Annotated in this window: 102 protein-coding genes and 5 pseudogenes (1 of these 107 cut by a window edge); 65 read left to right on the top strand and 42 right to left on the bottom strand. The window is 64.7% G+C overall.

Translation table 11 applies throughout. The annotated features are described in order from the left end of the window. Positions 1-740 (top strand): polysaccharide pyruvyl transferase family protein (locus AC1DKN_RS06285; RefSeq protein ID WP_476870764.1); only part of this gene is annotated, 740 nt, incomplete at its 5' end. A 502-nt stretch (positions 741-1,242) separates the two neighbouring features. Here AC1DKN_RS06285 and AC1DKN_RS06280 read toward each other — a convergent pair. The 3 genes from AC1DKN_RS06280 to AC1DKN_RS06270 form a co-directional block, all read right to left on the bottom strand. Further along, positions 1,243-1,551 carry a DUF4193 family protein gene (locus AC1DKN_RS06280; RefSeq protein ID WP_476870763.1) on the bottom strand — a complete coding sequence of 103 codons (309 nt, stop codon included), beginning with the start codon at positions 1,549-1,551 and terminating at the stop codon, positions 1,243-1,245. Between the two features lie 595 nt (positions 1,552-2,146). Next, on the bottom strand, positions 2,147-2,713 hold the full coding sequence (locus tag AC1DKN_RS06275) for a hypothetical protein (RefSeq protein WP_476870762.1): 567 nt from the start codon (positions 2,711-2,713) through the stop codon (positions 2,147-2,149). A gap of 78 nt (positions 2,714-2,791) precedes the next feature. Continuing rightward, entirely contained in the window at positions 2,792-3,340 is a 549-nt protein-coding gene (locus AC1DKN_RS06270; RefSeq protein WP_476870761.1) for a PDDEXK nuclease domain-containing protein, read from the bottom strand. A 629-nt stretch (positions 3,341-3,969) separates the two neighbouring features. Here AC1DKN_RS06270 and AC1DKN_RS06265 point away from each other — a divergent pair. From AC1DKN_RS06265 to AC1DKN_RS06255, 3 genes are all read left to right on the top strand, one after another. After that, positions 3,970-4,653 carry a hypothetical protein gene (locus AC1DKN_RS06265; protein ID WP_476870760.1) on the top strand — a complete coding sequence of 228 codons (684 nt, stop codon included), beginning with the start codon at positions 3,970-3,972 and terminating at the stop codon, positions 4,651-4,653. 79 nt (positions 4,654-4,732) lie between these two features. Beyond that, positions 4,733-4,900, top strand: coding sequence for a helix-turn-helix domain-containing protein (locus AC1DKN_RS06260; RefSeq protein WP_476870759.1), 168 nt, complete (start codon positions 4,733-4,735; stop codon positions 4,898-4,900). 643 nt (positions 4,901-5,543) lie between these two features. Further along, the gene (locus tag AC1DKN_RS06255) at positions 5,544-5,681 is read left to right on the top strand and encodes a hypothetical protein (RefSeq protein ID WP_476870758.1); all 138 of its coding nucleotides are present in this window, start codon (positions 5,544-5,546) and stop codon (positions 5,679-5,681) included. 611 nt (positions 5,682-6,292) lie between these two features. Here the strand turns inward: AC1DKN_RS06255 and AC1DKN_RS06250 are convergent. Beyond that, the gene (locus AC1DKN_RS06250) at positions 6,293-6,670 is read right to left on the bottom strand and encodes a hypothetical protein (RefSeq protein WP_476870757.1); all 378 of its coding nucleotides are present in this window, start codon (positions 6,668-6,670) and stop codon (positions 6,293-6,295) included. Here AC1DKN_RS06250 and AC1DKN_RS06245 point away from each other — a divergent pair. The 15 genes and pseudogenes from AC1DKN_RS06245 (at position 6,648) to AC1DKN_RS06175 (ending at position 24,267) form a co-directional block, all read left to right on the top strand. Beyond that, positions 6,648-6,803 carry a hypothetical protein gene (locus tag AC1DKN_RS06245; RefSeq protein WP_476870756.1) on the top strand — a complete coding sequence of 52 codons (156 nt, stop codon included), beginning with the start codon at positions 6,648-6,650 and terminating at the stop codon, positions 6,801-6,803. The genes AC1DKN_RS06250 and AC1DKN_RS06245 overlap by 23 nt on opposite strands. Positions 6,804-6,815: 12 nt before the next feature. Next, entirely contained in the window at positions 6,816-7,331 is a 516-nt protein-coding gene (locus AC1DKN_RS06240) for an ISL3 family transposase (protein ID WP_476870755.1), read from the top strand. Positions 7,332-7,628: 297 nt separating this feature from the next. Next, a complete protein-coding gene (locus AC1DKN_RS06235) occupies positions 7,629-10,580 on the top strand; it encodes an eCIS core domain-containing protein (protein ID WP_476870754.1) in 2,952 nt (983 codons plus the stop codon). Beyond that, positions 10,577-11,599: a hypothetical protein gene (locus AC1DKN_RS06230; protein WP_476870753.1), complete on the top strand. Its 1,023-nt coding sequence runs from the start codon at positions 10,577-10,579 to the stop codon at positions 11,597-11,599. The genes AC1DKN_RS06235 and AC1DKN_RS06230 overlap by 4 nt, the downstream gene beginning before the upstream one ends. 1,154 nt (positions 11,600-12,753) lie before the next feature. Beyond that, positions 12,754-13,314: a hypothetical protein gene (locus AC1DKN_RS06225; protein WP_476870752.1), complete on the top strand. Its 561-nt coding sequence runs from the start codon at positions 12,754-12,756 to the stop codon at positions 13,312-13,314. A 140-nt stretch (positions 13,315-13,454) separates the two neighbouring features. Then, a pseudogene (locus AC1DKN_RS06220) lies at positions 13,455-13,577 on the top strand (ABC transporter ATP-binding protein); the annotation flags it as partial. Between the two features lie 7 nt (positions 13,578-13,584). Continuing rightward, positions 13,585-13,841: pseudogene (locus tag AC1DKN_RS06215) on the top strand (TOBE domain-containing protein); the annotation flags it as partial. Positions 13,842-13,887: 46 nt separating this feature from the next. After that, positions 13,888-14,080, top strand: a pseudogene (locus AC1DKN_RS06210) (pyridoxal 5'-phosphate synthase lyase subunit PdxS); the annotation flags it as partial. A gap of 1,174 nt (positions 14,081-15,254) precedes the next feature. After that, positions 15,255-16,277, top strand: a complete 1,023-nt coding sequence (locus tag AC1DKN_RS06205) for a DUF4192 domain-containing protein (protein WP_476870751.1) — start codon at positions 15,255-15,257, stop codon at positions 16,275-16,277. A 36-nt stretch (positions 16,278-16,313) separates the two neighbouring features. Then, entirely contained in the window at positions 16,314-16,598 is a 285-nt protein-coding gene (gene nrdH / locus AC1DKN_RS06200) for a glutaredoxin-like protein NrdH (RefSeq protein WP_476870750.1), read from the top strand. An 833-nt stretch (positions 16,599-17,431) separates the two neighbouring features. Next, positions 17,432-21,013, top strand: coding sequence for a MobF family relaxase (gene mobF / locus AC1DKN_RS06195; protein ID WP_476870749.1), 3,582 nt, complete (start codon positions 17,432-17,434; stop codon positions 21,011-21,013). A 26-nt stretch (positions 21,014-21,039) separates the two neighbouring features. Then, a complete protein-coding gene (locus AC1DKN_RS06190; protein WP_476870748.1) occupies positions 21,040-21,585 on the top strand; it encodes a hypothetical protein in 546 nt (181 codons plus the stop codon). Positions 21,586-21,771: 186 nt separating this feature from the next. Continuing rightward, positions 21,772-21,927 carry a hypothetical protein gene (locus AC1DKN_RS06185; RefSeq protein WP_476870747.1) on the top strand — a complete coding sequence of 52 codons (156 nt, stop codon included), beginning with the start codon at positions 21,772-21,774 and terminating at the stop codon, positions 21,925-21,927. Positions 21,928-22,558: 631 nt separating this feature from the next. Then, positions 22,559-22,735: a hypothetical protein gene (locus tag AC1DKN_RS06180; protein WP_476870746.1), complete on the top strand. Its 177-nt coding sequence runs from the start codon at positions 22,559-22,561 to the stop codon at positions 22,733-22,735. 257 nt (positions 22,736-22,992) lie between these two features. Next, positions 22,993-24,267: a competence protein CoiA family protein gene (locus tag AC1DKN_RS06175; protein ID WP_476870745.1), complete on the top strand. Its 1,275-nt coding sequence runs from the start codon at positions 22,993-22,995 to the stop codon at positions 24,265-24,267. Here AC1DKN_RS06175 and AC1DKN_RS06170 read toward each other — a convergent pair. After that, entirely contained in the window at positions 24,239-24,781 is a 543-nt protein-coding gene (locus tag AC1DKN_RS06170) for a hypothetical protein (RefSeq protein ID WP_476870744.1), read from the bottom strand. The two genes, AC1DKN_RS06175 and AC1DKN_RS06170, sit on opposite strands and share 29 nt — an antisense overlap. Positions 24,782-24,943: 162 nt before the next feature. Between AC1DKN_RS06170 and AC1DKN_RS06165 the strand changes: the two genes are divergently transcribed. Both AC1DKN_RS06165 and AC1DKN_RS06160 read left to right on the top strand, forming a co-directional pair. After that, positions 24,944-25,216, top strand: coding sequence for a DNA gyrase subunit A (locus AC1DKN_RS06165; protein WP_476870743.1), 273 nt, complete (start codon positions 24,944-24,946; stop codon positions 25,214-25,216). Positions 25,217-25,483: 267 nt separating this feature from the next. Beyond that, positions 25,484-26,383 carry an Ltp family lipoprotein gene (locus AC1DKN_RS06160; protein ID WP_476870742.1) on the top strand — a complete coding sequence of 300 codons (900 nt, stop codon included), beginning with the start codon at positions 25,484-25,486 and terminating at the stop codon, positions 26,381-26,383. A 741-nt stretch (positions 26,384-27,124) separates the two neighbouring features. Here AC1DKN_RS06160 and AC1DKN_RS06155 read toward each other — a convergent pair. Next, on the bottom strand, positions 27,125-27,787 hold the full coding sequence (locus AC1DKN_RS06155; protein ID WP_476870741.1) for a recombinase family protein: 663 nt from the start codon (positions 27,785-27,787) through the stop codon (positions 27,125-27,127). A 226-nt stretch (positions 27,788-28,013) separates the two neighbouring features. Between AC1DKN_RS06155 and AC1DKN_RS06150 the strand changes: the two genes are divergently transcribed. Continuing rightward, positions 28,014-28,418, top strand: coding sequence for a nuclear transport factor 2 family protein (locus AC1DKN_RS06150; RefSeq protein ID WP_476870740.1), 405 nt, complete (start codon positions 28,014-28,016; stop codon positions 28,416-28,418). A gap of 87 nt (positions 28,419-28,505) precedes the next feature. Here the strand turns inward: AC1DKN_RS06150 and AC1DKN_RS06145 are convergent, their stop codons facing one another. Continuing rightward, the gene (locus tag AC1DKN_RS06145; protein WP_476870739.1) at positions 28,506-29,444 is read right to left on the bottom strand and encodes an endonuclease/exonuclease/phosphatase family protein; all 939 of its coding nucleotides are present in this window, start codon (positions 29,442-29,444) and stop codon (positions 28,506-28,508) included. Positions 29,445-29,601: 157 nt separating this feature from the next. Here AC1DKN_RS06145 and AC1DKN_RS06140 point away from each other — a divergent pair, with 157 nt between their 5' ends. Continuing rightward, entirely contained in the window at positions 29,602-29,778 is a 177-nt protein-coding gene (locus tag AC1DKN_RS06140; protein WP_476870738.1) for a CsbD family protein, read from the top strand. Between the two features lie 145 nt (positions 29,779-29,923). Here the strand turns inward: AC1DKN_RS06140 and AC1DKN_RS06135 are convergent, their stop codons facing one another. The 5 genes from AC1DKN_RS06135 to AC1DKN_RS06115 all read right to left on the bottom strand — a co-directional run bounded on the left by AC1DKN_RS06135 (position 29,924) and on the right by AC1DKN_RS06115 (position 31,771). Then, on the bottom strand, positions 29,924-30,178 hold the full coding sequence (locus AC1DKN_RS06135; protein WP_476870737.1) for a hypothetical protein: 255 nt from the start codon (positions 30,176-30,178) through the stop codon (positions 29,924-29,926). 42 nt (positions 30,179-30,220) lie between these two features. Next, on the bottom strand, positions 30,221-30,481 hold the full coding sequence (locus AC1DKN_RS06130; protein ID WP_476870736.1) for a hypothetical protein: 261 nt from the start codon (positions 30,479-30,481) through the stop codon (positions 30,221-30,223). A gap of 28 nt (positions 30,482-30,509) precedes the next feature. Then, a complete protein-coding gene (locus tag AC1DKN_RS06125; RefSeq protein ID WP_476870735.1) occupies positions 30,510-30,812 on the bottom strand; it encodes a hypothetical protein in 303 nt (100 codons plus the stop codon). Positions 30,813-30,849: 37 nt separating this feature from the next. Further along, positions 30,850-31,386 carry a hypothetical protein gene (locus AC1DKN_RS06120; protein ID WP_476870734.1) on the bottom strand — a complete coding sequence of 179 codons (537 nt, stop codon included), beginning with the start codon at positions 31,384-31,386 and terminating at the stop codon, positions 30,850-30,852. Between the two features lie 262 nt (positions 31,387-31,648). Next, positions 31,649-31,771 carry a hypothetical protein gene (locus AC1DKN_RS06115; protein WP_476870733.1) on the bottom strand — a complete coding sequence of 41 codons (123 nt, stop codon included), beginning with the start codon at positions 31,769-31,771 and terminating at the stop codon, positions 31,649-31,651. A gap of 355 nt (positions 31,772-32,126) precedes the next feature. Between AC1DKN_RS06115 and AC1DKN_RS06110 the strand changes: the two genes are divergently transcribed. Continuing rightward, the gene (locus AC1DKN_RS06110; RefSeq protein ID WP_476870732.1) at positions 32,127-32,402 is read left to right on the top strand and encodes a hypothetical protein; all 276 of its coding nucleotides are present in this window, start codon (positions 32,127-32,129) and stop codon (positions 32,400-32,402) included. A 48-nt stretch (positions 32,403-32,450) separates the two neighbouring features. On the opposite strand, the gene AC1DKN_RS06105 is transcribed toward AC1DKN_RS06110, so the two are convergent. From AC1DKN_RS06105 to AC1DKN_RS06085, 5 genes are all read right to left on the bottom strand, one after another. Next, the gene (locus tag AC1DKN_RS06105; protein WP_476870731.1) at positions 32,451-32,888 is read right to left on the bottom strand and encodes a hypothetical protein; all 438 of its coding nucleotides are present in this window, start codon (positions 32,886-32,888) and stop codon (positions 32,451-32,453) included. Then, positions 32,888-33,226, bottom strand: a complete 339-nt coding sequence (locus AC1DKN_RS06100) for a hypothetical protein (protein WP_476870730.1) — start codon at positions 33,224-33,226, stop codon at positions 32,888-32,890. The genes AC1DKN_RS06105 and AC1DKN_RS06100 overlap by 1 nt, the downstream gene beginning before the upstream one ends. 298 nt (positions 33,227-33,524) lie before the next feature. Then, a complete protein-coding gene (locus tag AC1DKN_RS06095) occupies positions 33,525-34,097 on the bottom strand; it encodes a hypothetical protein (protein ID WP_476870729.1) in 573 nt (190 codons plus the stop codon). A 270-nt stretch (positions 34,098-34,367) separates the two neighbouring features. Continuing rightward, a complete protein-coding gene (locus AC1DKN_RS06090) occupies positions 34,368-34,880 on the bottom strand; it encodes a hypothetical protein (RefSeq protein ID WP_476870728.1) in 513 nt (170 codons plus the stop codon). Next, entirely contained in the window at positions 34,880-35,413 is a 534-nt protein-coding gene (locus AC1DKN_RS06085; protein ID WP_476870727.1) for a hypothetical protein, read from the bottom strand. Before AC1DKN_RS06085 ends, AC1DKN_RS06090 begins: the two co-directional genes overlap by 1 nt. Before the next feature lie 344 nt (positions 35,414-35,757). On the opposite strand from AC1DKN_RS06085, the gene AC1DKN_RS06080 reads away from it, so the two are divergent. Both AC1DKN_RS06080 and AC1DKN_RS06075 read left to right on the top strand, forming a co-directional pair. Then, positions 35,758-36,777 carry a metallophosphoesterase family protein gene (locus AC1DKN_RS06080; protein ID WP_476870726.1) on the top strand — a complete coding sequence of 340 codons (1,020 nt, stop codon included), beginning with the start codon at positions 35,758-35,760 and terminating at the stop codon, positions 36,775-36,777. A 14-nt stretch (positions 36,778-36,791) separates the two neighbouring features. Next, positions 36,792-37,298, top strand: coding sequence for a hypothetical protein (locus AC1DKN_RS06075; RefSeq protein ID WP_476870725.1), 507 nt, complete (start codon positions 36,792-36,794; stop codon positions 37,296-37,298). A gap of 387 nt (positions 37,299-37,685) precedes the next feature. Here AC1DKN_RS06075 and AC1DKN_RS06070 read toward each other — a convergent pair whose 3' ends face one another. Then, the gene (locus AC1DKN_RS06070; RefSeq protein ID WP_476870724.1) at positions 37,686-38,282 is read right to left on the bottom strand and encodes a hypothetical protein; all 597 of its coding nucleotides are present in this window, start codon (positions 38,280-38,282) and stop codon (positions 37,686-37,688) included. A gap of 1,692 nt (positions 38,283-39,974) precedes the next feature. On the opposite strand from AC1DKN_RS06070, the gene AC1DKN_RS06065 reads away from it, so the two are divergent. Beyond that, entirely contained in the window at positions 39,975-40,493 is a 519-nt protein-coding gene (locus tag AC1DKN_RS06065; protein WP_476870723.1) for a hypothetical protein, read from the top strand. Between the two features lie 72 nt (positions 40,494-40,565). Here the strand turns inward: AC1DKN_RS06065 and AC1DKN_RS06060 are convergent, their stop codons facing one another. Together AC1DKN_RS06060 and AC1DKN_RS06055 are read right to left on the bottom strand one after the other, a co-directional pair. Then, complete coding sequence (locus AC1DKN_RS06060) at positions 40,566-40,751, bottom strand: YegP family protein (RefSeq protein WP_476870722.1); 186 nt, start codon at positions 40,749-40,751, stop codon at positions 40,566-40,568. Positions 40,752-40,843: 92 nt separating this feature from the next. Beyond that, positions 40,844-41,344, bottom strand: coding sequence for a hypothetical protein (locus AC1DKN_RS06055; RefSeq protein WP_476870721.1), 501 nt, complete (start codon positions 41,342-41,344; stop codon positions 40,844-40,846). Positions 41,345-41,522: 178 nt separating this feature from the next. Between AC1DKN_RS06055 and AC1DKN_RS06050 the strand changes: the two genes are divergently transcribed. The 10 genes from AC1DKN_RS06050 to AC1DKN_RS06005 all read left to right on the top strand — a co-directional run bounded on the left by AC1DKN_RS06050 (position 41,523) and on the right by AC1DKN_RS06005 (position 46,185). Next, entirely contained in the window at positions 41,523-41,912 is a 390-nt protein-coding gene (locus AC1DKN_RS06050; protein ID WP_476870720.1) for a hypothetical protein, read from the top strand. Positions 41,913-42,064: 152 nt separating this feature from the next. Then, a complete protein-coding gene (locus AC1DKN_RS06045; protein WP_476870719.1) occupies positions 42,065-42,802 on the top strand; it encodes a hypothetical protein in 738 nt (245 codons plus the stop codon). Positions 42,803-42,906: 104 nt separating this feature from the next. Then, positions 42,907-43,140, top strand: a complete 234-nt coding sequence (locus AC1DKN_RS06040) for a hypothetical protein (RefSeq protein ID WP_476870718.1) — start codon at positions 42,907-42,909, stop codon at positions 43,138-43,140. Next, positions 43,137-43,763 carry a hypothetical protein gene (locus AC1DKN_RS06035; RefSeq protein WP_476870717.1) on the top strand — a complete coding sequence of 209 codons (627 nt, stop codon included), beginning with the start codon at positions 43,137-43,139 and terminating at the stop codon, positions 43,761-43,763. Before AC1DKN_RS06040 ends, AC1DKN_RS06035 begins: the two co-directional genes overlap by 4 nt. Then, a complete protein-coding gene (locus AC1DKN_RS06030) occupies positions 43,760-44,083 on the top strand; it encodes a hypothetical protein (RefSeq protein ID WP_476870716.1) in 324 nt (107 codons plus the stop codon). The genes AC1DKN_RS06035 and AC1DKN_RS06030 overlap by 4 nt, the downstream gene beginning before the upstream one ends. A gap of 37 nt (positions 44,084-44,120) precedes the next feature. Beyond that, positions 44,121-44,438, top strand: a complete 318-nt coding sequence (locus AC1DKN_RS06025; protein ID WP_476870715.1) for a hypothetical protein — start codon at positions 44,121-44,123, stop codon at positions 44,436-44,438. Positions 44,439-44,477: 39 nt separating this feature from the next. Next, positions 44,478-44,969, top strand: a complete 492-nt coding sequence (locus tag AC1DKN_RS06020) for a hypothetical protein (RefSeq protein ID WP_476870714.1) — start codon at positions 44,478-44,480, stop codon at positions 44,967-44,969. A gap of 8 nt (positions 44,970-44,977) precedes the next feature. Further along, positions 44,978-45,475 carry a hypothetical protein gene (locus tag AC1DKN_RS06015; protein ID WP_476870713.1) on the top strand — a complete coding sequence of 166 codons (498 nt, stop codon included), beginning with the start codon at positions 44,978-44,980 and terminating at the stop codon, positions 45,473-45,475. A gap of 60 nt (positions 45,476-45,535) precedes the next feature. Next, positions 45,536-45,787: a hypothetical protein gene (locus tag AC1DKN_RS06010; protein WP_476870712.1), complete on the top strand. Its 252-nt coding sequence runs from the start codon at positions 45,536-45,538 to the stop codon at positions 45,785-45,787. A gap of 65 nt (positions 45,788-45,852) precedes the next feature. Beyond that, complete coding sequence (locus AC1DKN_RS06005) at positions 45,853-46,185, top strand: hypothetical protein (RefSeq protein WP_476870711.1); 333 nt, start codon at positions 45,853-45,855, stop codon at positions 46,183-46,185. A gap of 157 nt (positions 46,186-46,342) precedes the next feature. On the opposite strand, the gene AC1DKN_RS06000 is transcribed toward AC1DKN_RS06005, so the two are convergent. Next, complete coding sequence (locus tag AC1DKN_RS06000) at positions 46,343-47,308, bottom strand: hypothetical protein (RefSeq protein ID WP_476870710.1); 966 nt, start codon at positions 47,306-47,308, stop codon at positions 46,343-46,345. A gap of 226 nt (positions 47,309-47,534) precedes the next feature. After that, positions 47,535-47,660: a hypothetical protein gene (locus AC1DKN_RS05995; RefSeq protein WP_476870773.1), complete on the bottom strand. Its 126-nt coding sequence runs from the start codon at positions 47,658-47,660 to the stop codon at positions 47,535-47,537. Between AC1DKN_RS05995 and AC1DKN_RS05990 the strand changes: the two are divergent. From AC1DKN_RS05990 to AC1DKN_RS05975, 4 genes and pseudogenes are all read left to right on the top strand, one after another. Further along, positions 47,609-47,809, top strand: a pseudogene (locus AC1DKN_RS05990) (phosphotransferase); the annotation flags it as partial. The gene AC1DKN_RS05995 and the pseudogene AC1DKN_RS05990 sit on opposite strands and share 52 nt — an antisense overlap. Before the next feature lie 48 nt (positions 47,810-47,857). After that, positions 47,858-47,989 (top strand): hypothetical protein, encoded by a 132-nt coding sequence (locus AC1DKN_RS05985; RefSeq protein WP_476870772.1) that lies wholly within the window; start codon positions 47,858-47,860, stop codon positions 47,987-47,989. A gap of 9 nt (positions 47,990-47,998) precedes the next feature. Beyond that, positions 47,999-48,637, top strand: a complete 639-nt coding sequence (locus tag AC1DKN_RS05980) for a hypothetical protein (protein WP_476870709.1) — start codon at positions 47,999-48,001, stop codon at positions 48,635-48,637. Further along, positions 48,634-48,825 (top strand): hypothetical protein, encoded by a 192-nt coding sequence (locus AC1DKN_RS05975; RefSeq protein ID WP_476870708.1) that lies wholly within the window; start codon positions 48,634-48,636, stop codon positions 48,823-48,825. The genes AC1DKN_RS05980 and AC1DKN_RS05975 overlap by 4 nt, the downstream gene beginning before the upstream one ends. A gap of 57 nt (positions 48,826-48,882) precedes the next feature. Here the strand turns inward: AC1DKN_RS05975 and AC1DKN_RS05970 are convergent, their stop codons facing one another. Beyond that, the gene (locus AC1DKN_RS05970) at positions 48,883-49,083 is read right to left on the bottom strand and encodes a hypothetical protein (protein ID WP_476870707.1); all 201 of its coding nucleotides are present in this window, start codon (positions 49,081-49,083) and stop codon (positions 48,883-48,885) included. Positions 49,084-49,327: 244 nt separating this feature from the next. On the opposite strand from AC1DKN_RS05970, the gene AC1DKN_RS05965 reads away from it, so the two are divergent. Then, entirely contained in the window at positions 49,328-49,531 is a 204-nt protein-coding gene (locus tag AC1DKN_RS05965) for a cold-shock protein (RefSeq protein WP_091256599.1), read from the top strand. Positions 49,532-49,549: 18 nt separating this feature from the next. Here the strand turns inward: AC1DKN_RS05965 and AC1DKN_RS05960 are convergent, their stop codons facing one another. The 4 genes from AC1DKN_RS05960 to AC1DKN_RS05945 all read right to left on the bottom strand — a co-directional run bounded on the left by AC1DKN_RS05960 (position 49,550) and on the right by AC1DKN_RS05945 (position 52,086). Beyond that, a complete protein-coding gene (locus tag AC1DKN_RS05960) occupies positions 49,550-49,816 on the bottom strand; it encodes a hypothetical protein (protein ID WP_476870706.1) in 267 nt (88 codons plus the stop codon). 106 nt (positions 49,817-49,922) lie between these two features. Continuing rightward, positions 49,923-50,291, bottom strand: coding sequence for a hypothetical protein (locus AC1DKN_RS05955; RefSeq protein ID WP_476870771.1), 369 nt, complete (start codon positions 50,289-50,291; stop codon positions 49,923-49,925). Between the two features lie 16 nt (positions 50,292-50,307). Further along, positions 50,308-51,237: a tRNA nucleotidyltransferase/poly(A) polymerase family protein gene (locus AC1DKN_RS05950; RefSeq protein ID WP_476870705.1), complete on the bottom strand. Its 930-nt coding sequence runs from the start codon at positions 51,235-51,237 to the stop codon at positions 50,308-50,310. Positions 51,238-51,270: 33 nt separating this feature from the next. Next, the gene (locus AC1DKN_RS05945; RefSeq protein ID WP_476870704.1) at positions 51,271-52,086 is read right to left on the bottom strand and encodes a hypothetical protein; all 816 of its coding nucleotides are present in this window, start codon (positions 52,084-52,086) and stop codon (positions 51,271-51,273) included. A 138-nt stretch (positions 52,087-52,224) separates the two neighbouring features. Between AC1DKN_RS05945 and AC1DKN_RS05940 the strand changes: the two genes are divergently transcribed. Together AC1DKN_RS05940 and AC1DKN_RS05935 are read left to right on the top strand one after the other, a co-directional pair. Next, a complete protein-coding gene (locus AC1DKN_RS05940) occupies positions 52,225-52,617 on the top strand; it encodes a hypothetical protein (RefSeq protein WP_476870703.1) in 393 nt (130 codons plus the stop codon). Then, the gene (locus tag AC1DKN_RS05935; RefSeq protein ID WP_476870702.1) at positions 52,589-53,035 is read left to right on the top strand and encodes a hypothetical protein; all 447 of its coding nucleotides are present in this window, start codon (positions 52,589-52,591) and stop codon (positions 53,033-53,035) included. Before AC1DKN_RS05940 ends, AC1DKN_RS05935 begins: the two co-directional genes overlap by 29 nt. A 427-nt stretch (positions 53,036-53,462) precedes the next feature. Here the strand turns inward: AC1DKN_RS05935 and AC1DKN_RS05930 are convergent, their stop codons facing one another. Further along, positions 53,463-53,618 carry a hypothetical protein gene (locus tag AC1DKN_RS05930; protein WP_476870701.1) on the bottom strand — a complete coding sequence of 52 codons (156 nt, stop codon included), beginning with the start codon at positions 53,616-53,618 and terminating at the stop codon, positions 53,463-53,465. A gap of 453 nt (positions 53,619-54,071) precedes the next feature. Here AC1DKN_RS05930 and AC1DKN_RS05925 point away from each other — a divergent pair, with 453 nt between their 5' ends. Next, complete coding sequence (locus AC1DKN_RS05925; RefSeq protein ID WP_476870700.1) at positions 54,072-54,245, top strand: hypothetical protein; 174 nt, start codon at positions 54,072-54,074, stop codon at positions 54,243-54,245. 263 nt (positions 54,246-54,508) lie between these two features. Here the strand turns inward: AC1DKN_RS05925 and AC1DKN_RS05920 are convergent, their stop codons facing one another. Beyond that, positions 54,509-55,027, bottom strand: coding sequence for a hypothetical protein (locus AC1DKN_RS05920; RefSeq protein ID WP_476870699.1), 519 nt, complete (start codon positions 55,025-55,027; stop codon positions 54,509-54,511). 149 nt (positions 55,028-55,176) lie between these two features. Between AC1DKN_RS05920 and AC1DKN_RS05915 the strand changes: the two genes are divergently transcribed. The 7 genes from AC1DKN_RS05915 to AC1DKN_RS05885 all read left to right on the top strand — a co-directional run bounded on the left by AC1DKN_RS05915 (position 55,177) and on the right by AC1DKN_RS05885 (position 61,463). Then, positions 55,177-55,317 (top strand): hypothetical protein, encoded by a 141-nt coding sequence (locus AC1DKN_RS05915; protein ID WP_476870698.1) that lies wholly within the window; start codon positions 55,177-55,179, stop codon positions 55,315-55,317. A 38-nt stretch (positions 55,318-55,355) separates the two neighbouring features. Further along, on the top strand, positions 55,356-55,595 hold the full coding sequence (locus tag AC1DKN_RS05910) for a hypothetical protein (protein ID WP_476870697.1): 240 nt from the start codon (positions 55,356-55,358) through the stop codon (positions 55,593-55,595). After that, positions 55,595-55,789, top strand: coding sequence for a hypothetical protein (locus AC1DKN_RS05905; RefSeq protein ID WP_476870696.1), 195 nt, complete (start codon positions 55,595-55,597; stop codon positions 55,787-55,789). The genes AC1DKN_RS05910 and AC1DKN_RS05905 overlap by 1 nt, the downstream gene beginning before the upstream one ends. A gap of 41 nt (positions 55,790-55,830) precedes the next feature. Next, positions 55,831-56,235 (top strand): hypothetical protein, encoded by a 405-nt coding sequence (locus AC1DKN_RS05900; protein WP_476870695.1) that lies wholly within the window; start codon positions 55,831-55,833, stop codon positions 56,233-56,235. A gap of 1,384 nt (positions 56,236-57,619) precedes the next feature. After that, positions 57,620-57,766 carry a hypothetical protein gene (locus AC1DKN_RS05895; RefSeq protein ID WP_476870694.1) on the top strand — a complete coding sequence of 49 codons (147 nt, stop codon included), beginning with the start codon at positions 57,620-57,622 and terminating at the stop codon, positions 57,764-57,766. 215 nt (positions 57,767-57,981) lie between these two features. Continuing rightward, a complete protein-coding gene (locus AC1DKN_RS05890) occupies positions 57,982-60,087 on the top strand; it encodes a type IV secretory system conjugative DNA transfer family protein (protein ID WP_476870693.1) in 2,106 nt (701 codons plus the stop codon). Further along, positions 60,081-61,463 carry a hypothetical protein gene (locus tag AC1DKN_RS05885; protein ID WP_476870692.1) on the top strand — a complete coding sequence of 461 codons (1,383 nt, stop codon included), beginning with the start codon at positions 60,081-60,083 and terminating at the stop codon, positions 61,461-61,463. Before AC1DKN_RS05890 ends, AC1DKN_RS05885 begins: the two co-directional genes overlap by 7 nt. Positions 61,464-61,467: 4 nt before the next feature. Here AC1DKN_RS05885 and AC1DKN_RS05880 read toward each other — a convergent pair whose 3' ends face one another. Further along, on the bottom strand, positions 61,468-61,845 hold the full coding sequence (locus AC1DKN_RS05880) for a hypothetical protein (RefSeq protein WP_476870691.1): 378 nt from the start codon (positions 61,843-61,845) through the stop codon (positions 61,468-61,470). Positions 61,846-61,953: 108 nt separating this feature from the next. Here AC1DKN_RS05880 and AC1DKN_RS05875 point away from each other — a divergent pair, with 108 nt between their 5' ends. From AC1DKN_RS05875 to AC1DKN_RS05855, 5 genes are all read left to right on the top strand, one after another. Then, complete coding sequence (locus tag AC1DKN_RS05875) at positions 61,954-62,109, top strand: hypothetical protein (protein WP_476870690.1); 156 nt, start codon at positions 61,954-61,956, stop codon at positions 62,107-62,109. Positions 62,110-62,111: 2 nt separating this feature from the next. Beyond that, the gene (locus tag AC1DKN_RS05870; protein ID WP_476870770.1) at positions 62,112-62,762 is read left to right on the top strand and encodes a nuclease-related domain-containing protein; all 651 of its coding nucleotides are present in this window, start codon (positions 62,112-62,114) and stop codon (positions 62,760-62,762) included. A 67-nt stretch (positions 62,763-62,829) separates the two neighbouring features. Further along, a complete protein-coding gene (locus AC1DKN_RS05865) occupies positions 62,830-64,479 on the top strand; it encodes a hypothetical protein (RefSeq protein WP_476870689.1) in 1,650 nt (549 codons plus the stop codon). A gap of 20 nt (positions 64,480-64,499) precedes the next feature. After that, entirely contained in the window at positions 64,500-67,277 is a 2,778-nt protein-coding gene (locus AC1DKN_RS05860; protein WP_476870688.1) for an FtsK/SpoIIIE domain-containing protein, read from the top strand. Continuing rightward, positions 67,186-67,830: a hypothetical protein gene (locus AC1DKN_RS05855; RefSeq protein ID WP_476870687.1), complete on the top strand. Its 645-nt coding sequence runs from the start codon at positions 67,186-67,188 to the stop codon at positions 67,828-67,830. The genes AC1DKN_RS05860 and AC1DKN_RS05855 overlap by 92 nt, the downstream gene beginning before the upstream one ends. 130 nt (positions 67,831-67,960) lie before the next feature. Here the strand turns inward: AC1DKN_RS05855 and AC1DKN_RS05850 are convergent, their stop codons facing one another. Both AC1DKN_RS05850 and AC1DKN_RS05845 read right to left on the bottom strand, forming a co-directional pair. Further along, the gene (locus tag AC1DKN_RS05850; RefSeq protein ID WP_476870686.1) at positions 67,961-69,337 is read right to left on the bottom strand and encodes a type II toxin-antitoxin system HipA family toxin; all 1,377 of its coding nucleotides are present in this window, start codon (positions 69,335-69,337) and stop codon (positions 67,961-67,963) included. Further along, complete coding sequence (locus AC1DKN_RS05845; RefSeq protein ID WP_476870685.1) at positions 69,337-69,621, bottom strand: helix-turn-helix domain-containing protein; 285 nt, start codon at positions 69,619-69,621, stop codon at positions 69,337-69,339. The genes AC1DKN_RS05850 and AC1DKN_RS05845 overlap by 1 nt, the downstream gene beginning before the upstream one ends. 219 nt (positions 69,622-69,840) lie before the next feature. Here AC1DKN_RS05845 and AC1DKN_RS05840 point away from each other — a divergent pair, with 219 nt between their 5' ends. Further along, positions 69,841-70,125, top strand: coding sequence for a hypothetical protein (locus tag AC1DKN_RS05840; RefSeq protein WP_476870684.1), 285 nt, complete (start codon positions 69,841-69,843; stop codon positions 70,123-70,125). Between the two features lie 39 nt (positions 70,126-70,164). Here AC1DKN_RS05840 and AC1DKN_RS05835 read toward each other — a convergent pair whose 3' ends face one another. Next, the gene (locus AC1DKN_RS05835) at positions 70,165-70,614 is read right to left on the bottom strand and encodes a hypothetical protein (RefSeq protein ID WP_476870683.1); all 450 of its coding nucleotides are present in this window, start codon (positions 70,612-70,614) and stop codon (positions 70,165-70,167) included. A gap of 165 nt (positions 70,615-70,779) precedes the next feature. Here AC1DKN_RS05835 and AC1DKN_RS05830 point away from each other — a divergent pair, with 165 nt between their 5' ends. Beyond that, positions 70,780-71,640, top strand: a complete 861-nt coding sequence (locus tag AC1DKN_RS05830; protein ID WP_476870682.1) for a metal-dependent hydrolase — start codon at positions 70,780-70,782, stop codon at positions 71,638-71,640. Here AC1DKN_RS05830 and AC1DKN_RS05825 read toward each other — a convergent pair. From AC1DKN_RS05825 to AC1DKN_RS05810, 4 genes are all read right to left on the bottom strand, one after another. Continuing rightward, the gene (locus AC1DKN_RS05825) at positions 71,637-72,014 is read right to left on the bottom strand and encodes a hypothetical protein (RefSeq protein ID WP_476870681.1); all 378 of its coding nucleotides are present in this window, start codon (positions 72,012-72,014) and stop codon (positions 71,637-71,639) included. The genes AC1DKN_RS05830 and AC1DKN_RS05825 overlap by 4 nt on opposite strands. Positions 72,015-72,054: 40 nt before the next feature. Next, complete coding sequence (locus AC1DKN_RS05820) at positions 72,055-72,759, bottom strand: helicase associated domain-containing protein (protein WP_476870680.1); 705 nt, start codon at positions 72,757-72,759, stop codon at positions 72,055-72,057. Further along, positions 72,756-73,139, bottom strand: a complete 384-nt coding sequence (locus AC1DKN_RS05815; RefSeq protein ID WP_476870679.1) for a hypothetical protein — start codon at positions 73,137-73,139, stop codon at positions 72,756-72,758. Before AC1DKN_RS05815 ends, AC1DKN_RS05820 begins: the two co-directional genes overlap by 4 nt. Positions 73,140-73,536: 397 nt before the next feature. After that, positions 73,537-74,352: a S1 family peptidase gene (locus tag AC1DKN_RS05810; RefSeq protein WP_476870678.1), complete on the bottom strand. Its 816-nt coding sequence runs from the start codon at positions 74,350-74,352 to the stop codon at positions 73,537-73,539. A gap of 195 nt (positions 74,353-74,547) precedes the next feature. Between AC1DKN_RS05810 and AC1DKN_RS05805 the strand changes: the two genes are divergently transcribed. Both AC1DKN_RS05805 and AC1DKN_RS05800 read left to right on the top strand, forming a co-directional pair. Beyond that, positions 74,548-75,135, top strand: a complete 588-nt coding sequence (locus tag AC1DKN_RS05805; protein WP_476870677.1) for a hypothetical protein — start codon at positions 74,548-74,550, stop codon at positions 75,133-75,135. Between the two features lie 421 nt (positions 75,136-75,556). Next, the gene (locus AC1DKN_RS05800) at positions 75,557-75,925 is read left to right on the top strand and encodes a hypothetical protein (RefSeq protein ID WP_476870676.1); all 369 of its coding nucleotides are present in this window, start codon (positions 75,557-75,559) and stop codon (positions 75,923-75,925) included. 161 nt (positions 75,926-76,086) lie between these two features. Here the strand turns inward: AC1DKN_RS05800 and AC1DKN_RS05795 are convergent, their stop codons facing one another. Continuing rightward, positions 76,087-76,620, bottom strand: coding sequence for a hypothetical protein (locus AC1DKN_RS05795; protein WP_476870675.1), 534 nt, complete (start codon positions 76,618-76,620; stop codon positions 76,087-76,089). A 301-nt stretch (positions 76,621-76,921) separates the two neighbouring features. On the opposite strand from AC1DKN_RS05795, the gene AC1DKN_RS05790 reads away from it, so the two are divergent. Both AC1DKN_RS05790 and AC1DKN_RS05785 read left to right on the top strand, forming a co-directional pair. Further along, a complete protein-coding gene (locus AC1DKN_RS05790; protein ID WP_476870674.1) occupies positions 76,922-77,401 on the top strand; it encodes a hypothetical protein in 480 nt (159 codons plus the stop codon). 32 nt (positions 77,402-77,433) lie between these two features. Further along, entirely contained in the window at positions 77,434-78,048 is a 615-nt protein-coding gene (locus AC1DKN_RS05785) for a hypothetical protein (RefSeq protein WP_476870673.1), read from the top strand. Positions 78,049-78,075: 27 nt separating this feature from the next. On the opposite strand, the gene AC1DKN_RS05780 is transcribed toward AC1DKN_RS05785, so the two are convergent. Further along, positions 78,076-78,930, bottom strand: a complete 855-nt coding sequence (locus AC1DKN_RS05780) for a hypothetical protein (protein WP_476870672.1) — start codon at positions 78,928-78,930, stop codon at positions 78,076-78,078. A 316-nt stretch (positions 78,931-79,246) separates the two neighbouring features. Between AC1DKN_RS05780 and AC1DKN_RS05775 the strand changes: the two genes are divergently transcribed. After that, complete coding sequence (locus tag AC1DKN_RS05775; protein WP_476870671.1) at positions 79,247-79,591, top strand: hypothetical protein; 345 nt, start codon at positions 79,247-79,249, stop codon at positions 79,589-79,591. A 99-nt stretch (positions 79,592-79,690) separates the two neighbouring features. Here AC1DKN_RS05775 and AC1DKN_RS05770 read toward each other — a convergent pair. Beyond that, positions 79,691-80,065 (bottom strand): annotated as a pseudogene (locus AC1DKN_RS05770) (flagellar hook-basal body complex protein); the annotation flags it as partial. Between the two features lie 132 nt (positions 80,066-80,197). On the opposite strand from AC1DKN_RS05770, the gene AC1DKN_RS05765 reads away from it, so the two are divergent. Then, positions 80,198-80,323, top strand: a complete 126-nt coding sequence (locus AC1DKN_RS05765) for a hypothetical protein (protein ID WP_476870670.1) — start codon at positions 80,198-80,200, stop codon at positions 80,321-80,323. A gap of 146 nt (positions 80,324-80,469) precedes the next feature. Here AC1DKN_RS05765 and AC1DKN_RS05760 read toward each other — a convergent pair whose 3' ends face one another. Both AC1DKN_RS05760 and AC1DKN_RS05755 read right to left on the bottom strand, forming a co-directional pair. After that, positions 80,470-80,853 (bottom strand): hypothetical protein, encoded by a 384-nt coding sequence (locus tag AC1DKN_RS05760; RefSeq protein WP_476870669.1) that lies wholly within the window; start codon positions 80,851-80,853, stop codon positions 80,470-80,472. Positions 80,854-81,004: 151 nt separating this feature from the next. After that, on the bottom strand, positions 81,005-81,136 hold the 3' portion of the coding sequence (locus AC1DKN_RS05755; protein WP_476870769.1) for a tyrosine-type recombinase/integrase. Its footprint extends 168 nt past the window's final position; only the last 132 of its 300 coding nucleotides appear in the window; its start codon lies beyond the right edge, outside the window — the gene reads right to left on this strand; its stop codon occupies positions 81,005-81,007.

Below are 81,136 nucleotides of genomic sequence, written 5' to 3'. Positions count from 1 at the left end.
GGACCTACGCTCGGGGCGGCGTATTCGCCGAAAACGCAGAGAGGACGGCCTATGACGTCCGCGCGATGCGTGGGCCGATCAGCGCCCAGCACTACCGGGATGCCGGAATCGAGGTGCCCGAAGTTTATGGCGACCCTGTGTGGCTACTACCATCGATCATTGATGAACCTGTCAGGAAGCGCTACGAGCTCGGCGTCATCCCGCACATCGGAGATGTGTCCGGCCACCACCCCGACGCTCCGGCGCACGCGGATAGCCTGTGTTATCTCGTCAATTCTGCCGACGCGAGCAGCGTGCTAGTCATCAATACGTGGCATGAGCCGACATGGCGCGGACTGCTCGCCAAGCTGCGGCTCATTCGCTCATGCAAGAGGATTGCGTCACAGAGCTTCCATGGCGTAGTAATCGCGGAAGCATACGGTATTCCAGCGCTCAACTTTGGCTATCAGTCTGGTGCGCAGAATGGGGTCATTAAGGTCGTGCTGTCGGAGCCGTGCACCACCGATCCGCGGGTGTGGGAATTCTATGCCGGAGGGCGAAGACCATTTTTCTGGGCGTACTCACAGCAGCGCAATCAGTGCACAGATTGGGGTGCCGTTATTGAGGCAGTGGACAGCTGTTGGATTCCTTTCGAGTACGACGCGGGCGCCTTCCTGGCAGCATTTCCCCTGCCGCTCGCATATGACCCTACCCAAGAGTCGGCACCGTCCCTCCGACACGTCGAGACTCTGGAATTCTGACTTGAGCGACGACGCTCTACAAAACTTAGGATCTGGTTGTCGGTGCCGGCCGAAAATGACCTGCGGTGTACTCAACTCATCCTTGTTCGGCACATCTTCTCAGAACCTTTCAAAGGCCTAAATCCTTGGGCGGGCCGCGATCACCTCCGAGTCCGTACTCGACAACGGAACTGCCCTGATAAGCAACAGTTCCTCCAAGCACGGCGCTTCGGGGAGGGGGTCCAACCCGGAGAGACCTCACCGATCCGATTTCCAAACGCTTGAGATGCACAAGGTCCGCGAGTGAAGGCAGCGACCGAACCTGCGGCAATCGATAGAAGCTAAGCAGCCGCAGGCTGCAGACAGATCATGCAGGCCGCGGACTGGTTGACGGCGAGGTAGGTCAAAGTTCGAGCAAGCATTGACCACGTCGATTGATTTCCGGGCCCCACCGGATGTCCAACCACTGCAGTTGCGGCAGCGACGACAACAAGCTCCTCAGGGATTCTTATCACCCACAGCGTCAGACGACGAACACCGAGAGCCACTCCGCGTCCGATAGGTCGAGCGAGGCATGGTCGGTCCAGATGTTGTGCTCCGAGCGCCGCCAAGAGTAACAGGTGAATTCGCCCTCGGCCTGGGGAATCTCCCGAACAAGTTCGTCGGCGACGAACTCTCCGCTGGGGGTCATGGCCTCATCCATTGCGTCGGAATCGTCCAGCTCACGGACGACGCTGCGGGCATCCGGTGCGTTAGCGGACTGCAGCGCCTCCAGGGACCGGTCCCGTGATTCCTTGACGTCGGAACGCACTTCGTCGTAATCGGTTGCCACTTGAGTCTTCTCTTTTCGAGTGTTCTTGTCTGACGAGACTGCAACTTACACCACGGCTGCGGCGTTCCCCCCGTCACGGGGACATGTAGGCCACTTTGGGGGACCCGCCAATTGGTCCCGAAGCCTATCCTGTGACCGCGGCGGAATCGCACATCAGCGCTGTCTCGGCAGTCCATTTTGGTGGGCCCGCTGAACCAATCAGCACCCTCAAACGACGTGCCCCACAGCATTAGCGCGTTCGATCAATCGCCACTCGATTGTCCAGATGACGGCTGGACAGTCGGTCTGGTGGAACCGTTCCTGGAAGGCCTCTAAGACCGCAGAGCGGCTTGCATCAGTTCCTCAACGAATGCCGTTCCGAGCCGATATCCATCAGCCTTTTCTTTAAGAAACTTCAGCGTTGCCTCTCGCATACCGCTTGCCGTTCGTGCGCTTCGCCAGTCCTGCCGCCCAACAAGCTCGGCAGCCAACTCAGAAAACTGCGATGAGAATATGCGTTCGTACTCGTAAGCAGTCCTCTTCGCCACCCTGCCGGCTTCATTTATGGCAGTGCGAAAGCCCCAACTATCCACCAGATCGTCAGAGACAGTCCCCGCTATCGACTCGGCGATTGCGCGGCGCTTTCGAACGGATGCACCCCTGAACTCGCTTGACGCGGCAAGCTTGGCTTCGAACTTCCGCAACTGCTTGTTGTTAACCTTCTGTCGCTCTTCCAGCTCTTCGGTGGATTCCTGGACACTTCCGCCTTGGCTTCGGAGAGCTTGTCCCAGAGCTCGTCGTGCCAGTCCGCACACGCGGTCCATTCGAAAATGAGCCCATGCGCCGGCCACCGTAAGGTCAGCACCTCAATCTCACCAACGTGAGAACTGGCTTTGGTTAGGACGCGCGCGACCTTGCGGGGAAGTTCATCAGTCTCCTCGTCAGTCATCACGCTTCGAAGCAGTTCTGCGTAGAACCTAGTTTCGCTAAGCGAGACAAAGGGTGCCTGGGCGGCTGCAGCTATGGCCAGGGCTGCATCGAGTGCAACAGTGGCTGCGCTCAGCTCCACGTCGGCTTCCTTGTTGAATTCGGCATCGGCAACGAACAACAAACCCCGGTCGGCCGCTGCTACAGGAATCTGTTCAGCCAGGGTGGCTAGCTCCGCCGAATTGTAGGTGGTCATGATGAGGACAATATGGGAGAGGTCGGACTGGAAGTCTGGCCCGAGGCCGCGCGTGTGTTATCACCTTTGGGGCAGACGTTACTTCAGGCCTCTGCGTGCGTGCCTCGCCGGACGTCCCAGGTTCGGCCCATCCCAACGCTGCGACGAGATCCCCTTCGTTGGGGAGTGCTTGTTGTGCGGTGGCAATTTGTCGTAGGTGTAGGCGGCGACGGCCATGGGTGATGTGGAGCGTCCGAGGCTGTACCGTACGCTGCGGTCGTTCGTGGTGCCGCAGATGAGGATTCCTATGGTTTCGTTATGGTGGCCGCGCCGGAGCACGTCGTCGACGAGCGCGACGTAGAAGTTGAGCTTGCCGGCCAGACGGTTCCCACCCTTGCCACCAGTTGAACGGCGCACCGCAAGATCGAAAACATAACCAGAACCCTGGCGGTACCTGCCCAAGAGCACGTAAACCTGCCGGCGGGAAGCACCCAGCTCCGCGGCGGCCCTGTCAGCGTCCGCAATCCCTGTGGTGCCCCGTGCCGCCAACGACCCGATCACTGCGGCCCGGCTCCGAGCCTGTTCCCATGCGGCATCCGGCATCGTCAGCTGTCCCTGTGCAACAATGCGAACTGGATCGGCGTCCATGCCTGCCTCCTTTGGGAACAGGAGTACCGAATAGAAGCGACATTAGTGCAGCGGAGTAGCGACCGGCCGGTGTTCACAAGTCGTCGTTTGCGCTACCCCCTAAACGTCTGCGCTACCCCCTAAACCCGGGAAGGTTTGCGACATCTCGCCATTCTTAGCATGAAGAACATCCATCACAGCAGGAGGCGATGGTCGCTCGAACGCCAATTTGGTTGCGCTCTCGGAGGGAATGCGCGACTATCAGGGCAGCCGACCCGTGACGGAGGAAGAGTGATGGACAACCCGTTCTTGCGCAACTTGGACCATGATCCAGAGTTGGCGGCGACGCTAACCTCTCGGTTAGACGCACTTCGCGCTTTGGATCGTTCACGCGTTGAGATGGCAGAGGAAGAATTCGCCCGAATTCGGCTACGAAGGCCGTCCTTCAACCGAGGTAGCGAAGTCAGCGAGACCGTAGCATTCATCCGACGTGGCTCCTCGATTACAGATTTCTTTGAAGGTCAAGCGATCGCCGAACGCGAGCTAATCGAAATCGTTACACAGAACGCAAAGCTTGCCTGGGAGGTTGTGAAGACCTTGGAGAGAGGCCATCGTGTTGGAGAGAGGCCATCGTGACTAATCCACTGATAGTGTCGAGCATCGATCTGCTTCCACTGAACAGCGGACCGTTCACTGTCCCATCGAACTCTTCCAACTCAACGACCGAGCAATCGGCGGCTGGAACGTTCGGTGGCTCAGCACATCTAGCCTGCGCCATCCGCGTCGATAACCCGGGAGACAACGACCACGCCTTTGGTGGTGTGGAGTCGACTTGGTACTTTCTCACGAAGTCTCCGAGTTCAGGGCCGCTCCGGCTGGGCGTCCAATTCGGTGCGATCAGCCTTCGTGTGTCGGGCAGAAGAAACAACGAGTGGGGCTGGTCGTCGCACGAAGTATACGCATCGCTGTCTGCCGTTGCGCGTTCGCTCAACGCGGATGCTGGTGAACTACCAGTAGTTGGTAGTGCAGATGCATCGCTAATTTCGTTCTGGAATGTCGATCTTGGACCACAGAACGAGGCCCGCGTCCGGGTCTCGAGGCCATTCGAAGAGTTCAAGCTCAGTCAGAACAGTTGGGACAAGACTATCGTCGCCTTTCCGCCGGCGCTCTCCTTCAGCTATCCGTCCCAATCTACGGCGGAGGGTGACTTCGTCGCATTCGTAGTTGGTTTCCGGCTGAGTATTTATGCTCCTGGCATTAATGACTACGATTTCCACCTCGCGACAGAATCAATGGCGAGCATCGCGTGGGTGACTGTTGAATCGGAGTCGTAGATAGATTCGTTGATCTAGGCGACTCTGCGCAGTGCTGATCGGTGTCCGAAGACAAGTTCATCGCCTCGCTCGGCCCAGCGTGGTCGATTCAGCGAAGCTCGCTTACGCAGAACACCTTCGCGACCAGAAGGACCGGTCCATCTCCGAGATCGTCAAAGCCACGGGCATCACCCGCTCCAGCCCCTACCGTTACCTGGCGCCCCGTCCACCGGAGACGCTGACCGCCGAGAACCAGCAGAACGCCTGAAAGTCCCTAGCGTCAGCGCCGGTTTGTGCACGCCACTTCACACAAAATGACGATTGGTGCACGCGACTTCGAACAAATCGACCGTTTGTGCAGACAACTCCGAGCACTTCCGTGTCAGGGCGGTCCACGATGCCAGTGATGGCATTCGCACGCAGCGACTGTCGGTCCGTGGTTAGAATGCAAGAAGAGTCGTATGGTGACTTGGTGACGTCGACTCTGAAGGGACCCAACGAGTGCCTCGACACCTGAGCCGGAATTGTATGCAACGGTGACAACGTCTACCCGCAAGGTCTCACCACCTTCAGTATCACGCCGATAGAGGTCGTTTTTTGGACAGGCCGACCAAATGCAGTGGATGTATCGTAGACCCATGCGGGGCGGGAGTCTACGCACTGACTCTCGAAGCTGCGCACCCAGCGGTATTCGAGGGACCCATAAGAACACTTGGGTAGCGCTATGGCTGCTGGACGTACAGTAGACTGCCGTACACTACACGGCGTGGAGCTTTCCTGGGCCAACACAGACCTGTCACGACTTGATTTCGACCCATGTTCCCACTCGGACACTGCCGCCAAGGAATTGACCCCTGACTAATTAAGCGCATTGTCGGGCTGACCGGGATCGAACCGCCTGCGGGTTGCGAATGCGGTGGCCTCCCATCGCAGTCGCGGTCGACTCCCTCGACCTCACGCTGCTGTCCAACAACATGCTTATCGACCTGCGCCAGCGCCTCAGCCAGGAAGTCCAAAGCAGCCCGGCAGGGACGGAGCCCGTCTGCTGACACGTGCCAGCGAGAGAGGCTCTGATACCGGGGCCGGGCCAGCGAGAGTGGATCTCGCCATCGATGACCCCACCGCCCGGCTCAGGGCCCCTTGGCGCGTGAAGGAACAGGTTCGCGCATTGCCAGGCACCGACACGCTCGACCCAGCCTCAGCGAAAAACGAACTTGCCGTACAGCCCGAAGCCGCTACGTCATCCTTCGCGCGCCGCGAACCGTCGATCGAAGGGCAGGAATTTTGTTGGCACCAAGACTTGCTTAGCTTCCGGGATCGCAACGAGAGCGGCCGCGCATGCCGCTTCCTAATAGGCGTCGTGAAGCTTGTGCCGTACCGACAAGAGAGGGGCGCTCATGGTGTGTCGACCGATACCTGTGAGTGAGGGTCGTGGTTCGTGCGCGTCACGCACAACGGGAAATTATAAGCGAAGACGAGACCCGGAAGCCTCGTCTTCGACGTGAACATAGGATTCGAACCCTTCTACCTTCTAGCGAAATCAGTTAAACGGGCATCTCGGTGTAACCCAAGCTGTAGACCGTCGCTCTGACGAACCACTCGGCAGCCTAACCAATAGCTACTCACGCGCAACCTTCATAGCAATTTTTCCCCTATCATGTCAAGCGAAATTATCGGTTAGCCCGCGAATTCTCGCTTTGACTGCGGCTGGGCCGACCTGGTCCGACCCGCGCGCGGGAACGTCGACTTTGATCGCCGCCGGCTCCATCACGTTCTCCGTGATGAGCCACAAGGGCTGGGCGGGCAACGGCGAGTTGAGGGGGGCGAAGGTGACGCCGACGTTGAACGCCGCGCCGTTGAACTCCGCCGCCAGGTGGTTATGGCGCACGATCACGCGGCGGCTCATGGTTCCGCTCGTGAGGGCCGTGATCGGTTCCGGAAGGGCGGCTTCCGAGGCGGCGGCATCGTTTGGGGTCTCGTGGTGGTTGGTGCAGAGAGCCCTGGATTCCGCGGCAATGACGCTGCCGGACGTGGACATGCTCGCGCCGCGGATGCTGGGCATTGATGAACACCGCTACCGGTCCGTGCGGTTCTTCCGCGACCCCGAAACGAAGGCCTGGAAATGGTACGAGCCGCGGATGACCACGATCGTCGATCTGGACAGCGGCTAGGTCCTGGGGATCGTGGACGGCCGCGACAGCGAAGGCGTCGGAAACTGGCTCTTCGCCCGGCCGCTGGAGTGGCGTCTGGGCGTACAGGTCGTCGCCATCGATCCGTCCGCGGCATTCCGCAAAACCTTACGGATGTGGCTTCCGCGCACCGCCGTCTCGGTTGATGCGTTTCATCTGGTCAAGCTCGGCAACGATATACTCACCGAGGTCCGGCAGCGTGTGACGCAGCAGGTCCATGGAAGGCGGCGACGCTCCATCGACCCGGTCTGGGCCAACCGGCGCCTGCTCTTGCGTGCAGGGGACACGCACTCGGATCGTGGACGCGCCCGACTCAGCACAGTCTTCAGTACCGAAAATCCGACCGGCAGACTCCATGCCGCCTGGCTGGTCAAGGAACAGCTCCGGGCTCTGCTTTCCACCGGATCCTTAGCGGACGCGGCCGCTGCGAAAGACCGCATGCAGTCCCTGGTCCAACAGGCCGGCAAGCCGGAAAGCCCGACACTGGCCGGAAACTGGTGGCCGAGCTGACCCGGAGGATTGCAAGAGCTTCTCGAACTACCGGCTGCGCATGCTGCTCTCAGCCGGCGGCCGCCGGCCGTACCGGGAAAACCGCCCAACCACGCCTAAATGCGAAGCCGGATTTGTGGTCCTTGACGGTCGGGCGCACAGCGTTGTGCAATGGGTTTTGGACCTGACGCATATCCCGGACCGGATACCGAGGATACCAAGGCCGTCATGGCGCTAGGAGCCAGGATGGGACAGAGAAGCGCGCAACTGCAACCGTCGCCGAGTCGGGACCCGGTGAGGAAGGACACGCCAGGATCCGTGACTTCCGGCACGGATCGCAATGGCCGGGAGAACGCCTGGTTTCCCGGACGGCGAGCGGCCGTCAAAGGCCCCGACAGCGCCGTACCCCTCAATGCCGGCATCGGCCACCGATTCAGCAGGCTGAGCATCATGGCTCCCGGCGGGACGGCTGAGCGCCCCGGCCGTGACAGCCCCGCCGATGACAGCACTGCCGAGCGGGAAGCCGCGGCGGTCGAACACGGTTTTGGGGCGACGCCGGTCCGCGGCAGCGAGGACGTTGGTGCCAGGGTGACGCCTGCAGAAGCGCCGACCGCGGCGCGGAAGGGCCTGCGGACCGGCGGGCAGCCGCTGGATGAGCGTACGCAGGCGCTGATGGAGGGCCGGTTCCACCGCGGTTTCGACCGGATCCGCATCCACAGCAATCAGAATGCTGCGGACTCCGCCGCAGCCCTGGGGGCCAGGGCCTTCACGCTCGGGACCGATATTGTGTTCGCACGCGGCGCGTATGCACCCGGGAGCGCATCGGGCCGGGCCCTGCTGGCCCATGAACTCACCCATGTTATGCAGCAGGAACGCGCGCCTGCGGCCGGCCGAATCCAGCGGGCACCGGCGCCGCCTGTAGCTGCCGCCGTCCTCGCCGCGGGAGACCGGATTTCGCTCACCGTGCAGGCGTCCGCGGATGCACGGGCGGAACCGATGTATTCACGCAGCTACGTCATTGACTCCCTGGGCGCCATCGACATCGATGATGGGCAGAACAAATTCAGCATTCCGCTGGCCGGGCTCTCCCCACCAGCAGCAGCCGAGAGGATCGCCGCGCGGTTTGTCAGCGAACAATTGCTGGCCCATCCGCGGATCGGACTGACTCCGCCGGGAGGCGCACCGGAGGTCTTCGCCCAGATCCAGCCCAGCGAACTGGACCGGACTTACGGGAACTTCCTGAACTACCTGCACGGAATCACCGAACCGGCGGATGCCGTACTCCGGTACCACAAATGGCTCGATGAGCATCAGGGCACGACCGAGCTGAGGGCCATCACCCCGCCCGAGCTGTGGGCGCAGTCGCTCAACCGGCCCCAGCAGCCCAGCGACCCGCGGTCGGAAAAGACGGACGAGTTCCTGCGGTTCATCAAGGGCAGGCACGCCGAGGCTGCAGGCCTGACCGACCCCAAGGAGAAGTCACGCACCGCCGAGACCCTGCGGCAGTTCCTGGACTGGTATAACCGGACCAAGGACACGCCGGCGTTCCTGACGGCCGATCTGGCGAAGATCTATGCGGATCTGTGGGTGGGCAAGCTCAGGAAGGATATCGAGGAGTCGTCCCGGAAGCAGCTCGCTGCGCAAAAAGAAGCAACACAGAATTCCCCCCAATTGCAGCAGAAGCGGGCAGAGCACTTCGACTCCTTCTATGCCCTGGCACGCGGGCTTTGGGGCTACTCCTCAAGGACCTTCCCCTACGTTATACCTGTCGATTCCAAGGGCGAGGACATCCTGGTCACCGGTGATCCGCAGCTGCAACTGGTCCTGAATTCCCTGGCGGGGGAACTCGTCAGCTGGGCTGCGGGGCACATGTTCGATGCCGCTTTCCTGACGACTTCACCTAAGTCCGTCCTAGTGGATCTGCTGCATTCGGGCTATTCGAAGGCCATCGCCGCCGCCCAGCGGCAGCCGCTCGAACATGAACACATCGACCGCAATGAGCTCCTGCCGGGCAGCGTGCTCGCCTCGTTCGGCGCGACTGTGGGCAAGGGGCTGCTAGTAATCGGCCTCGTAGGGCTGTTTGTCGGCGCGGAAGTGATCACGTTGGGCCAGGCGACCTGGCTGCTGGCCGGCGTCGCCGCCGTCGGCGGCGTGGGCTCGTATCTAGGCCGCCGCGAGGAGATCGAAAAATCCGGCTATGACGTGCCCATCCCCGTCACGATTGTGCATTCCGCTGGGGACATCGTAGGCGTCAGCCAATTGGTCGAAGGCATCAACGGCCGGCGCCTTGGCACCGATGCCAAACTGGGCAGCGAGGCGCGCTCATCGCAGCTCGGCGAGGGGGCCGGAAACGTGACAACCCTGCTGCTCGGCAGCCGCGCCTACCGTGCGGGGGAAATCGCCGGAACCAAAGTGCGGCTGCCGGGCAAAACGCCGTCGGGCCCCAACGCCTACGCTGGCGTCCGGCTGCCCAGGGAAACGGTGCCTCCCGTGCCGCGGCCCATCGTCAATCCCGGACCGTTGGAGGCATCGGTGCGCAGCGGACTGCCTGAAAATGTCCGGATCGGCTTCGACCGCTGGATGGGGGAAATCCGTGCCGACAGCGGCAACCCGGAAACCGTATTGAAGTCCATGACTGCGGAACGGGCACAGAAAGTAGCCGAACACTTTACCAAGAAACAGGCGACCGAGACGGCACGCGGGGAGGAGGCCGAGCGGCTGCGGGCCCGCGCAGGCGACAACCCGCTGCGCCCCACCCTGAAAAACGTCCGACGGGAAGGAAACATCACCATACACTATGAATCAGTGCCGCCGGACCCGGCCGAAATCGCTGCGGCCCAACGGATCGCCGCCCGAACGGGCGAGGAAGTCCACGTCTTCGGTGATTCGGCCAGCAACGTCACTTATCCCGGTATCGACGGCACCATCGGCGTGCCCGCGCGGCCGCTGTCCATCAAGGCACACAGCGCCGAGGCCAACACCGGCTCAGCGCGATTCGCGGCACAGGAGGCGCTGACCAAGGCCAATAACCATGGATACACTCAGGTGGAAGTCGAGATCTCGATCCCGGGAAAGTCAGTCGAGGAAGTAAAAGCCGGCTGGAACATCGGTCCCACGAGGCCTGGGGACCACCCGCTCGGCCCCTACTACCAAGGCACGACGGTCTCCAAGATCACCATCCAATGCGCCGACGGAGTCTGGGTGGTCCCCAAACCGGTGCTCACCGGCGTTGCACCGGCCCGCGGCCCGGAAGAGAGGACGGAGCATTGACGGTCCAAGTCAGTTTCGCCTGCGGAATCAGCCGCGACGACGTCGCATCCGTCGTCGAGCGCGGGCTGGCCGGCCATGGTTACCGCGTCATCCAGCGGCTGCGCCATGTTCCCGGCGGCAGCTGGGGCGAACTCGATACGGCGCTCGCGCAGGCTCCGGGGGCGAGTTCAGTGACCTGGTTCCACCCCGACGCGGCGAACGGACAGGACGCAGTGTCGGTACTGGCGCATCGGCAGAGCGGCTCCGGATCAATGGACATGGGCCTGCCGCGGGCCCTCTCGGCGATCGGCGGCGGCTTTGCGGCTGCTGTGGATTCCCGCCGGTTCAGTGATCAGTATCGACTGAATGTTTACTACGCCGGAGGGCTGATCGAAGCGATCGACTGCTCCTTTGACGCCGGGACCCTGCCCGCCGGGACCCTGCTGCGCGGCGGTCCGTGCGACGACGAATCGATTTATGCCGCCTTTGAGAGGCTCTACGGTGAGGTGACCGGCGGGCTGCCGCATGAACTGCGCGCCGGTCCGGAAACCGAGACGGAGTCCTGGCTCATCAGGCCTGCCGGCGGGCCGGGCACCCGGAGTCCGGCTGATGAAACTGTTTCCCGGATTGCCATTGCCGGAGTCGAGGAGCAAATCTTCCAAGTTGCGGCGGCATCCCTGCCGGCAGCCGAGCGCGACGGATGGCAGTGGCTGGGGGCCCGGACACCCGTCGCACAGATTCCGTATGTCCTGCTGCGCAGCTCGGGGATGCTCGACCAGACGTTGGTGGGCCGGCTGGCCTCAAAATGTGAGGCCTCTACGGCGGCTCTGCAATGGCAAGCGGCCGACCCCCGCGGGACGGCCTTGGCGTCCTTCACCTGGCTGGCTGCCGAGCCGGACGGCACCGGCTCCCGGGGTGAAGACCGGGGCGCGGTGGCCTTTGCCGAGCGTTGGGCGGCTTTGACAGTGACCATGGGCGAATCCCCGGGAATACTGCGCTGGCCGGAATCCACGCCGGGCAACTGGCTTCGCCAGACCTAGCGGGAGTTTCGTCACTTACGGTCTTCTACACCCGGAGAAAATCAGGCCGAATCCATAATTTTCTGTGCTGACCCGCGTGTTTGCGTGTGTCGGCGGTGGGTGTTCGGCGCCGGATTGTGTTTGACCTAAAGTGTGAAGTTCACAGGTCCCGTCCGCGTCGTCGTTAACCCGGCGGGAGGCAGCCCAACGCACCGGGATTGGTCTTACGGACCTCCAGGTAGTGATCCAACGGGACAGACTGCCCACTATTGGCAATTATTCGCTGATGCTGGCGGCCACGGCACGGCCGTCGAACACCCGAGCTCGGACGCCCTCGATGAACCCGACCTTTTCTGCCGACGAACCGGGCCCGGACGGAATACTTCACCATCCGTACGGGGCCGTCGAGGACCGGTCCAGCCTGGGTTCAGCACCAGCCAGGATCAAATTCCACGGCAGACAGCCGCGCCAGTAGGGGCTGCCCGGCGGCGAGTTCTGCCCGATGGTGCGGATCCGGTCATCGATCCGCCGACGATCGTCCTAGGCTTTCCGACAAAGGTAGCCGCCTATGGGAGCGTGCTCGTCGCGCGGCCCAGGGGAGGGTCAAAGAACGGGAACTGACTGCGAAATAACGCTGTAGTAACGCCACCGGGCTAGGTTTCCGTAATCAACAGGTATGCCTTCGGATTCTTGAGGGCATTCGCTTTGCTTTAGTTATCCAATTCAGAACACGAGGGGGCGACATGAGCGAAGAGGCGTTGAAGCCGGAGGACTGCATCCACAATTAAGTTGAGGGAGTAGGTTGACTTCATGGCCCGACATTGGAGGACCCGCTTTCGGTCTCTTCAGTTCCTCACGCAAGGCGCGTGTTGGGCTCATTCACTTATCACATGCGGCGATTGCTTGGAGTTCCCCGCGATGGGGCGCAAATAGCGCTGCTGGGTGATGAAAACCATACCGTGACCCGCTCGTGGCGCGTCCAAGGACTCGCCGACCCCAGGAACCAACGCACCGCGTTTGACCTACCTAAGCTGGGAAGCCGTGACTCTCTCGATGTAGAAATCCTGCCGCATCAGGATCATCCCCTTGATTCGTGGATGTCGGCCCATCAGGGGTCCTCCCGCGCTAGCCAGCCCAAATGGTTTCTGCTCGCTAAAGGCCACTCACGCGCAGTTATGTCGATTGAAGTCCACCAGTCGCCTATCTCCGCGGAGTGGTCGCGATATATCACTCTCCACCTCGGGGATGAGCGTCAGGCAAGCCCCAGCGGAAAGAACGTGTTCACCGCCCAAGCCGTTGGAAACTTGGACTCAGCCTTTGCGGATATGCCTAAGGCTGTCTATGCCGAGCTCGGCAGTCAGATCCGGGCACTCACGGATGTCCGTTTTAAACTTCTGACCATCGTCCCCACAGTCAGCGGTCTAGCTCTCACCCTTCTCCTCACTGCCCCCCGCGGGGATAGACCACCCCTCTTGGTCTTCCTTGCCTCAATCGTGGGATTCGGTATTACAGTCGGAATCCGGATTTACGATATCCGCAACTCCCAGCTCTACGACGATCTGATCAGCAGAGCCCGGGCACTCGAAGCTTCCCTGGGAGTCGAACGGGGTCCCTACATGCGTAGAGGAAAAACCATCTGGCCCTTCGAGCATGATTTCGCACTGTCGATCGTCTACACTCTGGTCCTTGCCGCGTGGTTGCTCGGCGCAGTTGCCGCCCTCTGGTTAGGAAAATGAAGAACGCCAGACCTCATGTTGCCTGCGCATGTGAGTGGTAGGCCAGCGTTGATCTGACGGCGCCTCGACTCTGACGGGCCGCGGGATGCGTGGCGCGGCCGGGGCAGAACCAAGACCAGTGTCCGGTTCGAGTAGTGGGCATGACGTCGGGGGGCGCGGCCGCGGAGCCGCTGGTACACATCAAGGACTTCCGGATGGACTTCGGGGACACGACGGTCATCAAAGACCTCTCCTTCGATGTCCGGGCCGGGGAAACCTTCGGGCACCGTCGGTCCCGGGCAGGACGGTGTGGCGGTCTTTCCCCCCTCGGCAGTATCCGTGTTCCTCACCGAAGAACACGGCAGCCCGCGGAACTCATTCGCAGTGAGAATCACGGATCTTGAGCCGCACGGCGATCAGATCCGGGTCCATGCTGGTGGCCTCTCCGCCGACATCACTCCCGCGGCGTCAGCCGACCTCGGCCTCACGCCCGGAATGACCGTCTACTTCGCATCAAGGCCGCTGCCATCGCCATCTACCCGACGTAGGCAGCGGTGTAGGCGGCCGGGGAAGGGGCGGACAATCAAACGCTGAGAAAGGGCCTCCACCGGCAGGCTCCCCGTGGTCCTGTTCACCGCCGGCGGCGCCGCCACTCGGCCGACACCACGACAATGACGCAGGGTGGCGCTGACGGTGTGTTCGTCGGCTCGGGCATCTTCAAGTCCGGCAACCCAGCCCAGCGCGCCGCCGACGTTGCGAAGGCCACCACCTCTTCGATGACCCCGATGCAAAGCGCCTCAGCAGCCTGTCCAGCACCCCGGCAGCGCGACGCGAAACCCCGACGGACTCCCCAAACTCGCGCCTTTCGCCATCATCGTCGGAGCGGTCGGCTCCCCCGTGGCCATCGAACACCACGCAGTAGATTCGGTCGCCGGCTTCGCCTAATACGTCACTGCTGTAAATACTGTCAGCCAAGATCCCTGATAAATTTTCGTCATTTCACCGTGGCTCTTTCACAAGAAGTTCCATTCGAGCTCGTCCGTGGGCAAGACCAGGCCCGCCCCCACTCATCCGCACAATAGGCAACGCCCAGGGCTTTCCAACCCACGACGCCAGCCAATTCCCAGCGTGCTGGTTAACCGCATCATTTGCCGGAGGCCCCTACGTGCCGCGACCAAGGCTGGCTTCTCTCACGACCTGACCGCTTTGGGCAGCTCCTCAGTCATGTCCGCGGCACCGAAAGACCGCATGGAGGAGCGGGGGAAACCGAACGAGCAAGCTGGATAGAACGGGCGGTGACATGAGCAGACAACAATGGCAGACAAAGAACCCATCAGCCAAGCGAGCAGACCGCGCGAGGTAGGGCTACTGCGCCTACAGCATTGCCTCAAGCGGCGCCATCGGCGCGCAGTACGCCCATAGGCCATCGCCGAGACCTCGTACAGAGCATGGCGCCGGAGCGTCTCCCCACCACGGGAGCCATGATAGGAACCCGGTAGTGGCGGGCATTGGCACGAATGACAATCGGATACTGCGACTCGAGAAGAATGACGGCAGCGAGCCGGACATCTCGCACATACACGGCTACTGACCACGAAACGCAGCTGAACAGCATCCGGACAGGCGCGAGCAAGATGGACAAAGGACTCCGTGCGGACCCATTCAGATGTCTCCGCGAGTGCCCGGCGGAGTCATCCCAATCTTCAGCGGTGCCTTCTGGTACCCAATCATCGCTGGGCGGTCCCTGCACGCAACCCGGGCGCTCCGCGCCAGGCATTCCCCCAAGAATTCTTCCTCGGCGCTCCTTCGTCGCTTATTTCCTCGCAAGAATTCTCTCCTCCTGCCCGGTCCCCCGGGTTGCACTCCGGGCCCTCATACCCAGCGGTGATCTCCTCTACCAGAAGGCTCCACAAGAGCAGACGCCCAATCACACCAGCAACGCAAAACAGGAGGAGACCACCATGGAAACGCTTCACATCACCACCGCGGCCGACTTGATCAGCCTGATCGGGCACAGCCTGGGCTACTGGCCCCACGAGAGTCTGGTCTGCGTGACGCTGCAAAACAACCGCATGGGTGCCACACTGCGGCTGGACCTGCCCTCCAGCTCGGAACATGCAGAGTTCTACGCCCGGAGCGTCGCCGGCCACCTCGGTAGCGACACCGACGCGACAGCATCAGTGTTCGCCATCTTCGCGGACGCACCCTGGACAGCACAACGACGGCAATTCTTCCGCCCAATCATCCACGAAGTCGCGCAATGGCTGGCAGAGTCCGGTATGCCAATCCGTGTTGGCTGGATCGTAGGGCCTTCATCATTCGCCGAGTACCAGCCACACACAGCGTCCTACGGCCCAGAGGTCCCACTCGAGGCTGTCCAGTCGAGCTGCATCAACTCGGAACTGATCTTCCGTGGCAGCCAGGTACGAAGGAGTCTGTCGCTGGCACTTCCCCACCGTATGGCGACGCCTGCATTTGAAATCGACGTGGAGGCCAACAAGAATAGAGTCTCCTCGCGAAATGCCACCGTGCAGACGGCACAGGCTCGCGCGCTATGGGACCTCCTGCTTGAGGGCGGGAATGATCCGACGGCGGCTCAGCTAGCAGAGCTGCTGGCGATCCTGCAATTCCCTGGGCTCCGGGACAGGCTTATCGCCGACATGCCCGGGCTCGATCTCCCCATGGGACTTCTGCTGTTCGGCGAGTCCGAAAGCTCGCCCCGCTGGGACCGCATCGACGCGGCGGAACGACTCCTGCTGCGACTGTATTCCGTCGCTTCCCCGCAGCATGCGGCAGCACCGCTGACATTACTGGGCTGCATTGCGTGGTGGAAAGGCAGAGGATCCACAGCGGCTGACTTCATGGATCTCGTCTTGTCCTTCGATCCCGAGTACCGCCTCGCTCAGCTGATGAAAGAGATGCTCGGCTGCGGGCTCGTGTCGGGGTGGGCTCGGAGCAAAACCCAGGCCTACCGGCACCTGTGACCGGAGCTACGTCCAATCACTTGATTTCCCAGGAAGGTGAGTGCAGTGCACATCGTCATCTACAGCAAACCGAACTGCCAGCAATGCAGAATGACCTACCTCAGTCTCGACAAGGCAGGAGTCGGATACTCTACCGTGGACCTCACGAGCAACGACACAGCGCTGGAGTACGTGCAAGACCTGGGATACTCGCAAGCGCCCGTCGTGGTGGTGGACGATCATCACCACTGGTCCGGATTCAATCCGTTCGAAATCGAGCGGCTGGCCCAGGCGCTCCAGAATGACACCGGCAACCAGCCAACCCGGCGCAGCGATCCGTAGTTTCAATAGCTGCCGTCCGAACCCAAGACCGTCGACCCGCCGTCGACGGTCTTTCTTGTATCCAGCCAACTCGCAACTTCCCCATGCATCCGGCCCCGCACGGCCTTCCCCTACGGTCGAACCGCCAGACAGCGCCGCTCGCTGCAGACAGACTTACGACGCCCTCACCCAGCCCTCCTCGCTCGACCACAAAGCGCCTCACACCTCTGGCATCTTTGATGCGCCCGTAACGAATCACCTAACGCCAAGTCATGCGGACTCGCACCCTGAAGCCCATGGACGAGTGTGAACGACCAAGTGTGCCCGGAATGTCTTGCCAGCTTCTCGCCCGTCCGCCGAGGACAGACTTTCTGTACGCCCGTCTGCGCGAGTCGGCAGCGGCAGCGACGGTATCGAGCCGCGCGCCGGGGGCAGAGGCAAAATCTCCCGCTCGCCCGCGAATCACTTCCTCTCCGGCACGCCGTCCAGGACTGCGATTCGCTGTCCAAGCATCGTGCCGAAATCTCACGCCTCCGCGCTAGCTACGAGCGAAGACTGCAACGAGCTGCTGCCAATCACGACCATGAACTTGCAACCGCCTACGACCGACTGAGCGAAGTGGCTGTGACGGCCGATCGAGCCGTCTTCATCTCGAATGCATTCGCGGAGCGTGTCCGCACTCTCCAGAGCGAGAACTCGTCGCTGCGCCAACGCCAACGCCAGGACGTGAGTGATCTCCGAGTACTGGCCGCTCGGTTGGTGTCGATAGCGACGACGACGGCGGCCGCCCACCTTGGAGAACAGGTCACCGACGTCTTTGCTCGCCGGGGATGGAGCATTAGGAGGGCAGACTCATGACTGTTTCGATTGCCAGGCTGTCCGGTGAATCCGGGGTGAAGTACCTACTTAAGACGACCCTGCGGGCTGACGTTGCCACACGAAGTCTGACCGACTACTACACCCACTCCAGCAATCCGCAGGGCAGATGGCTGGGAACCGGACTGGCCGGCATCGGCGTCGAACCCGGCGCCACCGTCACGCCGTCGGCCGCGCAAGCGCTTTTTGAACGGGCAGAAAATCCAACGACCGGAGAGGCGCTGAGCAGGCACACGCAGCGAGATCCACATGCTTTGCGCGCGACGCCGCCCAGTCGACGCCCCACGGTCGCAGGTTTTGACCTCACATTCAGTGTCCCGAAGTCGATTTCAGTGCTGTGGGCCCTGGCTGGCAGCGGCGAGAAGGACAGGATCCTGCGGGCCCACCACGCGGCTCTCGACGCAACCATGGCTTGGCTGGAGCAAACTGCGATCCACACCCGCGCCGGTCACAACGGCGTCGCCCATCTCAGCGTCCGCGGCGCGATCGCGGCATCCTTCGACCATTGGGAGTCCCGAAACGGCGATCCTCAACTCCACACTCACGTCGTCATCGCCAACCGCGTCCAACGCATCTCCGACGGAACTTGGGCCACCTTGGACTCACGCACGCTCTACAAAGCCACGGTCGCGGCGAGCGAACACTACAACGGTCTCCTGTTTGACCAGCTCAAGCGCGACCTCGGCATTGACGCCGACGTCCGCCGGCCTGGGAAAGCCGAACACAACCCCAAACTCGAGCTCACCGGCGTCGAGGACGAATTGATCCGCGAGTTCTCAAGCCGATCCCGGCTGATCGACGTCGAAACTGACCGCCTTGTTCATGAATGGGCCCAGACCCACGGCCACGAACCGACGGCGTCCAACAAGATCCGGCTTCGTCAGCAGGCCACGCTCTCGACTCGCACGGCAAAACCCGACCGCATCGTTCCGCTCTCCATCAGGACCGAGGAATGGCGGAAGCGCTCGGCGGCCAAAGGCTTCGACGCCGAGCGGGTCCTCGCCGAAACTATCGACCGCTCGCGTACAGCCCCAGTGCACGAATCCGACCTGGGCCTCGCCTGGATCCAGACCACCGGCAGGCTCGTGGAGCAGGCTGTGGCCGGCAGGCGGGCGACCTGGAACCGGTGGAACCTGCTCGCCGAAGCGGAACGAATCTGCCTCGAACTCCGCTGCGTCAGCCCAGAGGACCGTCGACGCATCATGGACGCTGTCGCAACGTCCGCCGAAGCGCAATCCGTCCCCCTGAGCGAATTCCGCTACGGCCCCGCAGCCACCACCGCACCCGACATCGCCTTCAACGGGCACAGTGTCTTTGACTGGCCCGCTGGCCACCTCTATACCGACCTATCCACGCTGGCCAACGAGGCCCGCGTTATGGCAGCTCATCACTCTACTGATGCGCCCAAACCGGACCCGTCCGCAGGCGATGGACTCACCCGGTACACAAACTCGAGCGGGGTCGGACTGTGGCCGGACCAGCTCGACGCCGCAGCCATCATCCTGGCAAGCGGTCGGAGGCTGGACGCCGTCGTAGGGCCGGCCGGAACCGGCAAGACCACCACCATGGCCGCAGTGAAGAGTCTCTGGGAACAACACTATGGGCCTGGAAGCGTCATCGGCCTGGCCCCTGCCGCGGCCTCAGCCGACGTCCTCGGTCACGAACTCGATCTGGCAACCGACAACGTCACCAAATGGCTTTACGAATCCACCGGGCCCGGAGCCGCGCTGCGCGCCGAAAGATACTTCGAGTCCGAGCAACGATACCTGGATGCCCTTCCCAGGGCCGGGACTGACAGGGCGTCCACGCGCTACCTTCGAAGGCTGGCCCAGCAGCTCTGCGCCCTCGCCGCGACCCAATCCAGATGGCAGTTCCGGCCCGGCCAGCTCGTCATCATCGACGAAGCATCCATGGTCCCGACCCACCATCTCGCGGCCCTCGTCGACCAAGCGGAAGCGGCCGGCGCCAAGCTCGTTCTTGTCGGCGACCCCGCCCAGCTCGACGCGATCGATGCCGGCGGCATGCTCGGGTGGCTCGATCGCACTGGCAAGGCCGTGAAGCTGAAAACCATCTGGCGCTTCACGCAGCCTTGGGAACGTCAGAGCTCCCTGAAACTCAGATCGGGTGACCGCCAGGCCATTCAGGACTACAACAGCCGGGGACGGATCCGCTCCGGCACATACGACGCCATGGTCGATGCAGCCTACGACCGGTGGAACAGCGATGTCCAAGCCGGCCGGACGTCCATCCTGATCGCACCCGATAATGACACCGTGGCACTGCTCAACGAACGTGCCCAGGCTGACCAAGTCGCCACCGGCCGGGTCGACCCGGAATCGGCCATCCTGCTGAGCGATGGACTCCACGCCGGCCGCGGCGACAGAATCCTGACCAGGCGCAACGACCGCCGCCTCACGGACCACACCGGCGATTTCATCCGCAACGGCACACTCCTCACCATCACCGACCCGCCAAGCACCGACGGATCCGTCACAGGCACACGGCTGGACACCGGCGCCACCATCACCCTCACCAGCCGCTACCTCGCCGAGTCCGCCGAGCTCGGCTATGCCACGACAGCCCACCGCTCCCAGGGAATCACTGTCGATACCGGGCACACCCTCGTCTCCGAAGGACGACTGACCCGCGAACTCTTCTACGTCTCGATGACCCGCGGACGCCAATCCAACACCGCTTACGTCTGCGAACCAGACCCTCGCGACCACCACGCCATCGATCCCTCAACTCTGCCGGACTGGCAGCAGATCCTCAGTCAAGTCCTCGCGGCCGAAGGCGCCGAACACACGGCCCACGAAATCCGAGCCGCTGAGGCTGCCAAGGCCAACTCGCTGAGCCAGCTCTTGGCGGAGCGGGATTACCTCCTCCAAATCGCCGCGCACGACGACGTCACTAGGCTCATCACCGCCCACTTCCCTGCCGCCGTACAACCGTTTCGGGAATCGCCGGCGTGGGGCGTCGTTATTTCGGCGTGGAGGCAGGCTTCAGCGGTGGACCACTCAGCTGCGGAGCAAGCCCTCATCGACGCACTTCAGTCCCCGGCGGACGGCACGGACCCGGTGTCTGCCGTCCGGTCTCGGCTCCTCGCCGTCGCGCACCGAGGACGGCCATCGGACTCCGCCGCACCAGCCCCTTCGATATCTCACCGGGAAGACATCAGCCTCTTGCTGGAGGAAGTCGAGCATCGTATTAGCCAGCGAAACGGCAACATCGTTCGTGCCGCACTAACCGACGACACCAGGTGGAAGGATACTCTCCGGGCTTTGCTTCCCAGAAGGATCGCTCCGCAGACGTGGCATGGCCTCATCCGAGAGGTTGCCGGCTACCGAGACCGCTGGGATGTCGACAGCGAGACGCTTCCGCTCGGACCCAAGCCAGCCGCGGCCGACACAGGGCAGTCCACGGAACACTCGAGGGTCCACACCTTGGTCTCAACAGTGGCTGCTGGGTCGCCTGAGACGCACGACTCCACAACTGCCGGGATCTCAAATCGAACTTCCCGTGCTGCCGCCACTGTTCAACCAGTAGATCTTGGGAGCTAATATTGGACGGTCCTAGGGCGGTGCAAATGAACGCAAATCCATTCGTGAAGCCAAAAGTACTGACGGGCTGGCTGTTGTTTGCCAGTCTCGCCGCGGTCCTCTGCCTTGCGTTTAGCACCTCCGCGATCTTGACGTCGCCAGCGTCTCCCTACCTATGGCTGCAGGTTGTTCTATCCCTCGTCTTTGCAGGGGCAGTGGCCGCGACTTGGATCGTTCGGGAGCGGCGGGCGAAACGGTGGACCGCACTCGCAATCGAACAGTGGGAAAGGCTCGAGTCGATCAGGCGACAGTTGGGAACAACGACCGAAGTCACAATTCTGGCCATCGAGGCGGTGGAACCTACGGGCACGTGGGTCACACTGCGGTGGAACCAATTCGACCACGTTCAGCGGGCGTGGATGGAAGCTCTGCCCGATGAAATTTGGGAAGGCGCAGCCTTACTGATCTCGCCTGATCCGGCGCAGATCCTTGTCGGCAGCCCATGGCCACCGATCTACCACCTGAGCGCTCGAAATTACCATGGCTTCGCGCCAGCGGCTGCCCGATCAGACTACGAAAAGCTCCAACGCTAGGACGTTGAGACCATTCATACATATCACCGTTCCTCAACAAGCTACGACGAAGGTCCGGTCCGCTAGGCTACGCCGTGCACGTCTTTGCATCCCCGTCAGTGGCACGTTTCGAATGACGTGCACTGTCTAACGCAGCAACCGCACGTATTGCAAGGGTCGCTGCCGCACGCACCCTACGCTTAACCTGTGAGCACCCGCGCAGCCATCTACACCCGCATCTCCAAAGACCTCCAGCACGAAGGCCTCGGCGTTGCCCGTCAGCTTGCCGACTGCCGGAGGTACGCCGATGACCACGGCTACCAGATCGTTGTTGAGGCACGCCAGCGGGGACGTCGTGCGTGATCAGGATGTCAACAGGGCCGCAGGCAACCAGTTTCCGTGCCTCCTGTGCTGTGGGCTCCTCGTTAGGCCACCAGGTCTTGCCCGGACTCCTAATTTCGGAGTCGACACTGAACGCGCCCCCGAGGGCTCCGACGGTGAGCCTCTCTACGACGGTTCGGCCGCCTCTAGGCAAGATGAAGATATTGGGACGCCACTCGGCTAGCCCGTCGCTTCCAACTGGAAGCGCCAAGACGGTGTCCCAGTTGTCGTGGTTTCCCGGCGACACCGCAAGCTGAACGTCGTGGGTGACGAGTTCTTTTGAGAGTCTGGCTTCGTAGCGGCCACGGAGGGCACCTGGCCAGTCCAGGCCGAAGTCTCCCACATGTAGCATGGTGCCCACGCCCGCGGCCGCGGCTGAGCGAATGGCATCGAGGCCGAAGCCGACGTCCCCGTGCCAGTCTCCGAAGATAGCGAGGGGTCGATGGTCCTTCATCGCTCCAGCTTATTCGGCACGGCCGACCGGGGCGGTTACTCGTAAACTTCTGATGCAGCGCGGAGGGTTGACTCGTTAGATGAGTGTTCGAGGCGGTTGACCGGTGCCCACAGCACGTACGGGCAAAGTTCAACTTCTTCCTCCCGCAGGATGACTACCGTGCAGGAGTCCGACATCATTCTGTACGGCCACCACACCCGCGCCCGCGTCAAAGCCATCATGGACCGGAACCCGGTTTCGCTCTGGATCGACGAGAGCCTGCTCTGGACCATCAAGAGCGTTGAGGTGCCGGACCGGAACAACAACAAGTCCCGCGACGGCCTCACCGACGCCTAGGGGCCCACCGCACGAAAGCCCCGGCCCACCAGCCGGCGCTTTCTGCTGTCCGGGTCTACATTTTCACGTGTCTGGGTGTGGTTCGGCCGCCTTGCGCAGGTTAGGGTGACGGCAGAGTGACTCGTGGCATCTGGAGGGGGATAAATGCTGCTGGTAGCACTATTTGACGGTGAACGTGTCAACGCCACAAAGCACAGTATCGAGTCCTGGGCCGCGCTCAAGGACTCCAAGGAACGGGAACGGCTCGTCATGCCGCTGTGCGGGATCCGGCCGTCGCGAAGAGCCGGGGCGCCGACACCAGGTTCTTTGCCCATTACAGCGTGGCCGAATGCAACGTCGAGCATGGCGGCGAGACAAACCAGCACCTGGCGATGAAGGAGGCCTTGGCGGGGTGCATCGATGCCGTCCCGGGCTGGCACGCCGTCGTCGAATTCGCCCACCCTTCCCGGGAGTGGATCGTGGACGTCCTCGCCGAGTCGGATGACCTCCGTCAGCGGATTGCCTTCGAGGTCCAGCTGTCCTCCCAGTCCCCGGAGAAGTACTTCCGCCGCACCGACCGTTACTTCCGGAGCGGCATCTTCCCCGTCTGGCTGGTGCCCCGGCGCCTCGAGTACCACCTGATCGGGGTCCCGGTCATGGTCACAGGCTTCGGGAAGAGCTCAGCGATCCCCGCCGATGTCTCCGCCCTGCTGGCCTTAGAGATTAGCCAGGACTTCGTGAGGTCCACTGGCGACACCGAGACACTGGGCGAGACTGTGACAGCACTCCTGCATCACGGCCACCAGTGGAAGGGCGGGTCGCCGGAGAACCAGGTCGAAATGCACCGGCAGGCGGAGGCCATGCAACAGGCCGAACGGGACGTTGCGGCTAAACGGCTCGCCGACCTCGAAGAGGCGGTCATGGAGATGAACATGAGATGTGCCTCTCCCGAGATCGCCTTCGGCAAGCACTGTGTGGAGGCAGACTCCCAGGCCTTTGTCTGGGGCGCCCTGACCGGCTGCTGGAACTGCGAAGAGCCCATGCTGGTGTGGGATGCCCACAGTCCCAGCCCAGGGAAAAGGTGGGCGCGTGTGCCGGCGCTCCAGGTCAAGAATCCAGTGGGGCCGACGCGGTACGAGAACCACCCCGACGTCCATCAGATCGTCGACCGGTGGACGAAGGCAACGCAGGCGGACGTCCCCAAGGCACGCATCGAGTTGCGGGCCAGCAAGACCAAGGGCAGCCGGTACAGCGCCTTTGTCTGCCCCGCCTGTGATTCGCTCATTGGGCAGTTCTTCGTGTCCCGGATCCGGGACGAACACTGGTCGCTCATCGGCGGTCCGGTCATCGTCGAGAAGGAAGCAAAGCCCAGGCAACCGGCTCCCCCACGCCGCAAGCTGGAGCCGCCAAAGACGCCGGTTTCTATTGCCCCAGTCGCAGACCCCTCGCCGAGGGTCCTCGCCCCGAAGCAGACCTGGGCTGAGCTGCATTCCGAGGAGGGGATTGCCGAGGCGCGGCGGAAGTTCATGGGGACTGCCGGCAAGTCACGGTGACCCGCCAACGGTGAAGACGCCGCCGCGATTTCATATTTGTTCCGCAACCGGCACATTTATGAAATGAGGACCCGGCCGCCGGCCAGTTCGGCGTTGGCCAGCTCTCACACCTCATGCCGGCCCCGAGAGGTGCTGTCCGTCCCTCATCGTGCAGGTCCACCCATTCGTCCAGGGCCTCCGGGACGGGCGAATCCATCACGAGCGCCGCACGGTCGTAGAACCCGAAGCGCTCGGCGATCCGCATCATCTGGTTGGGCCGGTCCTCGTGCTCCAGGACGATCATCGCCCCGGCACAGTGCTTGGACGCCGCGGTGACCTCAACGTCTCCCTCTTCCGCGTCCAGCTCGAGCGTCTTGTGGCAATGGAAGGAGGCATCGGAGTGCAGCGCGTCGGCGATGTCCTGCGCCCGGTCCCGCGACAGGAACAGTGCCCGGTCGGTGCGGAACGGGCAGTTATCGCAAGGACGCTTCAAGACGAACGGGGCGGAGGCGCGGGCGGAAGTCTCGGTGCTCATGCACCCCATGTGTACGGACGCGCTGGTCCCTGGCGTCAGCTGGTCAGCGGCTCATCGCAGGATTTGCACTGGCGCCGTCCGCCCACAGGAGGAGCATAGGTGAGGGATCCCCTAACTGGACGGCGATGCCCCAAAAACTGCCGGTCGTGCAAGAATCGCGGCATGGATGAGGATGAGCGGCACATGAGGGATGAACTGATGATCCTCGATGCCCTGGTGCGGGCGATGGATCGGCGTGACGAGGTCTTCCAGATGATTGAGGATTCAGAGGACGTGGACGAAGCAAGGCGTCGGGTGGGTCAACTGTTGGGTGTTGGGGAGGTGGGCGCCCGGGCAGTCCTCGACCTGCAGGTCAGAAGACTCACCCGGGACCAGCGTCGGGCCCTCGCTTCCCGTGCAGCAGAACTCAGATCAAAGTTGCCCGGTGGGCGCTGAACTGGTCGTGTGCAACCGGTATGTCATTTTCCATGTGATTGCATTCAATTATGCTGAGGCAATGTAACATCCGTCATACGGGTATACGCCCGTGACGCTATTGGGGGAAGCGAACATGTTTGCAGCTGCTGGCTGGGGCGATCTAGCGCCTCTGCGGCCCGCGCTCCACGCCGGGCTCCCTCCATGCGCGTCCATTACCGCACCCACTCCGCACGCTTCGCTCGCATCGCATCGCACGTCGGTCAGGTGTCCTCTGAAAGGACTCTCATGAGCCAACCCCCTAACCTCGCCCCCTCCTATCCCCCGGCCTATGGCTACGGCCAGGCCCAGCAGAGCAGCAAATCCTTCCTCGTGACATGGCTGCTCTCCCTCCTCCTCGGCATCTTCGGTGCAGACCGGTTCTACCTGGGCAAAGTCGGAACCGGCATCCTCAAGCTGGTCACCCTCGGAGGCCTCGGCATCTGGGCCCTCGTCGACCTCATTCTGGTGCTCACCAACAACACCAGGGACAAGCAGGGGCTTCCGCTGGAAGGCTACGACAAGCACAAGAAGATCGCCCTGATTGTCACGGGTGTTTTCATTCTCCTGAGCATCGTCGTCAACTCCGCCCGCGCCGGCTCTGGCTCAACGTCCGCCGCCTCGGTTTCCCCGGTGACTGACTCCACGGCTGCTGCCGCGACTGCCGCTCCGGCAGTGACCGCAACGCAGGACCCCGCCGTCGCCAAGGCCGAGGCTGACGCCAAGGCTAAAGCTGATGCCGACGCGGCCGCAAAGGCCGCCAAGGCCGAAGCTGACGCCAAAGCCAAGGCCGAAGCTGACGCCGCCGCCAAGGCAAAAGCCGATGCCGACGCTGCTGCCAAGGCGGCTGCTAACGCTGGGACGATGAGTCAGCAGAACGCCAGGGACAAGGCCGCTGACTACCTCGAATACTCTGCCTTCTCGCGCACCGGCCTGATCAACCAGCTGGCGTTCGAGAAGTATTCAACAGCGGATGCGACCTGGGCCGTGGACCACATGACCGTCGACTGGAACGAACAGGCAGCCAAGAAAGCCAAGGATTACCTCGAATACTCGTCCTTCTCGCGTGCCGGACTCAAAGACCAGTTGGCCTACGAGGGCTTCACCCCGGCCCAGGCCGAATACGGTGTGAGCAAAACAGGCCTGTAAGGGCTTTCACCGTTCCAGCGGTCGGGTCAGCATCGACGCGGCCGCTGGAACCGAGCCATAGGGCAGCCCGAACCCAGGCCGCCGGATTCAGCCCAGGACGTGCACTTCTGGCGACGACGACGGTCAGGCCAATCGCCGGATCGTACCGGACGGCAGCTGGACGTGGATGGCAATGGCATCTGGATAGGTTCGGTGCCGACGGGTTCGTCGAGCAGGTCGTTGATCGAGGTCTGCCCCTTCAGCTGACCGGCCTGGTCCGTTTCCATGCCCCGACCTTATGTGTCCTGGGAGAAGTCTCGTCCGCGACACGACCGCAAAGGGCCCCGTACCGGGGAATCGGTACGGGGCCCTTTAGTTGTTCAGTTACTTGCCGTGACCTTTACCGTGGTCCCTGTTCCCGTGCCCAGAGGCGGCGGCTGCTGCCGGCGCCGGAGCGGCAGGTGCCGCATCCTCGCGCTGGCCAGCGTTGTCGTCCTTGTGTCCGGCATTGCGGTGCAGGGCGGCGTTGGCCTGGCTGGCGGCGCGGTGCTCGGCGGCATTCGCGTGCGCCCAGGCACTGTTGCCCGGTGCCGTAGAGGGCTTCGGGGTTTCGGCGTGCTCGCCCGTCTCGTCGTCGCCCGAGTCACCGGGCTCCTCCGGCTGGGTCGGTGCCGGAGCAGGGGCCGCGGGTGTGGCCTATGCCGAACCCAGCCAGCGGGAGCTGCATCCAATAGTCCAGAGTTCTCTGGACTATCTCCGGGCTCAGTCCCGGGCTGGCAGTGTGCCCTTGTCGATATAGCGGGAGCGACCCTTCGGCGGGGTGGTCACGGCAGCGCCGGGCGCCGGTGCTTCCGCGCCATGTTCTTTCAGGTGCCGGTACAGGGTGGCACGGGACCAGCCGACGGCGTCGGCTGCCTGCTGGGCGGTCTTGCCGGTGGCGAGCAGGTTCTTCGCCGCGGCGACTTTGTTTTCGACCTTGACCGGGTCGGCCGGCCGCTTGCCGAACTTCACCCCGCGGGCTTGGGCTGCGAGGACCCCGAAACGCACCCGCTCGTTGATGAGTTCACGCTCGTATTCCGCCAGGGTCGCGAACAGGCCGAGCTGAAGGCGGCCGGAAGGTGTGGATGGATCTACGCCGTCGACCAGGGAATGCAGGGCAATGCCCTTCTTGGTCATCTCATCGACGGTGTTCAGCACGTCGATCAGGGACCTCCCAAGTCGGTCGATCCGCCAGCAATAGACCTGGTCCCCGTCGCGGGCGTACTTGAGCAGTTCGGTCAGGCCGGGACGTTCCTTGGCGGTCTTCGCCCCAGACATGTGGTCGATGAAAATCTTGTCCTCGGCAACACCCGCCTCGATGAGGGCGGCAATCTGCATGCGTGCGTCCTGGTCGGTGGTGCTCACCCGCGCGTACCCCAGTTTCATGTCCCCATGATGTCACATAGACCCTTGAGGGTTCTATGAGACATTGCGGTGAGACTAACTTAGTGAGACACCTGGGGCCGCTAAAACCCCGGAAACACGGGGTTGTTGGAAGTGTGTTGAAAGGTATAGTTCCTGAGACTCCCGCGCGCGGGGTTCGGATGTCGCGATGAGCTGGGGCAGGCAAGTATGGATGCTTAGGCTGCTGGTTCAGGAGCATACTGGGGGCATGAGCGACCGCGACGACTTCCTGGCCTGGGTCAAGTCCGAACTGTACGAAGCGGAGCTGGCACTGCATAACGGTGATGCAGCCCCGCGTCGGGTGCTGTGGTCGCACCAGGAACCGGTGAGCATCCTGGGCGCGGGGCGGAACGCATACGGCCGGCAAGAGGTGGATGAAGCCTTCACCTGGCTTGAACAGATGTTCTCCGACTGTACGTCCTACAGCTTTGAACTGCAGGCCTATGACGTGGCTGGCGATATGGCCTACACGGCCGGCCTCGAGCACATCTCCACCTCGATGAACGGCGAGCCTCGCACCTTCACTCTCCGGGCCACACAGGTGTACCGCCGTGAAAACGGCCAATGGAAGGCAGCCCATCGCCATGCCGACACGCTGAACCCGGCTTCGTAGACGCGCCGTACATATCCGGTCGCTGCCCTCCTGCAGGGCGGTTGGTTCCGCGGAACGGCCGGAACCCGGTAGACCCGACGGGGCGTTTCAGGTAAGCCGGAACTCGCACCACAGCGGGTAGTGGTCAGAGATCCGCCAGGACACCTCGTTGCGGGTCAGGTCCCGGAAGACGTGCGGGATGAAGTCAAAGGTCCCGGCCCGCTGCCCGTAACTGAGACCCTGCAGCAGGGAGGTGCCGTCGTGTTTGGAGAACCAGGCGAGCTGGTCGTAGAAGTGTCTGGTCTTGTCATCGTCGAAGATCGTCCGCGGCACCGCGTTCAGCTCGGTCGGCGGCCAGAGGCCCGTGGAGATGAACGCTTCGTAGAGCGGGTCGCCGATCCGGTCCAGATTGAAGTCACCGAGCACAATGAGGTTCGAGTTCCAGTCATTGGGCCGGACCGCCCAATCATGCATCCACCCGGCGAACGCCGTGATCTCCGGAAGGCGCTCCCCAGGGTTCTTGCCCCAGAGAATATGGACGGAGGCGAGGGTGAACTCCACCCCGGCCCTGGCGAAGCTGGCGGTGTACGGGGTGCGGGCGAACTGGCGCTGCGGGTTATCCCCGATCGGGGGCAGCACGATCTCCCCGACCAGGCCCGAGGGCTGGACCCGGGTGCTGTCGTAGAGAAAGGCGATACGTTCGCCGTTGCCGGCGGCCCCTTCGGTAGCGTCAGAGATGATGACCTGCCAGTGCGGGCCGAGGCTGGCGAGGAGCCGCTTGAGGGCCGCCGGGTTGCGGCGGGACTCCTGGACGGCGACGACGTCGAACCGGGCGATCACCTCGGCCAGGCAGGCGATGGCGTGCCAGTCCCGCTTGGGCGAGTCCTTTGGCCCGGCGGCCCACTTGGCGGTCAGGTCCCCTAAAGCCCGGATGTTCCAGGTCCCGACCAGGAGGTTCGACGCCGTCCTGGCCGGGATGGCGGCGGCCAGTGCGGACTGCAGCCGGTCCAGGTCTTCGGTTACGGCTGCCGGTGGCTGCTCAGTCATGGCTCCATGCAAGCAGACGGGCGGCGGGAAGCAAGCAGGCGCACCGGACTGGATTCGCCCCTTGTTCAGCCGCACTTGAAATCCGGGATGGTAAGCATGCTTAGGATAGGGTCATGGGCCGAATCGAACGGCTGCCAATACCAGAGGAGGAAACACCATGGGAGTAGGCGACAAGATTGAGAACGCTGCCGAGAAAGCCGGCGGCAAGGCCAAGGAAGCTGCCGGGAACGCCACGGGCGACGACAGCCTGAAGGCCGAAGGCCGGGCCGACCAGACCAAGGGTGATTTGAAGCAGGCCGGCGAGAAGGTCAAGGACGCCTTCAAGAAGGACTGACTCGAACACAAACGTAGGGCGCATCTCTGACAAAGAGGTGTGCCCTACGTTTGCGTTTGAACGCTCAGGTCCCCGGAACGGGTACTTTCGGCTTTGAGTTGCGCGCAATAGGCTCGACGCCAGCCCGTTGAGCTGTGACGGGTGACTACAGCTGCCGGCCCCGCTGATCCCAGTCCGCTCGGCGGGCCTCTTCCTCGTCCCAGAATGGTGCGTCGTTTCTCCGGACCCGGAGCAGACGCGCGAATTGGATCACGCTAACTGCGAGCCGGGCCAGGTAGATCCAGAAAGACATGGCGTCGAATCCCTTTTCCGGCCAGAGCTTGTTGAGGGCGAGCAATGCACTGACCACGATCTGTCCACCTGCGGACCAGGCTCCAAACTTCCAGGAGCCTCGAGTCATCCGCGGCTCCATTCGCTTGCGCCCCTCACTGGTCGGCATGAGTCAGATCTCCGGATGCTCCGGGCCTTTGCCCCGTTCTCGCCAATAGTCGTCTTTCTGCTCCCGCAGAAACCTCACGAAGTACACCATCGCGGTCACCAACACGACGACCTGAAAGGCTATGAGGACCCATGCGAGCCACTGCCACTGTTCAGTGCGCAGCGCCGGGATCAGCCCCCGTATAAGGGAGACGGCAGCCCCTACGCCCACGGCGACCAGAACCAGTGGCGGGAGCGGGGTTCGCCGTCGTTGCGGAGTGCTCATGGCTCACCCCACCGATTCTTCGTTTTCGTTATTCATAGCGTTTGGCGGCACGTCGTGCCTTCCGATTTTCCTGCCACGCGTACAAGGGAACGAAGACCAGCAAGAAAGCTGTTCCCATCCCGGCGACAGCTCCAAGAAATTCATAAGTGATCGTCAACAGCGGGGACGAGCCGTTGTCTAAGCCCCGGAGGATCAGTGCAGAGGCGAAAGCAACAACGGTCACGATGAGAGCGATCAGGGTCGCTTTCCGCAGACGAGCTATGGCTAGCGAGGCTCCTGTCATTGAAGGTCCGATCTGTTGGTCGCGGAACTGACGGATACGAAATGGCACGATTAGAGGCCGCCCGCCGGCTATCTCTTTCCCATGATTACTCCAGCCGCTCTTCGATGAGCGTCAAGCCAGGCTCCCCGGTGGCGAAGTGGAGCTGACCTCTATCAGTTGCGAGGGCCACGATCCCCCAGTTCTTCTTCAGCTCGCGAGGCCGCTTCGGGGGCGGCTCGATCTGGCCCTGGCTCACGACGTCCGAGAACACAGTGATCTTGCCTTCGGGCTCACCCTTGTCGATGTAGTCGGGCTGGAACTTGAACGTGCCGGTGCCGATTTCGGCGAAACCCGGCAACCACCGGCCGCGGAGGGAGTCGGGATGCGAGTCCGCATACCGGAGTGCGCATTCGATGACTCCGCGCTCAGCGTCGCGAGCCAGCCGCTCTTTCCGTTCCGGGGCCGACTTGCGGACGAGCAGGAACGACCCGAGGCCCATAATGACACCAGTTAATGCGGTGGATCCCCACCAGCCCAGGGCATCGCGAAGTACGTCTGAAACAAACAGGGCGACGAAGAGCAGCCAGACCTGTGAAGTGACAGCGGCCTTTTCCCACCTCCCCCGGGGCGATGGCTTGAGCATCTCAACATCCACGATCGGTGGCCATTACCCTTTCCGGCGCCGCAGCCAGATGACGATCCAGGCACCGGCAATAGTCACGAAGAGAATTCCTGACACGACAAGCCCCCAGATGGGGTCCCCTCCGCCCGGATTTGGCAAGGCTGCCTCAACCATGACGACTCCTCTGTGTTGATCGTTCGTTGCCGCACCGCTAGCACGAGCCGTGGACGGTGCGGCAAAGAAGTATGGTGCTCTCCTTGGTCTTCGATTTGTGGCATCAGCCTCAATAACGAGGCTCTTCTCCCTCGCCCCGTGCCAGGAGCTTGCACACGGCGATCACCAGCGCCAGGGCCAGCAATACGATGCCGCCCAGCACGCGTGGCGGGGTCAGATCCAGCAAACTCACTATGGCGAGTGCGACGAGAAAGCCGACTTGCCACCAAGACGCCCGGGCAATGGCTGTGACAGCTCGCCCCATGACGTCACCTCCTAACTACTCCCAGAGGAGACCCGGACCGCATATCGGAACATTGTGCCTCCAGCTTGGAAGTGAGTGATGACGCTCACTTTATGCACAGGTTTTGTCCACTGACTAGGGAAAATTGCTTGACAATTCTGGGAGTGCTCCGTGACAGCTGAGTCAAGGATCGGCGGCCCCCGAGTAGAGGCCACAGTCCCGGTCAGGTTTCCCTCTATCCGGTCAACCCATTAGGTAGTAGCCTCTCAATTGCGCCGACAACGGCCCAAAATTGGGGGAACACATGAGCGAGTCGAACGACCTGCACACCGGAACGCTGAACGGCCCGACGGAGTCGGAAGCAGTCGCCTTCCACGAGGGACGGAAGTACCGCCGCAATTCCATCATCATCGGTGTCATCGGCTTGTTCCTGTTCGGTGTCGCCATGGGGGTCGTGGCGATCATGATGGCCCGGAAAGCCGAAGTGGCCGGGACCAAAGCCACCGCTGGAAAAGTCCTGGGCGTCCTGGACATCATCGGCGGCATTTTAGTGATCACGATCTTCGCCAGCAACAGGTGACAGGTATCCCGGGGGAACCCAAGCGTCAATGAGCCTGCCTGGCCTGTATTAGACCTGGGACGTGTGGCGGTAGGAAACCATCGCAAACATGCTGCCCACCAGGAGCCCGGTGACCGCCCCGACGATCGAAGGGATGGCTGACATCGGAAGAGTGCTGAAGAACAAATAGGCCAGCGCGCCCGAGCTGATGAACGCCACGATGCCGGTGACGAGGGCGCGGGCCTCGCGGGTCGCTGTGTCGGTGACGTGGAATCTGGCCAGGAGGACGGCGCCGGCAACCATCAGTCCCAGGATTGCCATAACAATCGCTTCGAGGACCAGGAAGAACAGGCCCCAGGCGAGAGCATAGGCGCTGATTTCGTGGCCCCACGCGTGGCTGAGAAGGTGAACTACGGCTCCGGCCGCGCCCAGGGCGGCGCCGAGGTAGACCAGGCGGGCTGATATGTTTCCGGTGCGCCACCACCCCGGCCGGGTGCTTTCCGCCATCAGTCGGCACCGCCAGCCGAAGATGTACTGGCATCGGCTGGCCGCGGCAGTCTGTCTGCTTCCTCTTTGGCGGCCTGAATGATCGCGAGGAAGTCCGCCCGCTGAAGGTACTCCTCACCGGGCCTCCGGATGACCCGGCCCAGGTACGGGTCGCGCTGCTCCATCTCCCTAAGTTGGTTCCGCAGCGTGGTGTAACCGGCCCTTTGCCCCGCCCGTGCCTTAACCGTAGACCAGTTGATCAGCACGATCACCGGAATCCCGGCGGGCCCCATGGCTGCCACGAGGGAATTGGTGAACCACGACTGCGGCACCCCCGATACGCTCAGGATGAACGTCATGCCAAGGACGATCAAGGCAACGGTGGTGCACCTGTAGCGCAGCCTCAGCAGCTCGCAGCGATCTCTCCAGGCTCCAGCAGGAACTCTGGAACGCCCAGCGCAAGTTGCAGCAGCGGATGGCCAAGGCCACCGCGGCCGCCGGCCGGGGCAAGATCACGGCGGCGTCCAACCGGGGAAGCTTCGCCGCTTACGGCCACTCCGAGCCGACCATCCGGCTCTACTGAGCCAGGACCGGATCGAAAAGTCCCCGTACCGAGGCCGGTGCGGGGACTTTTCGTTGCCAGTGCCGGAGTTGTGGTCAGGCAGTGCGCTTTTCTTTGGCCAGCCCAAGGCCCATGACGATCAGCACCGGCGTGGCCAGCACGAGGGCGAATACGAACAGGGCCCCGCCGATGTACGGCACCGAAAGCCCGATGAGCCCCAGTAGCAGGGCTAAGCCAGCGAAGCTCAGGGACGTCACGGGAGCGCCTTGGGTCCGGTTTCGCTGGTGGGCCAGGAGGACGATGCCGGCCGCGATGTTGCCCAGTGCTGCCACCAGGGCGAGGAACCCCATGAAGGCTGCGCCTCCTCCGAGGCCGAAACCGGCGATGGACGGGAGGATCAGCCAGACGCCGAGGACGATTTCAACGATGCCGGCCGCGACCCGGTACCCGGAAGACTTGGGCCTCGGCGGACCGGCCTGCGGCCACTGCCCGGCCGGTGCATACTGCTGCGGCGGGTAGGGGGCGTACTGGGGCAGGTGCTGTCCGTAACCCGGCGGGTTCTGCGGCTGCGGAGGGCCGTACGACGGGTAGGTGCCCTGCCCTTGCTGGGGCCAGTTGGCGTGCGGGTGCTCGGGTGCCGGCGGTACCGGCGGGACGTTCTCGGTCAAAGGTTCCCCCATGGTGTGTAGTGGTATCGGAGACAGATTACATGTGCCCGGTCATTGCCCCGGACTGGCGGCTATCGCGGATCGCTGACGAACATGCGGCGATAGTCCGCGGGCTCCGTCGCGTGTTCGTGCCGCTCCCACCCCAGGGAGCCCCAGAACTCATCGGCACCTTCGGAGTTCGCCACCAGCGGCGTGCCGGCGTACCGGTTCGCTGAACGGCTTATAGATCACTCGGCCTGACCTTTCCTGCGGGAGGGGAGGACCAAGTCGCTAGTAGGACGTGGTCGTGCTTTCGGCGGCCAGAAGCACATCGAAGCTCTCAAGGCCGTAGTCCGGCCGGGTTAGCACGGCGACGATGCGGTTGGATGCTTCCTTGGCCCCGACCTGGATCTGGAGGCCGGGCACCCCATTGATCTTCAGGTCGACGCGTCGCTGCCCGTCTTCGATTAGTGCCCGGACGCGGTCGGGGTGGACACGGGACGTCGGATCTCCGGTCGTCTCCAGGATGAATGCGTTGACCTTCTCTGCCATGGATTGCAGGCACTGTCTGTCAGTTCTCATGTTCACTGCGACCGTGTTCCACGTCATTGCGGTCGCCGCGAGGGTGCAGACGATGACTAGGATGCCGAAGTTCCGGAGCGGCTCGATGAAGATCATAAGTGGCAGGCACAGGAGCCAGGTCAGGAAACCGGTGCCAAAGAAGATATACCCGGCGTCCTTGAACGGTTTTCCGGTCCAGCGGCCGATCCCGGCAATGTAGTGTTCGGTGCTCGTGGTCGCCATCACTGGGCTTCCTTCAGTTCAAGGAGCGCCTCGGCGTGGGCAACGGCCTCGCGGGCTACTTTCAGGTCATCGCGCAGCCCGGCGTCGGGAACGACGGCATCTGCACCCTCTGTCGTCCCGGCCAGGTCCTGGATGGCCCTGCCAAGTTTCTCGCGTTCCGCCGCGACGGTGCGGGATGCCTTCATCCGCGCCTTGCTGAGCTCGAGCTGGCGGATTGGCGCGTCGAGTTCATCTATGCGGGCGCCTACCGCGCCCAGGCGCACGCGGATACGCTCGCAGCGCGTCCTGAACACCGTCTGCATGTTCGCGGCTACGCCATGCAGTTCCTGAAGTCCGGCCTGGGCCGTGGCGGCCTTCTCACCCTTCAGCTTCTCAATCTGCGCCAACCGCTCAGTCCACTGCTGATGGCCGTAGTCATTGTCTTCCAGCGCCTCAGTGACGACTCCTTGGGCAAGGCCCAGTGCGTCGCGGCGGTCTTTCAAGCTGTTGGCGGCCGTATCGAGCCGCTGCAGGAATTCTGCGTAGTTGTCCATGTTGTTTCCCCAAAAGAATCTCAACGGCCGGTGTGGCCGGAGTCAGTTTATGGCCCGGTGACCCCGGATCATGCGTAGGCGCCGCCGGGTCTTAGCGTTCGCCGGTGAGGAAGCGGCGGTCGGCCGGGACGGTGAGGACGCCGTCGGTCATTCGAACGTCGTCGGTCAGTCTGTTTTCCTGGGCTGGCTAACTCTCCCGCCAAGATCTCTGGAGGCCTTGGCTGTGCGCGGCTACGCGGCTCTCGCTTCATCAGATGCTTGGAATTGGCGCCAGATCCCTAGAGCCCTTCGGCCTGACGGAGATTGGGCCGTGTCACGTCTCACCGGATCGCTAGGGTGGTGGGATGACAGATTCGCGGCCGCTGGCCATCTTCGGTGACTGGCATGGCGACGTGGGCTTCGCTATCGATGCGATTCGCTCCGCCGCCCTGGCGAACGTTCGAACGATGGTGCATGTCGGGGATCTGGGTCTTGACTGGCCCGGGGCGTTCCGTGGGCGCTTTGAGGCCCGTCTCACGAAGCACCTCACGGCCCGGGGAATCACCCTGCTGGCGTCCCCGGGCAACCACGATAACTGGCGAACGATACTTCAATTACCTGTGGAAGCAGATGGCCTCGCGACCTGGCGGCCCAATATCCGGATCCTCCCCCGCGGCGGCCGCACCCGGATTGCAGGACTCACCGTCGGCGGACTGGGAGGAGCGTTCAGTGTGGACTTCGCGCATCGCACCGAGGGCAAATCCTGGTGGGCGGACGAGGAGCCCACAACTGAAGAGGCTCAGCAACTGGTCGCCGGCGGCCCGGTGGACATCCTGATCACCCACGACGCACCGAACGGCGTACCGATGCGAGGCGACTTCCACCTATCCCGCGAGATCGAGGAGCGCGCTGGGCGCACCCGCCTCCTGCTCCGCGAAGTCATCGACGCACTTGAGCCTGCCAACGTCTTCTGCGGTCACTGGCATCAGCGCACGATCCACGCAATCGATCATCCTTCAGGGAGGACGACCCGAGTCGACGTACTCGCGGACGAGAACTCCCGCGCAGGGAACGCCGTCTTGGTGTGGCCGGACGATCCCCTCCGTATTGAACCACTGATCATCCGAGGTGCGCAGTCACCGGTCCCAGTGGTGTGGTCGTTCTCCCGGGCCGCAATCTTGAGGAGCTCGGGATGTTGGCCTGGACGTCGAACCGAACAGGGCACCCCTGCCCGAGGGCCAGGCCCCGCGATCTGGAAACGTCGCGGGCAGGCGTCCTGTGCTTCATGGACCGATGTTTGGCGCCGGACGACGCATGGCGGCATCTGCCCTGCGCCCTCCGCCCTGAACCCCGCTCGCCTGCTACCTCGCTCAGAGCTACATTGAAGGATATTGATCTGATGGAGGCAATCTTGATGGATGAAGGGGCCGCCGAACTGGCGCAACGAGAAGTCGTGGCAGCGCTCACCGACGCTATCGAGGCCATGAATACGGACGTCTCTCCGCAACTCGCACGAGCGGTCGCTGCAACCGTCCGCTTTAAGAAGGAGATCGCCCGTGATTATGGGCTCCTCTCTGAAGTGGAAGTCCGCCGGGCGCTGGACCTGAACGCCGAGAATGAGCTTCCAAATTTATTCTCCGTCCCCTATCGAAAGCAGAAGCTTTACCCGGGTTTCCAACTCGAGCCGGCGGACGGAACCGGCCACCAAAGAGTCAGGCCTATCATCGGTCGGATAAAGGATCTCGCTCGCGAGAGGAGCTGGAGCGACGAGGACGTGGTTTTCTCGCTCACCAGTCCGACGACCTATCTCGGTGACGGCCGCTGCTTCGCCGCACACCTGCTCGACGGCTATGACACGGAATCCCTGTTCAGAGCTTTCGAGGAGAAGATGTCTGTCGTGTGGTAAAGCCCTATCCATTCGCTATCCGGCTTCGGTGGGAGGCGGAACGACGGGTACGTGGGGGGCCTTTGAGCAATGCAGTGCACGCGGCGGGCTCCGTGGTCGCCTCGCGCCAGCCCCGCCCTGTGGCCGGCCCGGCTGCGCCTGATGACCTGAAGGCCTCCTAGAAAGCCGGGGCCTACTCCGGGCACCCGGTGACCGTGCTGGGCGCCATCGACGGCGTGGAACTGATCCGCCTCCACACGGATGGCATCCGGCACCCGCAGCGGAGCCGACAGCGTCGGCGCCTGTCCACGGCGCCGAGGAGCAGAGCGAGTACGCCGTGACTGCCCAAACCATCTAGGGCAGCAAAAGGCCCCGGTCCGTTCAAGCGGATCGGGGGCTTTTTGCTGTTCAGACGTGCCGATTCTCCCGGGAGAACCCGATGCCCATGACGACGAGAACGGGGGTCGCCAGGAGGACGGTGACGAAGAGGATTGCCCCGCCGGTAAAGGGAATCGCCAGGAGAGCTGTAAGCAGGGCGAAGCCAGCGAAGGTTATGGTCGTAATCGGTGCGCCGCGCGTTGTCCCGCGCTGCATGGCGAGCAGCACGATGCCAGCCGTGATGTTGCCCAGGCCTGCCAGGAGCAGAAGGAGCCCGCAAATTGAATTGGCGGCGAACCCAACGGACGACCCCATTAGCAGGAAGAAGCCGAGCACGATGCCGACGATGCCCGCAGCTAGCCGGTAGCCGGAGGACTTCGGTTTTGGCGGCGTCTGGCCCCACTGCGGGGCGGACTGCTGAGGCGGATAGGGCGCGTACTGCGGCTGTCCGTACTGCTGCTGCCCGTAGCCGGGCGGCGTGTATGGCTGCGGCGGTCCGTACGGCGGCTCGTTACCCGGCGTGGGACCGTAAGGACCGTGCGACGGGTAGTTGCCTTGCCCGGGTTGGGGCCAGTTGGCGTACGGGTGCTCGGGTGCAGGCGGTACCGGCGGGACGTTCTCGGTCAATGTTCCCCCATCAATAAGGTAGTGAGCGATTCGAAGCCAGATTGCAGCCAGCGAACTCCCAGAACAGAAGACGCACCGGGGCCGACGTGAAGATGACGTCCTTCCTGGCCGTGCAGGACGGTTCGGGCTCCAGCACAGTCGCCTTAAAGACGCCAGTTTGCCCAGACTGTCAGCGTCCGGTCCCGATGCTCATCAGACGTGAAGCTGACCGCGAGCCAGCCACCCCCGCCGGGTTAATGGCGACGACAGTGAACGCGGTGGCCTTGACGACTAGCTCCACCAAATGAAGTCGGAAGCCGTGAGGACACCCCCGACTGCCGGTTCCCGCCGTGGCGGCGCGCCGCGCACAGGATGATCGACGGGAGCGAGCCCTCCGGGATTTTCCTCCGATGCCAAGTGAGCCCTTACGGTTAGCCTTCCGGGCTCGGCGAAGAGGTTTCCACGCCCGCGCACGTGTGCTGGACCGACTCCAGCGTCACCTACCTACCACTTGTCGACGCCCTAGGTCCTTCATTTGCGGGGCGTCCTTTGAACGTCGAGGGGTCCGGATGAAATCCGCGGCTCCTATGAACGTACGACAGACTCTTCCCAAGGATGAACACAATAGGCGGCATGGATTTCGGTCTTGTCCAGAGATCGGGGCGTCCTTTGAACGTCGAGGGGTCCGGATGAAATCCGCGGCTCCTATGAACGTACGACGGGCACTTCCCGACTGATCAAGACGAAATCGGCGTGCGGTGACAGTGGCGTGGCGTGTATTCGGTTTTGTGTTTCCCGCCGGACGAGCCGTTGGGTGGAGTCCTTACCGATCACGCTGGCGGTCCCCGCTTCATCCCGAACTCTTTGGCCGGGCCTGAAGCCTCTCAACGTGAGACATTACATGCAAGATGACAAAAGCAAAACACGGCAAATCCGGAGTCCACCACGGACGGAGGATTCGTAGTTTTCGGCCGTGCCGCGTCCCCGTCCCTGAGGTCAAACAAGGCCATGTCCTCGAGGACGAACGCAGAAAAGGGCGCCCGGGGTGCAAATGCGCCAAACAACTGTTGACCGACCAGTGGCGACCAGGTGGCGACCACCTGGTCGCCACATTTTTCCGCGCCAGCACTGGGAAGGAAGGCCCTTATATATATAGAACCGATCAAACCGATCAGTTAACTACTACTACATAGGAGGCCCCTCTCTTTCTCCCCTGAAGTCCTCTCCTTCTCCCTCTAGGGGTACATCCCCCCGGTCGGTTTGGTCGCCACATCCGTTTTCGGACCCCAACTTCCGCGCCAATAAAGGAATGCATGGCCATAAAATGTGGCACACCATGGTCGGTTCCCGGTCGGCACGTGTGGGTCATTTGGCCGCCACAAAGCCCAAACGACGAAAAACGGGTGAAGCGGCCATCGTGCACGAGCCGTCCCAGTGCGCAAGAGAAGCGAAAAACGTCCCTCGGAGAGGGGTTGGACCCCTGGCCGTACACTTGGGGGTCCATGGCCCAAGGCCTCTGCCCACGCAGGCTGGCAGCGGTCTTGCGGTCGCCTCCCCGGCACCTTGGCCGGCCCTGGTCTGGTCAACCAGAAACCCGCAGGCGCATATTCGGGAGAATCACACCATAAATCCGACGTTTTCTCTGCGTCGGCCGCTGCTGGTGATCACAGCTGCGGCGCCCATCAGGGCTGCCTGGCGGATAGGATCGCAGGCATGCGTAAATATCTTGCCGCCATTGGGGTAGCGGCGGTCCTCCTGACCGGCTGTTCAGCCCAGGCCAGCACCTCTTCAGCTCCGGCCCCGGCCAGCGCGGCCCCGGCCGTTGCGACGCCCAGCCCAACACCCACCCCGACTGCCGCTGCGGACGCCACCTCGGTTGCCACCGCGGTGAAGTCCAAGGTCAAGTCCATCACCAAGGTCACGACCGTTACCGAGGCACTGGACACGAACAAGCTCCTGGGCCGGCCCAACCAGTACACCTCGGTGGCTTGGATCACCGATTCCGGGGCGACGGCCGGTGAGACTGGCGTTGACGGCGGTGCCGCCGTCGAGGTGTTCGCCACCCCGGAAGACGCCAAGGCCCGGTCCGAGTACATCCTGGGGGTGCTGAAGAAAATGGGACCGGCTTTCGGGACCGAATGGCATCACCTGGACGGCGCGACCCTGCTTCGAGTTAGCGGCAAGCTCAGCCCGAGCGTGAACGCCCAGTACACCGCCGCCTTCGGCAAATAGTTCTCCGACCAACAACGAAGCCCGGCCACCCTGCATTGGGCGGCCGGGCTTCCTCATGCCGTGACGGCCCGGTCAGGACTCCTCGGTGAGGTCCACGACGTCGGAGCCGGCGTTCTTTTTCACGGACTCGACCCCGTGCATCGCGCTGGCTTTCGTCTTGTAGCTTTCCGAGGACGCGATCACCTCACCGTTCGCCGCCTTCAGCCGGAACCGGAATCCGCCGGACTTGTCTTTGTAGACCTCGTATTTGCCTGCCATGGGACGCTCCTTTGCATCGGTGAATCGGGCCGGGCGGCCGCTGGGTCACAGGCTACTACCTGCAGCCCGGGCCGGGATCGGGAATGTCGCGCCTATGGCGCCAGCAGCGCACAGACGTCCGTTACTTTGCCCGGGCCGGTCATTCCCCCGTTCGGGTACACCGGCCCGAGCTGAGTCCAAGTCACCTTGCCCACGGAGAGGAAAATGCCCGGAGTACCGTAACTGGCCTGAACCACCATCAGGTTTCTTCCGGTCGCCGTAAAGACCAGGTCAAAGGGCTCGAATTGAAGCGCCGTCTTCCTGCTCCCGTTGAGTGAGTAACTGACAGTCTTCGGTGTCGACGTTAGGGCCGTCAGGGTCATGGTGGAATCGACACCGGTTTCGGTCCAGAGCATGTAGGGCTTCGAATCGTGAAGGTGATGAAGCTGGAGTATGAATTTGTAAGAGCCCGAGGACACGGCCTCGACCTTGAATCCGGGGCAGTCGACTATGTCCGTTGACGTGCCCAATGGGATAGGTGGCTCGGCGGCGGCCGAGCCCGAGCCTGCGAGAAGGGCGAGCAGGAGGGTGATTGGTATAAGGGCGCGCTTCATGGGGGTGCTCCTTGGTAGCTTGCGAAAAAGTCCCCCCACGGGAACGGGAAAATCCCTGACGAACGTCCGCGCATCATAGGCCCGCATCGCGAAGCCGACAAGCGTAGTACCTACTCGCTTAGCGAAGCCGGCTCATTGCGGTCCGCCAACGGTGAGCCGCGCGAGGACATCCGCACACATGAAGCCCATGACATCCCTTCGTGATGAAGCCCAGAACCCCGAGACCCCTGCAGCGCGCCTGCACGAGCTGATCCACCTGCCCGGCAACCGGGCCGATGGCGACTCGGATGCCGGCTGGTGCCGGGAAGATGTCGCCGCGAACCCGTTCGCGTCCCTGGAGACCCTGCAGGAGCTCGCCGCCGACCAGGAGGACTCGATGGCCCGGTTCAACGCGGCCCGGAACCCGTCCCTGGACGACGGCACCCTGCAGCTGCTCGCCGACGACCGCCTGGATTTCATCGCCAACGCTGCCCGCCAGCGACTCGGAATGCCGCTGCGGGCCCGTCCCGGACTCCACATCCTCGGGGTGCCGCCCGTCGAACCGAGAACCGGGCGGACGAGCCGCTGATCGAATGGGCGGGTCGGCACCGCAATACCCGCAGCCCCCGTAGCTAGCATGAGATCGGACGTCCGTACATCACGTGCCACGGGCCCAAACGGGCGGCAACTTCAGCCCAGCGTCGGATAAGCAGAACCAAAACGAAAAGCATAAGGCAGACAGTGACAAAGCGTTCCAAGACTTTGGTGAGAGACCACTTGATCATCAGCGCGGTGGTGTTGCTCCCAACCCTGGCGATCATGGTGTTCAAGCCAACCGCGCAACCGATTGTGGAGGTCTTGTTGTTGCTGGCGGGACTCAGCGCGGGTGCGTTATTTCTGCGATTCGGAGTGCCCCGCGTCTGGATGGTGCACTTGGTCCTCTTGGCGTTCCTGGTCATCACGTTCGTCCTGGGCAACTACTTCGCAGGATGGTTCGGTGGCTTCATCGCCGGATCGAATCTTGGAGTGGTCTGGCGCGCGCTGGCGACGAAAGAGAAGGGCAAGTACCCCTGGACCGTTGACGGCAAGGGTTATGGCACTGTCACCGGAGCGCGGAAGGTAGCTATTGCCGCCTTGCATTCCCTGGACGGGAACAAGAAGTGGCGGCTCACCGTCGAACACGGCTCGGCTCGTTTCGACGCTTCGGGTAGCTCGGCCACGGGTCTGCTGTGCCACCGAACACCCGACGCCGACGTGGTCGGCTCGTGGGCGATCCTGGAGCGAACCGATAAGACAGGAACCGGGACGGTAGGCTTCCCGATGGGCGGACTCAACGGATCCATTCCCTCACAGTTCGTCATTGCGCTTGAAACTGCGGAGGCTGAGCTTGAGAGGTTCCTCCAGGATGTAGATGGCTCCCCGCTTGGTCCAGCGTGGAACACCGATGAGATCGCCGAAGACCTGCACTTTGGCTCCTAAACACTCGGGCATTCCGACCTTCTGGCGCTGGACGAATCTGAGGAGCGATTCACCCCGGTCACTGTCCGGTGACCGAAGCCCGGTCGTCCGCACACATGACCGGCATGGAAGCCTCTCAGCCCTCTGATACCCCGATCGCCGCCGGGCACGTCATCGACCGCCTTGCCCTGGCTCAGAACCCGGACACCGAACCGCAGGATCTCTGGCAGCTCATTGACGACCCGAACACCACGGTCGCCAACACCGCCCGAGACCGCCTGAACCTGGCCTTGCGCCGGCTCGAGGGCGTGCACATCCCGGTCATCGACCCGAAGACCGGACGGGTCATCAAGCCGTGAGCGGCGGATCATTCGACTACCTGTGCATGTCTTTCGACCTGGACGCCCTGCTGGACCGGCAGGAGCAGCTCGAGAGCATGGCAGCGAAGCTCCGCGAATGGGGCTATGACGGCGCCGCCGACGAAACCGACGCAGTCCGCACCGAGGTGCAGCTGCTCAAGACCTCCGTCCTGGACCGCGTTGAGCGGCTCCGCGCCGTCTGGAAAGCCGTCGAATGGACCGTCTCCTGCGACTGGGGACCAGGCTCAGTGGCCCGGGCCGTGCAGGAGCTCGCCCATACCAGGACCACAGAGACGACGGGTTCTGGCCTCACCCGGATGCAAGGCGTCTTCGTGCCGCTGCAGCGGCACTGGATTGCGACCGTCATGGACACACCTGAGGACGTCGCCTACCTGTACGAGCAGACCGGCCGGAAGCCCGACTTCACCGGCTTCTTCGACCGCGGACAGACGTCCATCCGGCTCGCCGGCGCCGTATTCCTGGAAGAACTCAACATCGCCAGCCGGCCCACCGGAAATTGGAAACTGCTGCTCAAGAACGAAATGAACGAAGACTTCTCCCACACCGATGACCTCGCCGCCCGGCTGGCCGTCGGCGACCTGCCCCGGAACGGAACCCCATGAGCCCGCGCGCCTACGACCTGATCGGTGACATCACCGCACCCGCCGAGATCTTCCCGCGACTCGACGCCCTGGGCTCAATGGTCGACAGCCTTCGGGAACGCGGACACCACGACGCCGCAGACGAGACCGCTGAGCTCCTGGAAGAATCGCGGGCCTTCGCCGCGACCATGCAGGCCCGGTCCTGCCGCCTGCGCCGGATCTGGAAGGCCGTCGAAGTGGCGTCCGAACCTGTCACGGACACGGCCGCCGCCACGCGGAATATCACCGTGGCGGCACTTGACTACCGCGCCGTCAGGGAACAGGGCACACGGCGGGTCTGATCGCCGTGAAGCCGCGGGCGCCGTTACGATCGGTGCCATGAGCACAACGCACGAAGGCTGGCCGCCACGCCCGAGCTGGGCCGACAAGGAAGCCAGCACCGGGTTCGCCAACGCCGACGATGATTCTTCTGAGAATGACACCGAGCGTCACTTCCTCCTGGAGGTCACGGTCGGTGAATCCACGGCCCGGGTCGATGAATACCACGTCCGGCAGGAAGGCGAAGAAGGCGCCGGGCTCATCGATAAGCTCGGCCCGTTCGTGAACTTCTCCCCCGAGGACCTGACCCCGGACATGGCCCGTGACACCCTGACCGCCCTGACGCAGCTGCTCGCGAAGTACGACGCCACCGCCTGACCGGGAAGCTTTACAGGCCCTGCCCCACACATAGGGTGCATGGAACCGTTCAGCATCATCAAGACCCCCGAAGAGCTCGCCGCGCTGCGCATCGACGCGATCGTCTGCCCGCCGCGGATCCCGTCGTCCGCACTGCGAAAGGTTTGGGCCGGGGTTGTGCCCAACGGAGGCCGCAGCGACGTGTATGTCGGCTTCGAATCCACCAGTAAGTGGGGCATCGATCAGGCGTGGAGCATTCTGACCATGCACTGCCCCGCCGACGCCGACGAAGTCTCGGTTCTGTGGGACCCGGCCGCGGCCGCTCCCGAGCCGCTGAAGCCCAGCTCGTGGCGGACCACCATTCCGGGCCGCCGGCCGCTCCGGAAGGCCCATACCTCGCTGGGCTATGCGAAGGCCGCGGTCACCCACGCGATGTACAACGGCGTCGCCCACGAGGACATGGTGCTCGAGGAGCTCAACCCGGCCACGGGAAAGTTTGAAACCCTGTTCGCGGTCCCGAAGGGGACGCCCAAGACCCAGATGCCCTGGTAGGAGACGCCATGCAACCGTTCCGCACTGTCCGCTCCGAAGCGGAGCTCGAAGCCGTCGCCACCGACTCCCTCGCCTCCGGCGCGTACTGCCTGAAGTCCATCCACGAGAAGACCGGCCCCAACACCTGGGTCGAACCAGGCTGTGAAGAAGAAGACACCACCGCGGCGCTCTGGGAAATGCGCACTGGTGCCTACGAGACGATCATCCTGGATGAGGACCGGGAAGTCTGGGTCCTCATCGATGCTGCGGCCCCGCAGCCGGACCGCCCGCCCCGCGACGAGGTCTCCCCCGACTACCTCACCCGGGCCCGTCTGGGTGACCGGAACACCGAATGGGTCACCCACGCAAGCCTGGCCGAAGCCCGCGCCGAGATCGAATCACTGATCGGCACCGGGACCGCCGCCGACAACATAGTCATCTACGCCCGCGAGGACAAGAACCGCATCGATTTCTACCCCGTCGAGCACATTGAGGCCGGCACCACGGCGAGGGCCTTGCCTTGGTAGGGCACATCGCTATTCTGTAGCCACAGCATCTTCGCTGCACCCATGACCGGAGGTTCAGCGATGCCTCAACATCCCGACGAAGTTATCCGCCACACCCGCGAGGATCTGATCCAGGCGCTGGCCGACGAGCTCGGCTCCACACCGGATGACGCCAGGATCCATGACGCGTTCGAACAGGTCATCGACGAGCTGGCCTTCGCCTCCTTCGACCCGGACGCGGTGTACGCACGGTACTTCCGCGACGGGCCGGTCGCCACGGATCTGGACCTGCTCGCTGTGAGGGGCTGGGCCAAGGGCCGGCTGCTGCTGTAACCGGCGGTGAGGTCTGCCGAGTTCTCCGCACACATGAGGGGCTGAACCGCCCCGATTGGAGATCCATGACTGACATCAAGCTGAAGCCCGTGACCCCCGACAAGCTGAACAGGCCCGCCTGGTTCCGCACCCGCACCGCCGAACTCGGACCGGACCAGAAGGCCGGTGAGGGTGCCGCGTCGCTGCTGACCGCCGACGTCTACCTCGACGGGGAACGCATCGGCTCCGTCACGGGCGCGCTCAAGCCCAACAGCGCCGTCCGCGAATGGGCCCCGGACCGCATCGGCACCGGCATCAAGCAGCACGGCACCACCCGGTTCCATGCCATCGACGCCCTCGTCCGCACCCACCTGACCGACCTGCAGCATTTCGGGGCGGCGTCCTGGAGGGCCGCGTAGGCCGCGATTAGTTTGCGCGCGTTCACGCAGCGGGCCGCGCGCAGGGCGTCGCCGTCCACTGGGAGGCCGTCGGGGTAGCCCTCAATAGCGGTGCGCCGCTTTCGCGGAAGGTGATCAGGATCTTCATGGCCCTTTATGTGTACGGCGGCACCCCCGGTCAGAGCCCGGGCCGGCATTCTCCCTGGCCGAGGACGGCCAGGCCGTTGAGGTCCCCGGCCTGGTAGGTGGACACCCCTGGAACACCTGTCGGGTTCATCAGCTGGCTCGGGTTCTGGACGTGGTCCAGGCCCACGATGTGGGCGAGTTCGTGTTCGATGGTTGCGCGGGCCTGCGCCCGACCCTCCCGGACGATCAAAGACTGCATGGCGGGCCCGTTCAGCTCCAGCTGGCCGCTGACGTAGGTGACCTCGGACCCCTCACGGCTGACCGCTTCGCTGCCGGCCATGCCCATGACGTTGGTTCTCGTGGCGTAGTTGGTGAAGCTGGGCTCCTCGGCGGTGGTCTCCCAGGCGATGAGCACCGGCGCCCACCGGTCCCCGTACCGCGCGGGCTGGTAGGACTTGTGCTGCGGCGCCGGAGCCTCCGTGGTGGCACCGTCGTCGATGAAGACCAGCCCGGTCGCGCGGGAGACCGCGGCGATGGCTTCCTTGATCAGCTGCGGTCCGGCGGCGGGCTGGTTGGCGGCGCGGGTGACGTAGTGGATGGGCCGGCATGGGTCATAGGCGGCCGGCTGCTTGTCCTTGCCGGTGAGCAGGAAAGCGTAGGAGTCGGACTTGGCGGTCACCGTCGCGGGACGTCCCAGCGGCGAAGAGGACTCTTCGCGGCCCGGGGTCGGGTGATCCGTGGCAGCGCGAGGTTTGGTCACCGCAGGAGCCGCCGGATGAGCCTGCACCGGTGTCTTGGGCATAGTGGGGTCCGGGACGCTGTGATAAATCAGGCCGTCGGTCTCGGCGGGTGCGTCGTCGGCGGCGGCGGGTTCTGCCGGGCCGCCCAGCAACGCCGACGGCTTCAGGTCACCGTGAAAGTACAGCAGGACACCGCACAGAAGCACGCCGGCGGCCAGAACGGCGACGGCCTTGAAAAGGCGGAGCGGCCACGGAGTCGGCGCGGACGGAAGTCCCACACGTCAGAGGAGGTGATCTGGTTGGCGTACAGGCCGGGAGGCGGCGGGGAGGCGTGCCAGTCCGCAGGCCAGGGCGGGGCCGGGTTGTCGGCCGTTTCTTCAAGCTTCCACAGCGGAATCCGCTTCGTTTCTACGGGCTCACTCATTTGCGCCTATTCCCCCAAATCGTCGGCTCCGGTGTCAGCGTAAGGGATTCCGGGGCGGCGCACCACGTCCAGGGCCGCTTTCACCCCGGATTCGTAGCTGTTGGCGGCGTCGCCGCGGGGCGCGCGACCCGGACCACCCAGACGGTGGCGGCGTATTCGCGGTGGATCCGCTGCCGGGCCTCGGCGAGCTCCTTCTCGGCAGCCATCCGCAGCTCGTGCGACGACCTGGGCGGCCGTCCATGAGGACGCGCACACTTGGAACGTCATCAACACTGGCGACGGTGCCGTCCTCTTCGATTTCGACACGGTCTGCTGGGCGCCGAGCGTCTGGGACCTCGCCCACCTGCTGAACCGGGGCGGCACGGCAGGGAACACCGGCTACACGGCTGAGGAGCTCGCGGCCTTGTTCCCTTTCACGGCTGCCGAGGTGTCCGCCGCGCTCCATCTGCGCCAGGTCGCCGCCGCAATCGCACGCGAACACCGGGAGCACGCCACGCCTGTCTCGGTGCCTGCCCCTGTACGGGCCGCGGCCTAGGCTGGACCCATGCCGCCAACACCGGCCCGGCTTGCCCCCGTACCCCTGGAGTGGTGGCAGAACGTAGCCTTGTTCAGCCCTGTCGCTGTGCTCGTGGCCGCCCTGATCGCAGCGCTGATCAACTGGCGGATCCTCAAGCAGCGCACTAGGTCCGACGCCGCTGCACTCGAACAGAAGCGGGAAGCTGACCGGAACGCACTCGACCAGAAGACGGCCGCCGATAGCCGGGCCGAGTGGTGGCGGCGCGCCCAATGGGCACTGGAACAGGCCCTGTCCGATGATGAAGACACCAAAACGCTGGGCCTGGCCACCCTGGACGTCCTGGCCCACAGCGAGCTGGCCCGAAAAGAGGAGTTGGAACTCTTCGACATCGCCTGGAAAACTGTCAACGGCTCTGCGGAGGTCGAAGCTGCAGTGGACCCCGGAATTCCGCAGCCTCTGAAGACCCGGGTTTATTTTCATACACCTGACGACACGATCATGGAGCTGGAGGTGGGAACATCGATCACTGGCGAAGACATGCAGGAACTGGGCGAATACCTCCGCCACCACGAGGGACAGCCCTGGTTCGGTCCCGTGGACTCTGATGAGAACATGGGCGACAATGAAGGCACGGACCCCGGCGAGCACGAGGAGGACAAGCGATGAGCACCAGCACATCGGAACCGAAGAACGACCATGCTCCTCGGCACGTCTCCGTGAAGGTTTCCGGCCCAACGACGCCATCCCAGCACCGTGTCCAGGTTGCCGCGGCCAGGCTGCGCGTAACGCTCGATGAGCGCCTTGGGCGGCCGACGCCGGCTCAGACGAAGGCCCTCGCCAAGGAAGATCTCTAGGGACTCTGACCCTCGTGACGGCGCCGGGTTCTTCCCCGACGGCGGGCCCGCGTCAGGCTAGTACAGGTCCGGCCACGAATCGCGGTCGAAGGGCAGCGGGGCCGGTTCGATGACCGGGTCCGCGTAGATCTCCGGCGGCCATGGCCCGTGGAATCCGTTGGTGATCATCCGGCCCGGCTCCCAGACCTCTCTCGGGTCCTCGTTTCCCACAATGGGCGCGGCAAAGCTGAACACAGTGCCTTCTGCTGGTTTGGCCAATGTTCCCCACGGATCGGTAGCGTGTCGCCACCGCGGCCCTACGGGACCGCCATTACCGCGCCGGCTGTCCCCGGCGCACTGGTTCATTAACGACGGCGTTGTGCCTTTGGTTCCGTCCCAATCTTCCACTTCTGGCGCAATCTATTGCCCGCAGTTAGAACCCGCACATAGGCTCAACCTTGTGAGTGGCGGGGACGGCAATCCGAATAGCGGAACCGACCAGCGACCCGTGAAGGAAATGAGCATGGCTACAGGTACGGTCAAGTGGTTCAACGCCGAAAAGGGCTTCGGATTCATCGCCCCCGACGACGGAAGCGCTGACGTGTTCGCACACTATTCGGCAATCGCCTCCAGCGGTTACAAGTCCCTGGACGAGAACCAGAAGGTTCAGTTCGACATCACTCAGGGTCCCAAGGGACCCCAGGCGGAGAACATCCAGCCGCTCTAAGCAATCCCGAGAGACTGGTCAGCCCACGCGGCCGGCCAGTCTCTCGCTGCGTAAAGGCCCTAATGGACAGGTGGCGGCACGCAGCGCCAGCGCCGCTGCCTTCTCGGCTTTCTGCCGGGCCTTCTGAGCGGCGGCCTTCTCCTCCCGGTCTTTGAGCCATTTCGCCTGGGCTTCGGCGTGCCGGCGGGTTGCTTCGGCCACAAGGGCCACCTGGTTCTCCGCCAGCCAGACCTTCACGCCGGCCTCATCGGTGAACGCCCCGTCATCCCGGGCTTCCTCGCTCATCGTGACGATGTGCGACCACAGCGGACCGCGCGGGATCCCGGCGTCGGCCAGGTACGGGCCTTTAGCAGGGTCGTGGTGACGGCCCCTTCGCTGCCGAGCCGGTCGGCTACGGCCAGCCAGTCCGGCAGGTAATCCCGGCCCCGGCGCGCCCCCTCACCCCTGCCGGCCTTGTCGGCTTCGACCAGCCGCGCCGGGTCTGCAGGGTCGGGCCGCCGTTGGCGTGGTCCAGGCGGCGCATCAGGCCCCGGACGGCGGAATCACTGATCTCCACGTCCCCGCCGGGCGTGTGGCGCATGTGCCGGTCGATCAGCGGCAGGATCTTCTCCACGTACCGCCCGGGCGCGCCGATCCGCTCCAGGAAGTCCCGTGCCGGTTCGACGCCGGTCTCGGCGTGACCGCCGGAGGTGATCCGACCGTTCTTGATCACGGTGGAGTGGGCCTTGCCGAAGTCATGGGTGATGGCAGCCGGGACCAGGATGGAGGTCTCTTCCTCATCGAGCCCGTCGCGGCGCGCGATGGCGGCCGCCTGGTCCCCGGCCTTCCGGGTGCCAGATCAGGTCTTGCGGGACGCCACGGGTCGCGGCCAAGCCCGGGAAGTGGTCTTCCCAGCCGGCGGCGTGCAGCGCCTGCAGGGCCTTGGAGATGTGGGTGCCCTCGACGGTGAGCTTGCGGAACTGCTTCCACACCCCGTCCTTGTGCAGCTGGTGGAACGTCGGCGCCATCTCCCGGCACAGCTCCGCCGTCTCCGGGGCGAATTCCATGCCGAAACGCCCGGCGAATTGGACGCCTCGAAGAACGCGCAAAGGGTCCTCTGCGAAGTGGTCGCTCGGGTGGCGCAGGATGCCGGCCTCGAGGTCGGCACGGCCTCCGAACGGGTCGATGAGCTCGCCGGTGGCGTTGTCCCGGCCCATCGCGTTCATGGTGAAGTCGCGCCGGCCGAAGGCGTCCTCGAAGCTCATCTCCGGGTCGGTTTGGACGACGAAGCCGCGGTGCCCGTCGCCGGTCTTGGAATCCCCCCGCGGCAGGGTGACATCGAAGTCCTGGCCGTTCAGGGTGGTGTTGAAGACCCCGAAGCTCTGGCCGAACTCCTGCACGTCACCGGGCAGCGCCTTCCAGACCTCCTTCTTGGAGAGCCCGTACACCTCGATGTCGACGTCCATGGAGTCCACGGTCCCGTTCCCGGCACGGGACAGTAGCCCGTCGCGGACGGCGCCGCCAACGATGAGCGGGCGGCCGCCGGCGGCCCGGAGGGAATCCAGCACCTCGCGGGTTTCCGGTGTAAGCTCGATCAGATCCGGGATGACTGCCCCGGCCGGACGCAGCGTGAGGTCACCTTCGGCATGGGCGTAGGCGGCGTACTCGCCGCCGGCAGGAATACCCCGGGGCTGGCGCGGTGGAATCGGGGCAGATGTTTTGGTCATGCCTGTCTGTGTGCGGCCGGCCCCCTTTCGGCGCTACCGCTTGGCCCAGTCCCCGCAGCCGTCTGTGTTGAAAGTCTGCCCCTCGGCGAGAGTCACTTGTGGGAACCCGCCCTTGACGAAGTAGTCGTAGGCGATGGAATCCTTGCCGTTGCTGCCTGTCCGGGTGATCTTCCAGGAGCAATCGCCGACAACGGCCTGGGTAGTCCGATACGTCCCGGGCTCGAGGTCTGTCCCGACGGTCCATGTCCCTTCCCCGAAGGTTTTCACCGGAGTTTCCTTGACCGCGACTTCCGCTTCCCGTTTGGCGACAGCGTCCTCGCGGGCCTTCAGCTTCGCGGCCGCCTCGGCTTCCAGCTGGGCGCTGGTGGTCGGAACCGGAGCTGAAACCGGAGCCGGCTGGGCCGAGGCTGATCGTGAGCCGCTGGCGCCAAATGCCATGGTGCCGAGCAAAGCGCAGCACAGACCCGCGATCGCCACCCAGCCGGCAACCCTCTGCGTGGGAAGTCCCGCCCAGGACGGCCGCCGGAAGACGATCGCATAAAGGGCTGTCAGGAGGGCCGTGAGCCCGGTGACGACCAGGATTCCCTCGCCCTGACCTTGGCCGGTCAGCGTCAGCAGGATGAGAACAAGAATGCTGGCCGTGATCCAGAAGGAAGGTCCGAAGGGGCCCCTCGGCGTCTTCGCAGGGGGCTGTGGCGGCCACTGGCCCGGAGGTGGCCCATAGTGCGGGGGCTGCCCCTGCCCGGGGCCGGGCTGGTACGGTCCGGGTCCGTACGGCTGCGGCCGATGCTGCGCATAGGGCGGCGGCGCCTGCTGGCCGTACTGAGGCGGAGTGTTCGGGTCGGTCATGTTTCCCCCACGGAAGGTCTGGGTCGCGGCTCGCGACGACGCCACATTAGCACCGGCCGCTGCTTCATCTGGTGAGTTACGACGCGCCCGCCGCACACATGAGCGGCACAGCGACCGACGAACTGAAAGATTTAACCCATGAGCAATGCCCCCGTCGTCACCGCCGAAGGGGTGGTGTCTATCCTCGAGAGGGTGGCGTCATCCTTCAGCAACTGCCTGGACGTGTCCTTGACCGCCGGGTTCGACGAGTTCGGTGAGCGCGTGGTCTTCACCGTCAACAACGCCGGCAAGCCGGCCGACGCGGGTGCCGAAGCGGCGTTCATGAAGATCCTGCGGGAACACCAGGACGTTGTCGCTGACCGACTTGCCGATGCCCGGGCCCTGTCCCGGCTCAGCGGCGAAGACGTCGAGGTCCACGTCTCGGACCTCTCCGACCACCCGGCCTGGGCAGCCTTGTCGCTGACCGCCGGCCCCACCCTGCCTGATGAGGAGGACGACTTCGATGACGACTTTGCTGACGAAGACCTCTAGCCCCGCCGCCCTGGCCACCGAAGTTTCGACCGGCCGGTTCCGCGAATGGACCGTCACCCTGGCGCCGACCCACAAGGTCCGCGATATGGCCAAGGACCGCCCGTTCACCGCCGACCTTGCCATCATCAGGATCAGCGCCACGGAGGAGGACGCACCTTTCACGGTGCTCCGCGTGGACCTGCTCGGCAACGGGAAGAAGAAGCGCCTGTCCCGCCAGTACCGCAACGATGTGGCCAACCCGAACTTCAGCATCCTGGCCGCCCCGGCCTGGGTCCGCGACCTGTTCGCGGACGTCACCGGCGTCCCCGAGCTGGTCAACGCCTATGCCGGCCCGGCCCTGGGTGCCGGGGGCTACGCCGAATACACCAGTCCGGATGTCCGGTTTCCAGCCCCTGATGAACTGCGGGTGATTGCATGATCCGCTCGCAACAGACAAATGCGTGACCGACATGCGGGCTTCCGCACCGCATAATGGTTTCCGGGCCAGCAGAGTCTGCCGACTAACGAATACCGACTCGGCGACGGAACGCCACGCTACAGAACCCGCTCCGAAGGCTACACGCCCGAGGAAACTGCCCCGGCTGCGGTGGGCGTGGAAGAAGCCGCCGAAGGCGCCGCACGGCATGGCCTAGACGAAACGGCGGCCGCCATCGACCGTCGGCTCACCAGTTCTTGGCCGGCAATGCCAACCAACTCGTCACGCCTATGCCGGCAGCGCACCCGGAAAAACTGGCGGCCGCCCGTGCCCTGGTCAAACTGCACCTGGGCAGCCAGCAGCAACGGAGGCTGAAGACGCAGGCTCTACGGGACAAGCGCCTGCCGGCGACAATACGCCGGCGCCGGTCTTACGGCACGCCCGCGACGTACTCGCCCTGCGGATCATCCTCATCGTCGGCCTCATTGCCCTGCCGACCTACATGGTAGCCACACACCGGGACGACCTGCTCAAGCTCGTCTTCGTCGGCATCGGGTGCATCGGGGTCGCGATGACCGGCGGGCACTACTTCACCTTCAGGGGACCCGGCGAGGGCGAAGGGCATCACGTTTCACGCCCCGCTAGGCTTGAGCCAGAGTCGCGTATCGATGAAACGTTTGGCGGACGAGGAGGAAACGACGATGGTTCCACCTGCGGGCCCCTCTGACGAGACCGACCACGATGAAGTTGGGCCTGATTATTCACGGGAAACCGTCGCCGCCCTATTCCGCGCCCTTGAAAGCGTCGAGGCCGACGTCTCACCCCAGCTTGTCCGGTGCAGGCGACGATCAACGCGGTCAAGCATGTCGGACGTGAGTTCGGGTTTCTGACAGAGACTGAAGTCCGGGATGTCGCCGGTCCTAAGAACTCGTCGGACGCGCATGATTTCGCTCTGCAGTACCGGGGCCAAGAGTTGTACCCTGGATTTCTGTTTGAGCCGTCATCCAGCGGTGTCGGGTCGATGAGAGTTCGCCCGCTTATGAAGGACTTGAAGAAGATCGCGGATGAGTACGACTGGAACGGCAGGGACATCGTCTTTTGGATGGCGTCTCCGACGACATGGTTCTCGGACGAGGGCCGCCCTGTCGATCACCTTGACGAGCCTGCCCGGGTCATCGCCGCCTTCAAAGACGCGGCCAGCGCACAATGGTGAGCCCAGCGTATTGCGCCGTCAAGCACCTGAGAACAGGACCCGATGACGGAAAAGCACCTGCAGTTCTACTCCGAATCGCTTGACATGACTTTCCCCGGCTGCCGACTCGACCGATCCGACTTTGTACGAGGCCTTGACGGCACTAACCGAGATCAGTTCTGTCCCTCCTCCCCTGCGGTAGACCTTGAGAGGGACTCAACCGGGGTTCGACGCTCCGAAATGAACGCTAAAGAATACTGGGCGGCTTCACCACAGGCTGGCGCCTATTTTTCGACGAGGCCGATATTGAGCCCGTCGTCAGGGTGGTAGGTCCAGGAGACGCTGAAATTGTCCCACGATTCGCGCTGGGTGCCGTCCAGTGCCCGCGTCTTGCCCATCTCGGCGCGGATGAAGTCGGGAACATGGATGTTGTTGAGGACGCAGTCGATCTTCTGCATGGGCAGGCCCGAATAGTCCTTTTCGCCCTGCCCGTCGAGGGACAGACTGCGGTCGCCGTCCCCGAGCTTCGTGCCGGGCTCACCGATGATGTCGCACCCGCCGGCTGCTTCCTTGAGCGGGCGGATCTTCGAGGCCGCGGCCTGGGCGGCGGCCTCGGCGCTGGCCTTGGTCTTGGTGTTGGCGTCGTTGATGACGCTGGTGGTGATGGCCGTGCCGGCGATTCCGAGGATGGCGCCGAGGAGGAAGCTGGCGCCCGCGATCAGGAGTGTCCTGTTGGCTGGCTTCCGGTCCGCGGCTGGCAGCGCCTGCGCCGGCGCGTGGTTCGGCATTTCGGGCATGGTCATGGATTCCCCCTGAGGTGCAAGTGATGGCCGCAGGATTGACCGGCCTCAGTGATATTACCCAGCGCCGGCGCATAACGGATTCTTCCCCGCTGTGCGGGGCGTTGTGTGTCCCGGAGAGGTTTCGCGCTCCTGCCTCAAACATGGGGGCCATGGAACACTCCGAGACGGAGACCAACACCTATGACCCCGCCGCCTTGTCCGACGCGACCGACCTTCTCGGCTACCTCGGCAGGTCCGGAGGCACCGTCCCCGGCGGCTTGACGACCGGAGTGGGCGGCGTCACGCCGTAACGGTGACGGCGGCGCCCCGGTCCGCACACATGAGGTGCATGTACTTCCTCACCCATCCCACCAGCTTCTCGTACGCGCTGATCGCCGCCGGCTTCATGTTCACCCTCGCGTCCATCGCCCTCACCTCGCTGAGCACGTTCAGAGATGACCGTGTCCCCGTGGGTGACACCGTCATGGCCGGCCTGGGCGTGACCGCCGGCGGCATCCTGATGGCTCTCGGTGTGACCCCGCTGCTCTGGGCTCCGGCCTCCTCCTTCTTCTCCGGTGCCGGACTCTGATGACGCCGCTGGACTACGTTGCCCTCATCGCCGGGTTCCTCCTCGGCCTCGCCGTCTCCCGCCTCGCCATCAAGGCGCTGCGCCTGCACCACGCGGTCACTGACATCCCTGCCGGCGCCAGCCTGCCGACCGCGGTTGATGCCTCCGAGCGCGGCGACCTGGCGAGCATCCCGAAGCAGAACTTCTGGCGCTGAATGGTGCCCTCGATTGGCCCTGGCGGCGTTACGCTGACGCCATGAAGAACCGGTCCCTGGCTTCGCTGCTGATGATCCTGCCGCTGATTCTCGTCGGCTGCACCCCGGCCCCGACAGTCTGCCCGGCCGTCGGCTTCGTCAACCTGGACGCCGTGCAGCTCGACCTGTCGGGTGTCTCCGGCGCCCTCGCCGTCTCCGCCTGCTTCGGAACCGACGACCGCTGCGACCCGGTGCCGGTCACCCGCGACAGCTCCGGCCGGTGGATGGTTCCGCAGAAGCCCCCGTTCGTCCAGCCCGCCAACGCTCCGGTCCCGATCTCCCGGATCCGCGTCGTCGCCACCAGGCCGGACAAGTCCATCACCGATCACCTCTACGGGATCGAGCACACGCCGCCGCGCGGCGGCTGCGACAACACCTACGACCTCATCCCGGTGAAGGTCACCTGATCCCCTCGGCCGGTCCCGCCCCGGCCGCGCGATAGCGCCCACCCCTGGCCGATCAAAAGCGCCCGTCCCTCGCGCCGCCGCAGGCGGTGCGGTGTGCCGGCGATAGCCGTTGTGCCGGTCGAGTTTGGTTGCGGCTGGACCGGGTGTGGGCATATTAAGAGGACTCGGGGCTTCGCCCCTCGCCCCTTCGCTTCCCGGTTTGCTTCCCGTGACGAGGGGCTGAATGTTTCCTCCGTGCCGACAAGCTTCATGTTTCCTCGCGGCTGCGCCGCGGGCACCCGCTGCGCAGCTGCAGCGCGCTGCGCGCGCGGACGCCTGCGTGGCCGGCCGGGGTGCTTTTCCCCGGCCGCGACCCTTCTCCTGGTTCGCTGCGCTCACTGCGTCACCGGTCCGCTGTGCGTGTCGGTGGCGTCTCGTGTTCCCTGGGACGCTGCGCGTCCCCGATACGTCCCGTCCCTCTTTCCGCTGGCTGGTCGTTCACTCGTTCCGTTGACTCGCGGCTGCGCCGCGGGATGCGGGGTTCTCACCGGCGGTGTCTTGTGTCTCTGGCAGTGGCGCCGGCGGCGGGCGGGGAACGTCTCGGTGGCGTGATGTGGGTCGGCTCGCTGGCGTCTCGGTGGGCTGGCAGGGCTTCGCCCTGGGGAAGCTAACTGGTCGCTGGGGCGTTCTGCTGGCTGTTCGCAAACTAGCGGCTGCGCCGCAGGGAGCTTCATGGTTCAGGTGGCGTGCAGGTGCACGGTCCGGTGGCTTTTCGGTGAGCATTATGCTCAGCATCCGTTGTGCCAAGACGTCGAGCTGGCTCGGTGTTTCCCGGCGCGCAGCGCCTGCCCTGGACAGCACCAACCCTCATGAAGAAGCCGCAGCTTCACCGGCGCGCAGCGCCTCCCCCAACCACGCACCCCCGGAAACCAGCAGGACCACCCGGCCACCCGCAGACCGCCCCCGGCAGGGAAAAGCAGCCCCGGCACTGGTGAGCCACACGCAGGGACCGCCGACGGCAGTAACGGCCCGCCGCAGGCGCACCCCCACCGACGCCCAACAAGCGGCGTCTCCACCCACGGGAAGGCCGCCGGCAGGCAGTGAAGGCCCGCCGCAGGCGACACCAGAGCCACACCAATCACATTGGTAACAACTTCCTGCGGTGCTGCTCGTTTTGGAATCCGGCCGCATACAGTACGGATGGACCGGCTAGAGATGTTGAGGCCGGCAAAATGACTGCCCTAATCCCACCGTGTGGAGAGGGGAGAAGAGGGCGCGGGGCCCAAAACCGGGTTTCCGGTGTTAAGGGGCGATTTCCCAGCCTCTTCCGGGCTGGCCGATTCCCCGAATCGCCCATCTGGGGTCTGTGGGGCCGCCACCCGGAAATCTGCGCATGTTCAGAGGTATGGACCAGCTGACTTACCGCCTTGCCCGTGCCGGCGGGATCGAAACAAACCCCACAACCTACACCCAGCGCGCCGGAACGTTCGCGTCCGCCGTCGCCAACACCGGAGCCGCGACGCTGCTCACCCGCCGGGACGCCACGGGCTGAACGGATACCTGATCCTGCCGGCCAACGCCGCCGGACAGAAGGCCGAAATCCACCTGGCCCACACCGTCGGAGCCCGCGCCGAACCGGCCGAACTGCCCGCCGGGCTGGGCGACACCGAAGAGATCGGCACGCTCGAGTTCCGCCCCTCCGTCGCACTGCGCGAAACCCAGGCCGGCATCGACCCGACCGAGCTGCCGCGGCTGCTCGGGAACGCGATGGCCGACGGGACCTGGGTGTCCGTCACGATGCGCCGGCCCGCCAACAAGGAACGCCGCCGCTACACGACCTGGCTCGCGCACCGGCTCGGGACCGCGATGCCGACGCACCATTCAATGTCCCCGACCGCGATGGTCGTCTCCATCACCGCCGGCGCTGCCACCAGGGACGAAGTCCGCGCGCTGCTCTCCCAGGTGACCGCCGGCCTGCCCGGCTTCGACCTGGACACCACCGTCCGCTTCGCCCGCCCCCGGAACGCCGCGTTCTACGCCGGTGGCGCCGGGGCCGCCCTGTCCCTGGCCGCCGCGCTCGGACTGCCGCACCTGCCTGCCGACGTCGCCGCGCTGCTCCCGCACGCCGGAGCGTTCACCGGCTTGTTCTTCGCCGCGGCCGCCGTCTTCGGCCTGGCATTCCTCGCCGGGCTCTCCGGCCGCCTGCCCTCCCCCGACTCCCGGCTGCGGGACCGGCTCGACACCGGCCGCTTCCCGGCGCCGGCGTCCCGGCTGCTCGCCCCGGCCCGGCCGCGGAAGGAACAGATCGTGCGCGGCCACTCCAAGGATTCCCAGGGCAACCGGGTCCCGTACGAGCGCCTGGTCCGCGCCCACGACGGCGAATACCCGCTGCACAGCCGCGCGTTCCTGGTCGGCCCCTCCGTCGTCGTCGGCACGGTCTCCCCGCACGCCGGTGCGATCTCCGGCGTCGCCACCACCAGGGCCCGGTCCACCCCGCCGGCGATGCTGCAGCAGATCGGGCCGCTGCTGGGCATGACCGATGACGGCTCCGCCCACCTCTCCGCCGCCGCGATGCTGTTCGGCGTCGCGATCGTCGGCCGGCCGGGTTCGGGTAAGTCGCTGCTGGTCCGGTCGCTGTTCGGCTGGCACTGCCTGGAGCGCGTCCGGCCCTCCGGCCGGGCCGGCTACCCCGGCGCGCACAACACGCTGATCGCGTTCGAGTCCAAGGGCGATGGCGCCGCCAAGTACGTCGAGTGGGCGCACGCGCTCGGGGACCAGATCCTCGTCATCGACGCCGCCGACCCGTCCACCCCGGCGATCGACCTGTTCGCCGTCCCGGGCGACAACGCCGCGAAGGCGAACTTCTTCACCAACGCGATGAAGTACACGTTCGGCGAATCCGCCATCGGTGACCGGTCGCTGCCGACCATCGTCGCCGTCCTGACTGCCGCGCAGGCGATCGACGCCGCCGTCCTGGACTCGATCGATGACCGCGACGAGCTCGTCCTCCCGCACGGGAAGTCTCCGATCTTCTACGCCTTCCACCTGCTCGCCGGCCATTCGGACAAGACCGCCGTCACCCTCGCGCACGGGCTGCGGAACCTGGCGGTGAAGCTGCGGGAGCGCGGCACCCCGAACAGTGATTACGAGCTCGGCTACTCCGCCATCTCCTCCCTGTTCGAAGACAAGACGGAGTCGGTCCGCCGGACCTTCCTGGAGGCGCCGCGGAACAAGTTCGAACAGCTCCTGGTCCTGGAAGACTGGTGGACCCCGGGCCGGCGCAAGGTCACCTGGGAACAGGTCCTGAACGGCCACCGCTCCATCGTGATCAACACCGGGTCCTCCGCGACCGGCGTCATCCTGGACGAATCGCAGAAGCAGCAGCTGTCCTCGATGCTGATGTTCTCGCTGCAGAACGCGCTGATGCGTTACTGCTCCGGCTGGCTCGAGGCCGGCCGGTCCGTGTCCGTCTTCGCCGACGAGCTCTCCCTGCTCGCCGGCACCTCCCCGGAGATCGTCGGCTGGATCCGCGACCAGGGCCGGTCCTACGGCATCCGCGCCATCCTGGCCACCCAGCGGCCCGAGCAGCTCGCCCCGTCGCTGCGGAACAACTTCCTCACCTACTCGACGCTGGTCAGCTTCGCGCAGAACGACGTGACCACCGCCGCCGAGGTTGCCGCGAACGTCGGCGGGGACTGGTCCACCGAAGACATCCAGCACATCGAGCCGTTCCAGGTCGTCGTCCGGTCCGAGGTCGAACAGCGCCGCCAGCCGGCGTTCATCGTCAAACTTCCCAACTTCGAGGCCGACATGGCCAACTACCCGGCTGCCCAGGGCTACGCCCCGGCCGCCTCAGGAGGACCCGCATGGTAGCCGCCCGGCGCACCGTCACCGATTCCGCGCACGCCTCGGCCGTCCCGTCCGCGTGCACCAACAAAGACGTCACCACCCCGAACCGGCAGGACCCGTACTGGGGCCAGCTGTGGGAACCCGGATCCCAGGCGGTCTGGTTCACCAACGCGATGGCCCGGCGGCGCAGCGAACAGATCGGCGCCGTCAACAAGAAGCTCCTGCCGGACGAGGCCGAGGCGTCGCGCCTGCTCACCACCGCGCGCGGCCGGGCCGAACGGCTCGCGGCGTGGGGTGTGCTGGACTCCTGGCGGACCGCGTCCGCCGAACAGGTCGCCGCGTTCACCGGGTCCTCGCTGTTCCTGGACCCGACCTACTCCACACTCGCGTCCTCGTTCTCCCTCGGTCTCCTGGACCTGGGCACCTACTCCCACCCGATGTCCCGGTTCGGGATCGCCCGCAACACCGTGTACCGGCCGGCGAACTCGGACGCGTTCGACAAGCTGATCGCACCGACCCTGACATGGCCGGAGTGGGCCTCGGTCACCGGCGGGATGGCGTGGTCTTCCGGCGGCCAGTACGACCGGCACAACATCCTGGCCACCGAGCTCGCGCTGCGCGCCGCCGAGTACCTTCCGCTCGGCGCCGTCCTCGGCGAGAAGTTCGCGACCGTGGACCTGCTCGCCGGCACCGGCCTGGGCAAGACGGTGAAGAACCCGGACAACCGCCGCGCCGACGGCGTCATCGTCCGCGAGGACGGGCTGCGGATCGCCTTCGAACTGACCGCCTCCGCCTCCACCGGGTTCGAGAACAAGATCCGGCGCTGGGCGCAGCTGAACAACGACCGCCCGCTGGAGACCTCCGGGCTGACGGTGCTGTTCATCGCCGCCCCGCACCCGGACCGGTCCCGGCACACCTCCGCGGACCCGCGGCAGGAAATCTACAAGCGCATGTCCCAGGTGCTCCGGGACTTCCCTGGCACCGGCCCGGACTCCCCGGCCGCGCGGATCGGGATTGCGCACTGGGAGGAATACTTTCCGGCCGAGCACCGGCTCTCCAAAGAGTTCCTGAACCTGACCGCCGACTTCGCCCTCGGCGCCTGCACCGGCCCGGACCGGTGGGTCCAGCGCGACCTGCTCTCCGACTACGACTTCACCCCGTGGGAAAACTTCGACCCGATGGCCGTGGTCGACAACGTCCCGCTGCTCGCCGCGTCCCCGCACTGGATGCGCCAGGGAGAACACACCCACCTGATCGGCTCCCCGATGGGACGGGCGCGCACCGGCGTCCCGCACCCGGCACCGGTCCGGCCCGAGACGGTCAAAGGCCGCCCGCTCGGCGGCGCCGTCGGCAACGGCGGCCGCGCCAAACTCCCGCCCCGGCTCCGGATCGAAGGCTGACGGGTCAGCTGTTCCGGTAGGCCTCTTTGTCTTTGAGCGCCTGCACCAGATCAGGAAGCGTCCGGATGGAGACCTGGCTGTGGTCGATCGTCACGGTGAACCGGGACTCGCCGGCGTCAAATACCAAAAGCGCACCCCGGAAGGCCAACCCGTCTTCTACGAAGTCGAAGGTGACCCGGGTCTTCGGGGTGTCGTCGTAACTGTCGTAGTTGCCGCGGACGTTGGTGCATTCGGGCACGTCAGCGAGCCCCATCCCGACGCTCCACTGCTTCATCGCGGCGGGCAGATGCTCCCTGGCGGCGGCGACCTTCTGCTCTTGCTTCTCGGCCCTGACCCGCTTCTCGTCGGCGATGATCTTCTCTGCCTCAGCACGTATTCCCACTGGCCCTCCCGGAGCTCCGCGTCGTCACCTCTTTGTACGCGGTCCGGCGGCGCCGGTCAACGCGTAGACACGCACCCGTGGGGGCCGGGTCTACGCATGTTCAGGGGCATGAGCGAACAACGATTGCGCGACCGGATGGCCGATGACCGGGCCCGGAACAACAGGGAAATCCAGGACTGGATGAACGGTGATGGCGGCAAAGTCCTCGCCGTCATCCTCATCGCCCTCGTCCTCTGGGGCGTCGTCTCCAGCGTCTGGCAGTGACCATGAACGGCATCTACGGACGGGCCGCCACCGGCCTGGCAAACGACTCCTCCTTCGCCGCCAACGAGGCGGTCGCGAAGATCGGCGCCACCGGCGAACTGAAGACCGCGGCCATCCTGGACGGGTTCGCCTTGAAGGCCGCCGTCCTCCACGACCTGCGGATCCCGATCCCCGGGTTCAAGTCCAACATTGACCACATCGTCGTCTCCGGCAACCGCGTGCTGATCATCGACACGAAGGTCTGGAAGCCCGGCTTCTACTGGACCCTGTTCGGGGTCAACCGCCGCGGCGGCGACCGCGTCGACCACACCGCCAAAGACCAGGCCTACGTCCGCCAGGCGATCGTCACCTACCTGCGCGGCACCGACGCCCTGGTGACCGACCCGCATCTGGCCACCTGGTCCTCGCAGCAGGCGGCGGCCCCGGTCTTCTGGCTGCTGAAGGTTCCGGGCGCGAAGCTGCTGCACGGCGACGCGCTCCTCGGCTTCGTCAAACGCTTCATCGGCCGGACCCCGGCGGACCCGGTCATCACCCGCAAGCTCATGGAGCTGTGCGTGAAGAAGGCCGCCCCGGTACGGCCGGCCAGCTACGACCAGGGCTTCGGTTCCACCGGACGGCGTTTCGCCCCGGCCGGGCCGGACCCGTTCGCCTGAACCGCCCTGCCGTCGGGACGCCCGGCGCATAGAAAGCACGACACCACTTCGGAAGTGAAAGGCCACCATGGCTGCAGCACGTAGGAACCAGGGACCGGCGAAACCAGTGACGGGCATGGTCATGCTCGGCGCTCTCGCCGCGGCCGGGTACGCGATCTACCAAGGCTTCCCCGGGATCGCCGCGATCTGGGCCGGCCTCGTCGTCTCAGCCTGGATGTACCCGCCGGCGATGCTCACCGGGAAGAAGGACTCCCGCGGCTACCCGACCGCCGCGCACCCGGGCGAGCAGGCCGAGATGAACAAGTACCGGCTCTGGGCTGACCTGAAGTACAAGCTGCTGATCCCGAGCATGGACTGGCTGCCCGGGCTCAAGCCCCAGCTGTCCTGGCTCGCTGCCGTGTGGGCCGGCGCCGCCGCCTACCTGATCCCGGTCACGGACGTGAAGTACACCGCCGGGTACGGGCAGTGGATCGACGCGGCCGCAGCGTTCATCGCCGTCGCCCAGTACACCGCGTCCCGCCGCCGCACCGAGGTCGCCGACGACGAGAACCCCGGCGCGACCTTCGATGCGCTCATCTCCCTGGCGCAGAAGAACCTCGCCAAGGTCATCGGCCTGACCATCGGCGGCATCGTCCTCGCCGGCGTCGTCGGCACTGTCGTGACCGTCGCGCTGCCGCTGGCCACCAAGGCCGCACACCTGGAACCGATCCCCGAACCGGCCGTCTGGGCGCTGATGCTGACCGGCGGCCCGCTCGTGCTGCTCGCGAAGCCGTGGATCACCGAGGCGCTCGAGCACTGGCGCGTCGTCGTCGCCGCCCGCGAAGAATGGCGCGGCCGGTGGGAAATGCTCAAGCAGGATCCGGCACCGCGGCTGGTGGACCGGCAGGAAGTCGGTCCCGCCACCATCGACACCTTCGATGCCCCCGGCTCGATGGGCGCCATGGGTTACTGGTCGATGGGCCCGAAGATCGGCCCGACCCTGGGCACCGGCGCGAAGTTCGCCGTCCTGGACACCCCCAACCTGGACTCCAACAACCAGCCCATGCCCGGCACCAAGCACCCGCTCCGGTTCGACTTCGTCAACTGGCCTTCCGACCAGATGCCAGACGTCTCGGACCCGGAGACCCCGAAAGAGGTCGTCTTCCAGCTGGCCCGCTGCGCCCTGGCGTGGATGTCCGAATCGACCGGCTGCGCCCGCCCCATCCTTGATGACGTCCACCTGCTGACCGTCCCGGCCGGCCCCGCACCGGAACCGGCTGAAGGCGAAGAGCCCGCACCGGCTCCCGCCGCCGGCCGCGCCGCCTGGGCGATGACCTGGCACGCCCCCGAGGGACCGCCCGCGTCCTACCTCCGCAACGACGGCCGCAGCGCACTCTCTGCCGCGTTCAACTCCCACGTCCTCGTCGACCACCGCGCCATGAACGACGCCGGAGCCGCGTACGTCGGGGCGCTCACCGACCCGAACACGCAATGGGATCCGTCCTGCGGGCTCAACACCGCTGAGATGGAGCGCCTCATCACCGAGGACACCTGGAACGGCCGCTGGGCCGAAGCGGCACCGGCACACTCCACCAACCCGCCGGTCCCCCAGGTCCCGACCGCCGGTTCTGCACGCCTCAAAGGCGGCGCCGTCATCGAGTCGCTGTCCTTCGTCACCCGCCAGGGCATGACCCCCACGACTTCTTCAAGTTCGAGAACAAGCTGCCCACCGTCCTGAACGCCGCACCGTTCGTCGCCATGACCGGCTACATGGGCGCCGGCGGCCGCCCCGGGGACCGCCACCCGCAGGCCTTCACCGTGTATTGGTCCAAGGACCCGGTCCCGGCCAAGCCCGACGTCCTCGCCCCGGTGCCGGCCGACCGGCGCGCCGGAATCCACACGGCGTCCGAGGCTCCCAAATGGGTGCTCGCCGGGCTCGTCAACCAGGCGTTCCTCGCCTGCAAGATGCCGGACCGTCCCGAGGTCGTCTCGGTCTCCTGCCTGACCAAGCCCGAGTCCCGGCACCACATCTGGTGGATCGACCTGCGCCTGTACGGCGGCGTCACCCTCGCCGACGTGCGCACCGCCGCCAACCGGATCCGCCAGCACTGGGGTTCCGAATGGCTGCGCGTCGCCGAGGCACCGGACGGCTGCTCCATCATCGTCGGCGCCAAGCCCTCCCGGGTGAAGCTCGCCGAACCCCGCCACGAACGCTACCTGGCGGCGCTGAACTGGAACCAGGTCTTCCTGGACTCCGGGCTTTCCGGCATCGGCGGGTTCATGCCGACCCTGACCGACGTCGGGCACATGCCCCGGAACGAGCAGGTCTCCATCCTCGACTTCGACCTGCCGCCGGGTCTCGAGTTCAGCTCGTTCACCGGGGTCCGGACCAAGCTGGAGTCCAACTCCCAGAACACGTTCGTGGAGCCGCGCCGGGTCAAGAACAAGTCCAACAAGATCCAGCTGCTCTCCTGCGAGGTCAACCCGATGCCGGAGACCGCCGGCTACGACTGGAAATTCATCCAGGACACCAAGTTCATCCCTTTCGCCACCGGCGTGGAGGGTGAGCCGGTCGAGTACAACTTCCGCGTCGACCCGCACCTGCTCATTGCCGGCGCGTCCGGCGGCGGCAAGTCCGTGCTGATGCAGTCACTGATGTTCGGTGCCCTGATGCGCGGCTACGACCTCTACATCTCGGACCCGACCAAGGCCGGCGCCGACTTCAAGTTCGCCGAACCGTACGCCAAGGCGTTCACCTCCACCGTGTTCGAGGCGGCCGCCATGATGAAGGGCATCTACGCCGAAGTCATGCGCCGCAAGGGCCTCGTCGCCGCGGCCGGGGTCGGCAACTACCGCGACCTGCCCGAGGACGTCCGGCCCAGGCACATGGTGCTGGTCCTGGACGAGTTCACCTCCCTGATGGGACAGGACCCGGTCCCGCCGGCCTCGGATGATCCGGAGATGGATTCCGAGCGGGAAATGATCATCGCCACGAACGCGGCCCGCACCCAGATCGGTGTCTACACCGGCAAGGTCGCCCGCGAGGCCCGCTTCGTCGGCCTGACCCTGTTCCTGGCCACTCAGAAGCTGTCCGCGAAGATGCTCGACACCATCCCGGGCGCCGGCGACCTCAAGGTCAACCTCTCCCGCCTGCTCATGGGCAAGGCGACCTACGGTGACAAGCAGTCCGCGTTGCGCACACCGCAGGATGCCCCCGACCTCGGAGATGCCATCCCGCCGGGCCGCGGCCTGTTCGAAACCACCGCCGGCGCCGCCATGGCCATCCAGGCCTGGTACGACCCGGCCGAACAGGTCGTCCTGGCCCAGCAGCTCGCAGCACACGGACCCGCGATGCTGGCCGAGTCCGAGAAGCTGGATCTGGCACCGTTCATGCCGAAGATCCCGAACCAGCAGGGCATGGCGGAGTTCGCGCCGGCGGCCGAGAAGGTTGTGGACCTCGGCGAGCTGTCCCTGGACCTGGGCGATCTCGAATTCACTCTGGACGAAGACGAGGCCCCGGCCGCCGTCTCCCGGTTCACCGAGGAGATCCAGGACGCGGCCCTGTTCTACGACGTCGACGGAACCCTCTGCCCGTTCCAGCACAACGACTCGCTGGAGAAGATCATCGTCCCGTTCCACGGCACGCAGGCGTACAACAAGCGCCTCATCGAACGCCTTGCGGCGCTGCCGCTGGACCAGGCGTGGCTGACTGGCTGGTTCGAGGATGCCCCCGACTACCTTGGTGACCTGTTCCCGCGGGCCATCGACGTGCTCAACTCCGACACCGAGAACACCGGGCTGTGGAAGATCGACGCCGCCCTGGCCTGGCTCGCGGACCGGCCGCACCTGAAGCGGATCGTCTGGATGGATGATGAGCTGTTGACCGAGGATGACCTGCTCGGCGTCACCCACCGGGACATCGCGATGGAGGCGTTCGAAGCCGCCGGCATCGAGGCCCTCCTCGTGCTGACCGATTCGGACACCGGCATCACCGAAGCGGACGTGGACGCGATCGAAGACTTCCTCGCCGCCGGGCTTCCGCCCCCGCCACGGGACCCGAGGAGCCGGCCGAAGAAACACCGGTGGAAGAGACACCGGCCGATGACTGGTCGGACTGGACCCCGGAACCGGCCGCGGCGCAGGAGTTCGAGGACTGGTCCGACGTCGCAGCAGCCGTCCCGGCAGCGGTCAGCTGGGACACCCCGGCACCCGCCGCCGGCGCGTGGGATGAGGGTGCGCCGGAACCGGCTCTGGTCCCGGCAGCCGCCGGCACCGCCCTGGTCGACCCGTTCACGGAACCGGCACCGAAGCCGCGCCGGCGCCGGTTCAACCTCCCTGCCGACGAGGACCCATTCGGCTAGGCCCACCCCCGCAGTGTCACCCCCTGTTCCCCTGTCCGGTCGCTCCGGGCAGGGGGACAGCCGTTTCCGCACACATGAGTCCCATGACTATTCCACGCACCATCACTACCGAAGCCGAGTGGGAAGCCCTCCCGGTCGGCACGCTCGCCCGTGTCAGGTACCTCGAGCACGATGAGGGCGGCAACGAGGTGGACGAAGGCAAGTCCATGTCCATCCTCCGCGTCGACGGCGACGTCCGCGCCAACGCCGGTGACTGCATGCTCGCCGGCGGCCAATACTGGTCCGAGGTCTGGGTATGGGAACAGGGCGTCACCGTCATGGACCCCACCACGATCCCCGAAGCGGTCTGGCCCGGGGAACCGAAAGACACCCCCGCGGAAGCGGCCAAGTCGGCAATCGATCAGGCCATCAGGGACCACTCCGCAGCCGTCAAGAACCTCGACAAGATGCCGACTAAGGCGATCCTCGCCCTGCCCGACGGGTCGGGCCCCGGGCAATCACCGGCTCGCTTCATCATTGAAGCCCTGACAGCCCTCGGCTGGGCACCGCCCCCGGTCTACCCCGAAGGCGTGCAGGTCTGGACAATCTCGGGCATCCCCGACGCCGGCCGCTCCGACGGCACCCAGGCGTACTTGTCCCTGCCGACCCGCACCGGCAAGGACCGTTTCGACTACCAGGCCCGCTCCGACATCTGGCTGGAGAAGCCCACGGTCACCGTCAACTTCTAGCTGCCGGCCCGCCGGAGCTACTAGGCCCGGCGTGCGCTAAAGCTTCGACGAGAAAGCATTAGTGCACGCCCCGTCCATGTCTGTTGACACCATTCCCCACCGCTGTAGGGATTAGTGTCAAAGGGGTGGATCAGCGCCGGCGGCGGAAGTGGCCCCGGACGCGCTTCCCGCCGCGCATGTGCTCTGCCACCCACACGTCGCCGTGGGAATGGCTGGGCCGCGCGGCCGACGTTCCTGCCATGTCGATCACTGCCTGGGCAGGAGCAAGTGATGTGACCCGCCGGGCGTTCTCACCTTCGAAGGCCTTAGCCATGTAGTCAAGGGAGTCAGGTTCCGCTCCGAGGCTGAGGGCTTCATCCTGCCAGTGGGATACCGCAGCGGCGACCTGCTGCAGCCGGTCAACGGCCGCGTCCCTGGTCAGTCGGAAGGCATCCGTGAAATCCAGAAGCTCCCGGACATCCCTGTCGAAGAGTCCCCCGTTCGGGGTCAGCGGCGTTTCCGAGGTTCCTCCCGGCGCCGGGTTTACGTCGAATGACGGTGACAGGCGCCAGCCCTTGCTGGTCCGCAGGAGCCCGTGGTTACGCATGTGGTCATCGGTGTTGTTGACCATGGCAATGAGGGCGGCCCGGCTGAACAGCTCGTTGGCGTCACGAACGGGATCTGAAGAGATGTGGGCGACTTCCGCAGCGATCTTCACGTAGTCGGGATGTGAGTATGTATCCAGCTGCAGGGCTGTCCGTACGCTCATGTACGGGATGCGCCGGTCCCCCTCACGGTCGAACCGTCGTGTGAGGAAGATTTGGGAGAATTCCGTCAAGGGCATCAGCCGGGATTCGGCAACCCTGATGCCTGCCCGTTGCTGAAGCCTGATGGCCACCATTTCCCACAGCTGCACATTGCCGATGTCTGAGGTCTTCGGGAATTTTGCCAGCAGCATCGATCCGTCGTCGTCCCGCACCCAAGCCTTCGGCTGGGCACCGCCTGGGGAGGACCCTGCGCCCATGAGCAGGGAGTTCTCTTCCTTGACTTCGCCGGTCTCGGCGAAAATCCTGGCTTCCTCCGCCAATGCCGCGAGGTCACGGATCCCGGCGCCGCGGCCCCATGAGGACAGGAACCGGCCGTTCTCCCTGAAGCGGAGCGCGCCCTGCCTGGTCTCATCGTTGACCATCAGCAGGTAGCCGGCTTCTCCAGTGGGCGGGATGCGGCCGGCGCCCTGGGCGCGGGCCTGCTGGCGCAATTCTTCGAACAGGAGCTTCTTGCCCCAGTCATCCGGGGCGGCATCCTGGAAGGACCCGAACAGCTCCCGGCCTTGGGTGGGGTTCTGGGGGCCACGCCGCAGCGGAAGCTCAGGAGAGATCTCGAAGGCTTCCGCGGCAGACATCCAACTGTCGGCGTAGGTGAACGAGACGTGCTCGCGCGGGGAAAGTCCGTCTGTTTCAATATCCATCACGCCGGCCACAGTCTCGTTGACGAGGACTTCCACCCGCCGGATGTTACGGCCGGCCATCAGCCCTGCCTCGGGGCGCGCTGGCGGTTGAGCAGATGCGCACGGGCCCTGCCGAGGTCGGTATTCAGCGGGTCGACAGAGCTGATCAGGTCTTCTGCGACGCCAAGCACAGACGCCACGGTCATCAGGTGCTCGACCTTTCCACCTTCACCGGCTTCCAGGCGCATGAGCGTCGAACGTGACACGTCCGCCCGTTCAGCCACGAGGTCCTGCGACAGGCCAAGAATGATCCGGCGGCTTTTCAGGTTAGCCCCGAGCCGCTGCATTGCATCACTACTATTCATGTAGCTAGTGTAACTCATTAGCCCGTTTAATGCATCAAAATAGCTACATTGAGCTGCCCCAGCTGGCCACCGTGGCCGCAATCCACTGCCGGGCCACGGGACGAGCACAAATACTGCGATGAGAACTTCCGACCAACAGGCTCAGAGCAGGCGGACCGCAGACGACGAGGACGACGAGGACGACGTGGCCACTGCGCACTGCGCCGCACACAGAAGGGTATGAGCCTCCTTCAGCCCCGCACCCGGACCGGCCGCTTCTCCACCTTCGGGCACGCCGCCCCGAGCGTCTCGCTGCCAGCGGCACGCTACCCGTCCGAGCTGCCGCTCCGGCGTGACCGGTTCGCGTCCGTTGACAGGCCGGCGCCGCGGCTGCTGACCCGCCGTCACCTCACCCCGATCCGGGACGCGATCGAGTCGGCCGGAATCCACGATCTTCACGAAATCCGGGACCAGGCGCTCAAGCTCGCCGCCGAGATCCGGGACATCCAGACCCGCCTCCGGTAAGGCCGCGAACGGCCCGGGTTCACCCGCCGCCAGGAGGAGCTATTTGACGGCGTCGAGCTTGGCGCGAAGTGTCTGAACGTAGGTCTGCCCGCTGGTCTTGACCGCCTCGGCCGCGTTCAAGCATCCACGAAGTTCCACCCCGGGGCCGTAAGGATCGCAGACTGCGGCAAAAGCTCCGACCTTCATCGCGGCGTCGTCAAGTACAGCGTCCTCGATGCCGTGCTCCCGGACCAGGGTGTGAACTTTGGCGATGTTGACGGTGGTCCGGTTCAGGACGGCTGCACACTGGGAGGCCTCATCATCGAACTTCGTCGTGGTCGGAGGACAGATGGCGGCGACCACCAGTTCGGCAACGAACAGCGGATCATCCAGCGCCTTCTTGTCCGCCACCGACATGCCGGCAGCTGCGCCGGGACCCGCACAGCCGGACAGCGCCCCTACAAGGAGAGCTCCGACAAGGACCAGCGGCGCTACTGCTCTGTTCAACATGGGCTCAGAGTAACGGCCCGAACCCCTTCGACCGCAGTGGTCCCGTCCGGCGCGTCTCTACGCATGCTCTGGGACGGACCGGCACCGCCGAGGCGCCGGGGAATCTTCTTCACGCAGCCGCACACATTCGGTCCAGAAGACTTCCCCGACGAAAGGACGCCCGCCATGATGGGAGCCCACCACGCAGCCTGCGGCGCCGCCGCCTGGGTTGCCCTGACCACCAACATCCACGTGGACCTGACCGCCATCGCCGCGAAGGCACCGTTCCTGCCGCACGCCATGGATCTCGGCCTGGGCCTGTGGGACGTCAGCCCGATCGGCGTCGTGACCGGAGCCCTCGTCGTTGCCGGGGCCGCGATGGTCCCGGACGCCGACCACCACAACGCAACCATCGCCCATTCGCTGCCGCCGCTCTCCAACGTGATGTGCGCCGGGATCGGCAAGCTCGCCGGCGGCCACCGGCACGGCACCCACTCCATCGTGGGAATCGCCGCGTTCGTGTTCATCGCCTGGCTCGCCGGGCTCTGGACCATGCACGTCGACCATTTCGGCACCATCTACCCCGGCGCCGGCATCCTCTCCGTCCTGCTGGTCGCGTTCGCCGCGAAAGCCTTAAAGATCATCCCGGACTCGATGCGGAAATCCCCCTGGGCGGTCGGGCTCGCGATGGGTGTCTTCATCACCTTCTTCGCACCCCAGGAACAGGGCTGGTTCCCGGTCGCGATGGGCCTGGGCGTGATCGTCCACATTCTCGGGGACATGATGACCACCGAGGGCTGCAACCTGGCCTGGCCGTTCGCGATCAAGCCGCCGAAAGCGTTCAAGAACATTCCGTTCCTCAACGCCTGCTGGCACTCCAACGGCTACATGACCATCCCGGTCCTGGGCCACGCCGGATCCATGCGCGAATGGCTGCTGCTCATCCCGATCGGGGCGTACGCAATGTTCGGTGTCGGCGGCACCCTGGTCGCCATGGGCCAGTCCGGCCTGCACGAGCTGGTGGTCGCGACCGCGCTCGGGCGCTAGATCCCAGGGTTCTCCGAGGTGGCGTGGGCGTTCATGAGCGCCCGCGCCACATCCATGATGGCCTTCTTCGCATCCGACGGCAGGGCCCCTGCCCCGGCGATGGTGAGCTCACCGGAACCGGTGCTGTCCACCCCGAACCCGAGTGACCGGGCGCTGGCCAGGATGATTTCCGCTTCGCTGACGCCCAGCCCGACCGCCATGGCGCGGATCGTGTCCGGGTCCGGGAAGTTCTTCATCGGCCGGGCACCGTTGGCCATCTGCTGCAGCCGCCGGCCGGCGGGCTGGCCGCCGCAGTCCTCGGCGAGCTTGTCGAAGCTGCGCCCCATTTTGCGGTCGAGGATCAGCTGGGCCAGGTTCGGCCGGGCAACGGTCACAGGGGAATCTCCTTCAGGCGGTGGTGCCGTTTGGCACCCCTCACTGTATCGCCGCAGCCTCCGCGTACTGCTTCAGGCCGGAGGTCTGGCGTGTGATGTGCCATCCGGGCAGCACCTCGTCCAGGAACGCTTTCCGTTCCGGGGAGAGTCCGCGGCCGCGGCGCATGTCATCGATCCAGCGGGAGAGACGGCGCTCCGAGTGCTCTGCGGCGGCGCCGGAGGGCATCCTGCCGCGGTGCGTGCGAAACGTGGCGATCTCTCTGGCGGTCCGCTCCCAGGTCTGCTGGACGGTTTCATCCCAGCCGGGCACTTGCTCATCGAGCAGCGCCTTCCGGTGGGGGACCATTTCGCCGTTGCGCATCTGGTGCCTGTGGCGTTCCAGCCATTTGCTGAGCGCGAGAACGGCGCCGTCGCGTGAACGGGATGAGTGCCACACCCCGTAGGCATCGCGGTAGACCTTCAGGTCCTGAACCCTCGATTCGAAAGGACCGTGCATGTTCCCGTCCCAGCGCGGGATCCTCGCGTCCAGGACAGCCCGGCAGGCTCCCGGTAAAGGCTTCGTGCGCTGATACTGGAGCCAGCCGTAGAGCCTCCCCTCAGCCCTTCCGCCCCGGTGGGCCCGCGGAAGGCGGCCGCGGGTTGCCACATGGTTTTCCACCTCGTCCAGGCGCGCCAGCCAGGCAGCGGAGCGCTGCGGGGTTTTCCCGGTGGCGGCGGCCAGCTCGTCGGCGTCGGGAAGCCTCATGCGGCTGCCCTCCGGGTGCGCGCCTCAAGGAAGCGGCCGTCAGCGCGCCAGCCGGGAAGATGTTTTTCCAGATACGCCTCACGCTCCGGTGTCAGGTTGCCGCCCTGACGAAAGTCAGCGAGCCATCGGGAATGCCGGCGCTCCGAGTCCTCAGGACTGGAATAGGCGGGCAACCGGCCGCGGCGGGACCGGAACGTCGCGATCTCCTGGACGGTTCTCTCCCAGGTCTCTTGGACGGTTTCGTCCCAGCCGGGCACTTGCTCATCGAGCAGGGCTTCCGGTGCGGGGCCATGCCGCCGGCGCGCCACAGGATCCTCTGGGACCTCAGCCAATGCCACAGCTTCACGACCTGTTCGTCCCGAGACCTGGACGACGGCCACGACCCGTAGGCGTCGCGATGGATCTTGAGGTCCTGGACCCGGGACTCGAACGTGCCATAGGTATTCCGACGTCGCTTGTCCCAGTCGGGAACCCGGACGTCAAGGATGTGCTTCATCGGCTCCGGCGCAGGCGACAGTCGCTGGTACTTGAGCCATTCGTAAAGACTCTTCTCAGCCTTTCGGCCAATATGGGCCGCCGGAAGGCGACCATGAGCTGCGAAATGAGCCTCCACCTCGGCCAGCCGCGCCAGCCAGGCGGCGGCCCGCTCCGGAAACTTGCCGGTGGCGGCGGCTAGCTCGTCGGCGGAGGGAAGAGGCATCACAGGGTCGGTCATTCGCCCCATGTGTGCGGAACGCCCGGTAGTGCTCCCCACCCGCCGGCCGACCACACCGAGGCTCAGCGAATACCTGTGACCGACCTGATCCAGGCCAGGTTCTGGGCCGCCGAAGTGAAGTACATGTTGTAGAGGCTGCTCGGGGTCGTCCCCCGTGCCTCAAGCCCGTTATGCACCCCAACGAGAGTCCGCACACCGTTCCGGACGACAGTGACTGGCGCCCCGCTGTCCCCATTATCGGTCGCACTCGGATACGAGTGGTCACAAAGCCTCCAAGGTCGTGTGGCCGACGGGCAGATCCCCGTACGGACCACGACGGATGTCATATGCCTCAGCTGCGTCACGTCGCAGGGAAACCCTCCGGTGTACGGGTCCCCCTGGCATCCGTATCCGGCGATGACGATCTGTGCTCCCAGGCCAGGATCAGTCCTCGAGATCGGCATGACGGGTGAATGGGCGTTGGTCTTCAGCCTGACCACGGCGATGTCGTCTCCGGTGTAGGTCGCCGCGTTGTACCCGGGTGCGGAGCTCGAGCTTGATGCCTGGATGGTGTACGTGTCAGCACTGATTCCGTAATTGAACATTGCGTGGATGTAGAGCGGTGCCTTTCCCTGTTTGTCCCGGACGCAATGGGCAGCGGTGATCACGACGTTGGATGCGATCAGGCTTCCTGTGCATGGCAGCTGCCGGGTGGGGAAGGTGACGATCAGGAGCACGGTGGAGGCGTACGACCCAGGATTGGACGTGCTTCCCCGATAGATGGCTTGGGCAGGTGACGCGAGCCCGACCGCCGCCAGCAAGATGACCGTCACGGATGCGGCCAGCTGACGGATTCTGCGGACCCTGGATGTTCGAGGGGTGTGGTCAGTGGTGTTCATGACTGCTCCTAGGGTCCGTGCCGAGAACGCCGCCTCTTCAGGCATCGAATTTGTGCTCCGCCCCAGCCGTCATCGTCGGCCCGTTGCACTTTGGCGGGAAGGGTCGAAGTCCTCTAGCAGCGGGGCCGTATTCACGTTGTCGCCGGAGCCTGTTCCTGCCGCACACATGGGGAGTACAGGAAAGGAGCACCACCCATGACCGCCACCGCTCTCCCCGCCCGTGTCCAGCCCGGCAATCCCGCCGGAGGCCAGTTCGCCGCCACCGCCCACGCCCCTGCCGATGTCGTCCTGCCCGCAGCCCAGGTCCCCGACTTCGACTCCGCCTTCGAGGCCGCCCGCGGCCATGACCTGACCCGCGCACTCCTCGCCCTGCCCAAGGCGCCGGTCCGCGAAATCATCCGCGCGTCCCGCACCACGGACCTGCTCCGGGACTCCTACCCGGACTACTGGGCCGACGGCGAGGCACCCCAGACCCGCACCGACGCGATCCGGAACCTTGAGGCCGCGTTCCCGCGCCTGCCGCAGGCGGACCGGGACCGGTACGTCGAGCTCATCCGCTTCGCCGTCCACACCGAGATGAAGTCCTACACGGACCCCGGCTACATCCTGAACCCGGACCACCCCTACGAGGTCCTGATCAACACCGCCGACTACAACGACGAGGACGAGCTCCTGGAGACCGGCCACGACGAGAACCGCCAGGCCTGGGCGACCCTTGCTGACACCGCCGCGCTGCACGCGATCACGGCCGACCAGAACTACCCGGCCTTGCAGAACGCCTGATCTCCGATGCCCGGGACCGGGTCGGCTTCGGCCGGCCCGGTCTTTTGCGTCGTGAACGGCCCGTGGGCGGCAAGCCGACCGCGCCGGAGTGTCGGTGCCCGGCGTTAATGTCCGGACATGAAGACGACGAACGGTGCAGCCGCACACATGAGCTCCATGAGAACCCTGACTTTGCCGCGCCCGCTCACCGACGCCCCGATCATCCTCTGGGACGCTGACGGTAACGCCTTCGACTGGAGCGGCGCCTTGGACGACAAGCTCCTCGAAATCGACCCCGGCTACCGGATCGTGCCCATGGAGGAGCGCACCCACTACGACTACATGTTTGACAACCCGCACGACCGGGAGACCTTGGACGCGGCCATGAACGCCGAAGGCCTGTACCTGAACCTGGAGCCGCTGCCGTACGCCGTCGAGGCCCATGGCCGAGATGGCCGCCGAAGGCCTGGACAACTGGTTCTGCTCCAAGCCGTACCTGACGCACCCGACCTGCACGTCCGAGAAGCTCGCCTCCATCGCCCGGCACTTCGGGCCCGAGATGGCGGCCAAGACCATCCTCACGCACGACAAGACCCTCGTCTTCGGTCACTTGCTGCTCGATGACAAGCCGACCGTGACCGGCGCTGCCGTGCCCGCGTGGAAGCAGATCTACTACGGCCAGCCGTACAACGCCCCCGGCACCGGCGCCCTGGACATCCCCCGCATCACCGACTGGCGGAACTGGCGCGACGCCGTCTACCCGGCCCTGGAGGAGATGGGCTTCAACCTCAAAAAGATGGCGTTCAGCTAGGGCCAGTCCCAAGAGCCGGCGTCAACGCCACCGCAGCCGCTGCCTACGGCGGTTTGCGGAGCGAAGGCCGCACCCGGGGCTTCCCATTTCGCCCCAGGGAGCGGCCTGCGCCACCGGGAAGCCGGGGTCGGATCATCCGGCCCCGGCTTCTTTCTGCCCTGCTACCAGGCGCGCTCGGAGCGCTCGGGGCCTGAATCAACTCCGACGACCACATCTTCACCGGCTGCCAACAACGCCGCCATGTCGGCGACGATAGGGGCGTCAACCTGATAGCCCCGCTCTTTGATGGCCGCATCCAGGTCCGCGCTGATCGAGTCCACGTCGTCCCCGCTGCGGTCCCCAAGGGACTTGATCGCGGCATTGATCATGGCTTCCTTATGTTTCGGCACGTTCAGCTCAATTGAGACGGACACGCCGCCCTCGCCGTCAGGGGCTACGTCGGTAGTCAGATACTTCTGTTCTTTGGCGAGCATATTCTGCTCTTTGCGCGCGTCCTCGTCAGTGAACAGACCCCTCTCGCGGAGGGCCCGAAAATACCCGGGATGCCCCTCTCCAACGGCCCAGGCTACGAACCCACGCTTCTCCATGAACTTGCGCCATTCCGGGCCAAGGGCGGGCTCAGGGAAGGGCACGGTGGCCTGGGCATCAGCCTGTCGCTGCTGAGACTTGCCGCGGCTGTCTTGTGAATTTTCCATGGCACGGAGTCTAGCGGTGAGAGTTCCCCCGGGGTCCGCACACATGGGGTCCGAGAGCATGACGTCAACGTCATCTCACCGGGTTTTGTTAGCAAGGTCCATTCGGGCCCGGTGCTGAAGCGAAGGTCGCCGCCGGGGGGTTTATTCCTTTCGACTCCCTGCCATGGTGGGTCCTGCGTCGCTCCGGAAAGCGGGTCGGTTATCCGGCCCGCTTTCTGTCTGTCGGGCACTTTCAGGGCCACGTCCGTACACATGAGGGGTACGGGGAGCACCCCGGAACCGCCGAGTAAAAGGACCTGCCATGGGCTACACGCACCGCCTGGAAAACTCCACCGCCACCCCCGCCGTCATCTCCGACGCCTGCTCCATCATTGACGCATCCGGGATCGCCATCCACGGACCCGACGGGACCGGTTCCCCGGAGCTCACGGTCGAGGACGGGATCTGGCTCAACGGCTCCGAGGCCCTCGACGAGGACTACGAGACGTTCCACCTCCCCGGCACGAACGGCACCGACGACACCGGCCTGGACAACTTCTGCAAGACCGGCCGCCGCCCTTACGACACCGTCATCGCCGCCATTCTGGTCTCGGCGCTGGTCCGCAACGGCCAGGCCTTCACCAGTGATGGGCAGTGGTCTGACTGGGCCGCCGGGGTCGAACTGTTCGAACGCGCAATCCGCCCGCTCACCGCGGATGAACGGATCGCCGTGGAAATGTGCGCCGAGGGCCTCGTCGCCCCAGCCGCGGTCCCCGCACCCGCCGGGACGGCACGTCGATGACACCCAAGGACACCAGCCGCACACAGGAGGGCATGAGCAACCAGAACCGCGTGTCGCCCGGCGTCCCGTCCGGCGGAGAATTCGCAGCCCACACCTTTCCAGAAGCCACCGGCGTCACCCTCGTCGAACCGGCCGCCCGCCCTGTCCTCATCGCCCCGGGCGAGGACGAGAACTTCAACGAGCTCGCCGACGGCGACGTCATCGAGAGCATCGACGTTCGCCGCTCCCATATCGACGACGGCTCCGGGTACACCGTGACCGCGGGCAAGACCCTGAACCTCCGGGACATGATGGGTGCGAGCGACCTCTCCGCCTCCGACGGCAGCCTCGACACCTACCTGGAACGCCACGGCGCCCAGATCGAGGACTTCATCCGGGACCGCTACGAGGCGGACCTGGACAACCAGGACTGGGAGGAGGTCCGCGTCGAATGCAGCGCCTCGCTGCCGGCCGGGAACCTCACCGAAGGTGCTGTCGCCGACGCTGCCTGGGACGGGACCAAGATCACCGCCCTGCATAACGAGTCCGACCCCGGAACCTTCGGGTCCGAATTCCTGGGCCGGCTCATCCGCGAACAGATCGCCGAGTCCGCCTCCGTCGAGGACGCCGTTTGGAGGGCATCAAAAAGCCCCGGACCGACTGGGTGACGGGCCGGGGCCTCGGGGTGGTGCCGGTCAGCCGATTTTCGTCCAGTACCCGCAGCGCTGGGATTCGAAGCCTTCTCCGGCGTGGACGGTGACGGTAACCCCGGCAGGGGCGTAGCCGATGAAGTTGTTGGCGATGATGTCCCCGCCACCGGTGGTCCGCGCCCAATAGCAGTCCTTCGCTCCGGGCTTGGTCCGGTAGGTGCCCGGCTCCATGAATTTCCCGACCTCGTACGCCCCTGGGCCGACGGTAATGAGGGTCTGGACGTCCCGCAGGATGGCCGCGTGCGGGGTGTCAGGGCAGAGCGCGAGGGCGGCCTTGGCCTCCGCCTTCTGCGTATCCACCCGGTCCCAGGACCCGTCGGTGTAATCCGCATCCAGCTTGATGCACAGTCCCAGCACGTGATCGAACGTCTTCATCGGCGGGTCGAATACCCCGCTGCCGTTTGCTGCCACGATGTCCACGATCTTTTGCTCACTGGGCAGTATTGCCGGCTTCTCCAAGGAATGTTCGCCGTTGTAGTTGACTATGCAGTGGTCTGGTCCGGCATAGCTTTTGCTGGCCCACACCTCTTTGAGTGAGTGGAATGTGACTGACTCGTCGAAGCCCAGGTTGGGGGCACAATCGATCTGGTAGCGGGTGCCGTTTTTAGCCGGGTCCGCGCCGTTCATCACGGCAGTTCCCGCCGCCCCGGTGAGGCCGAGGTTGATCTGGATGTCCATGGTGCTCGTGACGGTGCCGGCGGTCGGGCTGGTGGAGACGACGACGAGGGACTTATCAGGGGTCGTGGAGATCGATTTCAAGCCGTCCATATCGTAGGGGTAGCCGTAGAATTCCGCATCCATAAGAATCTTGTATGCCTCGGCGAACGTCTTCCCGGTCACTTCCGGAACCGGCCGGGACGCGTGCGTTCGGGTGGGTGTTGGACTTGGCGTCGGACTAGCAGTGGCAGTGTCGGTCGGGGTAGCGGGGATCGTCTCGGACGATACCTCCCTCGCGGATCCGGCTTCCGGAGCCCCGCTCCCGCACGCGCAGAGCCCCGCGATGAGTGTGACCGCCAGAGCGGTAAGGATGTAGCGTTTCATGTCCCTCAAATTCATGAGCTATGAGTGCAGTGGCCTCTTCCGCGGTAGTGGCACGGGTGCGGATAAGCCCAACCATATGAGTGAGGCGGTCGACGGGGAAGGGTAGTCTCCACCTATGAAGATCAGCCAACTACTCGGCGGCCCACTGCACGGGCAACACAGAGACCTCGACTCCACCGAGCTTCCACTAGCGGTGCAAGGGGGAACCTACCGGCTGTCCGGGCCAGAGGGCGGCCCGGCCATCGCCCTCTTCTGGCCGGACCGGGAGGCGCCGCGAGGTCCGGGCAACCCGATTGCTGTGGGTGAGCCGTTTCCTCTGGACGCTAGCAACGTCGGTGACTGCAGCGGTGAGAAGCTCGACGGCAGCGGGATCTTCACCGCCTACTGCGCTCTCGACGAAGGCCATGACGGCCGGCATGTCGCGTCAGACGGAGAGACGGTCGTGGAGGTTTGGGACTGACTCCCTCCGCAGACCAAGGAGGCCCCGGTCCGCTGCTGCGGATCGGGGCCTCTTCGCCGGAATTAGGAGACACCTAAGGTTCCGGCAATATGCGGGCGCCTAGCGTTTCAAGTCCACCAGCTCTTGCAGCATCTGGTCGGAGGTGGTGATGATGCGGGCGTTGGCCTGGAAGCCGCGCTGGGCGACGATCAGGTTGGTGAACTCCTGGGACAAGTCCACGTTGGACATTTCCAGGGACCCGGCCGAAATGGAGCGGTAGCCGCCGGAGCCTGCGGTGCCGAGGACCGCGGCGCCCGAGTTAGCGGAGACCCGGTATTCGGAGTTGCCGGCCTTTTCCAGGCCGCCCGGGTTGGTGAATTTGGCCGTCGCGACCTGCCCGACGGGCTGCTTGGTGCCGTTGCTGAACGAGCCCATGATGGTGCCGTCGTTGGCGATCGAGAAGGACTCGAGCGTGCCGGCGGCAAATCCGTTCTTGCCGTCACGGAGGTCATGCGTGTCACATCAGGACCAGAGTTTGCGCGTATGCCGAGCCATCCGATGCGTGCGGACAACTTCGTTCGACTGCCCGCCGGTAAACTCATGGGCAGAAACCACGGAGGAACCACCATGACTGAAACTGCCACCGACCGGCTACATGCCGCCTGCGACGAGCTCGCTGACCAGGAAGACCACATCCGGAACCTCCACCAACCCTGCGAGTGCGGGAAGCTCTCCTTCAGGCCGCGTCCGTAGCTGACAGCCTCTGACTCGGCATCCCGAAGCCGGCGGTTAATTTGGGCCTCTTCCATAAAAAGGGTGCACACGACAAAGGACGGGCCTAAGCCCGCCCCTGTCTGGCGTCGCCTACTGGCCGCGCCGTTAGTTCCATATGTCAGGTGCTATTCCAAGTGGATGGGAGCCCGGTCGGCACTGCATGCTTCAACAACCTGGTTCTGCTGCATGAAGTACGCCGTGCCGTTGTCCTGAGTTTGGCTAGCCTCGTAGGCGGTGGCGTACTCCAAAGAATCCTTCATCTCAACGAGCACGTCCCCATGCGCTTTGGCGGCGGCAAAGCCGATGTTGGACGGCAGCTCGCTGAAGGTTGCACGTACGTCCGCCTGGCTGATGGCGCCTTCCTTCTGCATCTTTACAGCATCCTCAAGCTCGTGTACCGCCGACTCGTAAAGCTTGCAGGCATCAGCGTTCTGCGATGGAACGATCATGACTGCGATAACCACCAGCACAAGGGCGCCGGTAACCCCCAGGACGATCTTGCCGCCCATGCCTATCCCCTTCTTCGGGGGCTGCCCCTGTGGCATCGGCGGTTGATTGTAGGGAGGGTACGGCGGCGGCGGACTGGTGTTGCCAGTAGTCATTAATTCCCCCATTGTGTGCGGATTTTGGTTGGTTGCCCGGAAGATCATAACCGACTTCTCAGACGTCTCCGCCCGACCCACAGCGCCCTACCGTGTGGTGTCCCGAGTGTGACCGGTGGCCATCAGACCTAGGCCCGTGCCACGACGTATCCTGCGGCCTTTGCAGGCTTGTGCCGTGTACTGTCATACC

The sequence above is a fragment of the Arthrobacter sp. 01N444 genome (genome assembly GCF_056399305.1).
Note: the sequence above shows the minus strand (reverse complement) of the source record. Positions and strands in the feature narration are given on the sequence as shown.

What these genes read in the sequence shown, in the direction of transcription:
- AC1DKN_RS06275 (WP_476870762.1), bottom strand. Translation starts at nt 2,713, where the DNA reads ATGACCACCTACAATTCGGCGGAGCTAGCCACCCTGGCTGAACAGATT.
- AC1DKN_RS06270 (WP_476870761.1), bottom strand. Translation starts at nt 3,340, where the DNA reads ATGGACGCCGATCCAGTTCGCATTGTTGCACAGGGACAGCTGACGATG.
- AC1DKN_RS06255 (WP_476870758.1), top strand. Translation starts at nt 5,544, where the DNA reads ATGCGGTGGCCTCCCATCGCAGTCGCGGTCGACTCCCTCGACCTCACG.
- AC1DKN_RS06245 (WP_476870756.1), top strand. Translation starts at nt 6,648, where the DNA reads ATGACGCTGCCGGACGTGGACATGCTCGCGCCGCGGATGCTGGGCATT.
- AC1DKN_RS06250 (WP_476870757.1), bottom strand. Translation starts at nt 6,670, where the DNA reads ATGTCCACGTCCGGCAGCGTCATTGCCGCGGAATCCAGGGCTCTCTGC.
- AC1DKN_RS06225 (WP_476870752.1), top strand. Translation starts at nt 12,754, where the DNA reads ATGTCGATTGAAGTCCACCAGTCGCCTATCTCCGCGGAGTGGTCGCGA.
- AC1DKN_RS06205 (WP_476870751.1), top strand. Translation starts at nt 15,255, where the DNA reads ATGGAAACGCTTCACATCACCACCGCGGCCGACTTGATCAGCCTGATC.
- mobF (WP_476870749.1), top strand. Translation starts at nt 17,432, where the DNA reads ATGACTGTTTCGATTGCCAGGCTGTCCGGTGAATCCGGGGTGAAGTAC.
- AC1DKN_RS06190 (WP_476870748.1), top strand. Translation starts at nt 21,040, where the DNA reads ATGAACGCAAATCCATTCGTGAAGCCAAAAGTACTGACGGGCTGGCTG.
- AC1DKN_RS06170 (WP_476870744.1), bottom strand. Translation starts at nt 24,781, where the DNA reads ATGAGCACCGAGACTTCCGCCCGCGCCTCCGCCCCGTTCGTCTTGAAG.
- AC1DKN_RS06165 (WP_476870743.1), top strand. Translation starts at nt 24,944, where the DNA reads ATGGATGAGGATGAGCGGCACATGAGGGATGAACTGATGATCCTCGAT.
- AC1DKN_RS06160 (WP_476870742.1), top strand. Translation starts at nt 25,484, where the DNA reads ATGAGCCAACCCCCTAACCTCGCCCCCTCCTATCCCCCGGCCTATGGC.
- AC1DKN_RS06155 (WP_476870741.1), bottom strand. Translation starts at nt 27,787, where the DNA reads ATGAAACTGGGGTACGCGCGGGTGAGCACCACCGACCAGGACGCACGC.
- AC1DKN_RS06150 (WP_476870740.1), top strand. Translation starts at nt 28,014, where the DNA reads ATGAGCGACCGCGACGACTTCCTGGCCTGGGTCAAGTCCGAACTGTAC.
- AC1DKN_RS06145 (WP_476870739.1), bottom strand. Translation starts at nt 29,444, where the DNA reads ATGACTGAGCAGCCACCGGCAGCCGTAACCGAAGACCTGGACCGGCTG.
- AC1DKN_RS06140 (WP_476870738.1), top strand. Translation starts at nt 29,602, where the DNA reads ATGGGAGTAGGCGACAAGATTGAGAACGCTGCCGAGAAAGCCGGCGGC.
- AC1DKN_RS06135 (WP_476870737.1), bottom strand. Translation starts at nt 30,178, where the DNA reads ATGACTCGAGGCTCCTGGAAGTTTGGAGCCTGGTCCGCAGGTGGACAG.
- AC1DKN_RS06130 (WP_476870736.1), bottom strand. Translation starts at nt 30,481, where the DNA reads ATGAGCACTCCGCAACGACGGCGAACCCCGCTCCCGCCACTGGTTCTG.
- AC1DKN_RS06120 (WP_476870734.1), bottom strand. Translation starts at nt 31,386, where the DNA reads ATGCTCAAGCCATCGCCCCGGGGGAGGTGGGAAAAGGCCGCTGTCACT.
- AC1DKN_RS06110 (WP_476870732.1), top strand. Translation starts at nt 32,127, where the DNA reads ATGAGCGAGTCGAACGACCTGCACACCGGAACGCTGAACGGCCCGACG.
- AC1DKN_RS06105 (WP_476870731.1), bottom strand. Translation starts at nt 32,888, where the DNA reads ATGGCGGAAAGCACCCGGCCGGGGTGGTGGCGCACCGGAAACATATCA.
- AC1DKN_RS06100 (WP_476870730.1), bottom strand. Translation starts at nt 33,226, where the DNA reads ATGACGTTCATCCTGAGCGTATCGGGGGTGCCGCAGTCGTGGTTCACC.
- AC1DKN_RS06090 (WP_476870728.1), bottom strand. Translation starts at nt 34,880, where the DNA reads ATGGCGACCACGAGCACCGAACACTACATTGCCGGGATCGGCCGCTGG.
- AC1DKN_RS06085 (WP_476870727.1), bottom strand. Translation starts at nt 35,413, where the DNA reads ATGGACAACTACGCAGAATTCCTGCAGCGGCTCGATACGGCCGCCAAC.
- AC1DKN_RS06080 (WP_476870726.1), top strand. Translation starts at nt 35,758, where the DNA reads ATGACAGATTCGCGGCCGCTGGCCATCTTCGGTGACTGGCATGGCGAC.
- AC1DKN_RS06075 (WP_476870725.1), top strand. Translation starts at nt 36,792, where the DNA reads ATGGAGGCAATCTTGATGGATGAAGGGGCCGCCGAACTGGCGCAACGA.
- AC1DKN_RS06065 (WP_476870723.1), top strand. Translation starts at nt 39,975, where the DNA reads ATGCGTAAATATCTTGCCGCCATTGGGGTAGCGGCGGTCCTCCTGACC.
- AC1DKN_RS06060 (WP_476870722.1), bottom strand. Translation starts at nt 40,751, where the DNA reads ATGGCAGGCAAATACGAGGTCTACAAAGACAAGTCCGGCGGATTCCGG.
- AC1DKN_RS06055 (WP_476870721.1), bottom strand. Translation starts at nt 41,344, where the DNA reads ATGAAGCGCGCCCTTATACCAATCACCCTCCTGCTCGCCCTTCTCGCA.
- AC1DKN_RS06050 (WP_476870720.1), top strand. Translation starts at nt 41,523, where the DNA reads ATGAAGCCCATGACATCCCTTCGTGATGAAGCCCAGAACCCCGAGACC.
- AC1DKN_RS06040 (WP_476870718.1), top strand. Translation starts at nt 42,907, where the DNA reads ATGGAAGCCTCTCAGCCCTCTGATACCCCGATCGCCGCCGGGCACGTC.
- AC1DKN_RS06030 (WP_476870716.1), top strand. Translation starts at nt 43,760, where the DNA reads ATGAGCCCGCGCGCCTACGACCTGATCGGTGACATCACCGCACCCGCC.
- AC1DKN_RS06025 (WP_476870715.1), top strand. Translation starts at nt 44,121, where the DNA reads ATGAGCACAACGCACGAAGGCTGGCCGCCACGCCCGAGCTGGGCCGAC.
- AC1DKN_RS06020 (WP_476870714.1), top strand. Translation starts at nt 44,478, where the DNA reads ATGGAACCGTTCAGCATCATCAAGACCCCCGAAGAGCTCGCCGCGCTG.
- AC1DKN_RS06015 (WP_476870713.1), top strand. Translation starts at nt 44,978, where the DNA reads ATGCAACCGTTCCGCACTGTCCGCTCCGAAGCGGAGCTCGAAGCCGTC.
- AC1DKN_RS06010 (WP_476870712.1), top strand. Translation starts at nt 45,536, where the DNA reads ATGCCTCAACATCCCGACGAAGTTATCCGCCACACCCGCGAGGATCTG.
- AC1DKN_RS06005 (WP_476870711.1), top strand. Translation starts at nt 45,853, where the DNA reads ATGACTGACATCAAGCTGAAGCCCGTGACCCCCGACAAGCTGAACAGG.
- AC1DKN_RS05995 (WP_476870773.1), bottom strand. Translation starts at nt 47,660, where the DNA reads ATGGCTGCCGAGAAGGAGCTCGCCGAGGCCCGGCAGCGGATCCACCGC.
- AC1DKN_RS05980 (WP_476870709.1), top strand. Translation starts at nt 47,999, where the DNA reads ATGCCGCCAACACCGGCCCGGCTTGCCCCCGTACCCCTGGAGTGGTGG.
- AC1DKN_RS05975 (WP_476870708.1), top strand. Translation starts at nt 48,634, where the DNA reads ATGAGCACCAGCACATCGGAACCGAAGAACGACCATGCTCCTCGGCAC.
- AC1DKN_RS05965 (WP_091256599.1), top strand. Translation starts at nt 49,328, where the DNA reads ATGGCTACAGGTACGGTCAAGTGGTTCAACGCCGAAAAGGGCTTCGGA.
- AC1DKN_RS05960 (WP_476870706.1), bottom strand. Translation starts at nt 49,816, where the DNA reads ATGAGCGAGGAAGCCCGGGATGACGGGGCGTTCACCGATGAGGCCGGC.
- AC1DKN_RS05950 (WP_476870705.1), bottom strand. Translation starts at nt 51,237, where the DNA reads ATGACCAAAACATCTGCCCCGATTCCACCGCGCCAGCCCCGGGGTATT.
- AC1DKN_RS05945 (WP_476870704.1), bottom strand. Translation starts at nt 52,086, where the DNA reads ATGACCGACCCGAACACTCCGCCTCAGTACGGCCAGCAGGCGCCGCCG.
- AC1DKN_RS05940 (WP_476870703.1), top strand. Translation starts at nt 52,225, where the DNA reads ATGAGCAATGCCCCCGTCGTCACCGCCGAAGGGGTGGTGTCTATCCTC.
- AC1DKN_RS05935 (WP_476870702.1), top strand. Translation starts at nt 52,589, where the DNA reads ATGACGACTTTGCTGACGAAGACCTCTAGCCCCGCCGCCCTGGCCACC.
- AC1DKN_RS05925 (WP_476870700.1), top strand. Translation starts at nt 54,072, where the DNA reads ATGAAGGACTTGAAGAAGATCGCGGATGAGTACGACTGGAACGGCAGG.
- AC1DKN_RS05920 (WP_476870699.1), bottom strand. Translation starts at nt 55,027, where the DNA reads ATGACCATGCCCGAAATGCCGAACCACGCGCCGGCGCAGGCGCTGCCA.
- AC1DKN_RS05915 (WP_476870698.1), top strand. Translation starts at nt 55,177, where the DNA reads ATGGAACACTCCGAGACGGAGACCAACACCTATGACCCCGCCGCCTTG.
- AC1DKN_RS05910 (WP_476870697.1), top strand. Translation starts at nt 55,356, where the DNA reads ATGTACTTCCTCACCCATCCCACCAGCTTCTCGTACGCGCTGATCGCC.
- AC1DKN_RS05905 (WP_476870696.1), top strand. Translation starts at nt 55,595, where the DNA reads ATGACGCCGCTGGACTACGTTGCCCTCATCGCCGGGTTCCTCCTCGGC.
- AC1DKN_RS05900 (WP_476870695.1), top strand. Translation starts at nt 55,831, where the DNA reads ATGAAGAACCGGTCCCTGGCTTCGCTGCTGATGATCCTGCCGCTGATT.
- AC1DKN_RS05895 (WP_476870694.1), top strand. Translation starts at nt 57,620, where the DNA reads ATGGACCAGCTGACTTACCGCCTTGCCCGTGCCGGCGGGATCGAAACA.
- AC1DKN_RS05890 (WP_476870693.1), top strand. Translation starts at nt 57,982, where the DNA reads ATGGCCGACGGGACCTGGGTGTCCGTCACGATGCGCCGGCCCGCCAAC.
- AC1DKN_RS05885 (WP_476870692.1), top strand. Translation starts at nt 60,081, where the DNA reads ATGGTAGCCGCCCGGCGCACCGTCACCGATTCCGCGCACGCCTCGGCC.
- AC1DKN_RS05875 (WP_476870690.1), top strand. Translation starts at nt 61,954, where the DNA reads ATGAGCGAACAACGATTGCGCGACCGGATGGCCGATGACCGGGCCCGG.
- AC1DKN_RS05870 (WP_476870770.1), top strand. Translation starts at nt 62,112, where the DNA reads ATGAACGGCATCTACGGACGGGCCGCCACCGGCCTGGCAAACGACTCC.
- AC1DKN_RS05865 (WP_476870689.1), top strand. Translation starts at nt 62,830, where the DNA reads ATGGCTGCAGCACGTAGGAACCAGGGACCGGCGAAACCAGTGACGGGC.
- AC1DKN_RS05860 (WP_476870688.1), top strand. Translation starts at nt 64,500, where the DNA reads ATGACCGGCTACATGGGCGCCGGCGGCCGCCCCGGGGACCGCCACCCG.
- AC1DKN_RS05855 (WP_476870687.1), top strand. Translation starts at nt 67,186, where the DNA reads ATGACTATTCCACGCACCATCACTACCGAAGCCGAGTGGGAAGCCCTC.
- AC1DKN_RS05850 (WP_476870686.1), bottom strand. Translation starts at nt 69,337, where the DNA reads ATGGCCGGCCGTAACATCCGGCGGGTGGAAGTCCTCGTCAACGAGACT.
- AC1DKN_RS05845 (WP_476870685.1), bottom strand. Translation starts at nt 69,621, where the DNA reads ATGAATAGTAGTGATGCAATGCAGCGGCTCGGGGCTAACCTGAAAAGC.
- AC1DKN_RS05840 (WP_476870684.1), top strand. Translation starts at nt 69,841, where the DNA reads ATGAGCCTCCTTCAGCCCCGCACCCGGACCGGCCGCTTCTCCACCTTC.
- AC1DKN_RS05835 (WP_476870683.1), bottom strand. Translation starts at nt 70,614, where the DNA reads ATGTTGAACAGAGCAGTAGCGCCGCTGGTCCTTGTCGGAGCTCTCCTT.
- AC1DKN_RS05830 (WP_476870682.1), top strand. Translation starts at nt 70,780, where the DNA reads ATGATGGGAGCCCACCACGCAGCCTGCGGCGCCGCCGCCTGGGTTGCC.
- AC1DKN_RS05820 (WP_476870680.1), bottom strand. Translation starts at nt 72,759, where the DNA reads ATGAGGCTTCCCGACGCCGACGAGCTGGCCGCCGCCACCGGGAAAACC.
- AC1DKN_RS05810 (WP_476870678.1), bottom strand. Translation starts at nt 74,352, where the DNA reads ATGAACACCACTGACCACACCCCTCGAACATCCAGGGTCCGCAGAATC.
- AC1DKN_RS05805 (WP_476870677.1), top strand. Translation starts at nt 74,548, where the DNA reads ATGACCGCCACCGCTCTCCCCGCCCGTGTCCAGCCCGGCAATCCCGCC.
- AC1DKN_RS05800 (WP_476870676.1), top strand. Translation starts at nt 75,557, where the DNA reads ATGGCCGAGATGGCCGCCGAAGGCCTGGACAACTGGTTCTGCTCCAAG.
- AC1DKN_RS05795 (WP_476870675.1), bottom strand. Translation starts at nt 76,620, where the DNA reads ATGGAAAATTCACAAGACAGCCGCGGCAAGTCTCAGCAGCGACAGGCT.
- AC1DKN_RS05790 (WP_476870674.1), top strand. Translation starts at nt 76,922, where the DNA reads ATGGGCTACACGCACCGCCTGGAAAACTCCACCGCCACCCCCGCCGTC.
- AC1DKN_RS05785 (WP_476870673.1), top strand. Translation starts at nt 77,434, where the DNA reads ATGAGCAACCAGAACCGCGTGTCGCCCGGCGTCCCGTCCGGCGGAGAA.
- AC1DKN_RS05775 (WP_476870671.1), top strand. Translation starts at nt 79,247, where the DNA reads ATGAAGATCAGCCAACTACTCGGCGGCCCACTGCACGGGCAACACAGA.
- AC1DKN_RS05765 (WP_476870670.1), top strand. Translation starts at nt 80,198, where the DNA reads ATGACTGAAACTGCCACCGACCGGCTACATGCCGCCTGCGACGAGCTC.
- AC1DKN_RS05760 (WP_476870669.1), bottom strand. Translation starts at nt 80,853, where the DNA reads ATGGGCGGCAAGATCGTCCTGGGGGTTACCGGCGCCCTTGTGCTGGTG.